The organism is Gardnerella sp. DNF01189 (assembly GCF_049244195.1).
Lineage (GTDB): Bacteria > Actinomycetota > Actinomycetes > Actinomycetales > Bifidobacteriaceae > Bifidobacterium > Bifidobacterium swidsinskii.
In genome coordinates, this window is record NZ_CP058385.1 from 115,344 (window position 1) to 230,686 (window position 115,343).

At 39.9% G+C, this 115,343-nt stretch carries 75 protein-coding genes, 2 tRNA genes and 2 pseudogenes (1 of these 79 only partly in view); 56 read left to right on the forward strand and 23 right to left on the reverse strand.

All coding sequences use genetic code 11. From position 1 onward, the window contains the following. Together HXT41_RS00550 and sstT are read left to right on the forward strand one after the other, a co-directional pair. Positions 1 to 5,920, forward strand: partial view of a GA module gene (locus HXT41_RS00550; RefSeq protein WP_421788718.1) — the 3' portion only. Its footprint begins 170 nt before the window's first position; only the last 5,920 of its 6,090 coding nucleotides appear in the window; its start codon lies beyond the left edge, outside the window; the stop codon is at positions 5,918 to 5,920. 426 nt (positions 5,921 to 6,346) lie between these two features. Beyond that, positions 6,347 to 7,603, forward strand: coding sequence for a serine/threonine transporter SstT (sstT, locus tag HXT41_RS00555; RefSeq protein WP_116431799.1), 1,257 nt, complete (start codon positions 6,347 to 6,349; stop codon positions 7,601 to 7,603). A gap of 166 nt (positions 7,604 to 7,769) precedes the next feature. Here sstT and epsC read toward each other — a convergent pair whose 3' ends face one another. Further along, entirely contained in the window at positions 7,770 to 8,627 is an 858-nt protein-coding gene (epsC, locus tag HXT41_RS00560) for a serine O-acetyltransferase EpsC (protein WP_116431798.1), read from the reverse strand. 142 nt (positions 8,628 to 8,769) lie between these two features. Continuing rightward, entirely contained in the window at positions 8,770 to 9,702 is a 933-nt protein-coding gene (cysK, locus tag HXT41_RS00565) for a cysteine synthase A (protein ID WP_116431797.1), read from the reverse strand. 681 nt (positions 9,703 to 10,383) lie between these two features. Here cysK and HXT41_RS00570 point away from each other — a divergent pair. The 5 genes from HXT41_RS00570 (at position 10,384) to HXT41_RS00590 (ending at position 15,870) form a co-directional block, all read left to right on the forward strand. Next, a complete protein-coding gene (locus HXT41_RS00570) occupies positions 10,384 to 10,806 on the forward strand; it encodes a GNAT family N-acetyltransferase (RefSeq protein WP_004110858.1) in 423 nt (140 codons plus the stop codon). Between the two features lie 146 nt (positions 10,807 to 10,952). Next, positions 10,953 to 11,762, forward strand: coding sequence for a nucleoside phosphorylase (locus HXT41_RS00575; protein ID WP_116431796.1), 810 nt, complete (start codon positions 10,953 to 10,955; stop codon positions 11,760 to 11,762). Positions 11,763 to 12,019: 257 nt separating this feature from the next. Then, on the forward strand, positions 12,020 to 13,786 hold the full coding sequence (locus HXT41_RS00580; RefSeq protein WP_421788720.1) for an ABC transporter ATP-binding protein: 1,767 nt from the start codon (positions 12,020 to 12,022) through the stop codon (positions 13,784 to 13,786). 438 nt (positions 13,787 to 14,224) lie between these two features. After that, a complete protein-coding gene (locus tag HXT41_RS00585) occupies positions 14,225 to 15,211 on the forward strand; it encodes a DUF3137 domain-containing protein (RefSeq protein ID WP_116431794.1) in 987 nt (328 codons plus the stop codon). An 80-nt stretch (positions 15,212 to 15,291) separates the two neighbouring features. Further along, positions 15,292 to 15,870 (forward strand): LemA family protein, encoded by a 579-nt coding sequence (locus tag HXT41_RS00590; protein WP_103013960.1) that lies wholly within the window; start codon positions 15,292 to 15,294, stop codon positions 15,868 to 15,870. 213 nt (positions 15,871 to 16,083) lie between these two features. On the opposite strand, the gene HXT41_RS00595 is transcribed toward HXT41_RS00590, so the two are convergent. Further along, the gene (locus HXT41_RS00595) at positions 16,084 to 17,424 is read right to left on the reverse strand and encodes a Na+/H+ antiporter family protein (protein WP_162863127.1); all 1,341 of its coding nucleotides are present in this window, start codon (positions 17,422 to 17,424) and stop codon (positions 16,084 to 16,086) included. A 533-nt stretch (positions 17,425 to 17,957) separates the two neighbouring features. On the opposite strand from HXT41_RS00595, the gene HXT41_RS00600 reads away from it, so the two are divergent. Both HXT41_RS00600 and HXT41_RS00605 read left to right on the forward strand, forming a co-directional pair. Further along, complete coding sequence (locus tag HXT41_RS00600) at positions 17,958 to 18,734, forward strand: ATP-binding cassette domain-containing protein (RefSeq protein ID WP_004110838.1); 777 nt, start codon at positions 17,958 to 17,960, stop codon at positions 18,732 to 18,734. Continuing rightward, entirely contained in the window at positions 18,724 to 20,802 is a 2,079-nt protein-coding gene (locus tag HXT41_RS00605) for a YhgE/Pip domain-containing protein (protein WP_004110836.1), read from the forward strand. The genes HXT41_RS00600 and HXT41_RS00605 overlap by 11 nt, the downstream gene beginning before the upstream one ends. Positions 20,803 to 20,910: 108 nt before the next feature. Here HXT41_RS00605 and HXT41_RS00610 read toward each other — a convergent pair whose 3' ends face one another. After that, positions 20,911 to 22,035 carry a 4-hydroxybutyrate dehydrogenase gene (locus HXT41_RS00610; RefSeq protein ID WP_116773781.1) on the reverse strand — a complete coding sequence of 375 codons (1,125 nt, stop codon included), beginning with the start codon at positions 22,033 to 22,035 and terminating at the stop codon, positions 20,911 to 20,913. A gap of 214 nt (positions 22,036 to 22,249) precedes the next feature. After that, complete coding sequence (nox, locus tag HXT41_RS00615; protein ID WP_101889629.1) at positions 22,250 to 23,590, reverse strand: H2O-forming NADH oxidase; 1,341 nt, start codon at positions 23,588 to 23,590, stop codon at positions 22,250 to 22,252. Between the two features lie 355 nt (positions 23,591 to 23,945). On the opposite strand from nox, the pseudogene HXT41_RS00620 reads away from it, so the two are divergent. The 10 genes and pseudogenes from HXT41_RS00620 to HXT41_RS00665 form a co-directional block, all read left to right on the forward strand. Beyond that, positions 23,946 to 24,080, forward strand: a pseudogene (locus HXT41_RS00620) (pyroglutamyl-peptidase I); the annotation flags it as partial. A gap of 5 nt (positions 24,081 to 24,085) precedes the next feature. Next, positions 24,086 to 24,424: an Hg(II)-responsive transcriptional regulator gene (gene merR, locus HXT41_RS00625; RefSeq protein WP_115761820.1), complete on the forward strand. Its 339-nt coding sequence runs from the start codon at positions 24,086 to 24,088 to the stop codon at positions 24,422 to 24,424. A gap of 28 nt (positions 24,425 to 24,452) precedes the next feature. Continuing rightward, the gene (merA, locus tag HXT41_RS00630) at positions 24,453 to 26,093 is read left to right on the forward strand and encodes a mercury(II) reductase (protein WP_421788723.1); all 1,641 of its coding nucleotides are present in this window, start codon (positions 24,453 to 24,455) and stop codon (positions 26,091 to 26,093) included. Positions 26,094 to 26,252: 159 nt separating this feature from the next. Next, the gene (locus tag HXT41_RS00635; RefSeq protein ID WP_421788725.1) at positions 26,253 to 27,575 is read left to right on the forward strand and encodes an ISL3 family transposase; all 1,323 of its coding nucleotides are present in this window, start codon (positions 26,253 to 26,255) and stop codon (positions 27,573 to 27,575) included. Between the two features lie 140 nt (positions 27,576 to 27,715). Further along, complete coding sequence (locus HXT41_RS00640; RefSeq protein ID WP_415693410.1) at positions 27,716 to 28,324, forward strand: pyroglutamyl-peptidase I; 609 nt, start codon at positions 27,716 to 27,718, stop codon at positions 28,322 to 28,324. A gap of 66 nt (positions 28,325 to 28,390) precedes the next feature. Further along, positions 28,391 to 29,155 carry a hypothetical protein gene (locus tag HXT41_RS00645; RefSeq protein ID WP_421788728.1) on the forward strand — a complete coding sequence of 255 codons (765 nt, stop codon included), beginning with the start codon at positions 28,391 to 28,393 and terminating at the stop codon, positions 29,153 to 29,155. Next, positions 29,145 to 31,769, forward strand: coding sequence for an HAD-IC family P-type ATPase (locus HXT41_RS00650; RefSeq protein ID WP_116994817.1), 2,625 nt, complete (start codon positions 29,145 to 29,147; stop codon positions 31,767 to 31,769). Before HXT41_RS00645 ends, HXT41_RS00650 begins: the two co-directional genes overlap by 11 nt. A gap of 85 nt (positions 31,770 to 31,854) precedes the next feature. After that, positions 31,855 to 33,375 (forward strand): L-serine ammonia-lyase, encoded by a 1,521-nt coding sequence (locus tag HXT41_RS00655; protein ID WP_041160567.1) that lies wholly within the window; start codon positions 31,855 to 31,857, stop codon positions 33,373 to 33,375. Between the two features lie 280 nt (positions 33,376 to 33,655). Then, positions 33,656 to 34,063, forward strand: coding sequence for an FKBP-type peptidyl-prolyl cis-trans isomerase (locus tag HXT41_RS00660; protein WP_004107148.1), 408 nt, complete (start codon positions 33,656 to 33,658; stop codon positions 34,061 to 34,063). A gap of 71 nt (positions 34,064 to 34,134) precedes the next feature. Next, positions 34,135 to 34,614 (forward strand): GreA/GreB family elongation factor, encoded by a 480-nt coding sequence (locus tag HXT41_RS00665; RefSeq protein WP_004110818.1) that lies wholly within the window; start codon positions 34,135 to 34,137, stop codon positions 34,612 to 34,614. A 198-nt stretch (positions 34,615 to 34,812) separates the two neighbouring features. Here the strand turns inward: HXT41_RS00665 and lexA are convergent, their stop codons facing one another. Next, entirely contained in the window at positions 34,813 to 35,487 is a 675-nt protein-coding gene (gene lexA / locus HXT41_RS00670) for a transcriptional repressor LexA (protein ID WP_421788826.1), read from the reverse strand. Positions 35,488 to 35,704: 217 nt separating this feature from the next. On the opposite strand from lexA, the gene HXT41_RS00675 reads away from it, so the two are divergent. Both HXT41_RS00675 and nrdR read left to right on the forward strand, forming a co-directional pair. Then, on the forward strand, positions 35,705 to 36,082 hold the full coding sequence (locus tag HXT41_RS00675) for a LysM peptidoglycan-binding domain-containing protein (RefSeq protein WP_012914030.1): 378 nt from the start codon (positions 35,705 to 35,707) through the stop codon (positions 36,080 to 36,082). A 232-nt stretch (positions 36,083 to 36,314) separates the two neighbouring features. Beyond that, positions 36,315 to 36,770, forward strand: coding sequence for a transcriptional regulator NrdR (nrdR, locus tag HXT41_RS00680; protein ID WP_012914031.1), 456 nt, complete (start codon positions 36,315 to 36,317; stop codon positions 36,768 to 36,770). 61 nt (positions 36,771 to 36,831) lie between these two features. On the opposite strand, the gene HXT41_RS00685 is transcribed toward nrdR, so the two are convergent. Continuing rightward, positions 36,832 to 39,108 (reverse strand): HelD family protein, encoded by a 2,277-nt coding sequence (locus HXT41_RS00685; protein ID WP_116773777.1) that lies wholly within the window; start codon positions 39,106 to 39,108, stop codon positions 36,832 to 36,834. A gap of 341 nt (positions 39,109 to 39,449) precedes the next feature. On the opposite strand from HXT41_RS00685, the gene HXT41_RS00690 reads away from it, so the two are divergent. After that, positions 39,450 to 40,406, forward strand: coding sequence for a nucleoside hydrolase (locus HXT41_RS00690; RefSeq protein ID WP_116773776.1), 957 nt, complete (start codon positions 39,450 to 39,452; stop codon positions 40,404 to 40,406). Between the two features lie 142 nt (positions 40,407 to 40,548). Further along, complete coding sequence (locus HXT41_RS00695; protein WP_116773775.1) at positions 40,549 to 41,952, forward strand: MFS transporter; 1,404 nt, start codon at positions 40,549 to 40,551, stop codon at positions 41,950 to 41,952. Positions 41,953 to 42,149: 197 nt separating this feature from the next. Here HXT41_RS00695 and HXT41_RS00700 read toward each other — a convergent pair whose 3' ends face one another. Then, positions 42,150 to 42,302 (reverse strand): hypothetical protein, encoded by a 153-nt coding sequence (locus HXT41_RS00700; protein WP_240613484.1) that lies wholly within the window; start codon positions 42,300 to 42,302, stop codon positions 42,150 to 42,152. A 96-nt stretch (positions 42,303 to 42,398) separates the two neighbouring features. Continuing rightward, entirely contained in the window at positions 42,399 to 43,325 is a 927-nt protein-coding gene (locus tag HXT41_RS00705) for a hemagglutinin (RefSeq protein WP_410310476.1), read from the reverse strand. Between the two features lie 254 nt (positions 43,326 to 43,579). Between HXT41_RS00705 and HXT41_RS00710 the strand changes: the two genes are divergently transcribed. Further along, positions 43,580 to 45,022 (forward strand): MFS transporter, encoded by a 1,443-nt coding sequence (locus tag HXT41_RS00710; protein WP_041160485.1) that lies wholly within the window; start codon positions 43,580 to 43,582, stop codon positions 45,020 to 45,022. Positions 45,023 to 45,176: 154 nt separating this feature from the next. On the opposite strand, the gene hrpA is transcribed toward HXT41_RS00710, so the two are convergent. Then, the gene (gene hrpA, locus HXT41_RS00715; RefSeq protein WP_421788732.1) at positions 45,177 to 49,262 is read right to left on the reverse strand and encodes an ATP-dependent RNA helicase HrpA; all 4,086 of its coding nucleotides are present in this window, start codon (positions 49,260 to 49,262) and stop codon (positions 45,177 to 45,179) included. A gap of 62 nt (positions 49,263 to 49,324) precedes the next feature. After that, entirely contained in the window at positions 49,325 to 50,023 is a 699-nt protein-coding gene (locus HXT41_RS00720) for a class I SAM-dependent methyltransferase (RefSeq protein ID WP_116994811.1), read from the reverse strand. Positions 50,024 to 50,287: 264 nt separating this feature from the next. Here HXT41_RS00720 and hflX point away from each other — a divergent pair, with 264 nt between their 5' ends. From hflX to HXT41_RS00740, 4 genes are all read left to right on the forward strand, one after another. After that, entirely contained in the window at positions 50,288 to 51,742 is a 1,455-nt protein-coding gene (hflX, locus tag HXT41_RS00725) for a GTPase HflX (protein ID WP_119504550.1), read from the forward strand. Between the two features lie 143 nt (positions 51,743 to 51,885). Then, positions 51,886 to 52,848 carry an L-lactate dehydrogenase gene (locus HXT41_RS00730; RefSeq protein WP_004107125.1) on the forward strand — a complete coding sequence of 321 codons (963 nt, stop codon included), beginning with the start codon at positions 51,886 to 51,888 and terminating at the stop codon, positions 52,846 to 52,848. Between the two features lie 125 nt (positions 52,849 to 52,973). Next, entirely contained in the window at positions 52,974 to 54,458 is a 1,485-nt protein-coding gene (locus HXT41_RS00735) for a sensor histidine kinase (RefSeq protein ID WP_004110792.1), read from the forward strand. 186 nt (positions 54,459 to 54,644) lie between these two features. Beyond that, complete coding sequence (locus tag HXT41_RS00740; RefSeq protein WP_004110789.1) at positions 54,645 to 54,917, forward strand: WhiB family transcriptional regulator; 273 nt, start codon at positions 54,645 to 54,647, stop codon at positions 54,915 to 54,917. 6 nt (positions 54,918 to 54,923) lie between these two features. On the opposite strand, the gene HXT41_RS00745 is transcribed toward HXT41_RS00740, so the two are convergent. From HXT41_RS00745 to HXT41_RS00755, 3 genes are all read right to left on the reverse strand, one after another. Further along, positions 54,924 to 56,747, reverse strand: coding sequence for an FtsK/SpoIIIE domain-containing protein (locus HXT41_RS00745; RefSeq protein WP_076002780.1), 1,824 nt, complete (start codon positions 56,745 to 56,747; stop codon positions 54,924 to 54,926). A 235-nt stretch (positions 56,748 to 56,982) separates the two neighbouring features. After that, entirely contained in the window at positions 56,983 to 58,281 is a 1,299-nt protein-coding gene (locus HXT41_RS00750) for an LCP family protein (protein ID WP_064621658.1), read from the reverse strand. A 104-nt stretch (positions 58,282 to 58,385) separates the two neighbouring features. Further along, complete coding sequence (locus tag HXT41_RS00755; protein ID WP_041160486.1) at positions 58,386 to 59,819, reverse strand: LCP family protein; 1,434 nt, start codon at positions 59,817 to 59,819, stop codon at positions 58,386 to 58,388. Between the two features lie 322 nt (positions 59,820 to 60,141). Here HXT41_RS00755 and HXT41_RS00760 point away from each other — a divergent pair, with 322 nt between their 5' ends. Together HXT41_RS00760 and HXT41_RS00765 are read left to right on the forward strand one after the other, a co-directional pair. Continuing rightward, positions 60,142 to 63,543 carry a glycosyltransferase family 2 protein gene (locus HXT41_RS00760; protein WP_421788734.1) on the forward strand — a complete coding sequence of 1,134 codons (3,402 nt, stop codon included), beginning with the start codon at positions 60,142 to 60,144 and terminating at the stop codon, positions 63,541 to 63,543. After that, a complete protein-coding gene (locus tag HXT41_RS00765) occupies positions 63,530 to 65,116 on the forward strand; it encodes a DUF5719 family protein (RefSeq protein ID WP_004110770.1) in 1,587 nt (528 codons plus the stop codon). The genes HXT41_RS00760 and HXT41_RS00765 overlap by 14 nt, the downstream gene beginning before the upstream one ends. Positions 65,117 to 65,192: 76 nt before the next feature. Here the strand turns inward: HXT41_RS00765 and HXT41_RS00770 are convergent, their stop codons facing one another. After that, on the reverse strand, positions 65,193 to 65,621 hold the full coding sequence (locus HXT41_RS00770; RefSeq protein WP_012914044.1) for a metallopeptidase family protein: 429 nt from the start codon (positions 65,619 to 65,621) through the stop codon (positions 65,193 to 65,195). A gap of 119 nt (positions 65,622 to 65,740) precedes the next feature. Between HXT41_RS00770 and HXT41_RS00775 the strand changes: the two genes are divergently transcribed. Continuing rightward, entirely contained in the window at positions 65,741 to 66,562 is an 822-nt protein-coding gene (locus tag HXT41_RS00775; protein ID WP_421788737.1) for an HAD-IIB family hydrolase, read from the forward strand. Positions 66,563 to 66,653: 91 nt separating this feature from the next. Further along, on the forward strand, positions 66,654 to 67,547 hold the full coding sequence (locus tag HXT41_RS00780) for a ComF family protein (RefSeq protein WP_116994808.1): 894 nt from the start codon (positions 66,654 to 66,656) through the stop codon (positions 67,545 to 67,547). Here the strand turns inward: HXT41_RS00780 and HXT41_RS00785 are convergent. The 3 genes from HXT41_RS00785 to glgB all read right to left on the reverse strand — a co-directional run bounded on the left by HXT41_RS00785 (position 67,544) and on the right by glgB (position 71,823). Beyond that, positions 67,544 to 68,719 carry a sensor histidine kinase gene (locus tag HXT41_RS00785; RefSeq protein ID WP_421788739.1) on the reverse strand — a complete coding sequence of 392 codons (1,176 nt, stop codon included), beginning with the start codon at positions 68,717 to 68,719 and terminating at the stop codon, positions 67,544 to 67,546. The two genes, HXT41_RS00780 and HXT41_RS00785, sit on opposite strands and share 4 nt — an antisense overlap. 61 nt (positions 68,720 to 68,780) lie before the next feature. Beyond that, positions 68,781 to 69,533 carry a response regulator transcription factor gene (locus tag HXT41_RS00790; protein ID WP_004110759.1) on the reverse strand — a complete coding sequence of 251 codons (753 nt, stop codon included), beginning with the start codon at positions 69,531 to 69,533 and terminating at the stop codon, positions 68,781 to 68,783. Positions 69,534 to 69,549: 16 nt separating this feature from the next. Next, positions 69,550 to 71,823, reverse strand: a complete 2,274-nt coding sequence (gene glgB / locus HXT41_RS00795; protein ID WP_033888684.1) for a 1,4-alpha-glucan branching protein GlgB — start codon at positions 71,821 to 71,823, stop codon at positions 69,550 to 69,552. A gap of 134 nt (positions 71,824 to 71,957) precedes the next feature. On the opposite strand from glgB, the gene HXT41_RS00800 reads away from it, so the two are divergent. Continuing rightward, complete coding sequence (locus tag HXT41_RS00800; RefSeq protein WP_012914048.1) at positions 71,958 to 72,554, forward strand: CarD family transcriptional regulator; 597 nt, start codon at positions 71,958 to 71,960, stop codon at positions 72,552 to 72,554. 212 nt (positions 72,555 to 72,766) lie between these two features. Here HXT41_RS00800 and HXT41_RS00805 read toward each other — a convergent pair whose 3' ends face one another. Further along, positions 72,767 to 73,819, reverse strand: a complete 1,053-nt coding sequence (locus HXT41_RS00805) for a metal ABC transporter solute-binding protein, Zn/Mn family (RefSeq protein WP_116994806.1) — start codon at positions 73,817 to 73,819, stop codon at positions 72,767 to 72,769. A 121-nt stretch (positions 73,820 to 73,940) separates the two neighbouring features. Here HXT41_RS00805 and HXT41_RS00810 point away from each other — a divergent pair, with 121 nt between their 5' ends. The 20 genes and pseudogenes from HXT41_RS00810 (at position 73,941) to glgX (ending at position 104,019) form a co-directional block, all read left to right on the forward strand. Further along, complete coding sequence (locus HXT41_RS00810) at positions 73,941 to 74,825, forward strand: bifunctional methylenetetrahydrofolate dehydrogenase/methenyltetrahydrofolate cyclohydrolase (protein WP_004110747.1); 885 nt, start codon at positions 73,941 to 73,943, stop codon at positions 74,823 to 74,825. Positions 74,826 to 74,971: 146 nt separating this feature from the next. Continuing rightward, positions 74,972 to 76,474, forward strand: coding sequence for a 30S ribosomal protein S1 (rpsA, locus tag HXT41_RS00815; RefSeq protein WP_012914051.1), 1,503 nt, complete (start codon positions 74,972 to 74,974; stop codon positions 76,472 to 76,474). A 250-nt stretch (positions 76,475 to 76,724) separates the two neighbouring features. Continuing rightward, entirely contained in the window at positions 76,725 to 77,054 is a 330-nt protein-coding gene (locus HXT41_RS00820) for a TM2 domain-containing protein (RefSeq protein WP_004111099.1), read from the forward strand. Between the two features lie 70 nt (positions 77,055 to 77,124). Beyond that, positions 77,125 to 77,241, forward strand: a pseudogene (locus HXT41_RS00825) (dephospho-CoA kinase); the annotation flags it as partial. A 224-nt stretch (positions 77,242 to 77,465) separates the two neighbouring features. Further along, a complete protein-coding gene (locus HXT41_RS00830) occupies positions 77,466 to 78,038 on the forward strand; it encodes a TM2 domain-containing protein (protein WP_248893267.1) in 573 nt (190 codons plus the stop codon). A 69-nt stretch (positions 78,039 to 78,107) separates the two neighbouring features. Continuing rightward, a complete protein-coding gene (coaE, locus tag HXT41_RS00835; RefSeq protein WP_248893269.1) occupies positions 78,108 to 78,812 on the forward strand; it encodes a dephospho-CoA kinase in 705 nt (234 codons plus the stop codon). 20 nt (positions 78,813 to 78,832) lie between these two features. Next, positions 78,833 to 80,947: an excinuclease ABC subunit UvrB gene (gene uvrB / locus HXT41_RS00840; protein WP_248893271.1), complete on the forward strand. Its 2,115-nt coding sequence runs from the start codon at positions 78,833 to 78,835 to the stop codon at positions 80,945 to 80,947. Positions 80,948 to 81,182: 235 nt separating this feature from the next. After that, the gene (pyk, locus tag HXT41_RS00845; protein WP_116431777.1) at positions 81,183 to 82,622 is read left to right on the forward strand and encodes a pyruvate kinase; all 1,440 of its coding nucleotides are present in this window, start codon (positions 81,183 to 81,185) and stop codon (positions 82,620 to 82,622) included. A 232-nt stretch (positions 82,623 to 82,854) separates the two neighbouring features. Beyond that, positions 82,855 to 82,928, forward strand: a tRNA-Leu gene (locus HXT41_RS00850). Positions 82,929 to 83,152: 224 nt separating this feature from the next. Continuing rightward, the gene (locus tag HXT41_RS00855) at positions 83,153 to 84,730 is read left to right on the forward strand and encodes an alpha-amylase (RefSeq protein WP_415691623.1); all 1,578 of its coding nucleotides are present in this window, start codon (positions 83,153 to 83,155) and stop codon (positions 84,728 to 84,730) included. A 259-nt stretch (positions 84,731 to 84,989) separates the two neighbouring features. Beyond that, entirely contained in the window at positions 84,990 to 90,644 is a 5,655-nt protein-coding gene (pulA, locus tag HXT41_RS00860) for a type I pullulanase (protein WP_421788827.1), read from the forward strand. Positions 90,645 to 91,313: 669 nt separating this feature from the next. After that, positions 91,314 to 91,940: a hypothetical protein gene (locus HXT41_RS00865; protein WP_004111317.1), complete on the forward strand. Its 627-nt coding sequence runs from the start codon at positions 91,314 to 91,316 to the stop codon at positions 91,938 to 91,940. A gap of 143 nt (positions 91,941 to 92,083) precedes the next feature. After that, positions 92,084 to 92,665, forward strand: a complete 582-nt coding sequence (locus HXT41_RS00870; RefSeq protein WP_012914058.1) for a tryptophan transporter — start codon at positions 92,084 to 92,086, stop codon at positions 92,663 to 92,665. A 202-nt stretch (positions 92,666 to 92,867) separates the two neighbouring features. Further along, the gene (locus HXT41_RS00875; protein WP_103013977.1) at positions 92,868 to 94,751 is read left to right on the forward strand and encodes an ABC transporter ATP-binding protein; all 1,884 of its coding nucleotides are present in this window, start codon (positions 92,868 to 92,870) and stop codon (positions 94,749 to 94,751) included. A 59-nt stretch (positions 94,752 to 94,810) separates the two neighbouring features. Beyond that, on the forward strand, positions 94,811 to 95,584 hold the full coding sequence (locus tag HXT41_RS00880) for an energy-coupling factor transporter transmembrane component T family protein (protein WP_004111322.1): 774 nt from the start codon (positions 94,811 to 94,813) through the stop codon (positions 95,582 to 95,584). Between the two features lie 54 nt (positions 95,585 to 95,638). Beyond that, on the forward strand, positions 95,639 to 96,724 hold the full coding sequence (gene menA, locus HXT41_RS00885; RefSeq protein ID WP_033888750.1) for a 1,4-dihydroxy-2-naphthoate octaprenyltransferase: 1,086 nt from the start codon (positions 95,639 to 95,641) through the stop codon (positions 96,722 to 96,724). A 232-nt stretch (positions 96,725 to 96,956) separates the two neighbouring features. Further along, positions 96,957 to 97,745: an ANTAR domain-containing response regulator gene (locus HXT41_RS00890; protein ID WP_004111325.1), complete on the forward strand. Its 789-nt coding sequence runs from the start codon at positions 96,957 to 96,959 to the stop codon at positions 97,743 to 97,745. A gap of 79 nt (positions 97,746 to 97,824) precedes the next feature. Next, positions 97,825 to 100,902, forward strand: coding sequence for a DNA polymerase I (gene polA / locus HXT41_RS00895; RefSeq protein ID WP_103013978.1), 3,078 nt, complete (start codon positions 97,825 to 97,827; stop codon positions 100,900 to 100,902). Between the two features lie 21 nt (positions 100,903 to 100,923). After that, positions 100,924 to 101,808: a Nif3-like dinuclear metal center hexameric protein gene (locus tag HXT41_RS00900; protein WP_116994800.1), complete on the forward strand. Its 885-nt coding sequence runs from the start codon at positions 100,924 to 100,926 to the stop codon at positions 101,806 to 101,808. 81 nt (positions 101,809 to 101,889) lie between these two features. Next, positions 101,890 to 104,019, forward strand: coding sequence for a glycogen debranching protein GlgX (glgX, locus tag HXT41_RS00905; protein WP_103013980.1), 2,130 nt, complete (start codon positions 101,890 to 101,892; stop codon positions 104,017 to 104,019). Between the two features lie 106 nt (positions 104,020 to 104,125). Here glgX and HXT41_RS00910 read toward each other — a convergent pair whose 3' ends face one another. After that, entirely contained in the window at positions 104,126 to 105,229 is a 1,104-nt protein-coding gene (locus tag HXT41_RS00910) for a hypothetical protein (RefSeq protein ID WP_004111335.1), read from the reverse strand. Between the two features lie 184 nt (positions 105,230 to 105,413). Here HXT41_RS00910 and HXT41_RS00915 point away from each other — a divergent pair. Continuing rightward, positions 105,414 to 105,487 (forward strand) — tRNA-Pro (locus HXT41_RS00915). An 82-nt stretch (positions 105,488 to 105,569) separates the two neighbouring features. Continuing rightward, positions 105,570 to 106,931, forward strand: a complete 1,362-nt coding sequence (gene aroA, locus HXT41_RS00920) for a 3-phosphoshikimate 1-carboxyvinyltransferase (RefSeq protein WP_103014043.1) — start codon at positions 105,570 to 105,572, stop codon at positions 106,929 to 106,931. Between the two features lie 80 nt (positions 106,932 to 107,011). Here aroA and HXT41_RS00925 read toward each other — a convergent pair whose 3' ends face one another. From HXT41_RS00925 to HXT41_RS00935, 3 genes are all read right to left on the reverse strand, one after another. Then, entirely contained in the window at positions 107,012 to 108,241 is a 1,230-nt protein-coding gene (locus HXT41_RS00925) for an acetate/propionate family kinase (protein WP_162863123.1), read from the reverse strand. A 150-nt stretch (positions 108,242 to 108,391) separates the two neighbouring features. Then, positions 108,392 to 110,098, reverse strand: a complete 1,707-nt coding sequence (gene pta, locus HXT41_RS00930) for a phosphate acetyltransferase (RefSeq protein ID WP_116440594.1) — start codon at positions 110,096 to 110,098, stop codon at positions 108,392 to 108,394. Positions 110,099 to 110,385: 287 nt separating this feature from the next. Next, positions 110,386 to 112,863, reverse strand: coding sequence for a phosphoketolase (locus HXT41_RS00935; RefSeq protein ID WP_004111342.1), 2,478 nt, complete (start codon positions 112,861 to 112,863; stop codon positions 110,386 to 110,388). A 402-nt stretch (positions 112,864 to 113,265) separates the two neighbouring features. Between HXT41_RS00935 and guaA the strand changes: the two genes are divergently transcribed. Further along, positions 113,266 to 114,828, forward strand: a complete 1,563-nt coding sequence (guaA, locus tag HXT41_RS00940; RefSeq protein ID WP_004111344.1) for a glutamine-hydrolyzing GMP synthase — start codon at positions 113,266 to 113,268, stop codon at positions 114,826 to 114,828. The last annotated feature ends 515 nt before the right edge of the window (positions 114,829 to 115,343 follow it).

Below are 115,343 nucleotides of genomic sequence, written 5' to 3' on the forward strand. Positions count from 1 at the left end.
ATTGGCAAGCTTGCTTGCTTGTGGTGCTGGTTTGCCAACTCATCAAGCTTGGGCTAATGGTTTTAATCTTCCTGATGGTAGCTATAGGTATGCGAATCGCGATTCTTCTACAAAGGCGCAGAGGTATGTGGATATTAAACTAGTGCCATGCGATGAAAAACAAAACGATAATAAGGAAACAGCAGACAGAAAAACTTACGGACAATATTATAAGGTTGAGTACCAGTTTAATTCTCAGGGTGAATGGTGGGGTGGTCGACCATTCTGGTGGGCGAGTGTGCCTAAGGGTGTTGACATTGTAGATAATAAAATTACTTTGTACAAAGATGAACAGTTGACTGGTGATTCGTCTTCTCAACAAACAGGTGCAACATATACAAAGGAGTCTTGGAATCAGTCTGCCAGCCGTTTCTGGTTTGATAATAATAAAGAGCAAGGCACTGAATTTAAGAATAACTGGGAAAGAATGACCGGTGAAGCCGGTGGTTATGACGAATCTGGTAATACTCTCGGTACTTCTAGGGAATATAAGGACGCTACTAGTGCCTTGATTATTAACTGGGAGAGTAGAGGCAATAGAAAGTCTAAGATTAGCTTCGTTATTAAACTGAATGATAAAACGAAGCCTTTGAAATTTGCTGCAGGTGTGTACCAGGTGATGGGCAACTGGCATTACACTGCTGGTAAGGTTGCGCTTGCGCCGACGTTGCCAAAATACTCACAAGAATTGGAACTTACTTATCCTACAGATAAAGTAGAAGTTGATTCTTCGACATATGGAAATAATCTTTCAGAAGATGAGAAAAAGGCTGTTCTTACAAAGCTGTGGAATGCTAATAAGAGTAATACCGATGTGCTGAAAAAGCTTAAAGGTATGGAACAGACTCAAACTGAAGAGGCTTTCAAAAAGGCTGTAAAAGTCAATAACGATGGTAGCGCAACGGTAACATACAAGGATAACTCTACGGATACTATTTCTAAGGAGAATCTGACTAAGCGTTATATTCCTTTTGCTGATAAGGTGAAAATTAACTATCCTACCAATTTAACTCCTGTTAAAAATATTTCTCAATTAAGCAAGGAAGAGAAACAAGCTGTAAAGAATGCTATTTTAGCAGCTAATACTGGTAAGCATATTAAAGATTTGACTGTTGATGCTAGTGGCAATGCGACTATTACTTTCACTGATAAGATTGGCGCTCCTTCAACTAAAAAGCTTGAAGGCAAGTATCTTGTAAAGAAGCAGCGTTCACTTGCGGATAAGTTTACGCCGTACTATCCAGTGCCAATGGCAGTTGGAAATCCACAAGGGTTGACTGTGAATGAGCAGACGGAACTTGTGAAGAAAGTTTATGAAGCAAATAAAAATAAATCTGACTTCATAGATGCAATTGGTAAGCCTAACAATCTAGAAGAAGCTAAGAAATCTATTACAGTAGATAATAAAGGCAACGTAACTATCACTTATAAAGATAATACTGCTGATTTTCCATCTACTGATAAGCTCGATGGCAACAAGCTGGTGTATCAAGCGAAGAAGCTTAATGAGACCACTTACATTACGCTTCCAGCTCGTACAGCTGTAAAAGATGCTAAGGCAATTCAAACCAATGAACAGTCAACTATTAGGCAAGCCATCTTAACAGCCAATAGTGGTCTTCAAAGCAAACTAAAAGGCAGTAATGAAAATACGGCGATTACGTTTGATGATGCTAAGCATACTATGACTGTTAAGTTTAATGATGATTCAACTTCTACCTTCGACTATTCTGAGTTGGTATACACCAAGGGGAATCCAGAAAAGCCAAAAACTGAAACAAAAAATAGTAATGGGTACAAGTACAACATTACTAAGATTGTCATTAAGGATAAAAATAAACCAGTGACTGCTGATTGGAATAGTTTTGCCCGACAGTTTATTAGAGATAACTGGAAGTCTAAGGATGTCAGTAATCCAATAACGGATCAATTCATTAATAGTAATCCTGATCTTATGGGTATGTTCCATTCTTCTGATCCAAAATCTTCTGGAGGAATGAAACTCTATAATTTCTCAAATAAATGGGAAAATAACAATTCTAATTTAACTTTATCTGATGGGTCTTGGAATAACTATAATATTGTCTCTATTTATGAAGGTGGTTCTGGGTTTGAAATAAAAAAGAATGATAATTATGGTCCAAAAACAATAATCACTCTTTCTGCAGATGATTGTTTTGTATCTAATGCTGCCGCTCCTAATCCTGAAGCGCTTAAGAAGGAAGCTGAGGATCTTATTGACAAGATTCTTCAGAAGCATGGCTTGAGTAAGGATGAGATTGATAAGTTCAAGAAAGATCATCAGAACGATATTAACAAGATCACTAAGCCAGAAGATGTAGACAAGATTATTAAGTCTGCTGATGAGCATGGTAAAGATGAGAAGAAAAAGAAAGATGCTCAGAAGCAGATTGAGAATGCTACTAGTGGCTTAGCTGAGAAAACTAAGAAAGAGCTTGAAAAGAAGATTGGTAATGAGACTGATCCTGAAAAGATTCGTGAGAAGATAAACGAGTTCCAAAAGGATCAGGATCAAAAGAAGCAAAAGGAAGCTGATCAAAAGCAGCAACAAGCTGATCAGCAGGCTGAGCAGGAAAAGCAACAGCAGCAGCAGAAAGATGATGCGAAGGTTGATGGCGAGGTAACGAAGCAGAATCAACAGGAGCAGCAAGACACAGGCAAGGCTGAAGAAGCTAAGAAGAAAGCTGAGCTTGAGAAGCAAAAACAGGCTGCTATTAATGAAATTAACGGGAATGATAAACTCAAGCCTGATTGGAAAGAGCAGTTTATTCAGCAAGTTAATGAAGCTCAGGATACTGATGGTGTAAATAAAGCCAAAGATGCTGCTAAACTAAAGGGCACTCAGAATCAGACTGCTGCTGATAACAGTAATAATGATGGTCTTAATAACGCTAAGACTGATGCTAAGAAGAAGATTGGTGAGTTGACTAATCTCAGCGAACAAGATAAGCAGAAGTATCAGGGTGACATTGATAACGCTAAAGATCTTGATAAAGTTGCAGAGATTCTCAACAATGCTGAGTTTGAGGATGCTAAAGCTGATGCTAAGAAGAAGATTGCTGATCTGAAGCAGAAAGGTGATATTACTGAGCAAGAAGCCAATGGTTTAACCGGTCGCATTGAGAATGCTAAGGATTTGCGAGAAGTTGAGAGTATTCTTGAGGAAGCTGAGCTAAAGAAAGCTAAGAAGGATGCTGAATCTGAAGTAGATAAGCTCACCAATCTTAACAAAGCTCAGAAGGATGCGCTTAAAGCAGAGATTGATGATATTGAAACTGACCCGACCAATGAGAATATGAAGACTATTGAGAAGGTCAAGACCGCTATCACTGCTGTTGTTACTAAGGCTAAAGAGCTTGATGGCAAGATGAAGTCGCTCAAGGATCTTGTGACTCTTGTTAATGGTCAGAAGTCTACTCTTACAGCAAAGCCTGATTATAAGGATAATAAGAAGACTGCTTTTGACAGTGCGTTAAAGGCTGCGGAAGATCTTGTTAAGACTGATTCGGCTGAGAACAAGACTGCTGATGAAGTTGACAATATTAAGAACGCATTAGAAAAAGCTGTTAAGGATCTCGGTGGCAAAACTGTTGATAAGTCTGCGCTGCAAGAACTTATTAACGGTGACACTGGCTTCAAGAAGACTATTGTTTACATTAATGCAGATAAGAGTAAGCAAACTACTTATGATAAAGCTATTACTGATGGTAAGTCAGTGCTTACTGATGCTAATGCAACTGTTGAGCGAGTGACTCAAGCTGTTAATGCTATCAATTCTGCTAAGGCTGCTCTTGATGGCAAAGTTAATACAACTGAACTTGAGCAGAAAGTTTCTGAGGTTAAGAAGCTGAAGAAGTCAACTAACCCTCAATCTGCTGGCGATGCTAAGTATGAGAATGCTTCTGAAGCAAAGAAGTCTGCGTTTGATACAGCTTTGCAACAGGCTGAGTCCGCTCTTACTGAAGCTAAGAGCGATCAGTCTCAGAAGTCTCCTGAGCAGAAGCAGCAAGCTGTTAATGATGCGTTGACTGCGCTTACTAAGGCTGTTCAAAATCTTGACGGTAATGACGTGAGTAAGTTGCAGACTGCTATCGCCAATGCAAAAGCTAAGCAGCAAGAAGTTGTTTACAAGAATGGTACTGCTGTGAAGAAAAAGGCTCTTGATGATGCTTTGAATACTGCCGAAGATCTTGTTAAGACTCCTCACGGTCACACTGATTCTGAAATCAGCACAGCTTTGAATAACTTGAATACTGCAATAAGCGGTCTTGATGGAATGGTTAATACAGCTGAGCTTCAGACGGCTGTTGATAATGCTAAGAAGTTGACCGGTGTTACTACTCCTAAGTCTCAGGACGCATATAAGTATGAGAATGCTTCTGAAGCAAAGAAGTCTGCGTTTGATAAGGCTTTGCAACAGGCTGAGTCTGCTATTACTGAAGCTAAGAATGCTAAGTCTACTAAGACTCCTGAGCAGAAGCAGCAAGCTGTTAATACTGCGTTGACTGCGCTTACTAAGGCTGTTAATGAACTTGACGGTAACGACAAGTCTCAATTGGTAGCAAAGCTCGCAGAAGCAAAAGGTAAGAAGAATGATGCTTCTTATAAGAATGCTTCTGCTGCTAAGCAAGCTGCTCTTGACAATGCTATAACCTCTGCAGAAAGCATTGTAAAGAAAGCTGGTGCAACAGAGAAAGAAATTTCTGATGCTACTTCTGCGCTTAATAATGCTGTTACTGGTTTGGATGGTCACGATACCTCTGCTTTGCAGGCGGCTGTGACTGCTGCTGAGTCGAAGAAGAAGACTGTTGCTTACATGAATGCTTCTGATACTAAGAAGACTGCGTTTGATAATGCTGTGGCTGCTGCTCAAGCTATTCTCGATTCGCCTAAGGGCAAGACTGAGCAAGAAATCAGCGATGCTAAGACTCAGCTTGAAACTGCTTCTAACGCTCTTGATGGAACTGTAGATACGTCTAAGTTGCAGGTTGAAGTTAACAAAGCTGATTCTTTGAAGAAGTCCGTACAGTATACGAATGCTGTTCAGGATAAGAAATCTGCGTATGATACTGCTCTTACGGCTGCTGAGTCTGCTCTTGCTGATGCGAAGAATGCTCAATCAGCGAATACTCCTGAGCAGAAGCAGATTGCTGTCAATGGTGCGCTGCTTCAACTTCAAACCGCAGCTGCTGCACTAAATGGTGTTGATATTGCTGATTTGCAAGCTGAGATTGCTCTTGAGAATAGTGTGAAAGAATCTGTAAAGTACGTGTATGATACTGCTGAAAAGCAGCAAGCATATAATAAGGCTTTGCAAGATGCGAAGGAGCTTATATCTAAGCTAGCTGATCCTGCTGGTCAGGGTGTGGAAGTTGCTACTAAGTCTCAAGCAGATCGTCAAGCTCTTGTTAATACTGCGTTAAAGAGTCTTAAGAATGCTAAAGATGCTTTGAATGGTGTTAATAAGACGGTATTGCAAGCTGAAGTTGATGATGATTCTCACTTTAGCAAGTCGTTTGCCTACTTGCTTGGTGAAACTCCTGATTTGGATGTGTATAAGAAGGCATTGGCTGAAGCTAAACGTGTGCTTGCTGATCCGAATGCTACCCAGGCTCAGGTTGATGCTGCGGTTAAGAATCTTTCTGCTGCTCGTAAGGCTTTGGCTGCTGCTAAGGCTCATGCGGCTGATGTTCGTGCTTCTGTGCGCGCTCAGGTGTTGAAGAGTGGTAGTGTTGCTCAGCTTAGTAAGACTGGTAGTGACGTGTCTGTGTTTGGCTTGTTTGCTGCAACTCTTAGTGCTGCTGGTGCTGCGCTTTTCTCAGCTAAGCGTCGTGGTACTTCTCGTCACAGTAGTAAGTAGAATATTTGCTAGCTGGTCTGGTTATTGCAGATCAGCTAGTTTAGAGCTGTTTAATGTTTGCTTAATTGTATTCAGTAAGTTTGCTGAGTATTGAGTTAATTAGCATAATGAAGTTAATGTAAAATGTGCCTCACTTTGCGTCTTTCTTTACTACGCAAAGTGAGGCATTTTGCTATTTTAATTTGCGATTACACTGGAAGTTATTGTTGCTTACTATATTTTAAGAGTTATCTTGCTTACAAAGCACTTATTGAAGCGTTTAGTCACTGAGTTGCTAAGTTATTGAAACAGCGAAACATTAAACCTTAACGATTTGCATATATATGCATCCTTATGTATAATCTTTAAAAAATAAAATCTTGCAAGTGCTAATACACGTAAAAGAGTATAAAACATTCTGCACAAATTACTATACAGGAGACTCTCATGCACAAGATTGTTCAAAAATGGAATAACATTGACCTTATTTTACGCATTGTAATTGGTCTTTTTCTCGGTGCTGCACTTGGTATTTTTGTGCCAGCTCACGTCTATGTGCTCGATCTTATGGGAAAACTTTTCGTCAGTGCGCTTAAATCTGTTGCGCCAATTTTAGTATTTTGCCTAGTTATTGGTGCGCTTGCGCAAGCAAAAAGTGTTGGCAACATGAAAGTGGTAATAGGGCTGTACGCGCTATCTACGTTTACTGCAAGCCTTGTAGCTGTATGTGCGGCTATGATTTTCCCTGTTGATTTTACTTTTGCTCATGTTGCAGCAGCGTCTTCGCCGTCTCCTCAAGGAATTGGTGAGGTGCTTAATTCACTTGTGCTAAATATTGTTGTTAATCCTGTAGATGCTCTCGTTAAAGGTAACTTTATTGGCATCCTCTTCTGGGCGATTGCTTTCGGTGTTGCTCTGCGATTAGCCGAGCCTTCTACAAAAGCATTTTTCGATAACGTTTCGTCTGCTATTGGAAAAATTGTCCACTGGATTATTAACGCAGCACCTTTTGGCATTATGGGTCTTGTTTATACAACAGTTGCAAGTAACGGTCTTCGTATTTTTAGTGAGTATGGTTTCGTTATTGCTTTGTTAGTAGGCACAATGACTGTTGTTGCTTTGATTCTTAATCCTATTTTGGTTTTCGTGCTTACGCGTAAGAATCCGTATCCTCTTGTTTTTAGAACTTTGCGCGATTCGGGTGTTACAGCGTTCTTCATGCGTTCTTCTGCTGCAAATATTCCTGTGAATATGAATTTGTGTGAAAAACTTGGCTTTAACAAAGATAATTACTCTGTTTCAATACCGCTTGGCTCAACTATTAATATGAGCGGAGCTGCTATAACTATTTCTATCATGTCTTTGTGCGCTGCTCACACGCTTGGTATTCGCGTTGATATTCCAACGGCTGTGATTCTTTCTGTGCTTTCTGCAGTTTCTGCTGCAGGAGCATCTGGTGTAGCTGGTGGTTCGCTTTTGCTTATACCTCTTGCATGCTCGTCGTTTGGTATTTCAAACGATATCGCTATGCAAGTAGTTGCTATTGGTCTTATTATTGGTGTTATTCAGGATTCTTGCGAAACCGCACTTAACTCTTCCACGGATGTTCTCTTTACTGCGGTTGGCGAATATCGCATGTGGCAGCGTGCAGGTATTGAATTCAAAATGGGCAAGGATCACGAGACTGTGCAACTTAAAAAGTAGATGTTCTGCTGTTGCTAGTTTTTGCTAAGTATTCTTGCTAGTGCGCGTTCTTCCGTTTTTACGTTTTAGATCGCGCACTTTTATTATATTTGGATGTTTATTGTAAATGAATCTAGCAGATGTTCAAATAAAATAGTAGAAGTGGAATCGGTATTTTTAGCGCGCATTAGGCTTTAGGGAAGTGGTAGGTTGTGTTTGCAGGAATACTGCGGTTTATCCACGCGTTTGCTGCGATTATACTTCCGCTTCCGATTGTTGTTTCGCCGCCAAGAATAGTAGCATTTGCGTAAATTACTACGTTGTCTCCAATATTCGGGTGTCGCTTTCCGCCTTTTACAGGATTTCCATCCTCGTCTAGCGCAAAGCTTTTCGCACCAAGCGTTACTCCTTGGTAAAGCTTAACATGCTCGCCGATTATAGTTGTTTCGCCGATTACAATGCCAGTTCCGTGATCAATGCAAAAATATGCACCAATTTTTGCTCCTGGATGAATGTCAATTCCGGTTTTTCTGTGAGCATATTCGCTCATAAGTCTAGGAATTAGCGGCACGTTAAGCTTGTAGAGTGCGTGAGCTGTGCGGTGAATAAGCATTGCATAAAAACCAGGGTATGCGAGCGTGACTTCTACTTTGCTTGTGCAAGCAGGATCGCCTTCATACATGGCTTGAATATCTGTTAAAAGTAACTTTTTAATTGCAGGAAGAGTATTTATAAATTGATTGCAAGTTTCTCGAATTTTAATTGAGTTGCTTGTATAGGATTGAAGTTCGTGAAATATAATGCGTTCTATAGTGTCTAATGCGTTTGAAGTAACGGTATTCAAACTAGCGTTATTATTCAAACTAGCGTTGAGTTGCGTAGTATCGTTGCTTACATTGTGCACATGCAACTCAGGCAAAAGTAACACCTGAGTTGCATGTATGAGTGCAATAATATTGCGGTAATTAGGTATGAATGTAGCTTGCCTTATGTCTGAATCGTGAATTGAGTTCAGTTGATTTATAAGATCAAGGCGATCATTCATACATTTCTCCCGTTATTTTGCTATTTTCTTTATTTTCTATTTTCTTTATTCTATAGTTTTGATCATTATCTAATAATGTTATTTATTATTCTTTTATTATTTAATCAAAACTTGCGTATTTAAAGTAGGCTCCTAAATGTAGTTAGTCTTCAAATAATGCGGTAGACAAGTATCGATCTCCTGAATCTGGCAGTATTGCAACGATGGTTTTGCCCCTGTTTTCTTCTCTTTTTGCTTCTTGGGTTGCTGTCCAAATCGCAGCTCCGGAAGAAATACCAACGAGGACGCCTTCTTTTTTGCTTATAAGCTTGCCGTTTTCGATTGCGTCTTCATTTGTTACGTGAACAATGCGATTATAAATGTTTTTGTTGAGCACATCTGGCACGAATCCTGCGCCGATTCCTTGAATCTTGTGCGCTCCTGGTTTTCCGCCTGCGAGCACAGGGGAGTCGGCTGGTTCTACTGCGATTACTTCAAGATGCGGATTTTGCTCTTTTAAGTATGTGCCAGTACCAGTGATTGTGCCGCCTGTTCCAACGCCTGCAATAAGCATATCCACGTTTCCGTCAGTGTCTTGCCAAATTTCTGGACCAGTTGTGTTGTAGTGCGCGTGCACATTTGCTTGATTGGTAAACTGTCCCGGAGTCCACGCATTTGGCGTGCTTTCAACGATTTCCTTCGCTTTGGCAATTGCGCCTTTCATTCCATCTTTAGCAGGTGTGAGCACGAGTTCGGAGCCGTAAGCTTTCATAAGTTTTCGGCGTTCAATAGACATGCTTTCTGGCATTACAATAATGCTTTTGTATCCTTTTGTTTGTGCGATCATTGAAAGACCAATGCCAGTGTTTCCGGAAGTTGGCTCAACAATTACTGAGCCTGGCTTAATTGTGCCTGTGGTTTCTGCTTCTTCAATCATCTGCTTTGCAATGCGGTCCTTTACAGAGCCTGCTGGGTTGAAGTATTCGAGTTTTACGAGGATTTTTGCTTGAAGATTGTACTCTTTTTCAATGTGAGTAAGCTCCAGAAGTGGAGTGTGGCCTACGAGTTCTTGCACGGACTTGTAGATGTTGGACATAATATTTCCCCTTACTTGTTTGTTTTACTTGTTTGTTTTACTTGTTTGTTTTACTTGTTTGTTTTGTTTAATTTAATTTGTTTAATTTTGTTTATTTTTAATTTTTAAAAAATAATTTTTTATTAATAAAGAGATTGTTGTTTATTAGTTGTTTCTAAAAATGCCATTTATCTGTTTAATATCTAATCCGTATTAAATTGTTATCTTTTCAACGTTTTATATTCGAATTTTGGCATAAAAAAAAGAAACAGCGCGCTGTTTCTTAAATCGTAATTTGCTGCGTTCTAACGTAAATGCTTTTAACATAGGCTAGATGTTATGCATATTTAGTGCTTGCAAACATCATTTCGATTAAGAAATGCGCAACAGCATACGTCACAACAACAGTTTGTCATCATATTTGTATGATACATGTGCACTCCTTTACTCGTCGAAATGGTGATAGGTGATGACTATAGCGAATGGATTTGCGTTTGTCAAACTTGATTTGTGTTTGGCATACCTTGATACGTACTCCTTTTTCTGCGCGAGTGTCTGATTTTGCCTGTTTTTGGGCACTGGTGCAGTTGGCGCATTAAAGTCCTATGTTAAAGAGATAGGCGACTTGATATACTGAGTTATTACGCTAGAAAATTTAGGGTTTCAACGTTGATTTCACAGTGTTTGGAGGCGTTGTTGTAAATGAATTTAACAGACGTGCAAATAAAAGAGTACAAAAAGTATAATAGCGAAGATATTCCAAAGCTGTATGATTCCGTTGGTTGGTCTGCGTACACAGATGATTTAGCTGCTTTGGAAAATGGTTTTAACAATTCGCTCAAGATTTTAGCTGCTTATAAAAATGATGAGCTAGTTGGCATTATTAGGGCTGTTGGTGACGGGTACACGGTTGTTTTTATTCAAGATATTCTCGTTTTGCCTGAGTATCAAAGGCAGGGGATAGGGTCTGCTTTGTTAAAGGCGATTGTGGATTGCTATCCTAACGTTCGTCAAATTCAATTGACCACGGATTGCACTGAAAAAACTATTGCTTTTTATAAGTCTGTTGGTTTTATTGAGTTTTCAGAAATTGATTGCTGCGGTTTTATAAAAGACAGGACATGATGCAGAAAATATGATTCTCTAGTAGCCATTAAGTGCGAATTTGCATAGATTGGCCACTTTGTGATTTTCGTGTGCTAATGCGTGTATTTGTGTATAGGATTGAGTTGCTTGTAGGATGGAGCTGATCTTATGGAGGAGCTGATTGTATGGCAGAATATGATTTGCCGATTTTAGAGTATGATTCCGATAAAAGTGCGGTTATTATGCCAAATCACGATAATATTTCTGTTCAGCTTCCATCTAAAGCGGTTTTTGCTTTTTTAGGCGATGCAATCGATCAGTATGCTTTAAGTAGGAAAGCTACGATTGTAGCAAATTTTGAATCTGCAACTAAAGTATATCCAATATATGTTTTGGAAGAAAAAGTAGAGAAAAAAGTAAAGGAAGACGCAAACAGCGAAGTAGAAGAAGAAACTCAAAAAATCTGCTTAGTACAAGCTCCAGTTGGCGCTCCTGCTGCTGTTCAGATCTTAGATTGGTTGATTTCTTACGGCGTTAGGGAAGTTGTTAGTGCTGGTTCTTGTGGGTCGCTAGTTGATTATGCGGAAAACGTTTTTCTGGTTCCGTATAAAGCTTTAAGGGATGAGGGGACTTCTTATCATTATTTGCCTCCAAGTCGTTATGTTGATGTTTCAGAGCGTTCGAGGCGTGCTATTTTGCAAACTTTGCAGGCGCATAATTTGCCTTATCATGAAGTTAAAACGTGGACTACGGATGGGTTCTTCCGTGAGACTAAGACGAAAGTTGCTAATCGTAAGCAGGAGGGATGCGCGGTTGTTGAAATGGAGTGTTCTGCTTTAGCGGCTTGTGCGCAAATGCGTGAGATTGTTTGGGGTGAGATTCTTTACACTGCAGATACTTTGCACGATGTTGAAAATTATGATGAGCGCAATTGGGGCGGGGATTCTAAAGCGTATGCGCTTGAGCTTTGTGTTGAAGCGGTGTTGCGTATTTGATTTGATTTTTTTTTTAACTCTATGCTTATTATTTCTAGCAAGCATTACGTATAAGTGTGTTTAAGCATTTATAGGTGTTATCAAGCAGATAAGCATGACCAATCAGGATAAGTATGATAGTGTGTCTTTCAATACTTAGTAGAGAGTGGATTAGCAATTCGAAAGCGAAAATGCTAGCTGCGAAAATGCTATTAGCGAAAAATAGCAAAAATAGCAAGAATAGCAAATAGATATAAAGGAAGTGAGAGGTAGCGAGAATGAACAAAACTGACAATACAGCAAATCAGCAATCGCCCGCGAATCAGCAATCATCCAAACTACATCCCGACGTAAAAAATTACGTAAAACTATTTTTCAAGGAAAACAAGCTTGTAGCTTTTCTTTCGATGATAGTTTTTATTTCCTTGTCTATGATTTACACTGCTATTTCTTGGATTTTGCAAATTATTTTCGACTATATGGCAGGTAAAGGAGCTTTCTCTTTAATTACTATTTTGCTGCTTGTTGTTTCCTTTATGCTGGCAATCTCCCTGATTTTCGCGTTGAAGCGCAGCTCGTACCCTCGCTTTCTTGAAAAAGCAATGAATCAGTATAAAGAGTCTGTTATCAAGAAGCTTTTACAGAAGAGTTATAGTGATTTTTCGCTCGCGAATTCCGGCACGTATCTTTCTGTGCTTACTAATGATTGTGAGCGTATTCAAGAAAAGTATTTGAAGAAGATTTTTGATTTTTTTCAAGACGTTCTTATGCTCGTAAGCTCTCTGGCTCTTATGATTTATTATAGTCCATTGCTCACTGTTATTGCTCTTATTATTTCTGTGCTTCCAATGGCGTGCTCGATTCTTACAGCTAACGGGATTGCCACTCGCGAGGAGCAGGTTTCCAAGTCGAACGAGTCTTATACAGCCTTAACGAAGGATGTTTTGAACGGCGTTTCGGTTATTAAGAGTTTTAAGGCGGAGCAAGAGGTTATTAACCGTTATCAGAATCAGTCGATGGAGCTTGAGCATACTAAGAATCTTCGCGAAAAAACGATGACTACTGTTTCTGCTCTTGGTACTATTTCAAGTCTTGGAACTCAGCTTGGCGTGATGCTTGTTGGCGCTTGGATGGTTAACGCTCACGTGGGCGTTATTACTGCTGGAATGGTGTTAGCTTTCACTAATTTGATGAATGGCGTGCTTCAGCCTATTGCAAGTCTTCCTCAAATGCTTGGCGAGATGAAGGGCGCTAAGAAGCTTATTAGCAAGATGGCTGATTATATGAGTAACGCTAAGGAAGATTCTGGCGAGATCATTGACGATTCTATTAAAAGCGTTGTTTTGCGCGATGTTTCGTACGCTTATGACCTGGATCATAAAGTCTTGAAAAATGTAAATCTAACTTTGCAAGCTGGAAAATCTTATGCAATAGTAGGACCTTCTGGAGCTGGTAAGAGTAGTTTGATTAATCTGCTTATGGGATACTACAAGGATTATGAAGGTAGTGTGAAGCTGAATAATCACGAGCTTAGCAATGTGAGCAAGAGTTCGCTTTACGATAAGACTACTCTTATGCAGCAGTCTGTGTTTATGTTTGATGCTTCGATTTTAGATAATATTACGCTTTTTAAGCCGTTCCCGAATGCGGAAGTGGATCGCGTGATTCACTTGGCTGGTTTGGATGATTTGATTGCTGCTAAAGGCAAGGATTATCAGTGTGGTGAGAATGGTAGTCATCTTTCTGGCGGTGAAAAGCAGCGTATTGCTATTGCGCGAAGCTTGCTTAAAAAGTCCGAGATTCTGCTGGTTGATGAGGCAACGAGCGCGTTAGATAACGAGACGGGCACGAACGTAACGCAGTCTATTTTGGATTTGCAAGGAATTCTTCGACTTGTGGTAACTCACCGCTTGGATGCTAATTCGCTTAAGCAATATGATGAGATTCTTGTGATGAAAAGCGGCGAGCTTATTGAGCGCGGAAGCTTTGAGGAGCTTATGAATCAGAAAGCTTACTTCTACTCGCTTTACACTGTGTCTATGTGAGGATGTGGAGCTGGTTTGCTCTCAATGCGCTGTGCAATTTAGCGCAAGCGATTCTGAGCCAGTGTTAGTAGCCATTAAGTGCGAATTTGCAGCAATTGGCCACTTTCTCAGCAATGCAACCTGCTTTCGAGTTACATTTTAAGGAATTACGCTGTTACTTGCAGTGCTTTCTTTGCTTTAAAATTTTGCAAAATAAATTTTAGTCAAAATCTGTTTTTATTTAATGATCTTGTGTAATTTAGATTGTATAGAGTTAGAGAAAAGGCATATATGGAACAGTTTAATCAGTATGACTAATGACCAGAGTAACTATGATTCAAGTAATCAGAATCAGACAAACCCAAACAATGATACTGTAAATTCAAATCCTACAACGTTGTGCATAGTGATTCGCAAAATATGTCAAAAATGACGAGTGATTTATAAAAGGGAGATGACATGAATGTAAAATATGGTAGCGTATTTACAAATCCAGAAGTTTTAAACAGACTCGCACAAATAGAACAATCTCCCCAAATACAAGGAAAATTAAGTGCTTTAAAAGAAGGCGTAAAAAATAACTCTTTTGATCCAATTCGTTTAATTCCAATAATACCGGTAGTAATGGTTTTAGGCACTTTGTATAACTATTTTCCAAATATTGATTACTCTCGTTACAAATATTATTTACTAATAGTAGGTGTTTTTGTTGTTTGCTTTGCAGGTAAGTTTTTTGTAAATAATAAGGTTGATGTAGACGCGCTATATGCGGATAATGTTTTAACGCCGATTTTAAATGTGATTCTGCCTGGAACAGTATTAAACAATTCCGAAGGAATTGACAGCAGCATTTTTGATAATCTTCTGCCAATATCTAGTAGGTATTATTCAAGTAAACACATAATTTTTGGCGATGAATTTAAAACTGAATTTTCAAATATGCAAGCAATCCACTTTTCTAGAAGTGAAAGTGGAAAAAGTGTTAAAAAAACGGATTTTATTGGGCAAGTCTTATTAATAAACTCAAAAACCAACATAAATGGCCACATTAGAATCGTCCCTGTTACTGGAAAGAACTTTATGGGACAAAAACTAAATGGATACTATGGTAAAAAAACAAAAGAGGAGAGCGAAGTTCAGACAGAATCCATTGAATTTAACGACTCGTATTCAGTCTTCTCTACAGACGATTTTTATACAAAACTGGTATTAGATCCAAGTTTTATAGAACTAATGAATAATTTGCAAAAAAGAATGCGAGTTTGCTTATACCTAGATAGTGAGCGTATTGTTGCAGCCTTTGATTCTGGTCGGTATTTATTCGGCGCTCCAGGAAAATCTGGAATAGAAAACCTATCTTTAACAAGAGAATATGCAAAATTTAGAGATATTTTGGCTGAGTATTACGAAATAATTAACGTAATTAGAGAGAAATTACAAAAGTAAAAATTACAAAAGTAGAAACTAGTAAATTGCAATACTAGCGAACTAAAAAATTAGAAAATACTAGAACTAAAGGAGATGTTATGGGAGACATTATGGGTGACGTTATGGATAAGAACACTGTGCTAATTTGTGTTGCAATAGTGCTTGTAGTGCTTATTGTCTGGTTTATTGGCATGTTAAATAGGCTAAGAAAATATAGGGTGATTATAGAAGAGTCGCGGAAAAACGTTGATATTGCGCTCGCTAAAAGATACGATACGATTTGCCAAATGCTTAAAGTTGCGCAGTCGTTTGCAAAGTATGAAAAAACAACATTAGTGGATTTAGTAAGTTTAAGAGAGGGATTGGGCTCAGCGGATTCTAGTTCGGTAATCAAAAATCAGAATCATGCAATAGGGAAGATTTTTGCTTTGGCGGAAGCTTATCCGGAATTAAAGTCTTCTGAACAATTTTTGAACTTGCAGGAAGAAATAAACGACGAAAATGAGCAGCTTGCGGCAGCAAAAAGAATTGTTAATAGTAATATAAGCACTCTTAATCAAAATATTGTTACCTTCCCAGTGTCGCTTATTGCAAGCTTAAGCGGAATAAAGCAGATGGCTTTTCTTGACGAAGATAATCTAAGCAATAAGAAGAATATTGACAGCATACTGAGCTAGTGAAAATGTTTAGCTAGACGGTATATCTAATATAGCCAATCGCCCGCGAATTTGCAGTGATTGGCCACTTTGGGATTGACTGATTTGTGATTGGTTGATTGGTATTTAAATATAAACGCCAGGGAGTTTATTTCAACTCTACTGGCGTTTATTGGTTACTTGCGTTATTCGCTAGTTGCGTTTTTTACTTGCCGTGTTTTCGGAAATAATCTGCTAAATAAACTGCGATATTACAATGCCGGCAGCCATAAGCGGAATATTGAAAATAAGGAACGTTGGAACGCAAGTATCCCAAATATGACTGTGCTGACCGTCTGCGTTTAAGCCGGAAGTAGGTCCAAGCGTAGTATCAGAAGCAGGGGAACCTGCGTCTCCAAGAGCTGCAGCGGAAGACATAAGAAGAATCGTTGCAGGAGTGCTGAAACCAATGCTCTGACACAGTGGCACGAACAAAACCGCAAGAATAGGAACCGTACCAAACGAAGTACCAATGCCCATAGTCACAAGCAAACCAATAATTGTAATCACAAATGCAGCAACAAGCTTGTTCTGACCCATAGAAGCAACACCCAAGTGCACAAGCTCCTCAACTCCGCCTGTAGCTTGGATCACGTTAGCATATCCTCCCGCAATGAGCATCACAAACGCAATAAGACCCATGAGTTTTACGCCGCCAGTAAGCTGCTTGTCGATGTCGTTCCACTTTATTGCGCCAAAGATAATCATCGTTGCAAGACCTGCAAGAGAAGAAAGTGAAAGATCTTTACTAATAATTTGCACTACTACAACAACAATAATTGCGAGAATAGTCACATAATGGCGTAAATTAAGAGGTCCGACAACAGCGTCAGCAGCACGAGTATCAGCTTCGGTGGTTTCGTATTCGCGAGGCTTGCGATAGAGCACAAATACGGCAAATAGCAAAGCTGCTAGCATTGCAGCACCCAAATACCAGTTCACAGCGCTAACGTCCGCAACGCTAACTTTCATGCCATTTTTAGAAAGATTCGTAGCAATAACAGTCTGGAAAATAAGACCAAAGCCAAACGGAATAGCAATATATGGAACCTCAAGACCAAAAGCAGTACAGCATGCTGCAGCTCGACGGTCAAGCTTCATCTTATTCATAACTCTCAAAATAGGCGGAATAAGAATAGGAATATAAGCAATATGAACCGGCACAATATTTTGAGACATGCATGCAATAATAGTTAGTACCGCAAGTAGAGCGTACTTTTTCATGCCAATAATTGAGCTAATTTTTTTAGAAATAATTTGAGCTAAGCCTGTTGCGGTAATTGCTTCCGCAAAAGTTCCAAGAAGAATGTAGGCTAAAGCGGTTTGTGAGTTGGTGGAGAAACCGTCGCAAAGCAAAGCCATAATTGTGTGATTTCCGTCACCAAAAAGAGGAAGATGACCGGCAATGCCACCTGCAATGCAAGCTATAATCATTGCTAGCAAAACATTAAGTTTTGCAAGACTAAGCGCGCATAGCACTACAACCGACACAATAACCGGATTAAATATGATATTTAAAATTTGCAAACCTAGCATGCCGTTCACCCCTTCAAATGCTTGAATGTTAATGTATTGTTTGAAGCAATACGTTTTATTTCGTATTGCTTACGCTTGTATTTTTGCATATGTATTCTTACATATGTATTTCTTACATTTAGTAATTAAAGACAATATAGCATGGAAGTGTTTACAACATGTTTCTTGAGTGAATATAAAATATAAACAATTAAATAAAAAAATTAGTGTAACTCAACAATTGTTTGCACAAAAGAGTATTCTAAATGATTAGTGGTGAAGAATTGATAAATCACCAAATGTTCGGTTTTACACCGTTTTATTGCAGTATTGCAACGTGAGTTTACTGCTGAAAAGTGGCGATAAAGCAATGCGAAAATTAAAAATTGTTTTGCTAATTGTGAAGATCTAAAAATAAGCAGTAAACAATAAACAACAAACTGAAAAACTAAAAAACTGAAAATAAGTTATTTAGAGTATTTAGAGTAAGGAGGAATGCCTGGCGCTCTAAGTAAAAAGGATATTACGACATATCTTAATTACAAGCGTCAAACATGCAAATTATGAAAGATAGTAAAACACTTTTAGAAGCTAAAGAATTAGGCTTACAAATATTTAGAAGAACACCATTTTGGGACGTATCGTTAAAAGTAGAGCCTCATCAAATCGTTGCAATATCAGGTGAACACGGCTCTGGAAAATCAGCTTTGCTGCTTGCACTGTCTGGTTATATGAAATTTACGAACGGAACTCTTACTATTGCGGACTCAACTCTTCCTAACGATTTTAAAAAATCACGTAAATATGTGGGATTGGGATTATTCAACGGAATTAACGAATTCTACAAAATGCAAACAATAGAAGAAGCTTTGATGAGTGAGCTAAAACTCGCATCATCTTCGCCACTATTTCGCGAACAGTATAAAAATGATGTAAAAAATCGCGAAGCATTGCGCCAATACGCGTACAATCTTCTTGCTCAATGGAAAGTATTTTCTCCTCACAAAACAGCAATAGGAGAGTTGACTCCGTGCGAGCGCATGCGTTTGGCAATTGCGTTGGCATTATTAAAGCAACCGTGGCTGCTATTTGTTGATGGAATTGAGACGGAGCTTACTAGTGAGCAACGCGAATGCTTACTTTCCGATATTCGCGAATATGTTAGCAAAAACTACTGCTCCTGCCTTGTTGGAGTTTTGCAAAGTGAGTTAGAAAAGCAAGCGGATCAAGTCTTAAGACTTATGCCAAATAATGAGAAAACAGAAAATTCTCATACTGATTCTCAACTTGCTACAAGTGAAGCAAACGGTGGTGAAAACAATGCACGTTAGTACTATTGCTCTTGCATTTCGTGAGATTAACAATACGATGAAAGGAAAAGCTCGAAAGCTTGTTATTGGAACCGTAGCTTTGATTCCACTTTTATACGGATCGCTTTACTTATGGGCATTTACAAATCCTTATAAGACTTTGGATACTGTGCCTGTGGCTGTTGTTGTTGAAGACAATGGCGCTATGATTAACGGCAAAATGCGAAACATTGGAAACGAAATCAAAACTCGTTTAAAGAATCAAAAAGACGGTAGTGAAGGTTTCCAATGGAATTTTGTAAATAGTGCTGAAGCAAATAAGGGCCTTAAAAATGGCAACTATTTTATGGTAGCAACTATTCCAGCTTCCTTTAGTAAGTGCATTGCTTCCGCGCAATACGATACTCCAACTAAAGCAAAACTTCACGTAAAGTACGATCAAGCAAGCAATATGCTGGCTTCACAAATTGGTAAAACTGCTTTCCGCACTATGCGTACTGAGATTAGCGAGGCGATTGCTCAAGAGTATTGGGAGCACATGTTTGCGAAAGTTAATTCAGCTTCCGATTCTCTTGGTGCTGCTGCAAACGGTGCTGGAGCATTGCATGAAGGTTCAAAGTCTTTGCAAGGCGGAATAAATAAGCTTGCAGATGGGTCGAATAAACTTTCGCAATCTTTGCAAAAACTTCAAGGCGGATTAGGGGAGCTTCAAAAAGGCGCGAATACGCTAACTGAAGCCAATGCTCGCAGCAAAGAAGGAGCTCAATATCTTGCACAAAAAACGCAAGATTTAGCAAACGGAGCCCAACAGTTAAGCGAAGGAACGCAAAGGCTATCGGCAGCGACAAGCGAATTCTATGAAGGAGCTCAAAAGCTTGCAGCTTCAAGCAACGAATTAGAAGAACATGTTAAAGCTGGAAACGCTGAAACAAAAGCACAAATTACTGGTCTTCTTATGCAAGCGCAAAACCCAGCAGTAACAAAGGAAGACGTGCTTGCTAATTTGCAAAGATTGGCAGAAGGATTAGGTGAAAATTCTAATCTTCTAGAAACAAATCTTTCTGCTTTAAGCGCTGGAGCAGACAAGCTTTCTGCAGGGAGCTTGCAAATAAAGGGCGGTGCTGACGCTCTTATGCAAGGCATGGAGAAAGTTAATGTTGGTTCAGATAAGTTAGTTGCTGGCACAAATAAGCTTGCTGACGGTTTGGCTCAAGTAAGTAACGGTAGCGAGAAACTAAATAGTGGCGTGAATGAAGCTGCACAAGGTTCTGCGAAAATAGTGAACGGTTCTGATCAGCTTAATTCCGGCGCTAAGAAGCTATCTGATAACACTCCAAAGCTTGTTGATGGTACTAAGAAATTGCATGACGGGCTTAAAGATGCTCAAAAGTCTGGAAAAGTAAACGGTATTGTTCAAAAAAGTAAGATGATGAGCGCACCAGTTTCCTTGGAGGAGCACGAGTATTCGCACGTTGAAAACTATGGAACTGGTTTTGCTCCTTACTTTATTTCTATCGCCCTTTGGGTTGGTGCTCTTATGACAACATTCGTTTTGAGAGTTATGGATAGGCGAGCGATACTAAACGGCATGAATCCGCTTAAAAGCGCGCTTATTAGCTTGACGCCGTTTGTGATTATGGGCGTTTCGCAAGCGATTATTCTTATGGGCGTTGTTCAAGGAGCGTTGAAGTTCCAAATCGATAATGTTGTTGCATTCTACGCGCTGGGGATTCTAGCGTCAATAGTCTTTATGGCTATAATGCAAATGATTATGGTGGTGTTCCGCATGCCAGGGCGAATAGTTGCGATTGTGCTACTTATGTTGCAAATCACAAGCTCTGCAGGAACGTTCCCAGTACAAATGACGCCGGCATTCTTTAGAGCTGTTCACCCATATTTGCCAATGACGTACTCGATTATGGGGTTGCGTCAAGCAATGTCTGGAAAGAACAGTGGTGAAATAGTTTCAGGCATTGGAATGCTTGTGCTTTTCGGCGTTATTGCGATTGCCATAACAAGCATTGCCTTCCGCATGAAGCGTACTGTAAAAATGTTTGATTTGCATCCTGTAATAACGCTTGATGCATAAGCGTTCATGCAGGCGCGATAATTAAAATCCCCGCAGCTCTTGTTGGTTGCGGGGATTTTTTAGTGAATTTTGTTTAATTTAGTTACTTTATAAATACGTTATCCGACTTTAGAAAGTAGACGCGTAGACTTCGGCAATGGCGGCTTCGTCCATATGCATGTAGGAGTTCTTCAAAAGTCGCTGCTGCTCTTTGACAACGCTTGCAGCCCAACTTTGAATCATATCCTCGGTCATGCCATACTCGTGAAGCTTGTGCTTAGGAAGAATCGTGTTAAGAACTTCGTCAAGCTTATTTAATACGTCTGTTTTCTGGCATTCAAGAATATTTGCCATAAAGTCAAAAAGCTTAGAAAGCTCAGTGTTTTCTGCGTTATTCTCGTCGTGCTTAGCATAGTATCGCAAAACGCTTGTAAGAAGAGCTGCATTCGTTTCGCCGTGAGCCACGTGGAAAGTTCCACCAAGCGGATAAGCCATCGCGTGAACGCAACCGCAGCCAGCGTTACCAAACGCAATGCCAGCGTAAAGACTTGCCGAAACCAAGTCGCTTACAACTTTGCTTTTTGCGCTGCTGCCTTCTTTAACAACTCGCATATAACTTTGCAAAATAAGTCCGCAAGCCTTGTAACTAAACATTTTTGTAAGCTCGGTTGCAATAGGAGAAAGTGCGGACTCAATCGAATGCGTAAGAGCGTCAATAGAGCTGGTTGCAAAAACGTAATCAGGCAGGCTCTTTAACAATTCTGGAATAAGAACCGCGTCTGTAGCGTAGCAAGCATCGTTTGCCAAGCCCTTTTTAGTGTTGCGTTTTGTAAGAGAGAACACGGCAACGTTGGTAACTTCGGAGCCAGTTCCGCAAGTAGTTGGAACAAGAATAAGATCCGCGCCTTTTTGTGCAGGAATCTTGCCATCAATCAAGTCTTCGAGTGGGCTTGTTTGCTTCAAAGCACAAACTTTAGAAATATCCAAAACGGTGCCGCCGCCAATGCCAATCACGCGCTTTGGAGTAGTGTGAATATCTCGAACAATCGCGTCAACCATTTCGTCGCTTGGCTCGCCCTTGCCGTAATTTTCTTGGAAAATCACATTGCAATCAAGGTTCAAGCTGCCAAAATAAGGCTCCCAAATGTACTTGTTTGTAATAACCAAATCGTCTTTGCCAAGCTTAAATTCTTGCGCAAAATCGCGCGTATTTTCAAATTTGTGAATAGTTGGCTTAATAGATAGCTGCTTCATCCTAGACTCCTTTGTTTTAATTTGTACGTCTTACGCTAATATGCGCGTTTTGGTTCGCGATTTGTGCGCGGATGATTAAAAAACCAAGCAACCGCTCCATTATAGAACAAATTGCTTGGTTTAATAAACGCGATTTAAGCTAATTAGCAGAAATTGATTCAGCCTAAGCTAATCAGAAAAAGTGATTCAGCCTAAGCTAATCAGAAAAGTCTAATCATCCCTTCAATAAAGCCGTGTAAGCTGCCATCGTAATGTAATTGTATGGCTGGTTGAAGTGAGGCATAAAGAAGATATCGCACAATGCAAGCTCTTTAATCGTGACTTTCTTTTGAATAGCAAGAGAGAACAGGTGGATTGCTGCAGACATATCGTAGTTAGAAGCCAATTGGCATCCAACAATCACCTTAGAATCCTTCTTGTAAACAATGCGAATCTTAACTTTTGGATTCTCAACTTCCATAAACGCAGGCTTTTGTGTATCTTCAAAATCAACGTAGTCAACGTCCATGCCCTCTTTTTGAGCAGCCGTTAAGCTCAAACCAGTGCAAACAAGCTTGTAATCGTAAATCATCATTGCGCTAGAGCCTTGTACGCCCTCGGTTTCTACAGGAGTTCCGCAGATGTTGTGGCCTGCAATCAAACCGCTTCTAACGGCATTAGTAGCGAGCGCAATGTAGTTTACGCGGCTTCGAGCGTTGTCGTAGATTGTAGCGCAATCGCCAATAGCGTACACATCTGGGTCGGAAGTTTGCTGCTTCTTGTCAACTAGGAAAGCGCCATTTTCGTATTGCTTCAAATGATCTTTTCCAAGAGCAACATTTGGGTGGAATCCAATAGCGCAAATCACCATGTCGGCATCGTAAGTGCCCTTGCTTGTTTTAACAGCCTTAACTTCAGTATCTCCAACAATCTCTTCAACAGCTTGACCAAGCTCAAAGTGAATGCCCTTATCTTCCATAATTCTCTTCAAATTATCGGAAAACTCTGGGTCAAAGTAGCCGTTAAGAATATGGTCTTCCATGTCAATGAGAGTCACGTTCTTGCCAAGGCGCTTAAAAGCTTCCGCAAGCTCCACGCCAATGTAGCCGCCGCCAAGAACCACAACGTTATTAAAATCGCGCTCTTGAAGTTTAGCAATAACAGTTTGCGCGTTTTGGAAAAGCTTTACCATTTGCACGTTTTCCAAATCAATGCCCTTAATGCGTGGCTTGTTTGGAAGGCTGCCAGTAGCTAGAACGAGTTTATCGTAAGAATCGTGAATAACCGATCCGTCTTTAAGCTCGACTGTTACTTCTTTCTTTGCATAATCAATGTCTAGAACTTTGCTTTCCAGATTTACCTTAGCGCCCTTTTTAACGAAATCTTCTGGCTTCTGGTAGAACAGGCCATCGCTGCTTTTAATCTGCTTGCCAATCCACAAAGCCATACCGCAGCCAAGGAAGGAAATGTTGCTATTCTGATCGTAGATTGTAAGATCGTTTCCTGGGTAGCTCAAAATGGTGTTAGCGCAGGCAGTGCCAGCATGATTTGCGCCAATCTGAATAATCTTGGTCATCGGTAATCTCTTTTCGTCATTGACTTTTGATTTATCTGTATTTTCTGTATTTATATGGTTTTATATGGTTTTATGCGCGCTGTTAACAACATTGTTCGTTAAGCACGCGCTAGTAGCTAATCATATTACACTACGACGAGTCTGGCTAATCGTGAGTCTAGGTGTGTTGTTTGCGATTATTGTATAAGTTGTAATTACCATTTAATCTTTGCTATAAAAGTGAAATAAGTAATAGAATCATGAATGTTTTATGCAAGTACATTCGTGTATATATAGTTTTTGCAATGTATTTTGATAAAGTTTTATAAAGTTTAATAAAGTTTGATAAGTGAGAGTTGTATGAGGGGGTATTGTAATGCGTATTTTGATTACTGGTTTTACGCCGTTTGATAATGAGTCTATAAATCCGTCGTGGGAGATTGCGCAATCAGTGCATGCGCCTGAAGGCGTGGAACTTGTTCGTTTGCAGATAAATGTGGAGTTAATAAAGAAACGATCAGATATTACGAGCGAAAAAATTTATTACAAGAACCTCACCGAACGGAAGCTGGTTATCGGATATATTCATATGATGACGTTAAGCGTGTTGGGTTTATTAAACGAATACAGGAATTTGGTTTCTCTTTAAGCGAGATTTATAAATTACTTGGTGTTGTAGATAAAGATGAAGTTCGTTGTCAAGATATGTTCGAATTTGTTTCTAAAAAACAAAAGGAAGTGCAAAAACAAATAGAGGATTTAAAACGAATTGAAACTATGTTAGACGACTTAAAACAACGATGTCCAGATGAAAAGAAATTACATTCGTGTCCAATAATAGAAACATTAACATGAGAGATTAATTAACGAAAGGAGCTTTTTTATGAATAAATTTAAGGTAAACATTTCAGGAATGACTTGTACGGGTTGTGAAAAACACGTAGAATCAGCACTTGAAAAGATAGGTGCTAAAAATATTGAGTCTAGTTATCGTCGTGGTGAAGCAGTATTTGAACTGCCCGATGATATTGAGGTTGAAAGTGCAATAAAGGCGATTGATGAAGCAAATTACCAAGCCGGAGAAATTGAAGAAGTATCATCACTAGAAAACGTGGCGTTAATTAATGAAGACAATTATGACCTTCTTATTATTGGTTCTGGTGCTGCTGCCTTTTCTTCGGCAATTAAAGCTATAGAATACGGTGCAAAAGTTGGAATGATTGAGCGTGGAACGGTTGGGGGAACCTGTGTGAATATTGGCTGTGTTCCGTCAAAAACTCTTCTTAGGGCAGGGGAAATCAATCATTTATCAAAAGACAATCCGTTTATAGGTTTACAAACATCCGCTGGAGAAGTGGATTTAGCTAGTTTAATCACGCAAAAGGATAAATTGGTGAGCGAACTTCGGAATCAAAAATATATGGATTTAATTGATGAATATAATTTTGATTTAATTAAAGGTGAAGCAAAATTCGTTGATGCTAGTACTGTTGAGGTCAATGGGACAAAGTTATCTGCAAAACGCTTTTTAATTGCAACAGGTGCATCGCCTTCGTTGCCCCAAATTTCAGGACTTGAAAAAATGGACTATTTAACTAGTACAACACTTCTTGAGTTAAAGAAAATACCAAAACGATTAACTGTAATTGGTTCAGGATACATTGGAATGGAGCTTGGACAACTATTTCATCATTTAGGTTCAGAAATAACGCTTATGCAAAGAAGTGAGCGACTTTTAAAGGAGTATGATCCTGAGATTTCAGAGTCAGTTGAAAAAGCGTTAATTGAACAGGGTATAAACCTTGTCAAAGGGGCAACTTTTGAGCGTGTTGAACAAAGTGGAGAGATAAAAAGGGTTTACGTAACAGTAAATGGCAGTAGAGAAGTCATTGAATCAGATCAGTTACTTGTTGCCACTGGAAGAAAACCAAATACGGATTCTTTAAATTTAAGTGCAGCAGGTGTTGAAACTGGAAAAAATAATGAAATCCTGATCAATGATTTTGGTCAAACAAGTAATGAAAAGATTTATGCAGCAGGAGATGTGACTTTAGGACCACAATTTGTATATGTAGCAGCCTATGAAGGTGGAATTATTACTGATAATGTTATTGGTGGATTAAACAAAAAAATAGATTTATCGGTAGTTCCTGCTGTTACGTTTACGAATCCGACGGTTGCAACGGTTGGTTTAACAGAAGAACAAGCAAAAGAGAAAGGGTATGATGTGAAGACATCTGTATTACCTTTAGATGCTGTTCCAAGAGCAATTGTAAACCGTGAAACAACCGGTGTATTTAAACTAGTAGCAGATGCAGAAACACTAAAAGTATTAGGGGTTCATATTGTATCTGAAAATGCAGGAGATGTCATCTATGCAGCATCATTAGCTGTTAAATTTGGCTTAACGATAGAAGATTTAACAGAAACCCTAGCACCATATTTAACAATGGCTGAAGGGCTAAAATTAGTTGCACTTACGTTCGATAAAGATATTTCGAAATTATCTTGTTGTGCAGGCTAAGGGAACTTTTTTACAACTCCCTATTCAAGTGAACCAGCTAATGCTTTAAGGGATTTTCTAAGTGCATTTGTGGTCACAAAAATAATTTAACACTGATGATTTCGACATCAAATCTATAATTGATACCTTAACACCGCAGAGTAATAAAGGATGAATAATATGTCAGACTTATTATCCCTACCAGACATTAAAACAATAGAACCGCCACAAGAAAATGAAACCGATATGATGTTTAAAGTTGAAGCAGTCGGACCACCTGAACGTTGTCCTGAATGTGGTTTTGACAAGTTGTACAAACACAGTTCAAGAAATCAACTAATTATGGATTTGCCCATTCGTTTAAAGCGAGTGGGCTTACATTTGAACCGTAGACGATACAAGTGTCGTGAATGCGGATCTACCTTCTGGGAACGCCTAATATCTGTAGATGAAAAGCGTAGTATGACCGAAAGGCTTTTAAAGTCCATTCAAGAGCAATCCATGTCTAAGACCTTTGTAGAAGTCGCAGAAAGCGTTGGTGTTGACGAGAAAACCATTAGGAACGTTTTTAAGGACTATGTGGCACTCAAAGAACGTGAATACCAGTTTGAAACTCCTAAGTGGCTTGGGATAGACGAGATACATATTATCCGTAGACCTCGGCTTGTATTGACTAATATTGAACGCAGGACTATTTATGACATCAAGCCTAACCGTAACAAGGAAACAGTCATCCAACGTCTTTCAGAAATCAGTGACAGGACTTACATTGAGTACGTCACAATGGATATGTGGAAGCCCTACAAAGACGCAGTGAACACTATCCTTCCACAAGCTAAAGTTGTCGTAGATAAGTTTCATGTAGTTAGAATGGCTAATCAAGCCTTAGATAACGTCAGAAAGTCTTTGAAAGCCCATATGGGCCAAAAAGAAAGACGTACCATTATGCGTGAAAGGTTTATCCTTCTAAAGCGTAAACACGATCTAAATGAACGTGAATCATTCCTCTTAGATACTTGGTTAGGTAATCTTCCTGCTTTAAAAGAAGCCTATGAACTCAAAGAAGAGTTTTACTGGATATGGGATACTCCTGATCCAGATGAAGGTCATCTTCGTTATAGTCAATGGAGACACCGTTGTATGTCCAGCAACTCTAAAGACGCATATAAAGACCTCGTGAGAGCCGTAGACAACTGGCATGTTGAAATATTCAACTACTTTGATAAAAGGCTCACTAATGCTTATACGGAGTCAATTAACAGCATTATTAGGCAGGTAGAGCGAATGGGTAGAGGTTACTCGTTTGATGCCTTACGAGCCAAAATCCTTTTCAATGAGAAGCTCCATAAAAAGCGTAAGCCACGATTTAATTCAAGTGCTTTCAATAAAGCTATGTTATACGATACTTTCAATTGGTATGAAGTGAATGATCACGACATTACAGACAACTTAGGTGTCGATTTTTCCACACTTATTAAGAATTTGGAGAAGGGTGATTTATAAGCCCTTTTCCACCATAAAATCCGAATACCCGTTTTATGCAAGTACATTCGTGTATATATAGTTTTCGCAATGTATTTTGATAAAGTTTGATAAAGTTTGATAAAGTTTGATAAGTGAGAGTTGTATGAGGGGGTATTGCGATGCGTATTTTGATTACTGGTTTTACGCCGTTTAATAATGAGTCTATAAATCCGTCGTGGGAGATTGCGCAATCAGTGCATGCGCCTGAGGGTGTGGAACTTGTTCGTTTGCAGATTCCTACGGAATTTAGCAAGGGCGCGCAAAAAGTTATTGAGAAAATAGAGGAAGTTCACCCTAATGCTGTGCTTTCATTAGGGCAATTTGGTGGTTCTGCTTGTTTTAACGTTGAGTATGTTGGCATTAACTGTAGAGCTGCGCGTATACCGGATAATAGTGGGTATAAGCCTTGGTATGAGCCTGTTGTGCAGGATGGTGATGTGGCTTATAAAGCGACTTTGCCAGTTGTGAACATAGTTGATGCTTTAAATAAAGCAAAATTGCCGGCGTCTGTGTCTTTTTCTGCTGGCGCGTACGTGTGTAATGACATGCTTTACAGTGTTTGTCATTATTGCCAGACTAAAAAATTGCCGATTAAGAGTGGTTTTATTCACGTTCCATATTTGCCTGAGCAGATTCTTGATAAGCCGACTACGAGTTCTATGAGTTTAGTTGATATGCTTCGAGGTATTGAAGTTGCGCTGCAAGTAATTGCGGATGATTGCAAGTGATTGCAGATAAATCGCCAGCAAATCTTTAATTTGTCAAATTGCATAAAATAACTCAAACAGCCACTTATGTTGAAGGTGTGGTATAAAAGTCTTATGTTTTCTAAACGCGCTATTACCATTTTTGCGGCTGCTGTCGTAACTGCTTTAACGTTGGGCACGTTGAGTGCTTGCGAGCCGCAGGGTAAAGCCGTTGGTAGCACTGGTCGCGCTGGAGACATAATTCACGACGGCATAGATATTAATGACATCCATTTGCTGGTCATTGGTTCAAAATTAGCTGCGCTTGATGGCGAAGTTATGAAGCATTGTAAAACGTCAAAATTGAGTGCTTCTTATGTGCCGCTATCAAATGTTGTTAATCCTAACGAAGCTGCTCAGCAAGCTATTCGCGCTGCAAGCGAGCAACCTGTTTCATTAATACTTATAGACGCGCTCGACGTAACAGGCGTTGACGACCTGCATAATGATAATGATCAACCTAATATAAAAGAGAATAACAAGCTTAATAACAGCACTCGCAATAAACAAAACGAAAGCAAAGCATGGATTTCTGCGCTGCAATACGTGCGTTACGCTGGAGTGCCAGTTGCGTTAATAAATCCTGTAAAAGCACCAAAAGACGCAACTTTATACGCAGCTACTTTGTATTTTGATAGCGATGGAAGTGGAATTGGAAAAAATATTCATGAATCTTATTTATCAAAAAATAGCGAATCTTTAAACAATAAAAGCAATAAATCAAAATTTGAGCGTTCGTCTTTGCTAAGCATCGTTCGAGCAATAATCGACAATACACCGCATAGTAGGGAAGTGATTATAAATGACAAATAACGAACAAAACGCAATGGCATCTACAGAAATCAACAAAAATAACGCTATTGCGGTGCTTCCTAAAGTAGAAGTTTCTGGTTTGAGCACAGAAGAAGTTGCGCAGGCAGTCTCTCGCGGAGATGTGAATATTACTTCTAAGCAGACTTCTCGCTCTTTAATGGATATTGTGCGCGCGAACGTGTTTACATTGTTTAACGCGATTATTTTCACAGCAATGGTTGTTGTGCTTGCCACTGGTTCGTGGAAGGATGCTGTTTTTGGTGTGGTAATTCTGGTAAATACTGGAATTGGCATTGTGACTGAATTAAAAGCAAAGCGCACTTTGGATAGGCTTTCTATATTGATTGCTGCTCACGCAATGGTGCGTAGAGGTGGAAAAAATATTGAGATTCCGCACAAAGATATTGTGCTTGGGGATGTTTTGTGGCTTAGAGCTGGCGAGCAGGTTCCAGCGGATGTAGAAGTGTTGGAATCGTGGGGTTTGGAAATGGATGAGTCCATGCTCACGGGCGAGTCTGCTACAGTTCGAAAAGCAAAAGGTGATAACGTTTATTCCGGATCTACTGCAGTTTCTGGAATGGCTTTAACGCGTGTTACTGCCGTAGGAGAGCACAGTTATGCGGCAAAATTGGCGGCGCAAGCGAAAGTTTATACCAAAACAATTTCCGACTTAAGCCGTGGAATTAACACGATTTTGAAGTATATGACGATGGTTGTGGTGCCTTTGTGTGTGCTGCTTGTGTGGTCGCAAATGCACAAGGTTGGCGGATTTGTTGAAGCTTGGCAGACTGGTGCTTGGAGGGGAGCTGTTGTTTCTGCTGTTGCAGGCGTTGTTGGCATGATTCCAGAGGGCTTGGTTCTTCTTACTTCGCTTAATTTTGCGGTGGCTGCTATGCGACTTGCGCGTAAGCAAACGTTAATTCAGGAGTTGGAATCTGTAGAAACTTTAGCGCGCGTAGACTGCTTGAATCTGGACAAAACTGGCACTATAACCGACGGTGGTATTGCATTTGTTGGCGTGGAAAATCTAGATAATAGTGGTGCCGAAATATCTTTGCAGACCAACTTGCAAACCAACCAAGCTTTATTCGACTTATCAAATGAAGAAAATCCGAACGCAACAGGTGTTGCGATTATGGAAGGGCTTGGCTCTAAAGGAGTTGCAGCTAGCCAGCATGTATCTAACCGTCTTCCATTCTCTTCTGCTAGAAAGTGGAGTGCTGTGCAATATGTACAAAGCAGTGGAGAGCGTGCAACTTGGTATATGGGTGCTCCGGAAGTGTTACTCAGCGCGATTGATTATGCAAATACTAATGAACTTTTAGCGAAAGTTAATTCTTATGCTGAACAAGGCGAGCGCGTGCTGCTGCTTGCAAAAGTAAGTAGCGAAAGTAGTACTGTAAGTAGCGTCGATAGTAGCAGCTTAAGTAGCGTAACAGAAACAGATAAAACTTTTGGCGATTCTCCAACTATTTGCGTAAATGCTCATCCTATTGCTTTAGTTCGCTGCTCTGAGCGTATTCGTGACGATGCTCGCAAAACGCTTAAATGGTTCCGTGAGCAGGGTGTGCGTTGCCGCGTAATTTCGGGAGATAACCCTACAACAGTTGCGGCTGTTGCTGCAAAAGTTGGCTTAACAGGAGATCGCAAGCCTGCTGCAATGGACGCTAGAAAATTGCCAGAAGATATTAACGAATTGGCTAAAGTGCTTGAAAATGTGGATGTGCTTGGGCGCGTGCTTCCTCATCAAAAGAAAGCGATTGTTCAGGCGCTTCACACTCAAGGTCATGTGGTTGCTATGACTGGTGACGGCGTGAACGATACTTTAGCTCTTAAAGAAGCTGATTTGGGCGTTGCTATGGGCAACGCTGCTCCTGCTGCAAAAGCTGTAGCTCAAGTGGTTCTTGTTGATTCACGATTCTCGCATTTGCCTGATGTTGTGGCTCGCGGTAGGCAAGTGATGGCAAATATGGAACGTGTGGCTGGCTTATTCCTTGTAAAAACTGTTTATTCTGCGCTTATTTCTGCAGGAGTTGTGCTTCTAGCGTTGCACTTCCCGTATTTGCCTCGTCACATTACTTATATTGGTTCTTTAACTATTGGTATTCCAGCATTTTTGCTCGCTTTAGCACCTAATACTCGTCGATACATTCCAGGTTTCTTGAAGCGAGTTGTTCGTTTTGCTGTTCCTAGCGGATTTGCTATAGCTGCTTCTGTGCTCGCTACTGCTGTTATAGCTCCGCGAGTTTTGGGATTAAATCTTGACGATGTTGTTGCAAATAATTTGATAGCATCTCGTTTTATTGTCTCAAACGTGCAAGCTTTGGTAACTACTCGCAGTATTTGTTCCGTAATCGTATTTGTTCTCGGCATACTCGTGCTTGCAAGCGTTGCCAAGCCGTTGCGCTCGTGGAGAGGAATTATGGTTGCGCTATTTGCTGCAGCTGGAGTTGCTGGAGCTTTTATACCGTTTACTGCAAAATTCTTCGAAATTCACGTGCCGACTGCAGGAAGCGCGTTTACTGTAATGCTTATAGCTGTTGTTTTAGCTGTAATCTTATGGTTTGTGTGCGTGAGTTTAGCAAACTTGTTGTCTAAACAAAGTAAGAAGTGAACAATCTAACATATTTCTCATGTAATTAGTGTGTCGACGTGAGCTTAATGATGCTTACAATAGATACGTGTTTAGTATTTTAGAGATGTTTTCAGTAGGCGTTGGTCCTAGTTCATCACATACAGTAGGTCCTATGCGAGCTGCGTGTTCGTTTGTTTCATCGCTTAAAAAAAGTGGTAGTCTTGCAAACGTTGCGCACGTAAGTGTGACTCTTTACGGATCACTGTCTTTAACAGGTCTTGGTCATGGCACTGATCGCGCTTGCGTTGCAGGTCTTGAAGGAAATCTTCCAGATAATGTAGACACTGATCATATGCTTACTATTCGTCAGGAATGCAAAAAAACTGGCACTTTAACGCTCGCAGGTGAACATACTATTGCTTTTGATTACGATAAGGACGTAATTTTTGAAAAATGGATGCGAATGGTTGTTCATCCTAATGGAATGCGTTTTGTTGCAACTGATTCTGACGGAAATAAAATCGATGAGCAAGTTTGGTATTCAATTGGCGGCGGATTTATTCGTCAAGGGTGTGCAGATGATGCAATGGTTGGCTTGCATGAGCGTGTTACTGAGCAAGATGAAAATAATGCCAATAAGAATGGTGTAAGCGAGAATAATAGCGAAAGTAATAGCGAAAGTAATAACGGAAATAGTAGTGATAATGCTGCAAGCTCCTCAAATCAAACAAAAGATTCCACTGTACCTTATCCTTTTACTTCATGCGACGAGCTTATAAATATTTGCCGAGAAAAGTATATGTCAATAAGCGATGTTGTGTGGCAAAACGAGCTTGCATTGCATGAAGGTGATGCTGACTACGTGCGCAACTATTTGCTGCATGTTTGGAAAGTTATGAGTAAATGTGTAGAAAACGGATGCAACTCAAAGCAACCGATTTTGCCAGGAGGTCTTGATGTGCCTCGCAGAGCTCCTCACATGTATGAGCGTTTGGCTGCAAATTCAGACATGCTTCGTAACAATCGTCGTCGTTCGGATGCTGCTTTAGAAAGTTCAGACTCTGCGTGGGTTAATCTTTTTGCGCTCGCTGTTAGTGAAGAGAATGCTGGTGGTGGGCGTATTGTTACTGCTCCAACGAATGGTTCTGCAGGAATTATTCCTGCAGTATTGCAGTATTATTGGCGATTTGTTGATTCTGCTAATGAAGATGGAGTTGTGCGATTCTTGCTTGCTGCAGGTGCTGTTGGTTACTTATTTAAACGAAATGCTTCAATTTCTGGAGCTGAAGTTGGTTGTCAAGGAGAGGTTGGTTCTGCTTGTTCGATGGCTGCTGCAGGATTGTGCGAAGTGTTGGGAGGGACCCCGGAACAGGTTGAAAATGCTGCAGAAATCGGTATAGAACACCATTTGGGATTAACTTGCGATCCTGTAGGCGGTTTGGTACAAATTCCTTGTATTGAGCGCAATGCTATGGCTGCAAATACAGCAATTAATGCTGTTCGAATGGCAATGCTTGGAGATGGCTCGCACATGGTAAGCCTTGACAAAGCGATTAAGACTATGAAAGAAACTGGTCATGACATGATGTCTAAATATCGCGAAACCTCAAAAGGTGGGCTAGCTGTAAACGTTGTTGAGTGCTAATTTGCTAATATTTTTGCATTAATTCGTTGATGTTTTGAGATTAATTTTTGCTAAGTTATACACAATGCGTATATTTCATGTACATACGTAACGTTTCAGTGCTAATCTAGGACAGGTTAATCTAGGAAGTGTTAGTCTAAACTGCATTTATTCGAATGTGCATTTACTTAAATGTACTATTTAAAATGCGCTGCTTTAGTAATGCAGGATGGTTAAAAGCTGTCTGTGTAGATGTTATACTGTTCAGATTATACTGTTTGGAGTTTGTAAAGGAGGAAATATGGCACAAGATATGCCAGAAGTGATTGCAGAATTTGGCACTACGCCAACGGTGACGTTCCCTGAATCTGAACCGCCAGCAGGCCTTAAAGTTGTTGAATTAGTTGAAGGTAATGGTCCTGTAGTTCGTGCAGGTGACACTGTAACTGTGAATTATCATGGTGTGGTTTGGGGTAGCGACAAGCCATTTGATTCAAGCTTTGCTCGTCATACTCCAGCTAGTTTTGGTATTGGTGTCGGTCAAGTGATTCAGGGCTGGGATCGTACTGTTCCAGGTCATAATGTTGGATCTCGTTTGTTGATTTCTATTCCTCCAGAGTATGGTTATGGCTCTCGTGGCATACCGCAAGCCGGTATTGGCGGCGGAGACACGTTGGTATTTGTTGTTGATATTATTTCAACTCGTTGATAGAAGAGCGTGAATTTTATTTACGAACGCATAGTTTTTATTTTTAGAGATTGTTGTATAAGGAGGTAGCAATGGCTGAAGAAAAAACTATTTTACTTACGCAGGAAGCGTATGACAAACTAAAAGAAGAGTTAGCACATCGTGAAGGTGAGTATCGAGAAGAAATCACTGAGCGTATTGCTGCAGCTCGTGCTGAAGGTGATTTGTCTGAAAATGGTGGTTATCAGGCTGCTCGTGAAGAGCAAGGAAAGAATGAAGGTCGCATTAATGAGCTTATTGTAAAGCTTCGTAATGCGAAGATTCTTGAAGCACCGAAGGATGGCACTGTTGGCAATGGTTCTTTGGTTACTCTTGAGCTTGCAGGTCGAGAAATGACTTATGTTCTTGGTTCTCGCGATATTGCTGTAGCTACGGATTATGACGTTATTAGCCCGGAATCTCCAATTGGGGCAGCTATTATGGGTGCTCATGCTGGTGATACTGTTAGCTATGCAGCTCCAAATGGACGTGAAATTTCAGTGACAATTAAGGATTCGCATCCACTTGCGTAAATAAGTATTAATCTCCCCACTTAGTTCGTTTGTGAATAGGTGGGGAGATTTTTTAGGGTTTGGGTTTTAAGTTTTGCGTTTTAGAACTTGTTTTTTATGATTTGCCATCTATGTTCTCTGCTGCTTTAACTCTATGAGTTAATAACAAATTGCAACTTGTTGTGTTAAATTCTATTGTTTGTTAAGCAGTTATATTTGTTAGATTTTTCGCAAAACTGTAACAACTTTTCCCATAATAGTTGCGTGTGATCCGTCAATAGGAGAGTAAGCCGGATTATGTGGAATAAGCCATACGTGACCGTGATCATTTCTGAAAGTTTTAACAGTTGCTTCGTTATCTAACAGTGCTGCAACAATGTCTCCATTTACAGCCTCATGCTGCTCTCTAACTACTACATAATCGCCATCGCAAATAGCGGCGTCAATCATCGAATCGCCGTGTACTTCAAGCATAAAAAGATTTCCTGTACCTGTAAGACGTTCTGGCAATCGCATTACATCTTCAATATGCTGTTCTGCTGTTATTGGAGCTCCTGCTGCGATTCTTCCCACTAGAGGAACATCTCTAGAATTTATAACAGAATCAGATTCGTATGCGCTAATATTGGCAACTCTTGAAGAATTTTTATTAATTTTGTTATTTGAATTGTTTTCAACAATTGAATTATCAAGAATTTCAATAGCGCGACCTTTATTTGCATTAATTCGCAAAATCCCTTTATCTTCAAGTGTTCGCAATTGATGTTTCACAGAAGATGGGCTTCTAAGTCCAACCGCTTCTCCGATTTCGCGGAAAGAAGGAGGGAATCCATGAATTTTTATATTGTTTTGGATGGCATTGATAATATTGCGTTGGCGGTCACTAAGTGACATTGTGCTAATATCGCTAGCATTAATGCCATTGTTATCGTTATTTGTGCCATCGTTATTCATGGTGCTCCTTTCGCTTTTACTATTTTAACGCACTTTCTTAAAAAAATCAAACATCTGTTCGACACGCCGTTGCAACTATCGAACAGATGTGTCATTATTAATACATCTGTTCGATAGAACAAATGTTCAGTCGATTAAGGAAGGAGAAAGGATAATTATGAGTACGTCATTAATTAGAAGTGGCAGGGAAGTTAGAGTAGGTATGCAAGAAAATACTTATTTGATTCGTAAACGCTGCGTTTCTAATAAGCATGCGCGCAAAACTAGAGTTTTTCGTGTAACTGTACTTTTGATGACAGCAATAACATTCTGTACATTGTTTATGCCAAAGACTGCTGTTTCTGCAATACCTGAAAGAGTTGTTACATATACAGTTCGTCCTGGAGATACGTTATGGAATTATGCTGCTACTATTACTCCTAAAAACGGTGATATATCAGATAATGTAGAGCGTTTAATGGCTTTAAATCATCTTTCTTCTGAAGATTTGGTTATCGGACAGTCTATTAATGTTCCATTAAATGATGCTCAATAGTTGATTGAGTACAAATAGTATGAAAATGGGGGAAATATGAGAAGGGAAAATATTACTATATTTGAAATTGAAAGTGATGAGCTAAGTTTTACTGAAAATGCTGATGTAATATTCAGTGTGTTTTATGGAGTATTTCGGATTATGGACAATAAAATCGTATAATATTCGGAAATATTTGAATAAAGTAAATAATATTATGTAGTTTTTCGCTATTTTTTAGTATGCTGAATATATGCATTGTCCTTTTTGTAAGAATTCTGATACGAAAGTTATAGATACTCGTATCAGTGAAGATGGTTACTCTATTCGCCGTAGACGTGAATGCCAAGTTTGTGGTAATCGATTTACTACGGTGGAAACAACTCAGTTGCTTGTAATGAAGCGTTCAGGCTCTATTGAACCTTTTGATCGGGCAAAAGTTGTTGCCGGTGTTAGCAAAGCATGTCAAGGACGTCCCATTAATGCTGAAGCGTTAAAGACAATTGGTATGCGAGTAGAAGCTGATTTGCGAGCACGAGGTTTAGCGCAAGTTACATCTGAAGAAGTTGGCAAAGCTATTCTTAAGCCATTGCGTGAATTAGATGAAGTTGCATATCTTCGTTTTGCAAGTGTGTACCAAAACTTCGCAGGTCTTGAAGATTTTGAACATGCCATTGAAGATTTAAAGCGCAGTAAAACAGAAAAATAATAATTTTATCGATTATTGTTACAGAATATCTATTCCCTGCGCTTTTGCATTATTTTGAGTTCTATTTCTCAAAATTTGCGTCATCTGCAGTGCGTATTATATGCAATTTTTGAGTTGGTCTAGTCATTGCAACATATAGATTGGCTGCAGCAGTTAGTCTAGATGCTGCTTCCTGCTCAATTTGAGAAGGTTGCAACACTATGACAGCGTCATATTCAAGACCTTTTACTTCCTCAGCTTTGCAAACGCTGCATTGGCAATCATCGGCATTTTGTTTGTTTAACTGATTCCATAATTTTTCAGGTAATGCATGTTCTAATGCTTGATTTACAACCTTTTTAGCATGGCTAACCATACTGTTAGGAGTAATGATTGCAATACGACCACTACCATCATCAGAGACAAATTTTTCGAATAGTTTTGTACAAGATTCTGCAAGTGCAGTATCGAGTTCATCTTGTGATTCAACCGTTTGTGATACGAGTGAATCAGGTACTGAGCGAACTGCATGAACAGTAGAAATGTATAATCCTGAATCTGTTGCAACTTTGCTTGCTGCTTCAGAAACTTCACTAGGATTTCGATAATTAATTGTTAACTCGTAAAGATCCCAATTTGGTTCTCCAAATAGAGAATTCATATTCTTCTGCCATCTGTGAGTTCCTCCGAGCGCAGAAGTTTGTGCAACATCGCCAACAATAGTAAAGGAGCGTGAAGGACAACGACGAATAAGCATTCTCCAATCCATTGCTGTAAGCTCTTGAGCTTCATCGACAACTACGTGACCATATGTCCACTCGCGGTCAGAAGCTGCTTTACGGGCAATCATTCCTGCATCGTCGCCTTGCAGATTATCAAGAAGCATATCGGCAGTTACTATGCCATTTCCAATACCAGCTTGTGCTAAAGTGTCAGCTGCAAATTGTTGTTCTTCAAGTTTTTTTGCTTGTGCTGCAGATCTTTGAGCGTCAAGTTTTGGATCAGAACCGAGCAATTCCATAGCTTCATCAAGTAATGGAATATCAGAACGAGTAAGCGGGCTGCCCTTTGGCCTAGTAAGTGAGTTAATATCTTCGTCGCTTAACCAAGGTGCGTATGTGCGTAATTTGTCAGGTTTAGCAAAAAGTTGGTCAATGAGCCATTCTCCAGTCATAGGTAACCATGCAAGATTTAAAGTAATGCGAAGTTTATCGTCAAGACGAAGTTGAGAAGTTATATCGTTTAATTCAGCTTGATCTGGAACATAATCAAGTTTTTCCAAATAACGATTTTTCAATATGCTGAGCACGGTTTTTATAAAAGTATTTCGTGCCTGGTTATGCGGCTGGTGAGTCCGTTGAGCATCTGCTTGAGCTATCTCAATATCTTCTTTTAGAAGAGGAATACTAAATCCTCCAACATGAATTGTTGGAAGATTTTTAGGAACGCGAATACGAGCGGCAATTGCATTCGCAATAACTGTTCGCATACGATACATTCCTTTTAATTTTGCTGCGTATGGAGAATCTTCATCTGTAGCACAAATTCCAGGAATTAAGTCGGAAATAGTTCTACTTACTACACCTGTTTCACCAAGAGAGGGGAGTACCTGATCAATATAACGCAAGAATGCCGAACTTGGACCAACAATAAGAACTCCTGAACGCTCAAGTTTGCGCCTGTGAGTGTATAACAAATAGGCTGCTCTGTGCAAAGCAACAGCTGTTTTTCCTGTGCCAGGACCTCCCTGTACAACAATAGTGTGATCAAGAGGAGCGCGAATGATTCGATCTTGTTCTGCTTGAATAGTGGCAACAATATCAGTCATTTTGCCGGTTCTGCGAGAACCTAAAGATGCGAGCAGTGCTCCTTCGCCAGTAAGAGTACCTTGTTGTGAAGCTTTTCCTATTTCATCAGAATGTATGTCAAGTACTTCATCTTCAACACCAATAACGTCTCTGAAACGGAGTGTAATATGACGACGCATAACAATATCGCCATGATGCGAAGGGGTTGCCTCATAAAAAGGTCGTGCAGCTTCAGCGCGCCAATCTGTAAGAATAGGATCATGGTTTTCGCTAAGCAAACCAATGCGACCAATGTATCGCCTAATGCCTTCTGTGTTATCAAGTCTTCCAAAAACAAGACGATCTTCAACAGCTCGTAATTGTGTAAGACGATCTTCGTACATGGTTGCGAATGAGTCGCGCTCTGTGCGCTGTGTTGGTGAACCGTGCGAACCTGACGCGCGCACAGCGTCTAAGCGCGCGCGAATAGTATTACGCAAATCATCTAGACGGCTATAAGCTCGGTCAACAGCTTGTTGTTCTTCGCTAAGTTGTGAGGAATAGGTAGACATACGCTTCCATTCTTCGTAAAATCTGCAGCCAAATCAAAGCCAATTTTTAGGCATTTAAGTGTATCTCGAGGCATAAACCACTGATTTATTTCGTGTTGTAATCTAAATTAAAACAAGCTAAAAGCTTAGCGAATAATTGCGTTTTATTTTGTCGCAAAAATATAATCTAAACATATGTTTATAAGGGTTGATTTTGAATTATAGAGAGATAGAATTTTTGAGTTGTGAAGCATAAAACGATGAGGTTGACGCCTACTAGTTTGTTGCAACTTAAAAATAAACAGAATGGCTTACTGCATCACTGTTGATGTAGCGAGTTTGTAATCAGAAAGGTAGTTCACATGAAGAAGCTTATTCTTGATTTGGATACTGGTGTTGATGATACCTTAGCAATTTCTTATGCTCTTGGTAGCCCTGAGGTTGAGCTGATCGGTATTACTGGTACGTATGGCAACGTTTTAATGGAACAGGGCGTTCGTAATGCTCTTGCTATAACAGATTTATTTGGACATCCAGAAGTTAAAGTGTATCGTGGTTTGCCGCATGCGAGCAAGAAAGATTCGTTTGAAGTTCTGCCTATTTCTGCATTCATTCACGGTGACAATGGTATTGGCGATGTTGTTATTCCAGATTCAAAGCGTGAAGCTGAGTCTGAGCCAGCTGTTGATTTCATAATTGATGCAGTTAAGACTTATGGCAAGGATCTTATTTATGTTCCAACAGGACCAATGACAAATATCGCTGCTGCGTTGAAGAAAGCTCCAGAAATCAAGGATGAGATTGGCAAGATTGTTCTTATGGGCGGAGCGCTTACCATTCATGGAAACGTAAACGCTTGGACCGAAGCGAATATATCTCAAGACCCAGATGCTGCAGATGTACTCTTCCGCTCTGGTGCTCCAGTAACAATGATTGGTTTGGATGTTACTTTACAGACTTTGCTTACCTACAAGGAGACAAAGCAGTGGCGTGACCTTGGCACAAAGGCTGGCAAGTTCCTTGCAGATATGACTGATTTTTACATTAAGGCATATGAGACTACGGCTCCGCACCTTGGCGGATGCGGCTTGCATGATCCTTTGGCAGTGGCTGTAGCTGTGGATCCAACGCTTGTTACAACGCTTCCAATCAATATGCAAGTTGATGTTGAAGGCCCAACTCGTGGACGCACAATTGGTGATGTTACGCGCTTGAATGACCCTGTTAAGACAATGCAAGTTGCTGTTGGCGTTGATGTTCCACGATTCTTGAACGAGTTTATGACGCGCATTTCTGGCTTGGCAAAAATCGCTGGATGAGTGTGGATTTTACGCGTTTTTAATTCCGTTTTAACTCCGCTTTTTGTTGTTCGACACGCCGCAAATCGCAACATTTTCCGCAATATGCGACGTGTCTTATTTGCCAATGTAAAAACTAAAAATATTAATTGATTGGATTATTATGACTGAGATTGCAAAATCTAGCGCGGTAGACCCATACGAGGATCCAAAAACCCGCGACAAAGTGGCGATTTACTCGCTAATTTTACTTCTTATAACCTTTATTCTTGGAACATTGTGTTTGCAAGGATTTAATCTGGTATTCGATCAGATTGGTAAAGCTGTTGGCGCGCCTGATCAAGCTTCTCTTATTACGAGTTTGCCAATTATTGTTTTAGGCATTGTGTGCTTTATTTACGGTTCTTTGGGTGACTTTGTGTCGCTTCGTAGACTCATAACAATCGGACTTGTAACACTGTTTGTTGGATCGTTGTTTGGTTTTATTGCAAACTTCTTCTTCACTCCAAACTTGTGGACTGTTATTATTGCGCGTATTTTACAAACAGCTGGCGAGCAGGTAGCAGGTTCTTCCTTCCTTGTTATTGCAACTAAGTATTTGCGCAACGATCTTAAGGTAATTTTCTTTGGACTCTTTACTGCTGCTTATCAGCTTTCTGCTTCTATTGGCGTTTTTGCTGCTGGTGCTCTTAGCTCTATTGCTTGGCAGTATTTGTTCTTGATTCCTGCAATTACTATTCTGTTCTTGCCAATTCTTGTTAAGTGCTTGCCTACAAAGAATGGTATTGGTGGGAAGATAGATAAGCTCGGCTTTACAGTGTTTGGTATTGCTGTTGCATTGCTGACTTTGTTCTTCTCGTACAAGGCATGGGGATTGTTGCTTGGATCCATCGTGCTGTTTGTTGTGTTTGCTGGCTATATTATGAAGGCAAAGAACCCGTTTGTAACTCCTGCATTCTTTAAGAATAAGCGTTGGCTTTCGGGCATTGTCTTAATATTCATCTTCTACTTTACTAACTATTGCATGCCTCCAATTTACAATGTGATTGGCGGTGCTTTGTATCATATGAGCACTGAGGCAGTTTCTTCCTACCTTGTATGGGCATTCGTTGTAGCAGCAGTGTTTGGAACATGCTCTGGAACAATTATCGGTTTTATTGGACGTAAAGCTGGCATTATTATAGCTGCTGTTCTTATGATTCTTGGATGGGTTGGAGCTGCTGTATTCATCAATTGCGGATTCCTTGTTCTAACTTTGTGCGCATGCGTCTACTACGCTGGTTGCGGACTTATGTATTCGCCAATCGTTTCAACGGTTCTTAGCGCATTGCCTGTTGAAGAATCGGGTCGTGGATGCGGTATGAACGATTTAGTTATGAATGTTACAGCATCAATCGGTATTTCCATTTTCAGCGGTTTCTTTGGCGGAAACTTGCTAAAAGGATTCTCTTTTGCTGGAATCCAAGGCTTAGGTGCAGGTTATTCTAACTTGCTTATGATGGGCGCTATTGTAGCCTTTATTGGCTTAGTAGTTTACATTGCTCGTAGCCTTATGGTTAAAGAGTAATTATTATTTACTCAATATGTTAGTGGTCACTATCTTGCAGTCATCTTTGGCTGCGTGGATAGTGACCACTTTTTTGTAGTCTTATGCCGCGCATTTTTAAACTAACATAGTTTTTACGCTAACATAGTTTTTTCATGCGCTGAATACTAATCTTTTGATATTGTATTGGTGAAGCTTATTTCTAATGATTATTTAAATTAATTGTCGTTATAGCCAAAAACATCACTTTTTAGTACGTCTTTCCACCATGATTCTCTGCCTCGAACAAAATCATCATCAACTTTCGCATTAAAAATTAAATCTGTAGTAAGTGAGTCTTTGTTGTTTTTGTTAAATATAGAAGCAGTCAATTTGTAATCTTTAACAAATTGTGCCAAAATTAGGCGTTCAAGTATACCTCGACGCTTATACACCGAGATTGTATTCCTATGTCGATCTAACGAATATTATTTGCGAGGATCTCCGAACCAAGCAGAGTAAATCAATGAAAAGTTGCGATTTCCATATGCTGAGCACGAATTTCCTTCGCCGTATCCAGCTTTTAACGATTCTATATTTGGCTGATAAGGAGTATAGATATAAAGCAATGCAGTAGCCTTATTTTCGATATAAACATTGCTAGATCCGCATGATTTATTTGGCGAATATTGAATTGTGTTAATCGTGTTAGGGTGGTAGTTATATTGATCGTTATGAAGAAGATAATATCTATATCTTCTTGCGGAACCAATTACTTGTTTAAAGAATCCTGCAAAACGTGGGTTGCAATGAGAATCATCTGGACAATCTAATCCCATAGCTGATTTGTATTGGAAATCGCTAGGATTAGTGTCTGTTACAAGATGTTGTTCTTTTTGCAGCATGGTAAGTAATACTCGTTGACTGATATGACATGCTTTTGCTGATTTGTATATTATGTCTGCAGAAGATTCTTTGCTTACACTTTGATACTTTGAGCATAGTGAATCGGCAGGAATAGTGTGAGTATTAAAGTACGCATTTTTTAAGCAATTTTTACCAGTGCATTTTGCTCCTTTTTTGCGTATAAAATTGCGTACTTCGTCTTTACTCATTGCGTTATCGTCAAAAAATTGAGAATCAGAAATAATATTGCCTGGATTAAAATCAAAGCGTGACACAAGTTGTTCTTGTTTGTTGCGAAGATTAGAAACAGTCTGTTCCCAACGTATCCACTGAACAACAGGAATGATAATAGCAATGCCTATGACAGCAATAATAATGTTTCGTAAAATTTTATTGGAGTAAAACTTATGCTTTAATGAACTGTTGTTTTTATTGTGATGAGCACCACTATTATGTTCACTATTTAGGTTGACATGAATAGAATCATGTTTCTTTCTTCTCTGCACCATGTTTCCTCCTACTTAGCTTGTTACATTATAAGTGATATGCGAATCATTTTATTATTGTGATTATTTTTTAAAATTGTTCCTAACTTTTATTGTTGATTGTAACTATCAAACTGTAGAATTATCCGATTGAGTAGCTACGCGCGAAGAATTTGTTGCGATTAACTTTAGATTGTTAGAGCAGATTGATTTATTTGCAGTAGTTTTCTGCATAAATATTTGGAATTATTAGGCTGTTGTAGGGGAGTAAGACGGTGATGATTGGGACTAAACGATTTGATTGTTCTTCTGTGGATCCTTATGATGACCCAGAAAAGCGCGATAAGGTTGCTGTTCGTGCGTTAATACTACTGCTTATTACATTTGTTATTAGCACCTTGTGCTTGCAAGGTTTCAATCTTGTTTATAAACAAGTTGGTATAGATGTGAAAGCTGTTGATCAAGCGCCTCTTATAACTGGTTTACCTGGCATTATTTTAGGAATTGTATGCTTTATTTACGGTTCTTTAGGCGACTTTGTGTCATTAAAAAAGCTAGTAACTATTGGATTAACATCTTTGTTTATAGGCTCAGTTTTTGGATTTGTAGCTAATTCTTGTTTTGAGCCAAATTTGTGGACAGTTATTGCTGCTCGTATTATGCAAACAACTGGTGAACAAGTAGCAGGTTCATCATTCTTAGTAATTGCAACAAAATATTTGCGAAATGATTTGAAAGTTATCTTCTTCGGATTATTTACAGCATCGTACCAGCTTTCTGCATGTATTGGAGTGTTTTCAGCGGGATTGTTAAGCTCTATTGCTTGGCAATATTTATTCTTAATTCCAGCATTAACTATTCTAATATTGCCGGCATTATTGCATTATTTACCAACAAAAAACGGCAATGGTAAAAAAATTGATGTTGTTGGTTTTACAGTCTTTGGATTTGCTGTTGCATCTCTTACATTGTTCATTTCATACAGAAACTTGTTGATGCTTATTTCAGCAATTATATTGTTTATAATTTTTGGTATTTACATTAGTAAAGCTAAAGAGCCGTTTGTTACACCAGCTTTCTTTAAAAATATTCGTTGGCTTTCTGGCATAATTTTGATGGGCATAATATACTTCACAAATTATTGCATAAGCCCACTGTTCAATAGAGTTGGAAAAACTTTGTATAACATGACTACTTCACAAGTAGCTTCTTATTTAGTTTGGGCTTTTATTGTTGCTGCAATATTCGGTTCATGCTCAGGCTTAATAATTAGTCGTATAGGAAGAAAAACAGGTTTATTATTAGCAATATTGTTTATACTTTGCGGATGGATTGGTATTGCAGTATTAATAAATTCTGGATTCTTGGCTATAGCTTTGTGTGCATGCATTTATTATGCAGGTTGTGGAATGGTGTATTCTCCACTGGCCTCAACAATTCTTTCATCTCTTCCAGTTGAAGAATCTGGCAGAGGGTGCGGAATGAATGATTTAGTTATTAGTGTTTCTGCGTCTGTTGGTGTAGTAATTTTTGACGGAATATTAGATAAAAACATGCTGAGTGGAAATTCTATAACGGGTGCTTCTGGTATTTCGTCTGGATTTGCAAACATATCTCTTATGTGTGCTGCTGTTGCATTATTAGGAATTATCGTATTTACATTCAGAAACTTTATTACTAAAGAAAGCAATGCAATTGAAGTAAACGAAGATCAAGAATAAGACCAAAATAATAGTAAAAGCAAAAGCAATAGAATTATAATTGGCAATAGCTTAGCAACTGTGCAAATAAAGTTTGTTTGCAACGTTATGAGCAATATTGTTTACAACATTGCAAGCGCTAAGAAAAAATATATGCATATATGCGAAACAGCTTTCACCTTCCGTCAATCATCTTTCGCATGCGTTGTATGCTAATCGGATATGCAGTTCCCAATTCTTGCGCCCAAAGAGATACATAGAATTCTTCGCACATCCAACGTAATTTCTCAGCGATTATTTGTGACTCGTCATGTGCTGGTCCTGATGGGATTTTCTGAGCGTCTTCTTGAGCTTTTACTACAAGCTTATGTGCTTCATCTGCCTGCCAAGCCCAACGTACGTCACGGTTTTTGTCTGCCTTAGCTTTAGTAAGACGAATCACGTCTGCATGCAAGTAGCGTTCAATACGAGGCAGAGAATCAGATGGAGTTTTGGCAATAAACCCTTCGTATACAAGACTTGCAGTGTGTTCGCGGATTGATTGCAACACTGAAAGCAAAGGCAAATCTGCTTTGCCAGAAACAGCTTTACTAACTTCCGCATCACGCTTTAATATAGCAATCACATCGTGAGCTACATCGTATACCGTATCCTCGTATATTTCGGAAATGTTGGCAACAGTTTCGCGTAATAAATTGTCGTCAGTAATATTATCTGTGTTCGCAATTAGTCGTTTTACTGCAGCCATTTGCAAGTCTTCTGCTAAAGCGTTAGAAGTTGAATAAGGTGCAGATGCGAGCATTAAAGATTCAGCGCCAAGCCAGCGAGAAGTAATACGCTTATTGTCTAAATGCAACATGTTTAGCGCACCCTGCCATACCATTTGCGCGCGCGAAAGATTTGTAGCGCCTGATTTGTGCAATAAATCAGCTCTTTCTACAACGTTTCCAGCTTGAGCTGCTTTACTTGCTTTACGATTTACAACCGCTCGCGCAGATTCTTGAGCTTCTTTTGCAAAGCGTTGTTGCAATGCAATTAATGACTTATCTGTTCCAAGAATTGTAGGTTTTACGCGATTAGAGTACTTGTTACGACCTGCAGGTTTATTGCGACTTTCGTTAGCTTTTCTCTCTTCAACACTAAACGTCATGCGCAAGTATGGTGAGAGTCTGCTTATTTGCTCCTCGTCGAAAACTTCAGGATGTATTTGCGCTCCAATTACACAAATTGCAGCTTTAGTGAAAACTTCTCTAAAATCTTGCCATTCGCTTTTTATATTGCTTTCTGTTTCTCCAGTCCCAGGAAGCTCGTCGTAATGTTCGTCAATCCAAGAGCGAATTTTTTGAGCAGTATCAGGAGCTGGAACAAACTGTACTCGTAGAGCTTTAGGCAAAGATTTAATCATGCCAATAATAAGCTCATCTAATAAACCTGGAACATTCCAAGTAAATTCTTCAGGAGTTAAGCGCGAAAGTACGTAAAGCGGCACATGCACAGTTACGCCGTCCAAAGGATTAGCTGGATCATACACATAACTTAAACGCAACCTTATAATCTGACCATCTGTACCAACTGTATCCCAATGGTCAGGATAGTCAGCTAAATCAGTACTTTGCGTAGTTTGTAAACGTTCAACTTCATCGGGATTAAAGTCTAACTTGTGTGGATTTTCTTCGCGGTTATCTTTCCACCATTTTGCAAGAGCTGCAATAGTAGTTGCTTCTTGAGGAATGCGAGTGTCGTAAAAAGTAAATAAATCTTCGTCGTTTACAGTTTCGCTTATTTGACGAGTGCGATTTGCTTGATTATCTGCATCTTCAAGCACATTGTGATTATTTAAAATAAACTCATCGTGTGCAAAACGCTGTTGCACATCTGCTTCAACTAAGCCTTGACGAATCATAATCATTCGAGCTTCGTAAGGATTAACTCTAGTCCATTGAACTGTGCGATCTTGAACAATAGGCAATCCGTATAGTAATACTTTAGATTTTGCTACAGCAGCACCTTTAGAAGCACTCCAATGAGCGTCAGAATACGTGATTCTAGTAAGATTTTTAGCAAGAGGCTCAGCCCACGCAGGATCGACTTGTGCGCAATATCTTGCCCAAAGTCTAGATGTTTCAACTAATTGCGTACACATAACCCATGAAGGAGTTGTTTTCGAAATAGATGAAGCTGGGAATATTGCGAATCTTCCTCCGCGTGCGCCTTGATAGTCGTTTTTAGCCATTTTTTGAGCGCGTTTCATAGCTCGAATTTTTGCTGATCCATGCAAATTAGCAAAATCTGAAGCTTTTGGTTCACGCACTACTTGCATTCCCAACATAGAAAGCAATCCTGCAAGCATCGACGAGTGTATTCCTTGCGAATCCCAAGAGCAGCACAAGCTGTGAGCAGCCTGTTGATTATTAGGAAGCTGACGAATTTCCAAAGATACTCTTTTAGATGGAATAGGCTCGCCAACTTTATAATGCAACTCTTTACACAAGTCTTGAAGTTGATTAACTAAATCTTTCCACTGTTTTAAACGCAAAAAGTGGAAGAATTCCGCTTTACAAAGTTTGCGAAGAGCATTATTGCTCATATTTCCGTCTGCTTGGAAAATATAATCCCAAATATTTAAAGCAGTTAAGAAATCGCTTGTTTCATCCGCATAACGATTATGAAGTCTATCCGCTTCTTCACGCTGTTCTTCAGGACGCTCGCGAGGATCTTGCAAACTCAAAAACGCAACAATTACCAGCACAGCTGCAAGAGTATTCGGAGTTGTTTTACGCGCCGCTTCAATAATCATGCGTCCTAAACGAATGTCAATCGGCAATTTAGAAAGCTCGCGGCCAATATGAGTTAAAGTGATGAAACCTGTTTTTCTACTTATTGCGCCAAGCTCGTTAAGCTCATTAAAGCCATCGCTTACAGCTTTCATATCAGGAGGGTCAATAAAACCGAAATTCGTAATATCTTCGCCAGTTTTAGCAACACCAACCGAAAGCATATGCAAAACTACTGCACCAAGAGAAGTGCGCAAAATTTCAGGATCGGTAAAACGAGGGCGAGTTTCGTAATCTTCGCGCGAGTAAAGTCTAATAGCAATTCCGTCCGCGATTCGTCCGCATCGCCCAGAACGCTGATTTGCGCTCGCTTGAGAAATTGGCTCTATAGGAAGTCTTTGCACTTTTGCAGACTTAGAATATCTGCTAATTCTCGCAAAACCAGGATCGACAACGTATCGAATCCCAGGAACAGTAAGCGAAGTTTCAGCAACGTTCGTAGCAATAACAATGCGTTGATGAGAGTGATGTTCAAATACTCGATGCTGATCTTTTGCAGAAAGACGCGCAAAAAGCGGCACTATTTCAATAGCATCAGCTCGCTTCATATCACTTGCTCGAGTGCCAAAATATGAGCGTAATCCTGCTTCAAACTCTCGAATATCGCGCTCGCCAGAAGCGAAAACCATAATGTCGCGCGCGCCTTGCTCGTGGTTTGAATGAATCACTAATTGAGCACATGCGCGAGCTACTGCAGATGTCATATCTTCATCTGTAATATCGTCTCGATTATTTTCGTTAGATTGGCTTTCTGCAACAGTTTCCTCATCCATTGTTATGTCTGCAAAGCCGGGGACGTGTTGCATAAGTGAAGGCGCGGATCCAAGCGGCTCATAAAGAACTCGCACAGGGTAAGTGCGTCCAGAAACTTCAATAACAGGAACTTTTATGTGTAAAGCTTGCTCAAAATGTTCACGGAATTTTGCAGAATCTATTGTTGCTGAAGTAATAATCAGCTTCAAATCGCGTCTTTGCGGAAGTAAAGTCGTTAAATATCCTAGCAAAAAGTCAATGTTAAGACTGCGTTCGTGAGCTTCGTCAATAATAATCGTGTCGTATTTAGTAAGAAGAGGATCTCGCTGAATTTGCGCAAGTAAAATACCGTCAGTAACAATTCGAAGCTTTGTTTTAGGTGAACTTTCGTCGGTAAATCGCACTTGATAGCCGATTTCTTCGCCTAGTTTTACTTCCATTTCGTTTGCGATTCGCTCAGCAACAGTGCGTGCAGCTAAACGGCGAGGCTGAGTGTGCACGATTTGCTTACCTCTTCCGCCTCTTCCAAGCTCAAGCACCATTTTTGGGATTTGCGTAGTTTTACCGGAGCCAGTCTGTCCGGAAACAATCACGACTTGTGAAGACTTAATTGCTTCTATTATTTCGTCGTGTGCTGCGCAAATAGGAAGCTCAGCAGGGTAGTCGAATTTCATAGTGTATATTTCTTTTCGTAGATTTTTGCTTTTTAGTACTTCTTTAGTATTAGTACGTTTTATTATTTCGTTTTTATTACTTCTATAATTCGGTATCCTTTAGAACTTGCATATTTTTCAACGTTGTAGTTTTCGCCAAGATTTGCAGCAAGCCAAGGAATAAGTGAGTCTGAGCCAAGATTTTTTTGCACAACTAAGTAAGCTGCTCCTCCTACTTTTAAACGCGGAATCCAAGTCATCAAAATGTCGTGCAACATTTCTTTTCCAACGCGAATTGGGGGATTGGACCATATGAGATCAAAATTATTAAATTCCAAAGTATTATTTTCTTTTAAAGCGTCATCTACTAAAGAAGTGCGAATATGCTTTAAGCCAGCGTTTTTTGCGTTTAGCTCAGTAAGCTCTAGCGCGCGCTCATTTACATCTACAGCTACAATCTCAGCTTCTGGAGATTCTAAGCCCATTGCAATGCTGATAGGCCCCCATCCGCATCCAATATCAAGGAATTTGCCATTTTCCGGTGGTTTTGGAGCATGTTTTAGTAGCACAGACGTGCCTAGATCAAGCTTAGAAGCACTAAATACTCCGTTTGAAACTTGTACAACAGTTTCATGATTTCTCAAAGTTACATGTAACGTTCTTCGCTCATCGCAAGATGATGGTGTTGCAGAAAAGTATTGTTCGCCACTGATTTTTTGCGTTTTTTCTGATTTTGGTGATTTGGTTTTATCGTATTGTTTAAATTGTTGATGACTGTCCATGATTTCGCTCAAAAATACCGTATTTCGCCTATAAATTTAGATTTATTAATATACTTTTTTCTATTGTATCTTTATTTACATATCATACATATATGTTGTGTTCATATATTGTCGTCTCAAGTTACCATAATAAGACAAACGTTGTAAAACGCTATTTACAATGAAATAGAGGAGGGACAGTTGGCGGATAGTAATGTGGCATCCGGGCGAGATGATGTGCTTAATTCAAACGATTTTTCCTCCCTCGAAAATGATTCTAATAATATGAATGAGCATAATCTCACCAATAATGCAGTGCTTTATGCTCATTCGGATGTGCTTCTAGACACTACTTCTGACAGTGAAAAGCATGATGAAGTTTGGCAGGAGCGTGAATCTCGTAATGCTTTAAAGCGAGTAGCTGGTCTTGGCGAATTACAAGATGTTACCGAAGTTGAGTATAGAAAGCTTCGTCTTGAGCGCGTTGTGCTAGTAGGAGTGTGGTCTAGCGCAAAAGGAACTCTTGCTCAAGCTGAAGAATCGTTGCGTGAGCTTGCAGCGTTGGCACAGACTGCTGGTGCTGTTGTTTGCGATGGCATGTTGCAACAAAGATATAGGCCGGATGCTGCAACTTATGTTGGTTCAGGTAAAGCGCGTGAGCTTGCAGCAGTAGTTGCTCAGCATGATGCGGATACGATTATTGTTGACGATGATTTACCTCCTAGCCAGCGTAGAGCTTTAGAAGATGCGACTAAAGTTAAGGTTGTCGATCGCACTGCTGTTATTTTGGATATTTTTGCTCAGCACGCTACAAGCCGTGAAGGTAAAGCTCAAGTTGAGCTTGCTCAATTGCAATATATGCTACCTAGGTTAAGAGGCTGGGGTGCTGCTCTTTCTAGGCAGGCTGGTGGTAGAGCTGCAGGAGATGCTGGTATTGGTTCTAGAGGTCCTGGCGAAACTAAAATCGAAATGGATCGTCGAGCTATTCGCAATCGTATTTCTAAACTTCGTCACGATATTGCGAATATGGCACCTGCGCGCGATGTAAAACGTGGTTCTCGTAGACGACAAGATATTCCAACTGTAGCTGTTGTTGGATATACGAATGCTGGCAAGTCGTCTATTATAAATCGCCTTACTGGATCACAAGAATTAGTAGAAAATGCACTGTTTGCAACTCTTGATACTGCAGTACGTCGTTCTCAAACTCAAGATGGTAGAAGCTATACTTTGGTAGATACTGTTGGTTTTGTTCGCAGACTTCCAACTCAACTAGTTGAAGCATTTAAATCCACTTTGGAAGAAGTTGGACAAGCAGATGTTATTTTACATGTAGTTGACGGTTCGCATCCAGATCCTATTTCGCAAATTAATGCAGTAAACGAAGTTCTCGCTAATATTTCTGGTGTAGAAGATATACCTCAAATTATGGCATTGAATAAATCAGACATGATGAGTGATGCTGCGCGAGAACGTTTTTCTTCTCTTTATTCTGATGCCGTTATTGTTTCTGCATTTAGTGGCGAAAATTTGCAAATATTGCGCAATCGTTTAGAAGAATTGTTACCGTCTCCTCGTGTTCGTGTAGATGTAACTTTGCCGTACGAGTTTGGTGGATTATTATCAAAAGTTCGTGAAAATGGTGTAGTTGAAAAAGCAGAATATGTAGATTCGGGGGTTGAACTTATTGCTTGGGTTGGACCATCGTTAGCTGCAAAACTTATGAAAGTAGCGTTGTAATAATAAATTCCGGTGGTGCGATTAGAGTAAAGGTGTTCATACCAAAAGCTCTTAATGTGAGAGCAGCCCTTAGTAATGCATAAATCGTGGTATTTTGTGTGCTTATAAGGGTGTGATAGGTTGTTGAAAAGAGGTTTTTGCTCATGGTGAGTTCGCAGGTTAAGCCAACTAAGCTTGCAATTATTGGTGCCGGCGCGGTCGGATCTACTCTCGCTTTCGCTGCTGCTCAGCGTGGTGTTGCGCGTGAGATTGTGCTTGAAGATATTGCTAAGGAACGTGTTGAAGCTGAAGTTTTGGATATGCAGCATGGTTCTAGCTTCTATCCTGCAGTTTCTATTGCCGGTTCTGACGATGTGGAAATTTGCCGTGATGCTGACATGGTCGTGATTACTGCTGGTGCTCGCCAGAAGCCAGGTCAGACTCGTTTGGAGCTTGCAGGTGCCACTATCAACATCATGAAGTCAATCATTCCGAACGTTGTGAAGGTTGCTCCTAACGCAATTTACATGTTGATTACTAATCCTGTTGATGTTGTTACGCACGTTTCTATGAAGCTTTCTGGTCTTCCAGCAAACCAAATGTTTGGTTCTGGTACCAACCTTGATTCCGCTCGTCTTCGTTTCTTGATTGCTCAGCACACTGGCGTTAATGTTAAGAACGTTCACGCATACATTGCTGGCGAACACGGTGACTCTGAAGTTCCACTGTGGGCTTCTGCAACCATTGGTGGTGTTCCAATGTGCGATTGGAACGCTCTTCCAGGTCATGAGCCACTTGATGCTGCTAAGCGCGAAGAAATCCATCAGGAAGTTGTTAACGCTGCTTACAAGATTATCAACGGTAAGGGTGCAACAAACTATGCTATTGCTATGTCTGGTGTAGATATTGTTGAGGCTGTTCTTCGCGATACTAACCGCATTCTTCCAGTGTCTTCTTTGCTCGATGACTTCCACGGCATTTCTGATGTGTGCATGTCTGTGCCAACATTGCTTAATCGCAATGGTGTAAACTCTCGTCTAAACACTCCAGTTTCTGATCGTGAGTTGGCTGCTTTGAAGCGTTCTGCTGAAACTTTGCGCGAAACTGCTGCTAAGTTTGGTTTCTAGTTTTAAAGAGTAATTTATAAATTATTAAACCGCTTCTTCTTTTAATTGAGGAGGAGCGGCTTTTCTTATTTAAAACAACAACATACCTCACAGAATTTTCTGTGAGTTCGATATATTATTACATTATGGCTGATTTTTCTAACATTCTTGCTACTCGTCCTGATTTTAATGACAGTGATCGTGAGTGGCTTCACCATTTGGTGGTCGATTGGCAGGTTATTGCAGATTTGAGTTTCGCAGATTTGCTGCTGATTATTCAAAATGGTGACGGTGATTATGTTGTTGCTGAACAATGTCGTCCTTCAACAGCTATTACTTTGCGTACTGATGATTTGTTAGGTAAAAAATTAGATGATTCTTTAGTGCCTGAGCTTAATGAGGCGATGAAATCTGAGACAAGTTTCCACTCTTCGACCTTACGTTCTATTGGTAGAGCTACTGTATGCTACGTTTATGCTCCAGTTCGTCATAGGGGTAAAACTCTTGGATTGGTTATGCGCGAAACTAATTTGGCAACGCGTGAATCTAATGGTCGTTATGAAACTGAAAGTATTAATGCTGGTAAGACTTTATTTGACATGATTCCTCGTGAACAATTCCCATATCGTGAATCTGTATTAAATCAACGACATAATGCTCGAGTATCCGATGGTTTTATTGTGCTAGAAGACGATGGAATAGTTCGTTATGCTTCCCCTAATGCCATTAGTTGTTTCCGCAGACTTGGCGGATTAAACACTATGCAAGGTGAATATTTAAGCGAATTTGGCACTAGGTTGTTGCATACGAACGATAATGTTCCCGAAAGTTTACCTCTTGTATTAACTGGAAAAGCTGATGTAGATTGTGAACTTGAAGCGAACCATTCTATAGTTTCCATGCGCTCCTTGCCTCTGTGGGGTCCAAATAATCGTGTTGGAGCTGTAGTGTTATGCCGTGATGTTACTGAAGTTTTGCGGCGCGAACAAGAATTGCGTACTAAAAATGCCACTATTTCTGAAATACATCATCGCGTAAAAAACAATTTACAGGCTGTTTCTGCTCTTTTGCGTTTGCAAGCTCGTAAGACAAAATCTATTGAAGTTAGAAAAGAACTTGAGGAAGCTCAACGTCGTGTGCAAACTATAGCACTAGTTCATGAAGGCTTGAGCCAAACTGCTGACGAAATTGTTGATTTTGACAAAGTTATTTCGAGTTTGTTGAAGATGTCAATTGAGTTGGCGTCTCAGAATCAAAATATTGATATTGATTTTGTTGGAAAATTTGGCAGATTAGCAGCTCAGGATGCTACACCATTATCTCTTGTTTTAACTGAGCTAGTGACGAATGCAGTTGAACATGGTTTTGAAGGTCGTGAAAAAGGTCATATTCGTATTGCAGTTGGTAGGGGCGGAGACAATCTTAATATTGTCGTTGAAGATGATGGAGATGGTATAGATAGTGAGTCTTCTCATGGAATGGCTAAACCATCTGGCTCTGGCCTTGGAACGCAGATTATAAACACATTTGTCACTAACGATTTTGGTGGTACAGTTCGTTGGTCTCCTCGAAGAGAGGGCGGAACTAGGGTAGTGTTAGACATTAAATTGCGCGTATCTGGTATTGAGTAGCTTTAGTAAAAATTGTTTTCCAACGTGCATTAAATGTTATACATTTAGTGTAAAAAGTACAGGAACAATTAAAATTGCTAATAAAGATGCAAAATACCTTGAAAAAACTTTCTTTTCATGATTTCCTTACATTCAGGGGAACTTCTAAAGCTCACCGTTGTAGGTAAGAAATGAGGATAATAATTCATGAGCAACTCGTTTGATTGGCGCACAACAGCAGCATGTAGTGACAAAGATCCTGAACTGTTCTTTCCTCTTGGAAGTGCTGGTACAGCAGTTCAACAGCTTGAAGAAGCAAAAGCAGTATGTCGCTCATGTGATGTTGCAACAGAGTGTTTAAAATGCGCATTAGAAACTAACCAAGATTACGGTGTGTGGGGAGGATTAAGCGAGGATGAGCGTAGAACTCTAAAGCGTCGAGCAATGCGCGCACGTAAAAATCAAGATGCGTCACTATAGATAATTTTATTCTAGGTGCACTATTTGAGTTAAACTTGCTGATCCTGGAGTGATTAAAACACATCGTCCTGGAAGTTGATAGTCTTCAATATCAAAACTTTTAGATAAAGCAGAAGGTATTCCAAGCATTGTATCTGTGCCCACATCTCCTGTTGGAAATATTATCCTCACTGGTGCTTGCTCAGGTAAACGTAAGTAGCGAGAAGTGCTAGTGCTCATAATAACTGGGCATTGTTTACTATTTAATCTTTTTTGAAAAGCAATAGCAGTTTGTCTCGTATTTAGCGGATCAAGCAATTCATCTGCATCGTCAATAATGATTGGCGTATTTTCGTTGTAAATGTTATTAATGTTTTGTTCATATAGTGATTTTCCTGAATATATTGGCAGGTTTAAAGTTTTAGAAATTATTTTTAATATTGTTGTTTTGCCTTGTTTCCTACTACCAATAACAGCTATATTCCCAAGGTGAATTGGTAATAGAGCAGGATATAAGTGTATGGTATCGTCTTGTAACCCAATAATAATATGCTTCGTATAAAATTCTTGAGTACGTAAACTTTGAGATATTTTTTGCTCCGAATTTTTGTATTTGTAATTATTTGAATACTCTGCAAGTTGTTTTGCTGAAAGAATCGACGGCAATGGTTTGCTAAATAATTCTGGAGAATGATCATGATGGCAGAATCTACCAGCTAACTGTATTGCTCGTACTAAATGTGCGGGATTGCTGCTTTGAGCACATCGCAAAGCTTCTACTCCTTCTCCAATATTGTAATATGCGGCTCCTGGCGTATTTGGGCTTATTCTAGCTGCATGCGCTGTTCCTAATAATTCTTGCGATTGCATTCCGTCTCTAACTCTCAAGCAAATATTAATAGAAATATTAGCTTTCATATCTGCGCTTACTTGTGCGAGTGGATTTTGAGTTCCAGCAATAATATGCATTCCCAAAGATCTGCCTACTGATGCAATTCGTATAAGACGAGGCATGTAGTCGGGAAGTTGATCTTTTAGAGCATGAAATTCGTCAATAACAATAAGCAATGAAGGTTCAGCTGGGGTTACTTGTGCAATATTATTACATCCATGATGAGCTACTAGTCTTTCTCGTCTATTTAGTTCTAGTTCGAGACCTTTTAGAGCGCGTATTGCGTGTTTAAGATTTAAATCTCCCACATTTCCCATAGCATGTGGGAGTTTAGATAGTATGTCAAAAGTTGCTCCTCCTTTAAAATCCATAAAAACAAACCGTAGCTGCTGCGGACCGTATTGAAAAGCCAAAGCTAAACACCAAGTCGTAAGAAGTACTGATTTACCAGAACCAGTTGTTCCAGCAACTAAAGCATGTGGCCCATTGTTAATTAAATCTAAATAGCAGTAGCCATTATTACTTATTCCAAGTGGAGTTATAAGGTGTTTAGTTTTTGAATTAGGCAAGTAGTTATAAATATTTGTATTTAGATTTTCCTTCATACTATTGGATTTGTTTTTTATGTCGTATGTTCCTGCATTTTTTAGCCATGTTTGCAATACTTCTTTCCAGTGATGTTGCGTATTAGAAATTGCATTTCTTCTCATAAGTAATGTTTCTAAACTTACTGGTGTAATAGTATCTGGCAAACTTTCTACAGTTTGTTGATTATAAGTTACGTTATTTGACGATTGCGTAGTGTTTAATAATTGAATTTGCTGATTTTGTTGAACATTTTGAACAGAATTTTTCTCAGATATGTATTGAAAAATTTGTGGAATAAGACTTGCTATGTACATCATAATGCTTGGAATAATCATGGTTAGCATCATCCAATTATCTTGCATCCATGCCATTATAGCCAATGCTACGTGAGCGAATATGGGAACTATACTCGCTGTCATCTGTACATGCATAAGTACTTTAGTTGTAGACATTCCTGTATTAGATTTGTTACTCATAAATGTATGAGACAATATTTTTGATTTTTGTGCAATACTTATGCAAGATTGTGGTTAAAAGATACGAGTTTAGTGCTTTCTAAGTTGTGGTATCTAATTGAAGTGTTGTTTACACAACAATACTTCGAAATTATTGTTGCTCTGCAAGAGTTCCAACTGATCCAGGTTTATGAGTTCCTGATGCAAGTTGGTTGAATAAATCTAAGTTTTTAGCATCATCGAGAAGCACGGATGAACCAACTCCTGGAACTTGATAATCAGGATTCGTCCAATATATTGTTCCAGATATGCCTGACGGCCCAGTTGCTTCTTTGAATGCTTGAGCCATTTCCCATAATGTTCCTGGATTGGTTTTCTCGTCAAAAATAACTGAAGCAAGTCCCGTTTCAGCAAGTTTTTTTACTTTTCCAAAATTCAATAAGGTATTGTGATCTAATGCTTTTTTCATAATAGCTGCAATAACCATTCGTTGACGTGCAGCTCGTCCAAAATCAGATTCTGGATCTGCGTATCGCATTCGCGAAAATGCCAACGCTGTATTCCCATCAACGTGATGGCATCCAGAAGTCCAATTTAACCCGCTAAACTTATCGCTTACTGTACGGTTGTAGCATAAATCAATGCCATCTATAGCGTTAACAACATTAGTAAGACCGCCAAAACGTATTTCTGCAACATGGTCAATGCGATGACCTGTAATTTTTTCTATTGCTGCTGTTAATGCTTTATTTCCAGCTGCTTGCGCAACGCTATTAATTTTTACTTGTTCGCCATTTAAAGAAACAAGAGAATCTCGAGGAATAGAAATTAGAGAGCTGTGACCATTGCTCGGCTTTGTCAATACAAGAATAGTATCTGTTCTAAATCCTGTTATCTCTTTAGCTTCTTCGCCTTCTCGTTGATCAGAACCAAGAATAAGCCATGCTTTGCCTTGAGTGCTAGGAGTACTAGTAAGCCAAGTAGTGCGGTTAATTCTTGAGTCAACCCAGTTCCATGAATATACCCCAAAACCAGTTACACCTATTGCCAGAACAACAAAAAATGCAATAAATGCATGTAAAATTCTGTGCGGTTTGTGCGGTAGTATTTTTGCTGTACTTCCAACTGCTTTATTTATAGTTGTTGGAATACGCATTTGTGAAATAGAACTTGTGCGCGGTGCTGGTCTTGGTTGCAATTGCGATGTGTAAGAAACAGGTCTAGAAGAACATTGTTCTGGACTTTTTAAGATTCTTGTTCTTTGAGTTGTAGGCGCAAAAGACGGCGCTTGTGATGGAAGTGCATTAGACTCTATTTTGCCTCTTTTTACGCGTTTTGGAGTGAAACTAGGAGGCACGTTCGAGTTAGATGAATCGTTATTATGAGAAGGAGTGAAGATAGGTGGGTTTATATTATCTTCAGAAGGGTCCTCATACAATCTCGAATTCATTCATCCTCCAAAATAAGCATGTATCTTCAATGACTATGAATACATAATATATAAATTTTATGTTCGTACATTATATATTCATAGATTACATCTTGCTTAAGTGTTTATTTTTTTCTAGGCACAGCGCAAAGTACATTGTTTGCATACTTGTCTGCAAAGCCAACGTATTGTCCTGTTTGTGGATTGTGAATAGTTCCATTTTCAGGATTTACAATTCCTCCAGTATTTGGATCAATAAGTTGTCCTTGAGAATTTTTTATTAATCCTGTTTTTGGATCAACACGTCCCATCTTCTTTGGATCTGTAGTTTTATTAAGCTTGTCGTTTTCGTTTATATTGTTATCGTCATCCGTATCTTCATTGTCTTGATTATTCGTATTCTTAGACGAATTATTGGCATTCTTTTTGTTAGTGCCGTTAGTTTTATGATTTAGCGATAGCGGTTTATTTTCACGCATCAAATCCCAAATATTGTTTGCTTCATCAGACCACACAACACGATTTGGATCATAAGGATCTGGAATAACAGGAGTAGTACGAGCATAAATATGTGAAGAATCTAATTTACGCATGCTTAATGCCAAACCGACCAAAGTGGTAGGATTGGCCAAGCCTTCACTTATATTCAATGCTCCCAACGATGCTTTTGCAAGCTGGTAAAGCTCACTTGTCTGAGTAAATAAGTTTTTAGATAGTGCTTGATGTAAAAGCTGTTTAATCAAGTATTGCTGTCTTGTTGTTCGCATTATGTCAGAGCCATCGCTTGCTGTATCGTGGCGCATTCTAGCGTATTGAGTAGCAAGTCGACCATTAAGATGCTGCATTCCTTGTTTGAAATTCACGCCCGTATAGGCATCGCGAGTTGCTGTTGGGATGCACACAGATACTCCACCAACTGCATCAATCATATTGCTTAATCCACTGAAATCAGCGACTATAAAATGATGAATATTTAAACCGGTAAGTGAATTAACAGCTTTTAACGAGCATGATGCTGCTGAAGCTAAATCTCCACCTTGCGCATATCCTAAGGCGAAAATTGAATTAAACATCACATGTTTTCTTGCAGGAATATGTCCTTTTGTAGTGTCGCATGCTGGTGCGTTTACCATAGAATCTCGTGGAATAGAAACGATATTCATGTATGATCTATCTGCGCTAATTTGAACTACCATAGTAGTATCTGACTGATGATCACCAGTTTCGCCGTCATGTGTAAAGCTCTGATTATTCCCATCTCGAGAATCTTGACCTAAAACAAGAAAAGTTACTGGTTTGCCTGCGTTAATATCAAGTGTTTGATTAGCTTCTGGATCTTTAGATATAACGTTTATGACTCTGTTACTTACAGCAGAAGAAAAATCTAACCACACTGCAGCTATGATTGTTGAAAAGAATGTAAGTACTGAAATAACAAACATGCACAGTATCTTGCGCGTGCGGTTAATCATTCTATAACCAAGACTATGATGAGGAGTTGAGTTCCAATCTTCGCCTGGTTGGTACCGCATGCCTTCAGGATACCGTGAAGTTGTCATCGTACCTTCTTTCTCAATAATGAGTAACCTTTTAGGTTGTGGCAATATCATTTCTTTTGTCATCAAATAAATCAATATTCAATGGACACATATAGCGTGTAATTATAGCATGCTGCAGTGAGATTTATGACATCTGGTTGTGTTGAATATTATTTGATATTTTAAAGAAAATTTTAATAAGTTTACGCAAATATTCTAATTAAATTTATATGAAGCATACTGGTTAATATGAGCAAAAATAATTAATAAAATATGTATAAATTTATTTAGAATTACGACTTGTGTTTTGGCGGATACATACCCCCTGCGTAAACTGGTAAGTATGGATTCGATAACCGCTCATAATCTTACATTTGAAGACGAAGTTTTACAGGTGCTGTCATCTGCGAAAGATGCGCATCCTCATGATGTGGATTCGTCCATTATGGCAATGATGTGTGTGGAGCGAGATACTCGTTTTTATGCTGATACGTTACATGCAGTACTAAGTCAATCAATTCTTCCTGGAACTTTAGTAATAGTCGATTGTGCTAGTCGAGTAAAGCAGACTATGCAAACGAATTTACAAATAAAAATTAATTCATCTAAGCTTGCGGGAGCAATTAATACTAGGAAATCATTATTGCAGAATGCTAATAATATCGATTCCAATAATGCAATTGATAGCGATTCAAAATATAGACCAAATACTAATCGCGTAAATAATACTCGCGTAAACAATAGTGAAAATAAATCTGTACACATAATTATTATTCCCATTTCTTATGCTCATTCTTTTGGAGATGCAATAGAAAAATCTTTGCGCAAGATTTTGCCTTGTGCAGGAGTTTCTGCATTATGGCTTTTGCATGATGATTCTCGTCCTGCAGACTTCCATTGCTTAGAATATTTGCGTGAAACTTGGCACAATACTCCGACTGCATCAGTATTGGGAGCTAAACAAGTTGATTGGCAAGGAAATATCTTGCACAACGTTGGAATGTATGCTTGGCGTCACGGTGTTCATACTCTTACTGTTGACGGCGAGCCAGATCAAGAACAGTATGATGGGCGTGGAGATGTGTATGCAGTATCGCTAGCAGGTGCTTTAGTCACATTAACTGCATGGCAGACTTTACGCGGTACGCAACCATGGATGACAACTTTTGGCGAATCAAGAGATTTTTGTCGTAGAGTATGTCTATCTGGAGGTCGTGTTGTTGTAGTTCCTTCAGCTCGTATCGCACACAGGCGTGCAAGGTTAGAAGGTATCCGTACTCGTAACGGTGATGCTAGAAATCATAATAATTCAGGATCTAAGTATGGTGTAGCAGCTTCTCTCGTAGCTAAGCAGCGTTACAAATACACTGATATTAGTATTTTTTTGTGGCCTCTTATATGGATTCTTAGTTTGCCTGCTTGTTTCGTTGGCGCTTTGCATTCGCTGTTTGCTAAACATCCTTATATAGCGTGGATTCGTCTGCTTTTGCCATGGCTTGCTATTATGCAATTACCTAGAGCAGTTTTTGCTCGCAGAAGGGTTGCAAGGAATACTCGTGTTCCCTTAAAACGACTTGTTCCTCTTATCGCAGATCGTCATCAAGTTGCACGTTGGCGTGATCGTAGTTCTGCTTTCCAAGCTCAACAGCATTTCGTGCTGTTAAGTCCTCTAGCGAAGCGGCATTTGCATATTCGAGTGTTGCGTAGGTGGAGTGCTGTTATTCTTGCATCTCTTCTTCTTTTTGCAGTCATATTGAATTTATATGGCTCTCCATGGCGTGAAATTTTAAGTGGCGCTTCTTGGAATGCACAGCAATGGTTACCAACGGGTGCAGATTTCAATCAACTATGGAATTCTGCTATTGGTGCATGGGTTCCTGATGATGGTTTTGGACCTGCAATTCCTCCAGCACCATGGCTAAGTATTTGGGCAATCGCATCAATTGTGGTTGGTGCTAACCCGTTATTGGCTGTCACATTAATGTTCTTCTTAGCTGCTCCAGCTATGTGTTTAAGTTTTTGGGCTCTTGCTGGCGTATTTACGCGCTCGGATACTGTGCGTGTATGCGCTGGTATTTGCTGGACTATGATTGCTATTGCTTTTGGTTTGTTTGCACGCGGTGATTTGCCAATGTTAATGACTATGGCATTTTTGCCTGCAGCATTTGCTTTTGCGTTCCATGCTGTTGGAATGTACGTAACAGAAGATCCTGTGCGTCCTGTTAAATCCACTCAATGTGCAGCATGCGCAGCATTATGCTTTATGGTTCCAGTAGCTGCAGAACCGCAGCTTGTTTTGTCTCTTATTGTTATTTTTATTGCGTCGTTTATTATGGTGCGCTCTCATCGTATTATGTTCGCGCTTATGCCTATACCATCGATAATTGTTTTGCTTCCTACAATAGGAAGTGCTATTAGATATGGCGAATCTGGAATGTGGCGTCAATTGTTCTCTAGTATGGCTTTGCCATTGAGAAGTGTGCAAGGTGCTCCACGCGTAAGCGATTACGCTGATGTTTTGTTGCACGCTTTTAATATGGCTTCTCCTAATGTTGAAATTAATATGCCATTGATGAGCTTAAGAACAATAATAATGGTAATTTTTGCAATTCTAGCTGTTGTTATGGCTGTTACGTCATTAACTTTGCCTTTTGCTTTGCGAGTTTCTCGAATGATGTGGGTTGTGATTATTTCCGGAATGCTGTTATCTCTTATTGCCGCTCGTGTTGTAGTTGCATCCGATATTTCAGGACCTGTTGCTGCAAGCGTTTTGCCTGGAGTCGCATTATCTACTGTCGGCATTTTATCTTGTATGTGCATGGTTGCCGGTCAAGCTGTTCGACGCTTTGAGCCACTACGTACTTCGAAGGAATCTGAGTCTCAAATTTTTGATAACTATAAAACTCGTGCAAGTAGACGTGCTGCAATGCGTCGTTCTGCGGCACAATTGTTGCAGCGCATAATTCGCATAGCACGCGCTGTTCTTGCAAGTAGCATGTTGACTATGGCGGTTCTTTTGGGTCTTTTTGCTGTATTGAGCGGACCTGCTACATCTATTTGCGCAAATAACAATGAGCTCCCTATGGTTGTTTCTGATTATTTGCGAAAAGACGATACTCGGCGAATACTTGCTTTAAGAGCTCAAAGTAGCCATGATTTGTCAATCTCTATTATGCGAACATCTAAGGGAGATGCAATAGACGAATCTCCAGCACTTCGTGTTAGACAAGTAATGTTTGGTGATTCATCAAGCAATAAAGCAATATATCGTGCCTCAGCACAGTTGTTATCTCATGCAGATAATGGCGCAATTTCAACGTTAAAGCAACTTGGAATTGGTGGTATTTATATTGTTAATAGTTCAGAAAATAAGCAGGTTTCCCATAAAACTTCTATGTCAATACAACAATTGTTACATCCTTCTGTGCAAACTGTGAGTAATATTAACAAAGAAGCTACTGAACAATTAATTGCACACGTTAACGCTTCTGACGGTACACAATTGGTTGTTTCATCACCGCAAGGAACTTATTGCAGATTTGATGGTGTGCCTGATTCTAAGTCGTTGTCTTCTACATCTCCGTATTATCGATCTAGGCCTCTTGCGTGGAGAGTTCCTTGGATTATTGTTTCTTCTATGGTATTACTGCTGTACTGTATTGTTGCCGTGCCTCGATTTGGCAGACATGCAATGATAGAACGTTCAGATGACAGGCATGAGGAGGAATTAGATGAACTGGCATAAAAATCCTCATGAGGGCTCTAAGCATGGTGAAGTAAATGCGGATGTAGATATTAATCGCAAGAACAAAATAGTCAGTATTGTCTCACTTGCTATTTTTAGTGCAATAATACTTATTGCTTCTGCATGTGTTGTTGCATTATGCTTACCAATGCCTCACTTTGTAGACAATCCTAATACTCCATCTAGTGGCGTTATAAGTAGTGTTGGTTCTACTCGTTTGCAAACTATTTGTCCTATTCGATTGTCTCTTCCAGATTTGACTCAATATGGTGATAGCGAATATAACGAATCAGAAGGCGATTTACAATCTTCTGCTCGTTATGGTGCTTTTGGAGATGTGTATAGTTCTAGCTTGCGTAACATACGAGATAACAATGATCAATCTATTACGTTGAATTCAAAATCAACTGATGATGATACGTCAGCTTTTATTGCTAACAATAATGTAAATCATGACGCTCAAGTTCTAGAAGGACATTTGTCACGAGTTGGATCTGGCACTGGAATATCTGCTTCCATGGTTTCATGGGCTACTAAAGGTGACGTAAAAGGTTTATCTGCAACTACCTGTTCAATGCCGTCTATGAAACAGACATTCCTAGTTCCGGAATCTGCTGATGGAATTTCTATTCGTTTAGAAGCGTTTAATGCTGCTTCAAAATCCACTGTTGTTCGTGTTAGAGCTTGGTCTGCAGAGCATGGCAGTAATCAGTTAAATCTTTCTACAGGAAGTGCTTCTACTGTTCCTGCTCGTTCTCATGCATATTTTGATCTTGCTGCTGCCTCTCCTAAGACTTCTGGATTATACGTGCAAGTTGAAAGCGAGCAGACACCTATAGCATCATTTGTAAAAGTCATTCATATGAGTGGCTTATCTGTAAAAGGTGTAGATATTGTTCATGAATTAAGCACTCAATCTAATACAAATATTCTTTCAGGTATTAGTGAAGGCGATCAATCTAAGTTATATGTATGGCCAAATAAAGATGGTAATGTAACGCTTTCATGGATGAATGATACAGGTTCTAAAGAAGTAAAGAATTTGACGTTAAAAGCACACCATTTGCAAGTTGTCGATCTTGGAAAAGTTCCGGAGCATGCTAATGCTTTGAGCGTAAGTGGAGATGTTCCTACTCAAGTAATGATGTCCATTACTAAAGATGGCAAGGATAATCAATCAGATGTAGCTTTTATTACACCATCTAACGTACAAGGTAGTGGCGCAATTGTATCGCCTGTTTCTGCTAATGAAACAGCTCTATACCTTTCTTCTTCAAGTGATAAAGATACTGCTGTGCGTTTGCAAGGATTTGATTTAAATGGTGTATTAGCTGCTACAAAAAACGTAACGATTCCTGCGAATGCATCTTTAAGAATTCCTGTTTCAGAAATTTCGCACGATGCAGTTATGTTTATTGCGAAATCGCATAGCAAAGTTGCTTTGTCTGCCCGTATTCATAAAGATGAAATCGATAAGGCTGGTATAGCAGGTATTTCTTGGCTTTCTGCGCAATCTTTGGAACCGCAAGAAATGAAGGTATACGTTAAAACTGACAATCATATTGTGCAATAATACGAATAAAAATATTGCTATAAGCGACTATAAATTAATTAAAATACTTAATAATTTTAATTAATTTAAAAATTGTTTACAAACCCCAATCTGGATCAATTTCTTCTGGTCTGCGACCGTATAGTTCTGCTAAGCATTGCACAAGCTCATCTCTGATAGCATATTGAAGTTCACTTCTGCTGCTTACATGAGTGCATAGCGGAAGCCTATACAATACAATTCTAGATTGCATACCACGGCTAGCTGGAAAAGCTTGCGAAAGTATTCTGCGGTTTTGCTCCCATAACAGTGGTTGCGAAGGCGGCACATCTTCTACCGCGAATTGAACGTCTTTAGTTAATGCTTGCCAAGCACTGTTAAGGCGTCTAATTTGAGCTGCTACCATGGCATCAAACATTCCGCTAGCAGTTCTATATTGTGGCAGGCGAGTACCAAATATTGGTGCCCTAAGACCTCTACCATGCCTATTTCTATAGTGACGTTCTTCCCAAATTAGACCTGTCATGCTTCCACTTTACGAGAAGGCTAGGGCAATAATATGTAAATAATTAATATGCGGTGTGTGAAATACGCTCACACTATAGAATACTGTATATATGGTTTTAAAAGTCAGGAGGATTTGTAATGCTCAAACCAATAGTGCATGATTGGAATGAGTTTAATCTTGACTTGAGCATTGCTAAATCGTCTCTTATTGCTTTTGATTTAGATAACACACTGGCATGTTCTAAAAAACCTATGCTTAAATCGATGGCTGAATCATTAAGTAAGCTGATTGATATAATTCCTGTTGCTGTAATAACAGGTGGCTGCTTAGAGTTAGTTAAGAAGCAAATTTTAAATATGCTAACTATTGGCACTAATCTTAAAAATATTCACATAATGCCCACTAATGGAACTAGTTATTATCGTGTGAATAATGACATGTTATTGCAATGTGTTTATGAACATACTATCGATTTTAAGCAAGCGCAATGCGTTATTGATGCAATACACAAGTGTGCAAAAAATATAGGCGTTTGGAAAGAACCCGGCGATCCAATGCTGTGGGGAGAACAGATAGAGAACCGCGGTAGTCAAATTACTTTTTCGGCACTAGGACAACTAGCTCCTATTGAATATAAAAAAACTTGGGATCCTAGCGGTTGTTTGAAAGCTCAACTTGCACAAAGCATTTCTCAAGCTTTACCTAATTTTGCTGTACGCGCTGGAGGAGATACTAGCATCGATATATACAGGCGCGGTGACGATAAAGCTCAAGCTTTGCGAATGCTGTCTCAATATTGTGATGTTAATATTGAAAAAATTACTTTTATTGGCGATCGTATGTATCCTGGAGGAAACGATTATCCTACTGCCTTTACAGGAGCTTTAATTATTAAAGTAAGTAATCCTTCGGATACTTTAGAGCTTTGTAATAAGGTACTTAATATTTTAGAAATATAGAATTTTATTAATTTTTCATTTTAAGATACCTTTTATCCACAATAACATTTTTTATTTGCATAGCCAATAAGCTATCGCATATGCTGTCATTATGGTTGGGAGACGCAAGGTTATAAACCACCAAAACAAAAAGAAGTATAGAAGCGTGACATCTCATGGGGGATTAGCATGTCACGCATCTGTACCTTGTGGTGTATGTGAAAACAAGGATGTTGATTTTATAAATTGGCGTTTTGCTAGTTGGAAGAATGTAGCGATTGCTTTATTTAATTTATTTTTGCCTCGCGCATGTGCAGGCTGTGATACTCCAGATTATATATTGTGTGAAAACTGCAAGAAAGCGTTGCAATGCTGGAAACGTGCACCATTTGCCAGAACAGTATGTGGATATCGCTACGCGTGTGGTTCGTATTCTACGGTTGTTCGCCGCTCAATATTATTGTGGAAGGATCATTTCGATATTGCATGTGACAAAATATTTGGTGAACTTATTGGCGATTTAGTAGTAGAAGTTATATCTAAATTCTTGCGCTCGCATTCTTGTTATATAAGTGAAAAACCTATATTTGTTATACCAGTCCCGTCGTCTAAGCATTCATCAAGGCATCGTGGACGTAAGCATATGTTGCCTGTTGCAAATTGTGTTGCTAAACGATTGTGTAATAGTGGCATTAGAGCATACGTTTTAGATATTGTAAGTATGGATGTTAGAATTACTGCGAAATCAGTGCAAACTTCCGGTTTTCGCGGAAGGTCTAACAGAATTTCTAAGGCATTTAGCATCGATTTTAAAGAATTGAGAAAGCAAAAGTTTGAAAATCAACGCGAGTACAAAGCTATTGTATTGGATGATATTGTAACTACTGGCTCAACTATGAATAGCTGCGTTTCAACTTTACAGAGTAGTGGAATTACTGTTTTAGCATGCTTTTCTTTAGCATGTGTATGCAATAAGGATGATCGTACAGCAGATTACGAATGTTAGTTTGCTATTGTATTGCTATAGTTTAGCGGAAGCGCAATTTCAAAGTTCGGACCGCGTTTATCGTCTACTACTTTTACAGTTCCATGGTGCAATTGTGCAGCCCAACGAGCAATTGATAATCCTAATCCTGTTCCTCCTGATTCTGTGCCAATTCGCTGATTTCCTTTAACAAATCTTCTGAAAATATCGGCGCGATCTTCTTGAGGAATTTGTTCTCCAAAATTCACAACATTGCATATTACAGAGTTTTGGCTGTGATTAATATGAGCACTTATAAGAACACGAGTTCCATCATCTGAATGTTTTAGAGCGTTAGAAATAATATTAGTAAAAAGTTGCGAAAGGCGAGCTTGATCTCCTGTTAATTCAATCTCATCATTAATTTGAACTTCAATATTATGATTATGACCTGAATCAGCTATTTCTAGTGGTTCGATAATTTCGTCAATAAAGTCTGTGAAATTAAATGAAGTTATATTAAGGCTTTCCGCGCCTGCTTCAACTCTAGATAAATCAAGAAGGAAAGTAATAAGATCAGCAAGTCTATGAGTTTGGTTTAATATAGCTTCCATATTAGATGGAGTAGGATCAACAACTCCGTCTGCAAGATTTTCAAGCATCGCTTGTAAAGCAGAAACAGGAGTGCGCAATTCATGGCTTACGTTTACTATAAGCTCTCTACGCATTTGATCTGCATGTTCAAGTTCTTCTGCCATTTCATTAAATGCAAGAGTTAACTTACCTACTTCGTCACGACGATTTTCTACAGCAACTCGCACAGAATAGTCGCCGTCAGCCATAGCTTCTGCAGCATTTTTCATTTGACGAAGTGGTGCTGTAAGTCCTCTAGAAAAAATGTATGTAATTCCCAGAGCAACAATAAGTGTTAATGGCATTGCAATCCAGCCATTTAGACCAGTTTTAAGTAAAAACCATGCCATTACGAAAGCAATTGCTGTTGCAAAAACAATAATTGCCGAAAGTTCAATTTTTAGAGATGAAAAAAATCCGACAGGTCGATTTGGATAATTATGCTTTACAGAAGAATTCGTAAATCGCATTTTTGACTTATTTTTAAGTTGAGCATTTGAGTTTTTATTTAATAAATTACGTTGTTTAGTATTTTTATATTGCTCAGAATTAGCATTATCTATTTTATTTTCTAATACCATTTACGAATTTTCCGAAGCTAAAGTGTTGTAATTATTTACTATTTATGAAAGTAATAATTATTTATGAAACTTGTGATTGCAGAACTTTGTCGTAATCACTAATAGGTGGCTCGAATGCGTATCCTATTCCGTGTACAGTACGAATCCATTCCGATCCAATTTTATGTCTCAAAGACTTAATGTGTGAATCTACTGTGCGAGTTCCAGAAGCATCCGGCCAATCCCACACCTCTTCAAGTAACTTTTCACGCTTAAATACAGTATGAGGATGACGAGCTAGAGTAGCGAGCAAGTCAAACTCAGTTGGTGTAAAATGTACCTCTTTGTCGTTTAAAGTTACAAGTCTTTGACGAGGTCTAATAATAAGTGACCCAAAATTAATTGTGCGTTCATGTTCCATTGTCTTTGCTATTTGCGATGCGCGTTCTACGCGTCTCAGCAATGCTGCGCAACGAGCAATTAACTCACGTGGCGAAAATGGTTTAGTCATGTAATCATCTGCGCCTGCGCTTAAGCCAACAATTTTATCGGCTTCTGCATCGCGTGCTGTTAACATGAGGATAGGAACAGGCATTTTGGAGATAATTCGTCGAGTTGCTTCAATCCCATCCATAATAGGAAGCATAATATCCATAATTATGAGATCAGGTTTTAGTTGTTCGGCAGCTCTAACAGCAGACGCTCCATCTGTAGCGACTCTTGCTCTCCAGCCTTGTGCAGTAATGCGTTGTGCAATTGCTGTAGCAAGATCTGGCTCATCCTCAACAACGAGAATTGTACGAGCATTTACGCTAGCTGATGGAGCGTTTAGCATATTTTAAAAAGACCTTTCAGTGTTGTACTGGCTTCAAGAATACCGCACCTAACGCTGGAACAGTGATTCTTGCAGAGTATGGTCGAGAATGATACTCTTCAGCAGTAGCAGTGAATGTGCCGTTGTGAATATTAGATCCGCAATACTTTGCATCATCAGTTGTGAGTATCTCTTCCCACTGTCCGCCTTTTGGTAACGCAACCTGATAGTCTTGCCAAGCTTGACCCGAGAAGTTTACTACTACAACGATTTCTTCTCCGTCGTCGCCAATACGCATGTAGCTTAAAGTATTGTGATCGGAATCGTCGCTTGTAAGCCACTGGAAACCATCAGGAGTAAAGTCTTGACTCCAGAATGCACGAGAGCTCTTATATAGAGTATTCAAATCTGCAACAAGCTTTTGCACACCTTGATGGAACGGCCATTGCAGCTCATTCCAGTTAAGCGAAGTATTGAAGTTCCATTCGCTGGACTGTCCAATTTCTCCACCCATGAACAGAAGGTTCTTGCCTGGATGAGACCACTGGTATGCAAGCAATGCTCGCAATCCTGCGAACTGTTGCCATTCGTCTCCTGGCATCTTTCCAAGTAACGAACCCTTACCGTACACAACTTCATCGTGGCTTAATGGCAACACATAATGCTCAGAGTATGCATAAACCATTGAGAATGTAATTTCGTTATGATGCCAACGACGATTAATTGGTTCCTCTTTAAGATATTGCAAAGTGTCGTGCATCCAGCCCATATTCCACTTCAAGCCGAATCCTAAGCCGCCCATATCGGTTGGTGCAGTTACGCCTTGATAAGCAGTGGATTCCTCAGCAATCATCATGATGCCAGGATTATTCTTGTATGCAGTTGCGTTTGCTTCCTTAATGAAGTCAATTGCTTCAAGATTTTCGCGTCCGCCGTAGATGTTTGGTCTCCACTGTCCTGCTTCACGGCTGTAATCCAAGTAAAGCATTGAGGATACTGCATCAACGCGCAACGCGTCAACATGGTATTCATCAAGCCAGAAGCAAGCATTAGCAACCAAGAAGTTACGAACTTCATGACGACCAAAGTTGAAGATGTAAGTACCCCAATCAGGATGCTCACCTCGCATAGGATCAGGATCCTCATATAATGCTGTGCCATCAAAACGACCGAGTGCAAAGTCATCCTTAGGGAAGTGAGCTGGAACCCAATCCATAATGACGCCAATGCCTGCTTTGTGGAGTTTATCTACCAAGTACTTAAAGTCATCAGGGGAGCCAAGGCGAGAATCTACTGCATAATAACCCGTTACTTGATATCCCCAAGATCCAGAGAATGGATATTGTGTCAACGGCATAAACTCGACGTGAGTAAAGCCTTCTCTTTGCACATAATCAACTAAATGATCAGCAAGTTCGCGATAATTACCCAAATCGCGATTCCAGCTGTTAGCTTGTACTTCGTAAATGCTTATTGGACCATTGTGAGCATCTGTTTTTGCGCGCTCATCCATCCAATCAGTATCGTGCCACTTAAACTCAGAATCAACAACAACAGATCCTGTGTTTGGTGGAACTTCATGAGAGCGCTCCATTGGATCGGCTTTCATAATCCAATTGCCAGATTGTGTAAGAATTTCGTACTTATATACTTCTCCTGCTGTAACTCCTGGAATAAAAAGTTCCCAAATGCCAGAAGAGCCGAGTGAACGCATAGCGTGGCGACGACCATTCCAGTAATTAAAGTTACCAACTACGCGTACTGCACGAGCATTTGGTGCCCACACTGAGAAAGCAGTACCAGTAACTTTCTTTACCATCTTTCCAGTTTCAGGAGATATAAGTCCCCATGAATCTGTTATCGTTTTGACGTGTGCGCCTAATGCTTCCCAAAGACGCTCATGACGACCTTCTCCAAATAAGTACATGTCAAGTTCGCCAACTTGAGGCAAATAACGGTAAGGATCATCATCTGTGGACTCAGAACCGTCTATTTCCACAGTGTAAACGCGATAACTAGGAACAGACCAAGACTTTGTTTTTGTATGCTTTACTGCAGGAATAACAGCTGTAAAGATGCCGTTATATTCGTGTTTAGCTTCGTATTCACCGTTCTTAGTAAGAATAACAACTTTCTTTGCCATAGGGCGCAATACGCGGACGGTTACAGTGTCGGCACCTTTGCCAGTTCCAAGGTGACCTCCAAGAACCTCATGTGGATTGTAATATTCTGCATTGCTCACCGCAGCTAATACGTCCTGTCGGACTGGAACTGCGACTGCATCTTCATTGATGTTAGTAACTGTACTCATGTTGACTATCATACATGCTTTATTGCTGTAAGTCGCGTGTGTTTCGCGCTATTGTGAAAAAAATATGAAAATTTTTTCAAGTCGTGACCTTATGGGAAACTGTTATGAGTTTTTCTGTGCATACGGAGGGTTCTGTGGAATATCAAGTCGGCGATATGGTCGTCTATCCTCGTCATGGTGCGGCTCGTGTTGAAGAAATTAGTGAGCGCACCGTAAAAGGTGTAACTCGTCAATATTTACGATTGGTAGTGTTATCATCTGATGGTTTAGAAATTAACGTACCTGTCGATAATGTTAAAAAAGTTGGCGTGCGAGACATTGTTGGAGCGCAAGAAGTTGCAAAAGTTTTTGAGATTTTGCGTACTCCAATAGTTGAAAAAGAGATGAATTGGTCTAGACGCTACAAGCTTAATGTAGAGAAGATTGCTACTGGCGATGTTAACAATATTGCTGAAGTAGTTCGTGATTTATCTCAGCGAGATGTTGATGAACATGGTTTATCTGCAGGAGAAAAGCGAATGCTTGCTCGCGCTCGCAGTATTTTAATTTCCGAAATTGCTTTGTCTGAAAAGATTGATGAGATTGAGGCGGAGCGACTTTTAGATGTGAATCTTGGATACAAGGAGCCTCAAGAAGGCGATGAAAATCACCATACTGTAGCTCCAGAAGAGCCTGCATCGCGAACTTTAGCGCTGTTAGAAGAGCGTAGCAAGAAATCTAAGAAAAAATGATTTGCGATATGCAAAATAAATAAATATTAATTGTTCATATTATTTAAGCCCTTCTAAATGTCGGTATATCGGCGAGTTAGAAGGGCTTTTGCTTATATATTTGCTTACGTATTTATTGTATGTTTTGCTTTTGTTCTTGCTTAAAACAGATAATAAAAAATCCTTGCATTTGTAAAATACAAGGATTTTTATGTTTATAGATTCACCTAAATTTACTTGCCTGGATCTTGCTGACCTTGGTTAGAATTTTTAGGATTAGTATTCTTTGCTACATGTGGCTTCTCAGTGATTGGCTTTTTTTGAGGCTCTTTATCATCAATGTCTTTACGCATATCCTTTGTTGCTTTTACAGCATTATGTAGGTCGTCACAAATCTTCATAATCCATTTATCAAGCTGATCTGCGTATTTTGGCATAAGTTCGCTTACTCGTACTGTAGACGTGTAGCTGCGTCCTGCGATTCCGCTTAGCAAGTTCAGAACATCGTTTCCTTGCTGGCTATCGCTAATCAACACATCAATTTTGCGACCTTCAATAAGCTTCTGAAACTCCTCAACGCTTGAATGTTCTGGTTCATTATTGTTATTTACTGAGTCAACATATTCTTTAGGTGAGCTATCTTTCAAATTGGCATCAGACATTAGCCAGAAAAGAATAGGAGATGTAGAAGCATACTTTGCGTTACCATTTTCTTTAGAGAAATCACTTAAGTAGGTGGTTAATTTCTTTTCCTTTTCCTGCCATTGTGCTAGTCGCTTAGAAAAAGCTTGCTTTTTTGATGGCAAAACTTTGGAGAAGGTGTCAGTCATGGCAGATGCCATAGCATTCCTAGCATCGTGAGAAAACCAAAGATATGGATTGTCTCCGTTAAGTGCTCCTACAGTACCTGCTGCACTAAGCACTTCAGCTTTAGCTGGGTGTACTTTGTTTGCCCAATCATCGTAGCCTGCACCATTTGTAACTAATACTTGTGCATTCTGCATATTTTTTAAATCTTTTGAGCTAGGTTTAAACGACGATATGTCTGTATCTGAACCAGTCATAACTGATTCAACTTTGACGTCAGAGCCACCAATCTCTTGAGCTAAGCTACCCCAGGTGTCAACAGTGGATACAACAGAAATATTTGTTGCAGCTTTTGGTTTTTCTTTTGGTTTTTCCTCAGTTTTTCCACAAGCTGCAAATCCAAGTATTACTGCAGAAGCAATAAGGCATGTTATGGCAGTTTTTCCAAACTTCTTTACTGCACAAAGAACGGTACGCATCACTGTGACTCCTCCCGTGATAATGGTGCGTCGGCGCACGTAAAATTGTTAGTCGACCCATATCTTCTATACTTCACGATAGCCTATCCTTACGAATTGTGCGAGTTGGGAGGAATTTTTTATGACTATTGTGCTAGATGGTAAGGCTTTAGCTAGTAAAATTAAAAAAGATTTGGCAGCGCGCGTTGCTATTTTACATAAAAAAGGCATTAATCCAGGTTTGGGTACGTTGCTTGTAGGTAGTGATCCTGCTTCGTTGAAATATGTTGCTGGTAAGCATCGTGATTGCGAAGAAGTGGGGATTAATTCTATTCGTTGCGATCTGCCAGAAGATGCTAGTGAAGATGAGATTCTTGCTGCTTTACAGAAATTAAATAATGACCCTCTTTGTACTGGATTTATTGTGCAACTGCCATTGCCAAAAGGTATTGATGCTCAAAAAGTTATTTCTTCTATTGATCCTGCAAAAGATTGTGATGGAATGCATCCATATAATTTGGGTGAACTTGTTACGCATATTTCCGGTAATATTACAACACCTTTGCCGTGCACGCCGCGTGGAATTTTAGCTTTGCTTGATGAGTATGGTATTGAACTTTCTGGTAAGGAAGTTTGTGTGCTTGGTCGTGGCATTACGGTTGGGCGTACTATTGGTCTTCTGTTAACACGCAGGGGAGTAGATGCAACTGTTACGTTGTGCCATACTCATACTCGGAATGTTCAGGAGATTATGCGCCGTTCTGATGTAATAATTGCAGCAATGGGTTGTGCTGGTTTTGTTAAGCCTGAAGATATTAAACCTGGCGTTGTTCTTGTTGATGTTGGTGTATCTCGTGTTTTTGATGAAGAGGCTGGCAGATATCGTGTAAAAGGTGATGTTGATTCAGCTTGTCGAGAAGTTGCTGGAGCGTATTCTCCGAATCCTGGTGGGGTAGGTCCGATGACTCGAGCTATGTTGCTGGCGAATGTTGTAGATATGGCTGAGCGAGCAGCTAATTGCAAATAAAATGCGACACGCCCGAAGTAAAACGTAAATTTTGGCTATACCTGTATATAAAATCGACAAAGCGTGTGCATAGTATGCACATGTAGCATAAATACATAATTAAATATCGAGTAATATCCACCCCAAGAAGAAACCACTAATAACTAATGGCAGAGAATAATAACGAAGTCGCCAAGGTTGCGATTAATGATATTGGCACCGAAGAAGACTTCATCAAGGCAGTCGATTCAACCATCAAGAATTTTGATGATGGTGATTTAGTTGAAGGTACAGTCGTAAAGATTGATCACGACGAAGTATTGCTGGACATCGGCTACAAAACTGAAGGTGTAATTCCTTCCCGTGAACTTTCCATCAAAAAAGACGTTGATCCAGATGATGTTGTCGAGGTTGGCGACACCATTGAAGCCCTTGTTGTAACTAAGGAAGACAAGGAAGGACGTCTTATTCTCTCCAAGAAGCGTGCACAGTATGAGCGTGCTTGGGGTGACATCGAGAAGATTAAGGATGCAGACGGCATCGTTGAAGGTACCGTTATTGAAGCTGTTAAGGGCGGCTTGATTGTTGATATCGGTCTTCGCGGCTTCTTGCCAGCTTCCTTGGTTGAGATGCGTCGCGTGCGCGATCTTTCTCCATACATTGGCCAGAAGATTAAGGCTAAGATTCTCGAGCTCGATAAGAACCGCAACAATGTTGTGCTTTCTCGTCGCCAGTTCCTTGAGGAAACCCAGTCCGAAGTTCGCGAAACCTTCCTCTCGCAGCTTAAGAAGGGTCAGATTCGCGAAGGCGTTGTGTCTTCTATCGTAAACTTCGGTGCGTTTGTTGACCTCGGCGGTGTTGACGGTCTCATTCACGTGTCTGAGCTTTCTTGGAAGCACATCGATCACCCATCTGAGGTTGTTAAGGTTGGCGATAAGGTTACCGTTGAGGTTCTCGACGTTGATCTCGATCGCGAACGTATTTCCCTTTCCCTTAAGGCAACTCAGGAAGATCCATGGCAGCGCTTCGCTCGCACTCATGTTCCTGGACAGGTCGTTAAGGGCAAGGTCACAAAGATTGTTCAGTTCGGTGTGTTCATCTCCGTTGAAGATGGCATTGAGGGCTTGGTTCACATTTCTGAGCTTGCAAACCGTCACGTAGAGAACCCAGAAACTGTTGTTAAGGGTGGCGAAGAAGTATTCGTGAAGGTTATCGACGTTGATCTCGATCGTCGTCGCATCTCCCTCTCCTTGAAGCAAGCTACTGAAGCTGTAGATCCAAATTCTGAAGATTTTGATCCAGCTCTCTACGGTATGCCAGCTGAATATGATGCTGAAGGCAACTACAAGTACCCAGAAGGCTTCGATCCAAACACTAACGAATGGATGGTCGGTTACGAGCAGCAGCGCGAAGAGTGGGAAGCTCAGTATGCTGCAGCACACCAGCTTTGGGAAGAGCACAAGGCATTCGCTGCTAAGGAACTTGCGGCTGCAGCTGAATCTGCTGCTGCTGACGGTCAGAGCGAAGAAGCTGAAAAGAAGCCAGCTAAGGAAGAAAAGAAGGAAGAAGTTGCTTCCAACTATTCTTCTGAAGCAACTAGTGAAGGTGCTTTAGCTGATTCCGATCAGCTCGCAGCTTTGCGTGAACAGCTTTTGAACGAAAAGAAGTAGTTTCTACTTTCTACTAGAAGCTTGTAAATAAAACAGTAAGATGCCCTCGGTGACTAATCATCGGGGGCATCTTGCGTATTGTTGTTCATAATGTTTTACGAGTATCTTGAGTATATTTGACAAGTATTTTATAACTCAAGTTTTGTAATTAAATATAGGTACAATCAATTTTCTTTTAATAATCGTGATTATATGATGTAAAACGTCAATCGTATTTACTAATCGTATTTACTAAAAGGATGGTTAAAATATGAACACTTTGGAAAACAACCAGCAAAATGCTCAGTTCCCTTCGTACGATGGAAATAGTGAGGAGAACACTAAAGCAACTTTAGTAAGCTCGCGCAAGAAAATTGTTGCAGGTTTGCTAGCGATTTTCTTAGGCACATTGGGTATTCACAATTTTTACCTTGGTTTTAAAGGAAAGGCGATTGCACAGCTGCTTATTTCTGTTCTTTCCTTTGGGTTCCTGTCGATTATTACGGGAATATGGGCATTGGTTGAGGGTATTTTGATTCTTTGCTCAAAGCCTGGAAGTAAGTGGCACAAAGATGCTGATGGTGCCGAGTTAAAGGATTAGTGTTTTATAATTATTGTTAATAAACAATGCCCTGGTAATTATTTGCTGGGGCATTATTTATAATTCATATATGACAATGATGCGGATTGCGGTAAAGGGCGGAATTGCAGCTGGAAAATCTACAGTAGTAAATCATTTGCGTTCGCTTGGCGCGTTTGCTATAGATTACGATGTTTTAGCGCGTGAATGAAACTTCTATCGAAGGTGCTTTAGCTGATTCCGATCAGCTCGCAGCTTTGTGTGAACAGCTTTTGAGCGAAAAGAAGTATTTTTCTACTAAAAGCTTATAAATAAGATGCCCTCGGTGAGTAATCATCGGGGCATCTTTTAATATCTTTAGTAATAACGCTTTGATTTATTAATTTTTTATTATACAGTTTTTAAGAAAATAAATTTCTTACGAGAGAAAGTGTGATTATTGTGAGTGATTTAGATAATCAAACTGGAGATTACTCCGGCTCTGACGGACAGACTCAGTACGGACAACCACAGTACAATGATCAGTCCCAGCAGTATAACCAGGCTCAGCCACAATATAACAACCAATCCCAGTATGGTGCTCATACTCAGTACAATGCTCAGCCACAGTATGGTCAGACTCAGTATGATCAGAATTCATATGCTCAGCCGCAATACAATGCTCAGCCGCAATATGGTCAGTACTCTCAGTCTACTCCTCAGTACAATCAAGCATCTTCATACTCTAACTATGGGTCTAATTATTCATCAAACACATACAGAAGCTCTCATAACAAGATTGCTGCAGGCCTGTTAGCCATTTTCTTGGGTGCTTTGGGTGTGCACAATTTCTATCTTGGTTTTAAAGGCAAGGCTGTTGCTCAGCTGCTTATTTCTATTCTTTCTTTCGGCTTGCTGGCTTTTGTTTCTGGAATTTGGGCATTTATTGAAGGAATTTGCATTCTTTGCTCTCAGCCTGGTTCTAAGTGGCATAAGGATGCCGATGGAGCTGAACTTCAAGACTAATTTTACAATTATTATTTAGCGTATAATGCTCCGGTAATTAGTTACTGGGGCATTACTTATAATTTATATATGACAATAATGCGTATTGCGGTAACGGGCGGAATTGCAGCTGGAAAATCTACTGTAGTAAACCATTTGCGTTCGCTTGGCGCTTTTGTTATAGATTACGATGTTTTATCGCGCGAGGTTGTGAAGCCAGGAGGTTACGTATTTCAGCAAATCGTAAGCATTTTTGGGGAGAATGTCGTTTTGAATGATGGCTCTTTAAATCGCGAGTTTATTGCAAAGCATATTTTTGGGTACTCCGATGAGAGTTGTGCAAATCGTAAGAAGCTTGAGTCGCTTATTCATCCTGCTATTTATGATTGCGCAAAGCTCTTAGAAAGCAAGTATGAAAGCGAGTATATTAGTAAAATTTCTAAGGAAAATCGCAACGTGTTGGACAGTATAAATTCAGTTATTGTGCACGATATTCCGCTCCTTGCGCAAGTAATCGACAGCATTCCATTTAGTTTTGACCATATTATTACTGTTGAAGCGCCTCAAGAAATTCGCGTTAAACGAATGATAAGCGAGCGAAATATGACTGAGGATCAGGCTTTGGCGCGCATAAATAGTCAGCTTCCTAGTAAAATGCGAAAAAATATCGCAGATTTTGTAGTTGATTCCACTAAACCAATGGAATCGATGCTTAACAGTGTTGACAATACGCTAAAATCATGGTTGTGTGACGCAAACAATAAAAGTGCTGAAATGACGAAACTGGGGAAGTAAAAAACTGGGGAAGTAAATACATGTCGAATAAAATTCAGCGCACAAACAAGCCTTTTGTAGTAAAAGCACCATACAAGCCTTCAGGAGATCAACCGCAAGCAATCGACGAGCTGGTTAATCGCATTGAAAACGGCGAAAACGACGTTGTTTTAATGGGTGCTACAGGAACTGGTAAAACCGCTACAACCGCTTGGCTTATTGAGCGTTTGCAAAGGCCTACCCTTATTATTGAGCCGAATAAAACTTTGGCAGCTCAGCTTTGCGCAGAGTTTCGTGAGCTTATGCCAGATAATGCTGTGAGCTATTTTGTGTCTTACTACGATTACTACCAGCCAGAAGCGTATATTCCGCAAACAGACACGTATATTGAAAAAGACTCGAATATTAACGACGATGTTGAGCGTCTTCGTCACGCAGCTACAGCAAATTTACTTACTCGACGGGATTGCGTTGTTGTGGCTACTGTTTCTTGCATTTACGGCCTTGGTACTCCAGAGGAGTATGCCGAGCGAATGCTTATGCTAAGCGTTGGTGAGCAGCTTGAGCGAGACGATTTATTACGCCAATTTGTGAGCATGCAATACAAGCGCAATGACATTGCGTTTACGCGCGGAACTTTTAGAGTGCGCGGTGACACGGTTGAGATTATTCCAGTGTACGAAGAATTAGCTGTGCGAATTGAGTTCTTCGGTGACGAAATCGACAGAATTACTATGTTACATCCTCTTACAGGAGAAGTAATTCGCCAGGAGAGTAGCGTTCATATTTTCCCAGCATCTCACTACATTGCAGGACCGGAGCGCATGGAGCGCGCGTTAGAGGCGATTGAAAAAGAGCGCGACGAGAGAGTAGCTCAGCTTAAAAAGCAGAACAAATTGCTGGAAGCTCAGCGTTTGGAAATGCGAACTACGTACGATTTGGAGATGCTTCGCCAAGTTGGTGTATGCCCAGGAGTGGAGAATTATTCTAGGCATTTTGACGGACGCGATGCAGGCACGCCTCCGCATACTCTGCTTGACTTTTTCCCGGATGACTTTTTGCTAGTTTTAGACGAGTCGCATGTAACAGTGCCGCAAATTGGAGCTATGTATGAAGGCGATGCTTCGCGCAAAAGAACGCTTGTAGAACATGGCTTTAGACTGCCATCGGCAATGGATAATCGACCGTTAAAGTGGAAAGAATTTTTGGAGCACGTTGGTCAAACTGTGTATCTTTCTGCAACGCCTGGAGATTACGAGCTTGGGCTTTCAGATGGTGTAGTTGAGCAAATTATTCGCCCTACCGGCTTGCTTGACCCTAAGATTGAGGTTCGCCCTGTAGAAGGTCAGGTTGACGATTTGCTTGCGGAAATCAAGGAGCGAGTAGCAAAAGATGAGCGCGTGCTTGTTACTACGCTTACAAAGAAAATGGCGGAAGACTTAACTGATTACTTCCTTGAGCTTGGTATTAAAGTTGAGTACTTGCATTCAGATGTTGATACTTTGCGCAGAGTGGAGCTTTTGCGTGAGCTTCGCGAAGGCAAAATTGATGTGATTGTTGGCATCAATTTGCTTCGTGAGGGTTTGGATTTGCCGGAAGTCTCGCTTGTTGCGATTTTGGATGCAGATAAGGAAGGTTTCTTAAGATCCTACCGTTCGCTTATTCAAACGATTGGCCGTGCTGCTCGTAACGTTTCTGGAACTGTTCTTATGTATGCGGATACTGTTACTGATGCTATGAGCAAGGCGATTAGCGAGACAGAGCGCCGTCGCGAAAAGCAAATCGCGTATAACAAGGCTCATGGAATTGATCCTAAGCCTTTGCGAAAGAAGATTAGCGATGTGAACGATATGCTCGCTAAAGAGGATGTTGATACGCAAACTTTGCTAGCAGGCGGTTACAGGAATGCTAATAAGGCTGGGAACTCGCATTATGGCGTGCCAAAAGAGCCGAATCTTGGGCAGCAAAGCAAAGAAAAGCGTATGGCGAATGTTTCTGAGCTTCCGCAAGACGATATTATGTCGCTGATTAAAAATTTGAGTGAGCAGATGCATGTTGCTGCAGAGCAGTTGCAATTCGAGCTTGCAGCGCGTTTGCGCGACGAGATACGCGATCTAAAGAAAGAGTTGCGCCAAATAAGCGATGCTCAAAGTTAGAAAATAACTATTATTCTCAATTATTATTCAACTATTGTTCAAGCATTATCTGAGCGTTATTCAAGTATTATCTGCGATTTTATGTTATTTTCTGTGAGCGTTCACAAAACGCCGAATAAATACAATAAGCGGTCACAATACGTTGATACACTGGAAAGCGGAATTGGGCGTTTTATGGTTTCTATCATTAAATCGCTCATAAAAAATAAACAGAAATAGAAAATAGGTAGGCATTATGCGTAAAGCCAAAATCGTTGATACTATTGGTCCAGCTACCGAATCCTTGGAAGGTATTACCAAGCTTGTTGAAGCCGGTATGGATGTTGCTCGTTTGAACCGTTCTCACGGCACTCCTGAAGATCATTTGCGCGTTTACAACAACGTTCGTGCAGCTTCCAAGTCCACTGGCCGCAATGTTGCTGCTCTTGTTGATTTGCAAGGTCCAAAGATTCGCTGCGGTTGGTTCAAGAAGAACGCTGAAGACGAAGATAAGGTTTATTTGGAAGAAGGTCAGGAGTTCATCATCACTACTGATGATGTTGAAGGTGACGAGCACCGCACTTCTACAACTTTTAAGGGCTTGCCAGGAGATTGCCACGCAGGCGACCCAATCCTTATCGATGACGGTAAGGTTCGTCTTGAGGTAACCAAGGTAGAAGGCAACGACGTTCACACTAAGGTTATTGTTGCTGGTCCAGTTTCCAGCCACAAGGGCATTAACCTCCCAGGTGTTGCAGTTTCTCTTCCAGCTTTGACTGAAAAGGATGAGGCTGATCTTCGTTGGGCTATTCGCACCGGCGCTGACATTATTGCTATGTCCTTCGTGCGTTTCGCTACCGATATTGATCGCGCTCACGAAATCATGGACGAAGAAGGTCGTCGTATTCCAATCGTCGCCAAGATTGAAAAGCCACAGGCTGTTGAAAACTTGGAAGAGATTGTTAAGACCTTCGATGGCATTATGGTTGCTCGTGGTGATATGGCTGTTGAAATGCCTCTCGAAGAGGTTCCACTGGTCACCAAGCGTTGCATCGAGCTTTCTCGTCGCTATGCAAAGCCAGTTATCGTTGCTACTGAAGTTCTTGGCACAATGGTTAACTCTCCAGTTCCAACTCGTGCAGAAGCTTCTGACTGCGCTAACGCTGTTCTCGACGGTGCTGACGCAACAATGACTTCTAACGAAACTGCTGTTGGTAAGTACCCAGATGTTACCGTAAAGACCATGTCCCGTATTTCTCAGTACGCAACTGAGCACGGCTATGATCGCATTCCTGCTGTTGAGCTTGATATGTCTAGCACCGGTGCTGTTTCTTCTGCAGCTGTTGATTTGGCAGATAAGCTTAATGCTAAGGCTATTGTTGCTTACACTCAGACTGGTCGCACAGTTCATCGTATTTCTCGTGAACGTCCAACCGCTCCAATCTTTGGCTTGACTAACAATGAGCACACTTATCGTTGGTTGGCTTTGAGCTGGGGCACTGAAGGCTTCTTGATTGATGAAGATTACCATGACATGAATCGTCACGATTTGATGATCTTCACCGACAAGGTTCTTCGCGAAGCCGGTAAGGTTTCCGATGGTGATCAGATTGTTATCTTGAGCACTGCTCAGGGTGAACGCCAGGCTGGTCGTACTGACTCCATCTACGTTCACACCGTTGGTGCTTGCGACTAATTATTTGATTCTGCGTTCTTGTACTAATACGCTAGTTCTTCTAGTTTAAGTGCATTTGCGCAGTAGTATAGTTTGCATAATGCGCGCTAGCTGTTTTGCAGTTCGCGCGCATTATGTTATGTATGATCAATATTGTTGATTTGCGACACGCGCAAAATGCTTTAACTATTTGCATGTGGCTTAAAGTGTGCTATAGTCGACAAGTCGCAAAAAAATGCGGAAAATTAAAAATGCCCCTGTATCCCAATTGGTAGAGGAAACAGCCTCAAAATCTGTGCAGTGTGAGTTCGAGTCTCACCGGGGGCACGTGCACGACGTCGCTTAGCTTGCTAGGCGACGTTTTTATTTTGTATTTTAATGTCTCGTACATAAACAATAAGCGTATAATAATAAAAGTATTCTCGCACAATGAAAAGTGCTGTACGTATGTGAAAGGAACAACGATGATCCACAGTGCACAATTGCAAGTAAGTGAGCGTAAAAAAAGTAATTATGCTTGCGAATTAATCGATAATTACAAGCGCAATGTAATGTGCTCTTTTACTGCAATTGCTGCAATTGCTGCTGTAGCAACAGTATTAATGTGTATTTTTGCTATTGTCCCAAACTCTTCGGCATTTGCTTCAACTAAATCAACAGACGGTCTTCCGCCAAAAGGTGTGATTGTTACTGCTTTTCAGCAAAATTGGAAAAGTATTGCAAAAGAGTGTAAGCAAACTTATGGTCCTGAGGGTGTGAGTTATGTACAGGTTTCGCCGCCGCAGGATCATATTAAAGGTACAGCGTGGTGGACTTCTTACCAGCCAGTTAGTTACAATCTAAATTCAAAGCTTGGCACTGAAGACGAGTTTAAAAATATGATTACTACTTGCAAGGCTGCTGGTGTTGGAATTGTTGTTGATGCTGTAATTAATCACACAACCGGCGATGGTAATAAAGATACTGTAGGTGTTGGCGGTAGTAAGTATGATGCGGCAAATCAAAGCTATCCGGATGCTGGTTACACAAAAGATGATTTTCACCAAATAGATAAAGATATTTACACATATAAAGATGCGCAAGTCGTTTGGAATTATCGTTTAGTTGGTTTGCTTGATTTGGATACTTCTAAGCCGCATGTGCAAAAAATTCTTGGTAACTATTTTGCAAAATTGCTAAAAATGGGTGTTGCAGGCTTTAGAGTTGATGCCGCAAAACATATGTGTCCTGAGGATGTGAAAGGCATAAAAGAAGCTGCTGCTAAAGCTGCTGGAACGAAGCCTGAAAACATATGGTGGATGCAAGAAACAATTGGTTTCCCTGAACAAGATCCTAAAATTCAGCCGGATCAATATGTTGGTACAGGCGAAGTAGATGAGTTTGAATACTCGTATCGCTTGCGTAATTATTTCTATGGTTCAATTGAGAATTTGTCTCATATTACAGATCAGCTTATTCCTAATAAGAAAGCCGCTATTTTTGTGACTAACTGGGATACTGAGCGTGACAATTCGACTCGAGTTCTCACTTATAAGGATGGAGCAAAGTACGAGTTAGCTAATGCTTTTATGCTTGCTTATCCTTATGGAACACCAAATATTTATTCTGGATATAAGTTCACGCAGCGCGATGATGGTGCTCCTGGTGCAACTGATACGCACATTCCAGATGTAAAGTGCGGCAAGAATTCAAAGTGGCAATGCGCTCAGCGTTGGACTTCGATTCGTGGAATGATTGGATTCTATAATGCTGTTAAGGGCACGAAAGTGACTCAATGGCAAGATGACAACGATAATAACATTGCTTTTAGTCGCGAAAACAAGGGATTCTTGGCGATTAACAATACTGACAAGCCTAAAAATGTGAGTTATAAAACTGATTTGCCTGATGGTGAGTATTGCAACGTATATGCTTCACGTAAATGCTTTAGCACAGTTACTGTAAATGGTGGGAAAGTAGAGACAACTATTCCAGCTTATTCTGCTATTGCTTTGCATGTTAAGGCTGTAGAGCATTTTGGAAGTACTTCCACGTTTAGTACTGTTACGATGATTGTAATTGTTTTCGCTGTGCTATTGATTGAACTAGCTTTGATTTTGCGCAAAAATAAGGCAGGTTCTAATAAGTAGGATGTGAAGTAAAAGACGATTTGGAAATAAATTTATATTGATATTATTACAGTTTTTGTATAGTTATTGCAATATTGTCAGTATGCAGATGGTATAATTTTCTCCGCTGATTGTACATATTATTAGGCGATGGTTAGCATCATAGTTGTGCTAGCCATCGCTTGTGTATTAGAGCTATTAATGCGTCCAAGGAAGGAGCGCGTTAATACCAATGGAGGAAAGGATACTGATGAGTCATCGTCGACACTTTGCATCGAAGATGGTTGCTATTGTTGCGTCTGTTGCAATGCTTGTAACTGGTTTTGCTGTTACAATTAGCGCAAACGCTGTGACTAGCGGGGAGTCTGCCAATAGCAAAGAAACTTCTACTAATGTAACTCTTAAAGGTAAGGGAGTTATTGTTACTGCATTCCAGCAGAATTGGAAAAGTATTGCTAAGGAATGTGAGCAAACTTATGGTCCTGAAGGTGTGAAGTATGTGCAGGTGTCTCCGCCGCAGGATCATATTAAAGGTACAGCGTGGTGGACTTCTTACCAGCCTGTGAGCTACAAATTAAATTCTAAACTTGGCACTGAATCTGAGTTTAAGAATATGATTACTACTTGCAGGGCAAAGGGCGTTGGGATTATTGCTGATGCTGTGATTAATCACATGGCTGGCGTTGATAATAAGGATACTGTTGGCGTTGGTGGTAGTAAGTATGATGCTGCTTCGCAGACTTTTGAAGACGCTGGATACACTAAGGATGATTTCCATAAGAGCACTGAAAATATTAAAGATTACACGAATGCTGAAGAAGTTTGGACTCACAGACTTGTTGGTTTGCTTGATTTGGATACTTCTAAGCCGCATGTTCAGCAAGTTTTAGGTAAGTATTTTGCAGATTTGTTGAAGCTTGGTGTTGCTGGTTTCCGTGTTGATGCTGTAAAGCATATTTCGCCAGAAGATATGAGGGGCATTAAAGCTTCTGCTATAAGGCAATACAACGAAAGTGTTGAAGATAGCAAAAAGATTCATGACATCTGGTGGATGCAGGAAACTATTGGCAATCCTTCAGAAGCTCAACAAATTCAGCCAGCTGCGCATTTGAATGAAGGCGAAGTTAACGAGTTTGGCTACTCTTACCAGCTTATGCAAAGTTTCAAAGGCTCGCTGATGAAGGCAAGTAAGCCTTTGAACAAAGTTCAAGACGGAATGGTTAAGAGCGATAAAGCTGCTATTTTCGTTACGAATTGGGATACAGAGCGCGGTAACAGCGTGCTTACGTATAAGGACGGTCGTCGTTACGCTTTAGCAAACGCTTTCATGCTCGCGTGGCCATACGGCACTCCAAACGTGTATTCCGGATACAAGTTCGATAAGAATGATGATGGTGCTCCTGGTGCAACTGAAACGTCTGTTCCGGAAGTAACTTGTGGTGCTAATTCAAAGTGGCAGTGCACTCAGCGTTGGACTTCGATTCGTGGAATGATTGGATTCTACAATGCTGTTCAAGGTGCGAAAGTCACAAATTGGCAGGATGATGGCGATAACAACATTGCTTTTAGCCGCGAAAAGAAGGGCTTCTTAGCGATCAACAATTCTCTTGACGAAAAAGAAGTTTCTTATAAGACTGATTTGCCTGATGGTGAGTACTGCAATGTGTATGCTGCAGGAGACTGCTCTAAGACTGTTAAAGTTGAAAAAGGTGAAGTTAGAACCAAGATTGGCGCTCGCGAAGCAGTAGCTTTACATGTTAATGCCACAAAGGCTAATCCTCCGGCAGGCTCTGCCGCAGACGCATCTGATCCTCAATATGGTGAAGAAAAGCCTGATGCAGGTATGCCAGAAGATCCTACAACGACCATTTACTTTAAGCCAGATGAAAAGTTTAACGGTAAAAAAGTATATGTTCACTACGGTATAGGCTCAAGCTGGACTCAAGCTCCTGGCGATGAGATGCAAAAGGCTTGCGATAGTTGGTATAAGAAGACAATTAGAACCAATGACAAAGTTTATGAAGCAGTGTTTAACGATGGCAAAGGTTACTGGTATCACGAAGGAGATAATAATAACTTTAAGATTCCAGCTCACACTGATTCGTATGTAGCTCAAGATCACAAGGGTAGCGTTGGAGTAAATCCTTGCCCAGTAGCATATAATCCAAAGACTACTGTTCGTATCCACTACAAGCCAAAAGCTGGTGATACTCGCGATATTGGCGTTTATTTGTGGGGCAAAGACAAGGATGGTAAAGATTTACCTGGAGCTTGGCATAAATTTAATGGCACTGATAAATTCGGAAAAGTTTTTGAAACTACGGTTGATGGTTCTTTTGAAAACAAGTCACTTTCCTTTATTACTACTACAAAAGATTGGAATAAAGACGGTGGCGATCGTGCTATTGAAAACTGCGCAAGTGGTCTTGCTGAAGCTTGGGTAACAGGCGGATCGGATACTACGCAGTTTGCTGCTCCAGACAACCTTAAGAAGAAGCCAAAAGAGCTAAAGGTAACAGTTCATTATCGCAGGAATGCTGGCGATTATGAAGGCTGGAACATGTGGACTTGGAATGACGGAACCGGTGGTACTGCTCGTTACTTCACTTCGCATGACGATTATGGCAAAGTTGCAACCTTTACTGCTAAGAATGATGCTGGTATTGACAGTGTTGGCTTCAAAGTTAGAAAATCTACGCCAATTAACGCTTGGGATCAACAAGATCCTAGCAATCGCAGTATTCCAAACAATGCGATTAAGCTAGATGCAAATAATCCAAACAAGGGTAGTGCTGAAGTCTGGTTAATGCAAGATGACATGACAGTGTACTTAAACGCTACTATGCCACAACTTACAGCTCACGTGATGTCTGCTGATATTGCTGGCTTAAAGAAGTTAGTTGTAAAAGTGTCTGGTGACGTGTCTTCTGTAAAAGATTCTGACGTAACACTTTTGGATACTAGTGAAAATCCTAGCAAGAAAGTTGAAATTGCTTCTGCTAAAGCTAATGGTTCAGAGATTACTATCGAAACCAAGAATGACCTTAATATTAAGCATAAGTATGAGTTGAGTATTAAAGGATTAGCTACAGGTATTAAGCTTTCTGCTTCCTCAAAAACTGGTGCTAGCGTAATTCGTACCGATGAGTTCGATAAGAAATACGCGTACAATGGTGATGATTTAGGTGCTGTGTATTCTGCTTCTTCAACTACTTTCAAGCTTTGGGCTCCAACAGCAACTGAAGTAAAGCTGATTACTTATAAGTCGACTGCTGAAAAAGCTGAAAAAGACAAAGAAACAGCTATGAAAGCAGAAGATCGTGGCGTATGGTCTGTAAAGCTTGAAGGTGACAAAGCTAATACAGCTTACGCATATGAAGTTCATTTTGCTGATGGCACAGTGAATGTTTCTGCTGATCCTTATGCGAAAGCTGCAGTAGTAAACGGTGAGCGTTCTGTTGTATTAGCAGATAAAGACGCAGGCAGTGCTGGAAATCGTATGCCAAAGTTTACGAATCCAAGTGACGCAACAATTGCAGAAATGGATGTTCGTGACTTTTCGATCAATCCAAACTCTGGTATTAGCGATGCTCATCGTGGCAAGTATCTTGGCGTAGTAGAAGAAGGCACTAAGACTAAAGATAAGCAGAATGTTTCTGGCTTTGATTATTTGAAGTCGCTTGGTGTCACTCACGTACAAATCATGCCAATGTATGATTTTGGTTCTGTGAATGAAACTGGTGACTTGAGCTATGGAAAGCAAGGCGCTCAAAACTGGGGTTATGATCCGCAAAACTACAATGTTCCTGAAGGATCTTACTCTACAAATCCTGCCAATCCAACAACGCGAGTTCAGGAAGCTAAGCAAATGATTGCTGGCCTTCATAAGGCTGGTTTGCGCGTGATTATGGATGTTGTTTACAACCATGTTTACGACGCACAAAATCATTCGTTTAACAAGACAGTTCCTGGATACTACTTCCGCTATAAGGATGGTGCTCTGAATGGTAATTCTGGATGCGGTAACGATACTGCGTCTGAACGTCAAATGATGCGCAAGTATATTTTGGATTCTGTGAAGTATTGGGCTACGCATTACAACCTCGACGGCTTCCGATTTGATTTGATGGGCTTAATTGACCTGAAGACTATGCAAGAAGTGCGTGCTGAGCTTAATAAGATTGATCCTTCAATTATTGTGCTTGGTGAAGGCTGGGATATGAATGAACTGCTTCCTAAGAGCGAGTCTACTATTCAACCAAATGCTTATAAGATTCCAGGAGTAGCGTTCTTTAACGATTCATTCCGCGATTCTGTAAAAGGTTCTGTGTTTGCTGCTAAGGGTACTGGTTTTGTCAATGGCAATACAGATAAAGGTGTTAAGGCTTTGCTTGAGCATAATTTGCTTGGTTGCCAATTTGGCACGAGTAGTACTGTTAAGTGCTGGAATGGTAATGCTGAAACGCACTTTGCTGATGCAGGTCAAATTGTTCAGTATGTTGAAGCTCACGATAACTTGTCGTTGTATGATAAGCTAAAGGTCTCTGCTCCTAACGACACTGAAGACGTACGATTGAGACGAGTAAAGCTTGCAAATTCAATGATTTTGCTTTCTCGCGGCATGCCGTTTATTCAGCTTGGTCAGGAATTCTTGCGAACTAAGAATGGTAACGATAATAGTTACAATGCTGGCGATAAAGACAATGCTCTTGATTGGAATCGTGCTGCTGACAAGTCTGATTCCGTGAACTATTTCAAGGGATTGTTGAAGCTACGTAAGAGCATTAAATCTCTTCGTGATTTTGATTATGCAATAATTAACAAGAACATGAAGATGATTGATGGCACTCCTGATGGTGTAATTGCTTACACACTTAACGATGCAGATAAGCAATATGTTGTAGTGTTCAATGCTAATAATGCTGAAACTCAAGTAAAGATTCCAGCAGGAAAGTATTCTGCACTTGTTGCTAATGGCAAAGTGAATGATACTGCTCAAGATGCAACTGTTGCTGATGATGGCACATACAAGATTGCTCCTGTTTCTACAGCAGTATTGCTTAGTAAAGATAAGGAATCTAAGCCAATTCCTCCGGATGCAAAGCCTGGTGATGAGCCTGGCAAACAGCCTGAGAATCCGTCTGAGCCTGGTGAAAAGCCAAAGCCTGGTGAGGATCCTAGTAAGAAGCCTGAGAAGCCAAAACCTGATCAGCCTGGCACAAAGCCAGCTCCAGCTCCAAAACCTGGTGAGCATCAGCAAGTTCCTGCTCCTGCTCCGAAGCCGACTCCGTCTGAGTCCAGTGAACAATCAAAGCCGTCTAAGCCTTCTGTTCCGTCGGAAAAGCCAGTTCCGTCGGAAAAAACAGAAAAGCCGGCTCCAGCTGATTCTGCTAAACCAGCTCCAGCTAAGCCAGCAGAATCTACTCCTGTACCTGTTGCTCCGAAAACAGTTCAGCAGCTTAATCCAGAATTAAAGGGAACTCTTAGCGTTGGTAACAATAACGTTGCAACTGCAGGTGTTGTTAACAGTGTGAGAATTAATGTTGTAAACAAAGAGTTCACCGAGCGTTTGCAGCGTGATGGAGTAGTTTATGCTTACGCGTATATCTATTCATCTCCACGCTTGCTTAAGGGTGCTGATGGTTCAAAGTTTGTGACTGTTCGCATGGTTAATGGCAAGCCTCAATTTGATGCTCAGTTCCCAGCTGGATATACCGGAAAGCATACGGTTGTTTTGGTTGACGAAAAAGGTAATCAAGTTGCTTGGACTGAAATAACAGTAGTAAATAATGCTGTTAAGAAGAATGTTCATGCGTTAAGTTCAACAGGCAGTAGTGTAGCGCAAATCGCATTTATTATTGCAATATTGTTGCCTGTTGCAGGTGCTTTCTTGATTAAAGTAAGGCGTTCTAAGCATCTGTCTTGCAATTATTAAAATCCAAAGTGCTTTTCGCATAATTTTGTGTTTTGTGATTAAGTACTGAGGTTTTAATAAAAAATGAGGGTAGTAGCAATTGCTAAGCTATTACCCTCATTTTTTATTTTTGCTTGCGTGTTGCGCTTATTTTTAGAAATTTTTTGCTTTGAATAATTTCGGGCGTTTTTTAAAATTATAGTAGCTGTTTTCCTTATGTAAGAATGGTTTATAGGAGATTTTTAAAAAGTAATGTTTTGCTTATATTTTTGAAAATATGATTATATTTTACGAATCAATATTTGCATTTGTACTTTTGCAGTGTTAGCATCATTTCCAACACAAATAAATATCGAATACTTCGGTTGAGGTTTGTGTGTGAGCCACAGTCAGCTAATGAGCTTAAGGAGGCAGTTATCATGCGTAACATGAACATGAATGCTGAATCTCACAATGCTCTTAACGCTGCTCGTATGTGGTGGTGGCAGTCTTCTCTTTGGTGTGAGTTTACTCTGAAGTTTTAGAAGCTGCGTATAAAAGCTTATAAAAGACCTCCGGGGTAAGCCCGGAGGTCTTTTTGTATATAAGCTTAAATTTTAAAAAATAACCAAATCACAAATCACAAATAACAACAAAATATTCGATAGCTTTGTATTCAAATAATATGAAGCTTAAACAAGGAGAGAAATCATGGCTCAAGAAATTAACGAAACCGTTAAGGAAGCTTACAACAATGGTGCAAACGCAACTACAGATGCTGCAGCTGCAATGATGCAAAATGTGAAAGTTAAGAATCACGCATTAGATATTACTTCACTGGTGTTAGTTGCAGTGCTTTTTGCTGCAGGATGCATTCTTGACTTTACTGTTGCAAAGTCTCTTTCTATTGGAAATATTCAGCCTGAGTTCGTTATTGCTTCATTCTGCTTGTCGATTTTGCTTGTTAGACCGAAGATTTACCAGGGTGCTATTATTGGTGCTTTGGCTGCAACGTTAATTCAATTTAATACTTCGATTCCGTTCCTTGAGTATGCTTGTGATATTCCAGCTGCAATCATTATGACTGCAATATTAATTGGTTATATTCGCGTGTTCCCAAAGGATGCAGCTCGTAAAGTAAGCGTATTCCCATTTATTGCTACTTTCATTACTACAGTAATTTCCGGTTGCATTTTTGCTCTTATTGCAGCTTTCTTTATTCTTCACTCTCCAAATATGGTAATGGTTATGTTGCCAATTATTTTGGGAACTGCAGTATTTAATGCAGTTGTTGTTGAAGTGCTTTACGCTCCAATTCGACTTGTTTTGCACAAGTAAAACAACATTGAAGAATAAGTAAATAAATTAACTTGAATAAACGCAAACAAATATAAACAAACATAAATGAATGTAAGTAAGCATAAATAAATATCAAAAGTCGATAATTAAAATTTGATTATCGCATTATGAAGGAGAAGATTATGAATCAGGAAATTAGCGAACATGCAGATAGCATGATTAATGCTGTAAGCATTAAAAAGCATGCTTTAGATATTACGTCTTTAGTGTTGGTTGCAGTTCTTTTTGCAGCAGGATGTATTCTTGACTTTACTGCTGCAAAAGCACTTTCAATTGGAAACATTAAACCAAACTTTTTAATCGCATCATTCTGTCTTGCAATCTTGCTTGTTCGTCCAAATGTTATTCAGGGCGCGATTATTGGTGCTTTGGCTGCAACTTTGATGCAATTTAACGCATCTATTCCTGGTCTTAATTATGTTTGCGATATTCCGGCAGCGATTGTTATGACTTTGATGATTATGGCTTATGTTCGCGTTTTCCCTAAGGATGCTGCTAGAAAGTTCAGTATTTTCCCACTTATAGCAACTTTTATAACTACAGTTGTTTCTGGTTTAATATTTGCTTCTACTGCATCTTTCTTTGTTCTTCATTCTCCTAAGACGATTTTTGTTATGCTTCCAATCATTTTTGGAACTGCTGTGTTTAATGCTGTTGTTGTTGAAGTGCTTTACACCCCAATTCGACTCGTTCTGCATAAGTAAGTGTTTGAATTTGTTTTGGATGATTTATTTTAGATGATATGTATTTTGGATAATATGTATTTGATGATTTTGTTGAATAGTTTGTGCTGGATAATATGCAGCAAGTCATATAATCATCAAAGAATATAATCGCAGAATAAATATAATCGTAAGATATCATTAGTAATTGTAATTGTTAGGTTTCTAAGAGTTAGGAATTATTGTGCCTTTGCTTGAGCTAAAAGATGTGTCTTTTAAGTATGTGAATCGGAATAAAGATGATTCTTTAGACTCTTCAGAGGCACAAGATTCCACTTTTGCACTAAAAGATGTAAGTCTTAGCGTAGAATCTGGCGAATTTGTGGGAATTATTGGTCCTTCTGGCTCTGGAAAAACAACTCTTGCTTCGCTTTTTTCTGGCGCGATTCCGCATCATTATTCTGGCGAACTTTTAGGAAGCGTTAAGATTGCGGGTCAAGACACTAACAATCTTGCTTTAACTAACATTGCTTGCTTGGTTGGATCTGTTATTCAAGATATTGATGCGCAAATGGTTGCCGCAAATGTTGAAGATGAGATTCTTTTTGGCTTAGAAAATTTTGGCGTTGCGCATAGCGAAATACCAAGTCGAATAGATGAAGCTTTGCAAATTGTTGGCATTAGTGATTTGCGTAACCGTGATTTAGACACTTTGTCTGGAGGTCAAAAGCAGAAGGTTGCAATTGCTGCTATTCTTGCGCTAAAGCCTAAAGTTATGGTGTTAGATGAGCCGACGTGCGCTTTAGATCCTGTTTCTTCTAAAATGATTTTTTCGATTCTTAAAGATTTGAATAAGAATTTTGGAATAACGGTTGTTGTAATTGAGCAAAAAGTTGCGCTTTTAAGCGAGTATTGCAAGCGTTTAGTTGTGCTTTCTAATGGCATTTTGTCGCTTGATTTGCCTGTTAGCCAAGCGTTGAAAAATATGGATTTGCTTTATTCTATTGGAATAAATTATCCGCGTACTACGCATTTGGTTAATGATTTACAGCGTGAGAATATTTGCTCTAAAAGCGATTTGCCTGTGTCTGTAGAAGATACAGTAAATACTATTGTTAATACGATTAATAGTGAAAAATCTTTGACTTCACATGTTGATTCACATAGTGAATTTGATAATCGTGAATGCGATTCAAATAAATCGGCGCTTGCTTGCGACTTTTCACACGAATCGCAAGTCTCTACACAATCTTACGCACAAAATAAATCGAAAAACGATTCACCATGTCTTTCGCTTAAAAACGTCAGTTTTTTGTATCAAAGTGGCGTTAGTGCGCTAAAAAACGTGTCTTTTGAAGCTTACGCTGGAGAGCTCGTAACTCTTGTTGGTAGAAATGGTGCTGGCAAAACAACTATTACCAAAATTATTAATGGTTTATTAAAACCAACAGAAGGCAACGTAACAATTGATGGCGTTGACACTAAGTCTCTTCGTATTAGTCAAATAGCAAAATATGTATCTACCTTATTTCAAAATCCTGACCGACAATTATGCAAAGAAACGGTACTTGAAGAAGTTACTTTAAGCTGTATTTTGATTGGTCAGAATGAGGACGAAGCTAAAGCTCACGCAATGGAAATTATTGATGAGTTGGAGCTGGATTCTGAAGCTAGCCCGTTTATGCTCTCTCGTGGCCAGCGTCAAATGGTTGCTTTAGCTGCAACAGTTGTAACAAATCCTAAGATTCTTCTTCTTGACGAGCCAACTTGCGGTCTTGATTACAAGGAATGCATGAGAATTATGCAAGTTGTAGAGCGTTTAAGAAAAAACGGTTGTTGCGTGATTATGGTTTGTCACGATATGGAAGTTGTGCTTGATTATGCAACTCGACTTATAACAATTAATGATGGAAAGCTTATTATTGATGGTTCAGCGTACGATGTGTTTGAAAAACCGGAAGTGTGCTCTGCTGCAGCATTGTATCCACCATTATTGTGTTCCGTTTCTCAAGGCTTGGTTGCGCATGGATTTAATAAGTGCAATGGCTTGTATGTGCGCGAAGAATTAGTAGAAGCGTTGCGCGGCGAAAAAATCACAAAACAGACTGTACAGAATCAGCAGAATTAACAGAAGCAATAGCAAATAAAAGTAGCAAATAAAAGTAGAAGTAAAGGCGTCTGATATTTATGAAAACGAGATTATTAACTTACCAGCCAGGTAACACTTTTCTTCATCGCACTAATCCTATTGCAAAACTAATTCTTGCTACGAGTGTTGTAATAAGCGTGTTTATTGCTAAACAGTATTCCGCGCTTATTGCGCTTGCAGCTATTATTTTTATTGGCATGGCTTTTACTCGTGTTGTTAAAACATTATCTGGTCTTATTAAAGCTATGTTAATAATTTCTTGCGTAATGTTTTTGCTGCAGACTGTTATTGCTCAAAGTGGCAACTATATTTTCTTGTGGTTCACATTGCACGGCATTGATATTGGTGCAAAAGCTGCTTTGAGATTGTTCTGCTTTGCTTTTCCTCTTGTTACCGTACTAACAGTAACTAAATTAAACGATCTTGCAAATGCTGTAGTCCAATATTTGCATATTCCATATTGTTACGCTTTTACTATAACTACTGCGGTTCGTTTTGTGCCTATTTTTGCGCAAGAAATGTCTCAAATCACAGAAGCTCAAATGGCTCGCGGAGTTGAATACGATAGTAAAAATCCATTTAAAAAATTAAAACTTATGATGCCTCTTATTGTGCCTCTTTTGGTTTCTTCAGTGCGTAAAGCAGATAGTTCTGCACTAGCAGCGGAAGAGCGCGGTTTTTATTTGCGCACACGCAAGTCTTCGTATTACAAATACCCATTCGGATGGCGTGGATTCTTGTCTCTAGTTATTTCTGCACTTATTATTGCTTTACCAATATGCACTTCAATCTTTTTGCCAAATTTAGTATAAAATATTTGTGTAAATCATAAATAAATAAATCATAAATAATTTATGAGGCTTTTGATGAAAAGTGTAAAAATTTGGCTTAAGGGTGCAAGAATTTACACGCTTCCAATAGGCTTAGTTCCTGTTGTTATGGCGTTTGCGGTTTCATTTAGAATGATACGATTTTCGTATTTTGAAGAACCAGTTATGCATCTAGAGCAATGTTTTATACAATTTTTCTTGTGCTGCATGGTTGCTGCGTTTATACAAATCGCCGTCAATTATGCCAATGATTATTGTGACGGATTGAATGGCTTGGATGAGAATCGTAGTTTGCGTGCTTTAAGTAGCAATAATTCAAAACCTTTGTGCGATGTATCTTGGCGCCTTGCAAATGCTGGAATTTCCGCGAAATCTGTGCTTAAAGCCGTAATAATTTCTGCTTTTATTTCTTGTATTTTTGGTTTGATTATTGTTTTGCGAACTGGAATATATTGGTTTATTTTACTTGGAATTGCGTGCTTTGCTGCAGCATGGTTTTATGCAGGAGGTAAACATCCTTACGGTTATAAGGGTTGGGGAGAAGTAAGTGCGTTTGTATTTTTCGGCCCTGTTCCTTTTATTGGTTCGTTATGCGCAATTACATATGGAATTGGTATTCCAGAAACTAGCATATTTATCAATAACAGGCAAAGGATTTTGGCTTGTGTGCTAATATCTTGCATTCCTGGTGCTTATTCGGCTTGCTTAATGATGGTAAACAATCTTCGAGATATTAAAAGCGATAAAGAACATGGAAAAATAACTGCTATGGTTAAAATTGGCGAGCGCAATGGCAGACGTTTATGTGCTGCTATGAGCATTGTTTCTGCTGTTCTTTTGATTGCATATTCTGTTTTGATTATTGCGTTACCTTCAGCAGTGCCGTCAATATGGCGCTTTTATAGTGTTGAAATTTTCCTCAGTTTTAGTGCAATTGTATGCAATTCTTCGTGGCATTTATTTTTTGCTACTTTTCAGTGGATTTTATTGTTGGTTATTATTATTAAAGCCTATAAATTTACTAAATGTGTGCTTATGGGTGACTATAAGGATGCTTTTCCTATGTGCGTTGCTCAGGCAATACTTGGTGCGTTGGCTGTATTATTATCTGCGATTATATAAAATAAGCAAAATAGTGCTAATTGTATGTGCTTGTTCGCGCGTCTTGCAATTCTTATGATATTATTAATTGACACGAACATGGTGCGCATGCGGTATTTTAATGACTTGCAGATTGTGTTATGATGCGCAATTTTCGCTAGTGTTTGTGAGTGTGCCGTTGCGCGAACGCCATGTTAAAGATGCATGGCGATGTTGCCCTGTGAATGTGTGGCAATGAAGTGAGGTTTTGGATATGCCAGGTATGGATGAAAATGAAGGGACAGAGCCAGCAATGCCTGAGGTACTTACTGATGATGAGCTGCGCAAAGCTGCAGATGATGAAGCTGTTCAGCGAGAAGCTAAAGAAAAAAAGGCCAATCATATTCGTACTGTAGTAGTTGCAGAAGATGAATCAGTTAATCGTATGGATTTAGTTGCAATGCTTGAAGATAACGGATATCAAGTTATAGGTCAGGCTGCTAACGGTCAAGAAGCTATTGAGTTGACTCGTGAAAATCATCCAGATGTTGTATGCATGGATGTTAAGATGCCTGTTATGGATGGCATTACTGCCGCTGCAACAATCTGTGATGAGAATATTGCTCCTGTAGTAATGCTCACTGCTTTTTCACAGTCAGATTTAGTAAAACAAGCAACTGGTGCTGGAGCGATGGCGTACGTTACTAAGCCATATGAAGAATCTAAACTTCTTCCTGCTTTGGAAGTTGCTATGGGTCGCTTTAGTGAAATCAACGATTTATTAGATAGTGTTGAGCGTGCAGAAAACAAGTTACACGATGCTGAAGATCAGTTGAAGAAAACAGAAGAAAAGTTGAAGAAAGCTGAAGATACTTTAGAAGAACGTAAGCTTGTAGACCGTGCTAAAGGTCTTCTTATGGATAAGGCTGGATTCTCTGAGCAGGGTGCTTTCCGCTGGATTCAAAAAACTTCTATGGATCAGCGTATCCCTAAGAAGCGTCTTGCAATGGCTATTATTGCAAAGTATAGCGATGATAAAGTAGAATCTTCATCTGAAAATTAGTAGGGTTATATTTATTCATTTTTATATAAGTGCATAGTTATTTATTAGTAATTTACGGAACGTGGGTGAGTAGTCAACAGTGAATACCGACATCGTTGAAGAACATTCTTCGGAACTTAAGAATGAGAAAGGAACGTTGTTGGTTGTCGATGGCCATTCTCTTGCGTTCCGTGCTTTTTTTGCAATATCTGCGGATAATTTTTCTACTCGCTCTGGGCAAGCAACAAATTCCATTTGGGGATTTATTACTATGCTTTCACAGGTTGTAAAAAAAGAGAAGCCTGACCGCTTAGCTATTGCTTTTGACGTTAAAGGTGGAACTTTTAGAAATACTATGCTGCCTCAATATAAAGGTACTCGTGATGCTGCTCCACAGGAGCTTCTTTCGCAGCTTCCTATCATTCAACAGATGCTTAAAGCTCTTGGTGTCACTTATATTGAGAAACCCGGTTATGAAGGTGATGATGTTATTGGCACTCTTGCAGTAATGGGTTCGAATGCCGGTTATAGAACTTTAGTACTTTCTGGCGATCGTGATGCATTCCAACTGATAGATGACAATATTACTGTTTTATATCCAGGACAGCATTTTAAAGACTTAAAAGAAATGGATAAGAATGCTGTTTATGAAAAATATCATGTTACGCCTAAGCAATATCCTGATTTAGCAGCGTTAAGAGGAGAAACTGCAGATAATATTCCAGGAGTTCCAGGTGTTGGAGATGGGTACGCTGCTAAATGGATTAATCAATTCGGCAGCCTAGAAAATATTATTGAACATTCGAATGAGATTAGCGGTAAAAAGGGAGAAGCTTTAAGAGAAAATATTGATCAAGTTCGTTTAAACCGTAAAGTTAATGCTTTAGTTTGCGATTTGGATTTAGGCGTAACTGTAGATGATTTGTGCTTTGGTGATGTTGATGCTGCAAAATTAGGAATCTTGCTGTCTCAACTTGAATTTGGCGAATTAAAAAAGAGAAAGATTCTCAAAACTTTTAGCAACGGTATGCAACAATCTATCGAAAATAATATGCGTATAATGTTTTCGTCTACGTATGAAGGTGACGTTAATGACGATAAGCTAGCTCAAAGTGCTCAATCAAATATTGACGCAGAAAATTTTCAAGAAATGCTAGCAGGCATTGACTTACATCATGTTAAAACTGTAGAGGACTTTATTGATTGGGAGAATTCAGTTTCTTCTTTGCTTTATACAAAAATAAAGAAAGATTCAAAAAATACTGAAGATACTTTCGATCAAGTAAGTTCTGAGGAAGAGAATTTTGAAGAATTAAATTCCGAAAAAATTATAAATAATTCTCGTAAATGTGCTGAACCTATACTGAAAAATCAAGAAGTAGTGATATACGCTCATGAGTGCAATAAGAATTCAAAACATCATTTTGAGTTGATTGCAGATTGTTTAATAATTCTTATTGCTAATAAAGCTGCAATATTATATACGACTGATTTGCAATCGTCAGATCAAGCTTTGCTTGAGATGTTGCGAAAGTTCTTGCAAAAAAATTCCTCAATAACAGTATTGCATGACTATAAAAAGCATTTGGGATTGCTAAAATCGCTAAAATTATTCGATTCGAATAATTCATTTGGCACTCCACTTCTTGATACTCGATTGGCATCATATTTATTGGAGCCAGATTTTCGAGCTGAGACTTTAGAAAATATGGCTGAGCATTATTTAGATATTCAGTCAGTTGAAGATAATTTGGGTGAAAATGAAGCTAAGCAAGGTGAGCTTGATCTTCTTATTGACAATGAAGTGTCATCTAGTGAAGAAGAAACTAATGAAAAGCAAACTCAAGCACGTGAAGCAAAATTCTTGAAAACTGCGCTTCTTATTCGTCTTTTGGCTCTTCATTTTGCTTCAACACTTGACGATAGGAAACAAACTGGTTTGATGACTGATTTGGAAATGCCTATTTCGCGAGTTTTGCGTGGCATGGAAGACGTCGGTGCTGCAGTCGATATGCAACGTTTAAGTGGTATGCTTAAGCAATTTTCTGCAGATGCTGAGTTTGCGCAAAATATGGCTTGGAAAGTTGCAGGTAGTTCTGTTAATTTACAAAGCCCTAAGCAGTTGCAACAAATACTTTTTGAGCATTTTGGTCTTAAACCTACTCGTCGCACAAAGAATGGCTCGTACACGACTAATGCCGAAGCTTTGCAAGCTATGTACGTTAAACTCGATCCCGAAGAACCTGCAAGTCAATTCTTGGGTGCTTTACTTAAACATCGCGAAACTAATAAATTGAAACAGATTGTGCAAAGTTTAATTGATGCAGCTCATTATGACGATAGGCGCATCCATACAACTTTTGAGCAGACTATTGCAGCAACTGGTCGTTTAAGTTCTGCTGATCCTAATCTTCAAAATATTCCTAATAGGAATGCTGCTGGTCGTGAAATTCGTGCTGCTTTTATTCCAGGAGAAGAATTTGAATATTTAATGAGTTGTGATTATTCACAAGTTGAGCTTCGTATTATGGCCCATGCATCTCATGATAAAACTCTTATCGAAGCATTCCGTTCCGGCGTAGATTTTCATAAATATGTTGCTAGCTTAGTTTATAAGATTCCTGTTGAACAAGTAAGTCCGGATCAACGTTCTCACGTAAAAGCTATGAGCTATGGATTGGCATATGGATTGAGTACTTATGGGCTGGCAAAACAGCTTTCTATTAGTCCGGCTGAAGCTGAAATGTTAAAAAATAAGTATTTTGATACTTTTGGCAATGTTCATGACTATTTGGAATCTCTTGTGTCGAAGGCAAAAGAACTTGGGTACACAGAAACTATGTTTGGTCGACGTAGGTATTTCCCGCAACTTTCTTCCAATAATCGTGCATCTCGTGAAGCTGCTGAGCGCGGAGCTCTTAATGCTCCAATACAAGGTACTGCCGCAGATATTATGAAACTTGCTATGCTTCGTGTTGATTTGGGATTGCGTGAAGCAAAAGTGCGCAGCCGCGTAATATTGCAAATACATGATGAATTGATTCTGGAAATTTCACATGGTGAGCAAGCGCAGGTAGAAAATATTGTGCGTAAAGCTATGGAAAATGCTGTGCATTTAGACGTTCCTCTTAATGTTTCTACTGGAGTTGGTGTAGATTGGCAACTAGCAGCGCATTAGCACTGCTTAAAGGTAGAAGAAATGATTAGATTAAGCAAAGTAATTGAAGCTATAGAAACATTGTACCCATTAAGCTTTGCTGAAGAGTGGGATGAGCCTGGTCTTATTGTTGGAGACTTGAATTCCCAAATTCAGCGAATCGTATGTGTTAGTGATCCTACGATTAGCGCAGTTGATCGAGCGTTATCAATGGGTGCAAACCTATTAGTGACTCATCATCCGCTATTTTTCAAAGCTGTGCATGGAGTTTCAAACGAAACTGTTCGTGGCGAAATTGTGCAACGCTTAATTAGTAATAATTGTGCGCTATGGGTTGGTCACACTAATGCGGATGTCGCGTGGCGCGGAGTTGCTCATGCTGCGGCAGAGTATTTTGGTCTTCATAATTTGCGTCCAATTGTTGTTTCTAAACAGATTGATTCTGCTGGACGTAACATTGGCTTAGGCAGAATTGGTGTTTTGGATGTGCCAATATCATTGCGTGATTTTGCGCAAAATGTTTTTAACGTTCTTCCTCATACAAAAGTTGGTGTTCAAGTTGCTGGAAATCTTGATGCGAAAGTTAGTACAGTAGCTGTTTTGCCTGGTTCTGGGGAAAGCTTGTTAGATGAAGTTCGCAAGGAAAAAGTTGACGTATATGTTACAAGCGATTTGCGTCATCATCCTGCACTTGATGCAATTGAGCGAGCTAAATATGAATCGAAACTGCGTCTTTCTTCTGGTGAAGATTACATTCAACATACATATCCTATGATTATTAACACTTCTCATAGTGCTATTGAATCATTGTGGTTTACTTATGCGATTAATGATATTGCTGATTGCATAGAAGAAATGTATGGAGAGTGTCCAGAAGTTGCTTGGTTAGGTGAAGCTTGCGATCCATGGAATTACGTTATTAATTGAGGCTTTCATTTAAATTCAATCTTTTTTTAAATAACGTCAACATGACGTGAAAACTACTCGAATATATGAGATACTTATATTATGCATATACGACCAGGTTCCATGTATCCGCTTGGCGCAAACTATGATGGCGCTGGCGTGAATTTTGCGCTGTTTTCCGAAGTTGCAAAGCGCGTTGAATTATGTTTATTCGATGAGCATGATAACGAAACACGTATTGATATGACTGAGCAGAACTCATACGTGTGGCATAACTATGTCTCAGGCATACAGCCTGGTCAGCGTTATGGTTATCGTGTTCACGGACCTTATGATCCTTCTCATGGTTTATGGTGTAATCCTCATAAGTTGTTGCTTGACCCATATGCCAAGGCGATTGAAGGAAATATAGACGGTGATGAGAGTCTTTTCTCTTATTGGTTTGATAATCCAGATGATATTTCAGCAATGAATACTTTAGATTCTGCGGATCATACGATGAAGGCTGCAGTTATTAATCCGTATTTTGATTGGGGTAATGATCAGCACCCTATGATTCCGTATCATGATTCCGTTATTTACGAAGCTCATGTTCGTGGAATGACTAATCTTGATAAACGTGTTCCTCCAGATATTAGAGGCACTTATGCTGGACTTGCACATCCAAGCGTTATTTCTTATTTAAGGAAGCTTGGTGTTACGGCAATAGAATTGATGCCTATTCATCAGTTTGTAAACGATTCTTTCTTGCAAAATAAAGGATTAAGTAACTATTGGGGATACAACACTATTGGTTTCTTCGCTCCTCAAAATTCTTACTCCAGTTCTGGTCAGCGCGGAGAGCAAGTTAACGAATTTAAATCAATGGTTAAGGCATATCATGCTGCAGGTATGGAAGTTATTCTAGACGTGGTTTACAATCACACTGCTGAAGGCAATGACCGTGGTCCTACTTTGAGTTTCCGTGGTATTGATAATCGCGCATATTATCGCCTTGTAGATAATGACCAGCGTCATTATTTTGATACTACCGGTACTGGTAATTCCTTACTTATGCGTTCTCCAAAAGCATTGCGGTTAATCACAGATAGTTTGCGTTATTGGGTAACTGAAATGCATGTTGATGGCTTCCGTTTCGATTTAGCAGCAACTCTTGCGCGTCAGTTCCAAGAAGTAGATAAACTTTCTGCATTCTTTGACATTATTGAGCAGGATCCTATTATTTCAAGTGTAAAACTTATCGCTGAGCCTTGGGATATTGGTGTTGGTGGATATCAAGTTGGTGGATTCCCTCCAAGTTGGTCCGAATGGAATGGAAGATATCGCGATTGTGTCCGCGACTTTTGGCGTTCACAACCATCTACATTACCTGAATTTGCCAGTAGACTTATGGGTAGCTCAGATTTATATGAGCAAAATGGACGAAAGCCTGTAGCTTCCGTGAACTTTATTACAGCTCACGATGGCTTCACTATGAACGATTTAGTTAGCTATAACGAAAAGCATAATGAAGCTAATAAGGAAGGCAATTGCGATGGTGCGAACGACAATCGTTCGTGGAATTGCGGTGTTGAAGGACCTACTAATATTCACGATGTTAATGAATTGCGTGAACGTCAAATACGTAATTTGTTCTCAACTCTTTTGGTGAGCCAGGGTATTCCTATGATATGCGCTGGTGATGAAGTCATGCGTACGCAGAAGGGCAATAACAATGCTTATTGTCAAGATAACGCTATTTCGTGGATAAGCTGGGATTATAACGAAACTCAACGAGATATGTTCGATTTCGTTTCCAAGCTTATTCACTTGCGATTAAAGCACCCTGTGTTGCATCGTCGTCGTTTCTTTACGGGTCGTTCTGCTGGAGATGATGTAAGCGATATTCCACAAGTTGAATGGCTTGATCATAACGGTACTGTTATGGATATGGAGGACTGGTCAAATACTCATGCTTTATCTGTGATGATTTATTTGAATGGTTCGGATATTCCAGAAACTGACTGGTATGGAACGAGAATGGTTGATAATGACTTTATTCTTATTTTTAATGCGCATTATGAACCTATTACTTTTACTTTGCCAGATAAACGTTATGGTGAGAAGTGGAAGTTGATTGTGGACACATATAATCCAAAGGGTCCAGAATTGTTATATGAGGCAGGATTTAATATTGTTGCACAATCTCGTAGTTTCTTGCTTCTTATGAGTGAGCATAAACCAGAACATTAAATATTATGCTTTATTTGTAAAGAATTTCGTGACTTGTAAAAACTAAAAGCAGCGCAGAAATTTAAGTTTCTACGCTGCTTTTGTTAGTTTAATTTATCTTTTGTTCTTATTCTATTTGTGCTTTTGAGCTTCTATTTAATACTAAAGCTTGATTTATTTTTGATTGAAGACGATCGCTTTGCATAGCCGCAACTTGTCGTGAAAATACAATAATCCATCCAAGAAATAGCAGACACGATAATGCTTCAACATTTGTAAGAGTATTATTTCCATGTATCCACTGATTTCCTGCCCACGCAGTAAGAATAACCGCTAAATCGGAAGCAATATAGAATGTGCGAGAAAGCTTAGGCGCAAGCCATGGAAGACATACAAGCATTGTGCAAATTAATCCTGTTACTCCTCGAGCACACAAATCATGTAAGAAAGGATGTGGTGTGTATCTAAAAGTTCCTATTCCAATAAACGATATTCCTCCAAGAATCAGCAAAGCTGCCATAACAGTTGTGCGCATCTTGAAGTGTTTAATTAGTTTTTGGCTATTGTGTTGCAGCATTTCATGCTGCGTTGCAACGAATTCAGTAATAGCAAAGTAGCTCGTTATGATAATGCAAATTCCTGACAAAACAAGTGTTGCATTAAACATACTAGCTGCAAATGTTGTGCGGTCTCCAAGTTGAGAGAAATTATTGTTATACCAGTACGGATCATCTGTCGTAAGACCTGCAGTTGCAGCTCCAGAAATAACGAATAATGGCAGGAGAGAAGCCACTGTTTTAGCTTCGAGAAGTTCAGCTTGAATAAGAGTTGCGTATCCAACAATTCCAGATAATGCTGAGCATAATACTGGTAAATAACTGTTCATTGCTGCTCTGCCAATAATACTATTAATAATAGATAGCAAAGCAAAAGACATAAGAAACATTGTCGCGCCGTAAATCGTAGAAAGTGCTGTTATTTCAAACGCATGCTTAGCTACTCGAATTAAGTGATGGCTGATAACTTTTTTATTTGTACGCAAGTATCCAACAATAAAAGCGCCTACGCTGCACAAAGACACAATAGTTGAAGCTGTAAGGAATAGTCGCTGACTAATTTGCCAAAACGCTGGCATTGTTACCATATACATTCTCATAATAATCATTCCACAAGCTGCGCAAACTATGAATGATATTAAGCCCATTGCCTCTGTTCGCTGGAAGCGTCCCATACTTAGCCCCTTTTTCTTCAAACTAATTCTATTGTATCGTTTGGTAGCTAGTAATGAGTTTTGCTAGTTGAATTTTGTAATGAAGAAAAAATTTTCATAATACGTGTGTCGTAATTTGCATTTGTCTGCAAAGTGCGCTATTGTAATTGATTGTGCTTGGAACTGGTAATCAGTTCAAAAGTCTCGGGGTGTAGCGCAGTTTGGTAGCGCGCCTGCTTTGGGAGCAGGATGTCGCAGGTTCGAATCCTGTCACCCCGACTTTTTATATCTAATGAAATATGCGTATTTTTGCTTTTTTATTCTTATTTAGCAGTACATGTTAATCGATAGTATTCATAGTATGAGTGATATTAACGATATTGCAGATTGCACTACTCCTTGGAAAGCACCGTATGCTAATCATCAATTAAAAGCTTATATTGAGGTTCCTGGCAGTAAATCTTTGTCGAATCGTTATTTAATTTTGGCAGCTTTGGGCACAAAATCAGTAGTTTTACAAGGATTATTGCGCTCGCGCGACACGGATCTTATGATTAACGCTTTATCTACATTTGGCGTTAGATGTGAGTCATTAAATGAAGATGGAACTAAGCTTCGTGTAATTCCTCCAGAAGACGGAGTTTTTAGGGTTCCAGATAATGCTGAAGTGTATTGCGGTTTAGCTGGAACTGTAATGCGTTTCGTTGCAGCTTTAGCTTTATTTGCAAATAAAGCTGTGCGATTTGATGGCGATAAGCAAGCTTATGCTCGTCCTATGAAGCCAGTTCTTGACGGTTTAGAGCAGCTTGGTGCTCGCGTAAAATATCACGAAGAAGAGGGTTTTTTACCTTTTACTATTACGCCACCTTCAGTCGAATTTAAAATAAATAATTTTTCTGAAAAAATCGTGCAAATTGATTCTTCTTCATCATCACAATTTATTTCTGCGCTGCTTCTGATTGGTTCACGTATTCCTGGTGGATTAGAGCTTAAACATATTGGTGACACATTGCCAAGTATGCCACATATTCGCATGACTATGGACGATATTTGCAAAGCGGGTGGGTCTGTAAATATGACTAGCAACGCAATGTGGCATGTTAAAGAGAGTAAAATAAATCTAGCTAACGTTGTTACTATAGAGCCTGATCTTTCTAATGCTGCGCCATTTTTAGGAGCATCATTGATTGCTGGAGGAAGTGTCAGTATACCTAATTGGCCGTTTTCTTCAACTCAACCTGGAGGATTGCTTCCTGGAATATTAGAAAAAATGTGTGCAAAAGTTAATTTTGAAAAAACAGGTGATGATGCTGGAATAATGCATGTGGAAAGCGATAGTGCGATTAAAGCAATTCCATATCTTGATTTGAGTGCAGCAGGGGAGATTGCTCCTAGTATTGCAGCTATTCTTGCTTTTGCGGACGGTCCAAGTGAACTTCATGGTATCGCGCATTTGAGAGGGCATGAAACGAATCGTTTGCAAGCGTTAGTTAATGAATTGAATCGAGTTGGGATTGGCGCTAAAGAGCTCGAAGATGGAATTCGTATTGAGCCAAGTAATCATATGCATGGGGAAGTAATGGAAACTTATGCGGATCACAGAATGGCAACTTTTGCTGCAATGCTTGGATTGCGCATAGAAAATATGAGAATCAAAAATATTTCTACTACTCGCAAAACGATTCCTGATTTTCCAGGCATGTGGCATAAAATGCTTGAATAACAAATAATCCCGAGCCTTTTTGACCCGGGATTATTTATATCTATTTATTTGTTTGTTCTACGCAGTTAAGCGCAAACAATTTAGTGCTTGAACTTGTTGCCGTAGCTATCTTCGCCAGCTTCAGCAATAGCTGCAGCCTTGCGTGCGATAGCCAACTCTTCGTTCGTTGGAATTACAGCAATAATCACAGAGCTGTCTGGAGTGGAAATAACGCGTGGCTCCTTAGAACGAACCAAATTCTTTTCCTTATCGAGCTTAACGCCGAATGGCTCAAGCTTTTCGCATACGCGAGCGCGCACGATTTCGTCGTTTTCGCCGACACCAGCTGTGAAGGTAATGACGTCAACGCCGCCCATTTGAGCAGTGTAGTTGCCAATGTATCCAACAATGCGGTGCACGTATACGCCGAGAGCGAGCTTAGCGTTTTCATCGCCTTCTGCGATGAGCTTGTGAATATCACGCAAATCGCCGTGACCAGTCATGCCCATCATGCCGGAACGCTTGTTGAAGAGAGTGTCAAGTTCGTCCACGTTCATGTGAGCGTTGCGAATAAGGTGGAACACTACAGCTGGGTCAATATCGCCAGTGCGACCGCCCATCATTAAGCCTTCGAGTGGAGTTAAGCCCATAGAAGTTTCAACTGGCTTACCAGAAATCTGAGCAGAAGCAGAAGCACCGTTACCAATGTGCAAAACAATCTGCTTCAAACCTTCTGCAGGCTTACCTACAACGCTTGGAACAACAGAGCCAATGTATTCGTGAGAAGTGCCGTGAGCACCATAACGACGAATATGATAGCGGTCTGCAATTTCCTTATTCAAAGCATAAGTTGCTGCAACCTGTGGCAAAGCATGGAAGAAGGAAGAATCGAATACCATAATCTGCGGAACATCTGGCAAAAGTTCAGTCATGACTTCAGCGCCAACAGCTTCTGGGCCGTTGTGAAGTGGAGCCAAAACTGCCAAATCCTTAACCTTATTGATTGTCTTTTCATTGACTAATGCAGGCTTAGGGAATGTTAAGCCACCCTGAACAACGCGGTGACCGACAGCAACAATGCCAGACTCTGAAAGCTTTGGACCATATTCTTCGAAGAATCCAAGTACGCGCTTCAAGCCCTGCTCGTGGTCGTGAACTGGCTCATCGAACTCATGCTTTTCGCTATTGAATACGTGCTTGTAGTGTCCGTCAACTGGCTCGCCAATCTTCTCAACGATGCCGGAAGCGATACCTTCACCGCTTTCCAAGTCAACGAGTTGATACTTAATCGAACTGGAACCAGAATTGATAACAAGAACGGTTTTTGCCATGTGGGCATCCTCCATAAGTATTGATAAGGCTTATAAATTGCCACGCTCTAGTTTAGCGTTAAGTTCCTACAAACTTAAAGATATTGAGTGCAATGCAATACCTAAAAATCGTGTATGCACTGTGGTGCTGTTTTAGGAGCTTTATTATGTTTATTCTGATTGTGCTTCTAACGCGGTTAAAGCAACGGTATTAATAATATCTTGTACTAAAGCTCCTCTAGACAAATCATTTACAGGCTTATTTAATCCTTGCAAAATTGGACCAACAGCCAGTGCTCCGCTAGAGCGTTGCACGGCTTTATAAGCGATATTTCCTGCGCATAAATCAGGGAATACAAATACATTCACATGACCAGCAATACTATTATTTTTTGCTTTTGCTGCAGCAACTGTAGGAGACCATGCTGCATCAAACTGTATAGATCCAACAATTGCTAAATCAGGTGCTTTTTCTTTCGCAATGCGTGTTGCTTCCTCTACAGTATCAACATCTGGCCCTTTTCCTGAACCAAGCGTTGAATAGGATAGCATTCCAACTTTAGGGTTGAGTCCGAAAGTCTCAGCAGTGTGTGCAGACTGAATAGCAATATCAGCAAGCTGTTCTGCACTAGGATTTGGGTTGATTGCACAATCTGCAAATACAGATACGTGATCTTTGAAGCACATAAGAAATGCTCCAGAAACCAGCTTAGAACCAGGCTTAGTTTTGATAACTTGAAGAGCAGGACGTACAGTGTTAGCGGTTGAATTAACTGAACCAGAAACAAGACCGTCTGCTTGACCTAGTACTACTAGCATGGTGCCGAAGTAGCTTGCATCTGTTAGTTGTTCACGTGCCTGTTTTTCTGTCATTCCTTTCTTTGCTCTTAATTCGCAAAGTTTTGTAATCATATGGCTTAGCATTGCTTCATCGTGCATAGATTGGAAACTAGCTTTGCAAAGAGAATTGAGGTTTAGTTCTTCTGCTCGAGCAAGAATAGATTCGCGTTCTCCAATGATAATTAGATTTACAATATCACGTTCTAGCAAATAGTTTGCTGCTTTAAGAATGCGATCTTCTTCTCCTTCTGGAAGAACTATAGTTTTCTTATTTTCTTTTGCTTTTCCTAATAAACTGTATTGGAAAGCATAAGGTGTAGTTGGAGCTTTAAATGGTTGGTGGAGAGCATTAAGAACATCATTTTCTCGAACGCAATTTACGAATGTTTCTAATGAAGAATTTTTAGTTTCTTCATCTATTGGTGGCAAAACCCATAATGGAGTTTGGCTTACTCGGGATGCTTCGTCGTCTGAGTTTGCATAATTCCTAGAGCTATAGTCACGCATCAACTCAGCTCCAAGTTCTGGATCGCAGTTTGTAACAAATACTCCTAAAACCTGTGTGCATGATTTAAGAACGCAAGCATTAGCAGAATCTATAGTTTGTAAAATTTGTTGTGAGTTTCTGCCTTGAGCTGAAACTGTGAGAAAAACAGGTGATGCCAAGTCAGCTGCAACAGTTGCGTCGAAAGAAAACAGTTCTGGATCATATGCTGGGTTTGCGTCACTAGAAACAATAATAGAAGCTTGAGCAGAAGTGGATTGCAATAATTCGTTATAGCGTGCAACGATATCTCCGCGCACTGTATCTTTATTTGTTCTAACTATTTCTGGAGTTGTTGCAATAACTTGCTCTAATTTCGTTGAAGTATTTGCGATACCCAAAAGTTGTTTAGTAAAAGTGTCATTTGGTTGAGCGCATGGACGAAAAACAGTAGTGCTGTAGTTATTAGACAGAATATGTGTTATTCCGAATGCAACAGCATTTCTGCCGTACATATCTTCGTTGCCGATAATTGTTACATTAATATGCGACACGATGCGTTCTCCTTTGATACTTCGTGTTACTGCTAGGTTTATATTGTTAATGTAAGTTTTGCATTTTGCAATATAAACAAACTTTTTCTATTGTACGGCTTATCTACGTTGTACACGCACAAAATAGTAATTATAAATGTAATTTATTTTGCATATAACCAGTTTTATTGCATTGTTTGTTTTTAATAGATGAAGCTTTTTTGTTTTAATACACAAAACGGGAGCCAACCTTTCGATTGACTCCCGAAATGTTTTAGCTAACCAGTTTTAACTTTATCAGCTTAAAACTACTCGTTATCGCCTGCGGTTGCAGCGGTAGCGGTGACAGCGCCTGGCTTGTCGGTCTTAACGCCTGGCCATACCCAATCGGTGTAGTCTGGGTGATCAAGACCCTTGTCGACTGCATACTGGAAGGCTTCGAGGCGGAAGTCCTCGAGCTTCTTGATTTCGTCGGCATACTTAGCTGCGTCAACCATGCGCAAAGCTTCAGCGGTAAGCTCGTAACGATCCATGTCGTTCACGCGAACCATGTCGTATGGCGTGGTGGTGGAGCCCTGCTCCTTGTAGCCATGAACGTTGAAGTTATCGTGGTTTGGACGATCATAAATCAAGCCGCGAACGTCATGTGCATAGGAGTGATAAGCGAAGAGGACTGGCTTGTCAGCAGTGAAGAGTTCAGTGAACTCTTCGTCAGTCAAAGCTTCGTTGTTTTCCTTAGCGGACTGCAACTTGAGCAAGTCAACAACGTTAACAACCTTGAACTTAACGCCAAGCTTGTTCAACTTGTCGGCAGCTGCCATCAATTCCTGCTGTGGAACATCGCCAACACCAGCGAGAACAACCTGAACTTCGTCATTGTTCTTAGCGTTGGAAGCCCACTTCCACTCAGCAGCACCCTTCTCGAGCTCTTCGCGAGCTTCGTCGAGAGTCAACCAAGTAGCAGCTGGCTGCTTACCAGCGAAGATAGCATTAATCATGTTGGTGGACTTGTAAGCCTTTTCAGCAACAGCAAGCAACATGTTGGAATCTACTGGGAAGTAAATGCCAATTACGTGATCGTTGTTGAAGGTCTTGTTCAAGAGCACGGAGGTTACGCCTGGATCCTGGTGCGAGAAGCCGTTGTGATCCTGACGCCATACGTGAGAGGACACCAACAAGTTCACAGAGGAGATTGGCTTACGCCATGGAATCTCGCGAACGGTAGCCTCAAGCCACTTTGCGTGCTGGTTCAACATGGAGTCGATAACGTGTACGAAGGACTCGTAAGAGCTCCAGATGCCGTGACGACCGGTGAGCAAGTAACCCTCGAGGAAGCCTTCCATCTGATGCTCGGAAAGCTGCTCGGTGACCTGACCGGTAACAGCCATGTGCTCATCGACTAAGCCGGAGAGATAGCCAGCATCCCACTGCTTGTTGGTTACTTCGTAAGCAGCCTGCAAACGGTTGGAAGCAGTCTCATCTGGTCCGAAGATACGGAAGGAATCTGGGTTGTTCTTGATGATGTCACGAGTGTAAACACCAAGACGACGGGTAGCTTCGAGCTGACCCCAGCCGTGACCGAATTCCTTAACTTCCTTGACTTCGTAATCTTCAAGCTTTGGAAGCTTCAAGTCTTCACGAATACGACCACCATTGGCGTTTGGATTTTCGCCAATACGGAGTTCGCCCTTTGGCATGAAGGAAAGAACGTCTTCCTTAACAGCACCCTTTTCATCGAAGAGCTCTTCAGGCTTGTAGGACTTCATCCAGTTCTTCAAAACCTCGAAGTGAGCTTCGGTATCGCGAGCAGATGCCAGTGGCACCTGGTGTGCACGCCAAGAACCTTCGGTCTTCTTGCCATCGATGAACTTCGGGCAGGTCCAACCCTTTGGAGTGCGGAAGATAATCATTGGGTAGTAAGGACGAGTTACATCGTTAGTTTGAGCCTCAGCCTTAATATCGCAAATTTCATCGAAGATAGTTTCGAACATGTCAGCGAAGCGACGGTGGATGGACATATGATCCTCATCGTCGAAGCCAGCAACGAACTCGTATGGTTCGTAACCCATGCCATGGAAGAACTCATGAAGCTCTTCATCGGAAATACGGGAAAGAATTGTTGGGTTAGCGATCTTATAGCCATTCAAGTGCAGGATTGGAAGCACGATACCATCGGTACGTGGGTTCACAAGCTTGTTGGACTGCCAACCGGTAGCCAAAGGACCGGTCTCAGCTTCACCATCGCCAACGATTGCTGGAACGAACAAGCTTGGGTTGTTCATAACAGCGCCGTAAGCGTGGGAGAGTGCATAACCAAGCTCGCCACCTTCGTGGATGGAGCCTGGGGTTTCAGGAGCGAAGTGAGAAGGAATACCGCCTGGGTAAGAGAACTGGCGGAAGAACTTCTGCAAACCAGCTTCGTCCTTTGTAATCTTTGGATAGTACTCAGTGTAAGTACCGTCGAGGTAGGACTGAGCAGTACCAGCTGGGCCGCCGTGGCCTGGACCCATGATAATCACGGTATTCTGCTGGTGGTCAGCAATGAAACGGTTGATGTGGCCGATAAGGAAGTTAAGACCTGGAGTGGTGCCCCAGTGGCCCACCAGACGATGCTTAACATCTTCGCGAGTGAACGGCTCCTTCATTAGAGGGTTGCTGCGAAGATAAATTTGGCCAATTGCAAGATAGTTGGCAACGCGCCAGTACTTGTCTACGCCTTCGATAGCTGCCTCGGAAACTGGAGCGTTGAGCTTCTTCCAAGGTGTGCCAATAACAGGACTCGTCATGTGTACTCCTGTACTCAAGCACTTTTCAGTGCAATTTGATCATTACCATTTGGTTATAGAGACTGGAAAACAAATGTATTACAGCTCTTTTTCCATCCGTTTCAGTATAGTGCCAGCGTCTGACTTTTGTTCGTTTGGTTACTTCTTCGTGCATTTGTGTTGAAAAAATGTGTGATTATGTGCGTAAAAAATGAGCCATTTGTATAGATTATGTTATATTTAATGTTCATTTTATACTTTATAGTTAAGCGTTTCGCACAAAAATCTGTCAACGTTATTTTGCAGTGTTAGACTGTACGTGTAACTTTTGTGTTTAATTTTCGGCGTTTTGTAATTACGTAACGTCGCAAAGTTTCACTATTATAAGTTGAATCGTATTAGAACTTATATATAAGGAGAATCATGGCAAAAGGACCAGTGCTTGTCGTTGATTTTGGCGCTCAATATGCTCAGCTTATTGCTCGTCGAGTGCGCGAAGCAAATGTGTATTCAGAACTTGTTCCTCACTCTATGCCAGTTGACGAAATGCTTGCTAAGGATCCTCAAGCTATTATTCTTTCAGGCGGTCCTGCTTCTGTTTATGAACCAGGTGCTCCTGACATTGATCCAAAGATTTTTGAAGCAGGTGTACCGGTTCTTGGTATTTGCTATGGCTTCCAGGTAATGGCTCATGAGCTTGGTGGCGATGTCGATAAAGCTGCACTTGGTGAGTATGGCAAGACTGCTGCAACTATTGATGATTCTGAAGGTTTACTTTCCGGATCTCCATCTGCGCAGAATACTTGGATGAGTCACGGTGTTGCTGTTAAGCGTGCTCCAGAAGGTTTTACGGTCTTGGCTCACACAGAAGGTGCTCCAGTTGCAGCAATGCAAGACGAAAGTCGCAAACTTTACGGTGTGCAATGGCATCCAGAAGTTAAACACACTCCATTGGGTCAGGAACTTATATCTACATTCTTACATAAGTGTGCAGGACTGAATAATAATTGGAATCCTTCTAACATTATTGAAGATCAGGTTGCTAAGATTCGCGCAGAAGTTGGGAATGCACAAGTTATTTGTGGTCTTTCTGGTGGCGTAGATTCTGCTGTTGCTGCAGCATTGGTGCATAAAGCAATTGGCAATCAGCTTACTTGCGTTTTTGTTGACCACGGTTTGCTTCGTAAAGGCGAAGTTGAGCAGGTTAAGCATGATTTTGTTGAAGCAACAGGCATTAAACTTATTGCAGTTGATGCAGAAGATGACTTTTTGAACGCACTTAAAGGCGTGAGTGAGCCGGAGCGCAAGCGCAAGATTATTGGCGAAAAGTTTATACGCACTTTTGAAAAAGCTCAGCGTCAAGTTATTGAAGAAGCTGGTAAAACTGGAGCTGAAGTTAAGTTCCTTGTGCAAGGCACACTTTACCCGGATGTAGTTGAGTCCGGTGGTGGTGATGGTGCTGCAAATATCAAATCTCATCACAATGTTGGAGGTTTGCCAAAAGATTTGAAGTTTAAGCTTATTGAACCTTTGCGTACTTTGTTTAAGGATGAAGTTCGTGCTATTGGAACTGAGCTTGGACTTCCAGATGAAATTGTTTGGCGTCAGCCATTCCCGGGTCCTGGTTTAGGTATTCGTATTGTGGGTGAGATTACACGCGAACGCTTAGCTGTTCTTCGTGAAGCAGATGCTATTGCGCGCGAAGAGCTCTCTAAAGCTGGATTGGATCGCGATATTTGGCAATGCCCAGTTGTTTTGCTTGCTGATGTTCATTCTGTTGGTGTTCAGGGTGATGAGCGCACATATGGTTCTCCAATTGTTTTGCGTCCTGTGAGCTCTGAGGATGCCATGACAGCTGATTGGTCTCGTGTGCCTTACGATGTATTGGCAAATATTTCTACTCGAATCACGAATGAATGTCGTCAAATTAATCGTGTAGTGCTTGATGTAACTTCTAAGCCGCCTGCCACGATTGAGTGGGAGTGACCGTCAAAGTAAATATGTAATCTGTAACGATTATTTAAGTCTTCTTAAATTAAGATTATATAAATTAATTTGTTTATAACTGAAATAGATTGTCAATGACTTTCAAAAGTAGCATGCTTAATTTTAGAAGTTTTATTTTATGAGTCGCGTTTACTATTACCAGTGTGTTTTTAAAATGACGTGGATATGTGTGCCCCTTTCCTATAAATGTTTAGAAAAGGGGCACATGTAGTATCAGAGTGAGTTGCAGAAAGTATATCTGTTAATGATTTTGTATTGTAACTTTTTCATTTCTTATTTGATGTATCATGATTATAATTAGTTTTGTATTGGTAAAGATCTTGGATAATACGTATCAATTAATAGATATTTATCTATAATCTATAGATTGAATTATTGTTTATATTTGTTGTTTAAATATTATGATTCTTTGTTTGCTGTTTTGCAAAAGTAATATGAAAAGTTTTTTATACTCTTATAAATGGGAGTTTTCAATAAAAGTTGTCTTTTGTCTG

What these genes read in the sequence shown, in the direction of transcription:
- HXT41_RS00710 (WP_041160485.1), top strand. Translation starts at nt 43,580, where the DNA reads ATGATTGGGACTAAACGATTTGATTGTTCTTCTGTGGATCCTTATGAT.
- HXT41_RS00880 (WP_004111322.1), top strand. Translation starts at nt 94,811, where the DNA reads ATGAAAACGAGATTATTAACTTACCAGCCAGGTAACACTTTTCTTCAT.
- HXT41_RS00660 (WP_004107148.1), top strand. Translation starts at nt 33,656, where the DNA reads ATGGCACAAGATATGCCAGAAGTGATTGCAGAATTTGGCACTACGCCA.
- HXT41_RS00935 (WP_004111342.1), bottom strand. Translation starts at nt 112,863, where the DNA reads ATGACGAGTCCTGTTATTGGCACACCTTGGAAGAAGCTCAACGCTCCA.
- HXT41_RS00695 (WP_116773775.1), top strand. Translation starts at nt 40,549, where the DNA reads ATGACTGAGATTGCAAAATCTAGCGCGGTAGACCCATACGAGGATCCA.
- HXT41_RS00755 (WP_041160486.1), bottom strand. Translation starts at nt 59,819, where the DNA reads ATGACAACTTCACGGTATCCTGAAGGCATGCGGTACCAACCAGGCGAA.
- HXT41_RS00865 (WP_004111317.1), top strand. Translation starts at nt 91,314, where the DNA reads ATGGCTCAAGAAATTAACGAAACCGTTAAGGAAGCTTACAACAATGGT.
- pulA (WP_421788827.1), top strand. Translation starts at nt 84,990, where the DNA reads ATGGTTGCTATTGTTGCGTCTGTTGCAATGCTTGTAACTGGTTTTGCT.
- pyk (WP_116431777.1), top strand. Translation starts at nt 81,183, where the DNA reads ATGCGTAAAGCCAAAATCGTTGATACTATTGGTCCAGCTACCGAATCC.
- HXT41_RS00925 (WP_162863123.1), bottom strand. Translation starts at nt 108,241, where the DNA reads ATGGCAAAAACCGTTCTTGTTATCAATTCTGGTTCCAGTTCGATTAAG.
- HXT41_RS00665 (WP_004110818.1), top strand. Translation starts at nt 34,135, where the DNA reads ATGGCTGAAGAAAAAACTATTTTACTTACGCAGGAAGCGTATGACAAA.
- HXT41_RS00685 (WP_116773777.1), bottom strand. Translation starts at nt 39,108, where the DNA reads ATGTCTACCTATTCCTCACAACTTAGCGAAGAACAACAAGCTGTTGAC.
- HXT41_RS00740 (WP_004110789.1), top strand. Translation starts at nt 54,645, where the DNA reads ATGAGCAACTCGTTTGATTGGCGCACAACAGCAGCATGTAGTGACAAA.
- HXT41_RS00870 (WP_012914058.1), top strand. Translation starts at nt 92,084, where the DNA reads ATGAATCAGGAAATTAGCGAACATGCAGATAGCATGATTAATGCTGTA.
- HXT41_RS00690 (WP_116773776.1), top strand. Translation starts at nt 39,450, where the DNA reads ATGAAGAAGCTTATTCTTGATTTGGATACTGGTGTTGATGATACCTTA.
- HXT41_RS00805 (WP_116994806.1), bottom strand. Translation starts at nt 73,819, where the DNA reads ATGCGTACCGTTCTTTGTGCAGTAAAGAAGTTTGGAAAAACTGCCATA.
- guaA (WP_004111344.1), top strand. Translation starts at nt 113,266, where the DNA reads ATGGCAAAAGGACCAGTGCTTGTCGTTGATTTTGGCGCTCAATATGCT.
- HXT41_RS00900 (WP_116994800.1), top strand. Translation starts at nt 100,924, where the DNA reads ATGATTAGATTAAGCAAAGTAATTGAAGCTATAGAAACATTGTACCCA.
- uvrB (WP_248893271.1), top strand. Translation starts at nt 78,833, where the DNA reads ATGTCGAATAAAATTCAGCGCACAAACAAGCCTTTTGTAGTAAAAGCA.
- HXT41_RS00675 (WP_012914030.1), top strand. Translation starts at nt 35,705, where the DNA reads ATGAGTACGTCATTAATTAGAAGTGGCAGGGAAGTTAGAGTAGGTATG.
- HXT41_RS00595 (WP_162863127.1), bottom strand. Translation starts at nt 17,424, where the DNA reads ATGCTAGGTTTGCAAATTTTAAATATCATATTTAATCCGGTTATTGTG.
- epsC (WP_116431798.1), bottom strand. Translation starts at nt 8,627, where the DNA reads ATGAATGATCGCCTTGATCTTATAAATCAACTGAACTCAATTCACGAT.
- rpsA (WP_012914051.1), top strand. Translation starts at nt 74,972, where the DNA reads ATGGCAGAGAATAATAACGAAGTCGCCAAGGTTGCGATTAATGATATT.
- HXT41_RS00590 (WP_103013960.1), top strand. Translation starts at nt 15,292, where the DNA reads ATGGGAGACATTATGGGTGACGTTATGGATAAGAACACTGTGCTAATT.
- HXT41_RS00760 (WP_421788734.1), top strand. Translation starts at nt 60,142, where the DNA reads ATGGATTCGATAACCGCTCATAATCTTACATTTGAAGACGAAGTTTTA.
- HXT41_RS00605 (WP_004110836.1), top strand. Translation starts at nt 18,724, where the DNA reads ATGCACGTTAGTACTATTGCTCTTGCATTTCGTGAGATTAACAATACG.
- aroA (WP_103014043.1), top strand. Translation starts at nt 105,570, where the DNA reads ATGAGTGATATTAACGATATTGCAGATTGCACTACTCCTTGGAAAGCA.
- HXT41_RS00600 (WP_004110838.1), top strand. Translation starts at nt 17,958, where the DNA reads ATGCAAATTATGAAAGATAGTAAAACACTTTTAGAAGCTAAAGAATTA.
- merA (WP_421788723.1), top strand. Translation starts at nt 24,453, where the DNA reads ATGAATAAATTTAAGGTAAACATTTCAGGAATGACTTGTACGGGTTGT.
- HXT41_RS00580 (WP_421788720.1), top strand. Translation starts at nt 12,020, where the DNA reads ATGAACAAAACTGACAATACAGCAAATCAGCAATCGCCCGCGAATCAG.
- coaE (WP_248893269.1), top strand. Translation starts at nt 78,108, where the DNA reads ATGACAATAATGCGTATTGCGGTAACGGGCGGAATTGCAGCTGGAAAA.
- HXT41_RS00570 (WP_004110858.1), top strand. Translation starts at nt 10,384, where the DNA reads ATGAATTTAACAGACGTGCAAATAAAAGAGTACAAAAAGTATAATAGC.
- HXT41_RS00810 (WP_004110747.1), top strand. Translation starts at nt 73,941, where the DNA reads ATGACTATTGTGCTAGATGGTAAGGCTTTAGCTAGTAAAATTAAAAAA.
- HXT41_RS00770 (WP_012914044.1), bottom strand. Translation starts at nt 65,621, where the DNA reads ATGACAGGTCTAATTTGGGAAGAACGTCACTATAGAAATAGGCATGGT.
- HXT41_RS00635 (WP_421788725.1), top strand. Translation starts at nt 26,253, where the DNA reads ATGTCAGACTTATTATCCCTACCAGACATTAAAACAATAGAACCGCCA.
- HXT41_RS00890 (WP_004111325.1), top strand. Translation starts at nt 96,957, where the DNA reads ATGCCAGGTATGGATGAAAATGAAGGGACAGAGCCAGCAATGCCTGAG.
- HXT41_RS00775 (WP_421788737.1), top strand. Translation starts at nt 65,741, where the DNA reads ATGCTCAAACCAATAGTGCATGATTGGAATGAGTTTAATCTTGACTTG.
- menA (WP_033888750.1), top strand. Translation starts at nt 95,639, where the DNA reads ATGAAAAGTGTAAAAATTTGGCTTAAGGGTGCAAGAATTTACACGCTT.
- HXT41_RS00575 (WP_116431796.1), top strand. Translation starts at nt 10,953, where the DNA reads ATGGCAGAATATGATTTGCCGATTTTAGAGTATGATTCCGATAAAAGT.
- HXT41_RS00790 (WP_004110759.1), bottom strand. Translation starts at nt 69,533, where the DNA reads ATGCTAAACGCTCCATCAGCTAGCGTAAATGCTCGTACAATTCTCGTT.
- HXT41_RS00650 (WP_116994817.1), top strand. Translation starts at nt 29,145, where the DNA reads ATGACAAATAACGAACAAAACGCAATGGCATCTACAGAAATCAACAAA.
- glgX (WP_103013980.1), top strand. Translation starts at nt 101,890, where the DNA reads ATGCATATACGACCAGGTTCCATGTATCCGCTTGGCGCAAACTATGAT.
- nrdR (WP_012914031.1), top strand. Translation starts at nt 36,315, where the DNA reads ATGCATTGTCCTTTTTGTAAGAATTCTGATACGAAAGTTATAGATACT.
- nox (WP_101889629.1), bottom strand. Translation starts at nt 23,590, where the DNA reads ATGACCAAGATTATTCAGATTGGCGCAAATCATGCTGGCACTGCCTGC.
- glgB (WP_033888684.1), bottom strand. Translation starts at nt 71,823, where the DNA reads ATGAGTACAGTTACTAACATCAATGAAGATGCAGTCGCAGTTCCAGTC.
- HXT41_RS00820 (WP_004111099.1), top strand. Translation starts at nt 76,725, where the DNA reads ATGAACACTTTGGAAAACAACCAGCAAAATGCTCAGTTCCCTTCGTAC.
- cysK (WP_116431797.1), bottom strand. Translation starts at nt 9,702, where the DNA reads ATGTCCAACATCTACAAGTCCGTGCAAGAACTCGTAGGCCACACTCCA.
- HXT41_RS00705 (WP_410310476.1), bottom strand. Translation starts at nt 43,325, where the DNA reads ATGGTGCAGAGAAGAAAGAAACATGATTCTATTCATGTCAACCTAAAT.
- HXT41_RS00585 (WP_116431794.1), top strand. Translation starts at nt 14,225, where the DNA reads ATGAATGTAAAATATGGTAGCGTATTTACAAATCCAGAAGTTTTAAAC.
- sstT (WP_116431799.1), top strand. Translation starts at nt 6,347, where the DNA reads ATGCACAAGATTGTTCAAAAATGGAATAACATTGACCTTATTTTACGC.
- HXT41_RS00750 (WP_064621658.1), bottom strand. Translation starts at nt 58,281, where the DNA reads ATGAATTCGAGATTGTATGAGGACCCTTCTGAAGATAATATAAACCCA.
- HXT41_RS00610 (WP_116773781.1), bottom strand. Translation starts at nt 22,035, where the DNA reads ATGAAGCAGCTATCTATTAAGCCAACTATTCACAAATTTGAAAATACG.
- HXT41_RS00645 (WP_421788728.1), top strand. Translation starts at nt 28,391, where the DNA reads ATGTTGAAGGTGTGGTATAAAAGTCTTATGTTTTCTAAACGCGCTATT.
- HXT41_RS00745 (WP_076002780.1), bottom strand. Translation starts at nt 56,747, where the DNA reads ATGGCATGGATGCAAGATAATTGGATGATGCTAACCATGATTATTCCA.
- HXT41_RS00735 (WP_004110792.1), top strand. Translation starts at nt 52,974, where the DNA reads ATGGCTGATTTTTCTAACATTCTTGCTACTCGTCCTGATTTTAATGAC.
- HXT41_RS00730 (WP_004107125.1), top strand. Translation starts at nt 51,886, where the DNA reads ATGGTGAGTTCGCAGGTTAAGCCAACTAAGCTTGCAATTATTGGTGCC.
- HXT41_RS00910 (WP_004111335.1), bottom strand. Translation starts at nt 105,229, where the DNA reads ATGGGACGCTTCCAGCGAACAGAGGCAATGGGCTTAATATCATTCATA.
- hflX (WP_119504550.1), top strand. Translation starts at nt 50,288, where the DNA reads ATGAATGAGCATAATCTCACCAATAATGCAGTGCTTTATGCTCATTCG.
- hrpA (WP_421788732.1), bottom strand. Translation starts at nt 49,262, where the DNA reads ATGAAATTCGACTACCCTGCTGAGCTTCCTATTTGCGCAGCACACGAC.
- HXT41_RS00780 (WP_116994808.1), top strand. Translation starts at nt 66,654, where the DNA reads ATGGTTGGGAGACGCAAGGTTATAAACCACCAAAACAAAAAGAAGTAT.
- HXT41_RS00720 (WP_116994811.1), bottom strand. Translation starts at nt 50,023, where the DNA reads ATGGACAGTCATCAACAATTTAAACAATACGATAAAACCAAATCACCA.
- HXT41_RS00855 (WP_415691623.1), top strand. Translation starts at nt 83,153, where the DNA reads ATGTGCTCTTTTACTGCAATTGCTGCAATTGCTGCTGTAGCAACAGTA.
- HXT41_RS00785 (WP_421788739.1), bottom strand. Translation starts at nt 68,719, where the DNA reads ATGGTATTAGAAAATAAAATAGATAATGCTAATTCTGAGCAATATAAA.
- HXT41_RS00640 (WP_415693410.1), top strand. Translation starts at nt 27,716, where the DNA reads ATGCGTATTTTGATTACTGGTTTTACGCCGTTTAATAATGAGTCTATA.
- HXT41_RS00765 (WP_004110770.1), top strand. Translation starts at nt 63,530, where the DNA reads ATGAACTGGCATAAAAATCCTCATGAGGGCTCTAAGCATGGTGAAGTA.
- HXT41_RS00655 (WP_041160567.1), top strand. Translation starts at nt 31,855, where the DNA reads ATGTTTTCAGTAGGCGTTGGTCCTAGTTCATCACATACAGTAGGTCCT.
- lexA (WP_421788826.1), bottom strand. Translation starts at nt 35,487, where the DNA reads ATGTCACTTAGTGACCGCCAACGCAATATTATCAATGCCATCCAAAAC.